We start from the raw sequence: 111,948 nt of genomic DNA on the forward strand, positions 1-111,948 counted from the left end.
AGAGGGCGTGCATCGACCGCTCCTGGCAGGAAGCGGCTGATCGACTATCCCCGCGCCGGAAAGTACGGCTGGCGCCGCTGGGTGCCCTCCTGGAAGCTCGTCTCCGGGCTGTTCATCAGCTTCGTCGGCAGCCTGGTGGCGGTGGCGGGCATCGCGTACGCGATGGTGACCGTTCCCGACGAGGCCGCGGTCGCCAAGGCACAGAACAATGTCTTCTACTGGGCCGACGGCTCGGTGATGGTCGCGACCGGCGGTGAGATCAACCGCCAGAACATGAGCTACGCCAGCATCCCCAAGGAGATGCGCTACGCCGTCATCTCGCAGGAGAACAAGACCTTCGAGACCGACAGCGGTATCGACCCGAAGGGTATCGCGCGTGCCGTCCTGAACATGGCCCGCGGCGGTCAGACACAGGGTGGCTCGACCATCACCCAGCAGTACGTCAAGAACGCGATGCTGAACGACCAGGCACAGACGTTGACCCGGAAGTTCAAGGAGATCTTCGTCGCGATCAAGGTGGGATCCCAGGTCCCCAAGGACAAGATCATGGAGGGCTACCTCAACACGACGTACTTCGGCCGCGGGGCTTACGGGCTCCAGGCCGCGTCCCGAGCGTACTTCAACAAGGACGCGACGAAGCTGGACCCGGGTGAGTGTGCCTTCCTCGCGGCGATGGTCAAGGGCGCGACGTACTACGACCCGGCGGGTGCGACCTCCCTCGACCCCTCCGCGACTCCGGAGGCCAACAGCAGGCGGGCCCTGGCACAGATGCAGGACACCTTGGACAAGATGGTCAAGTACGGCCACCTGAGCCCTGCGGAGCGCGCCAAGTACACGACCCTCCCCAAGATCCAGAATCCCCGGGCGAACGGCCAGCTGGGGGGCCAGATCGGCTATCTCGTCGACCTGGCCAAGGCGTACCTGGTCAACAACCCGGCGACGCACATCACCGCGGACGATCTTCAGAAGGGCGGCTACCAGATCTACACGACCTTCGACAAGAAGAAGGTCAACGCGCTGGAAGCCGCCGTGAAGAACGTCCAGAAGGCGAACATCAAACCCAAGCAGCGGCCCAAGACGGACACCTACGTCCAGTTCGGCGGGGCTTCCGTGGACCCGACCTCGGGCGCCATCAAGGCCATCTACGGCGGTGAGGACGCAACAAAGCACTTCACCGACAACGCCGACTCGACCGGTGCCCAGGTGGGTTCGACGTTCAAGCCGTTCGTGCTGGCGGCGGCCATGAAGTGGGGCGTGCGCAACCCGGACGGTCCGGAGTCACAGGCCCAGGACGAGCGGACGATCGCCTCCCCCAAGAGCCTGTACAGCGGCAAGAACAAGCTCAAGATCAAGGAGTACAACAAAAAGGTCTGGACCGACAAGGACGGCAACGAGTGGCTGCAGACCAACGACGGCGGTGAGTCCGTCGGGCAGGCGCCGGACTACAAGATCGACCTCCGCGAGGCGATGCAGTACTCGGTCAACTCCGCCTACGTCCAGCTCGGCATGGACGTGGGGCTGGACAAGGTCCAGCAGAGTGCCATGGACGCCGGCATTCTCAAGGGCAGCCTCGCCAGCGCCAACTACCCGTCCTTCTCGATCGGTACGTCGGACCCCAGCGCCATTCGCATGGCCTCCGCGTACGGCACGTTCGCGGCCAGCGGTCAGCAGCGTGATCCGTACTCCGTCGTGAAGGTGAGCGACAAGGACGGCGTGATCTTCACGCACCAGGACAAGTCCACCGAGGCGTTCACCCCGCAGGTCGCCGACAACGTGACCGACGTGCTGAAGACCGTGGTCGACAAGGGCACCGGCACCAAGGCCCAGCTCCCCGGCCGCGACGTCGCCGGTAAGACGGGTACCACGGACGGCAACAAGTCCGCGTGGTTCGTCGGCTACACCCCGCAGCTGTCCACCGCGATCAGCATGTTCCGCTTGGACGACAACGCGAAGAACAAGAACCGGACGTTCCTGGAGATGTACGGAACGGGTGGCCAGGAGAAGATCCATGGTGCCTCGTTCCCGGCCGAGATCTGGCACGACTACATGGCCGAGGCCCTGGCCAATACGCCGGTCGTGAACTTCCCGGCTCCGCAGCCCATCGGCAAGGTGCTCAACGCCGACCCGAGCCCGACGCCAACCCCTTCGGCCAGCCAGAGCCAGACGACGAGCCCGTCGCCGAGCCCGTCGGCCAGCGCGCCGTCCACGTCGCCCTCGCCGTCGGCGAGCCAGACCTGCAACGGCTGGAGCTGGAAGTGCAACACCACCGGAGGCACGGACACGGGTGGCACCGACGGTGGCACCTCGCCGACGCCCACCGTCACGGATACATCCGGGACCGGAGGCAACACCCGGGGCAACGGCAACGGAGGCATTTTCGGCGGTCCGGCCGGCTAGCCACCGCGCCTGACCGACTGGCGGCCGAAGACCGCCAAGCGTGTTTCACGTGAAACATGGGCCGTCGCACCCACCAGGTGCGGCGGCCCTCGGTGTTTTCCTAGACAGGTACGGCAGGATGTGGCCCATGCCCAGTGCAGAGATGACGCCCGTGAGCATGCACGAACCCGAGTCCGCGCGGCCCGCCACGGCAGAGGTGGTGCAGCCGACCAGTGAGGACGAGATCGCCCGGGCCGGCAGTGAGCTGATCGGCGGTCCCCTGGGGCGACGCGCCCTGCTCGGGACCTCCTGGTGGACCCCCGTCCGGGTTGTCGCGCTCGTGGCGATCGGCATGTTCGCCCTCGGCCTGGTCCAGAAGGCGCCCTGCTACCACAGCGCCTGGTTCTTCGGCGCGAGCAGTCAGTACACGAAGGCCTGCTACTCGGACATCCCGCACCTCTACCAGGGCCGTGGGTTCGCCGACCACCTCGTGCCGTACTTCGACAGACTTCCGGACGACATGTCCGGCGGCATGGGCTACCTCGAATACCCGGTACTGACCGGCGTGTTCATGGAGGTGGCGTCCTGGCTGACCCCACACAGTGGCACCATCCAGTACCAGGAGCAGTGGTACTGGTTCGTCAACGCCGGGATGCTGCTGGTGTGCGCGGCCGTCATCGCCGTCTGCGTGGCCCGCACGCACCGTCGACGCCCCTGGGACGGCCTGCTGGTCGCCCTGGCGCCCGCCTTCATGCTCACCGCGACCATCAACTGGGACCTGCTGGCGGTGGCGCTCACGGCCGCCGCGATGCTGATGTGGTCCAGGAGCCGTCCCGTTGCCTTCGGCGTCCTCCTGGGCCTTGCCACGGCCGCCAAGCTCTACCCCGTGTTCCTGCTGGGCCCGCTGCTCGTGTTGTGCTGGCGGGCCGGAAAGTGGCGGGAGTACGCCCAGGCCGTGGGCGGCACAGTGATCGCCTGGGTCGTGGTGAACCTGCCGGTGATGGTCTTCGCCTTCCAGGGCTGGTCGAAGTTCTACACGTTCAGCCAGGAACGAGGCGTCGACTTCGGCTCGTTCTGGCTGATCTGGGCGCAGAACTCCAGCAACCCGCCCTCCACGGGCTTTGTGAACGCCGCCGCGATGGTGCTGGTGGTGCTCGCCTTCCTCGGCATCGCCGCGCTCACGTTCACCGCGCCACGCCGACCACGCTTCGCCCAGCTGGCCTTTCTGTTGGTGGCGGCCTTCATCCTCACCAACAAGGTCTACTCCCCGCAGTATGTCCTGTGGCTGGTGCCGCTGGCGGCCCTCGCCCGGCCCAAGTGGCGCGACTTCCTGATCTGGCAGGCCTGCGAGGTGGCGTACTTCCTGGGCATCTGGATGTACCTCGCCTACACCACCAGCGGCGACGCCCACAAGGGGCTGCCGACGCTCGGCTACCACTGGTCGATCGTGCTGCACCTGGTGGGCACGCTCTACCTGTGCGCCGTCGTCGTACGGGACATCCTCCTGCCGGAGCGGGACATGGTGCGCCGATCGGGTGATGACGACCCCTCGGGCGGTGTGCTCGACGGCGCGCGGGACGTCTTCGTGCTCGGCGCGGCAGCTCATCCGCCGCGGCATGCCGCCCACTTCGAAGGACCTCAGGTGGACTGGGGGATGCCGGAGCGGCCGTCCTCCGGGGGCCGTTCGCTGTGAGCGAACGCATCGTCGGAGAGGCATGAAGAAGGCCGTACACGCGGGGAGCGTGTACGGCCTTCTCGCTGTCCTGGGCCGGGCGCTGTCCTGGCCGGGCTCAGCGGTCCACGAGGCGGTCGAACTGCGTGGTGGTGTGCCGCAGATGGGCCACCAGTTCGTCGCCGACCTTCGGTTCCGGGGCGTCCGAGGGGACGAACAGGATCGACACCTGCATGTGCGGCGGCTCGGCGAACCAGCGCTGCTTGCCGCCCCACACGAAGGGAGAAAGGTTCCGGTTGACCGTGGCGAGGCCGGCCCGTGCAACGCCCTTGGCGCGCGGCATGACGCCGTGCAGGGCCTTCGGGGCCTCCAGGCCCACGCCGTGGGACGTGCCGCCCGCCACGACCACCAGATAGCCGTCGGAGGCCGCCTTCTGCTGCCGGTAGCCGAACCGGTCGCCCTTGGCTACACGCGTGACGTCCAGGACGGCACCGCGGTACTCGGTGGCCTCGTGGTCCCCCAGCCACAGCCGCGTGCCGATGCGGGCGCGGAACCGGGTCTGCGGGAACTGCTGCTGGAGCCGGATGAGTTCATCGGCCTTGAGGTGGCTGACGAACATCGTGTGCAGCGGCAGTCGGGCCGCACGCAGCCGGTCCATCCAGCCGATGACCTCCTCGACGGCGTCCGAGCCGTCGGTGCGGTCCAGCGGCAGATGGATGGCGAAACCCTCCAGCCGGACGTTCTCTATGGCCTGGTGCAGCTGGGGCAGGTCCTGCTCGCTGATGCCGTGCCGCTTCATCGAGGACATCACCTCGATGACGACGCGTGCGCCGACGAGGCCGTACACGCCGTCGACCGATGACACCGAGCGCACCACCCGGTCGGGCAGCGGCACGGGCTCCTCGCCGCGCCGGTACGGCGTCAGCACCAGCAGGTCACCGCCGAAGAAGTCCTTGATACGCGCGGCCTCGTAGGTCGTGCCGACGGCGAGCAGGTCCGCGCCCAGTCGCGTGGCCTCCTCCGCCAGCCGTTCGTGCCCGAAGCCGTAGCCGTTGCCCTTGCAGACCGGGACTAGGCCCGGGAACTGCTCGTGCACGTGCTTGTGGTGCGCCCGCCAGCGCGCGGTGTCGACGTAGAGCGTGAGCGCCATGGCCGGACCCGGAACCTTTCTCGTGGCTGCGGTGTGTCAGAGGGGTGAACGCTGTGAAGCCTATGGAATCAAACGCCCGCGGCTCAGCGTCGCGACATGTAGATGTCGAGCGCCTTGTGGAGCAGCTTGTTGAGCGGGAAGTCCCATTCACCGAGGTACTCCGCGGCCTGACCGCCGGTGCCGACCTTGAACTGGATCAGGCCGAAGAGGTGGTCCGTCTCGTCCAGCGAGTCGGAGATGCCGCGCAGGTCGTAGACGGTGCCGCCGAGCGCGTAGGCGTCGCGCAGCATCCGCCACTGCATCGCGTTCGAGGGCCGGACCTCACGGCCGATGTTGTCGGAGGCGCCGTAGGAGTACCAGACGTGCCCGCCGACGATCAGCATCGTCGCCGCGGACAGGTTCACGCCGTTGTGGCGGGCGAAGTACAGCCGCATCCGGTTCGGGTCCTCGGTGTTGAGGGCCGTCCACATGCGCTGGAAGTACGACAGCGGGCGGGGCCGGAAGTGGTCGCGCACAGCGGTGATCTCGTACAGCCGCTGCCACTCGGCCAGGTCCTGGTAACCGCCCTGTACGACCTCGACGCCGGCCTTCTCGGCCTTCTTGATGTTGCGCCGCCACAGCTGGTTGAAGTTCTTGTGGACCTCTTCCAGGGAACGGTTCGCTAGCGGAACCTGGAAGACGTAGCGGGGCTGCACGTCACCGAAGCCGGCACCGCCGTCCTCGCCCTGCTGCCAGCCCATACGGCGCAGCTTGTCCGCCACCTCGAAGGCGCGCGGCTCGATGAAGTCGGCCTCCAGGTCACGCAGACGCTTGACGTCCTGGTCCTGGATGCCCTTCTTGATGGTCTCCGCGTTCCAGCGCCGGATGATCACCGGCGGGCCCATCTTCACGGAGAAGGCACCCTGCTGCTTCAGGTGCGCCAGCATCGGCTGGATCCAGTCGTCCAGGTTCGGCGCGAACCAGTTGATGACCGGGCCCTCGGGGAGATAGGCGAGGTAGCGCTTGATCTTGGGCAGCTGGCGGTAGAGGACCAGGCCCACGCCGACCAGCTCGCCGGTGCGCTCGTCGAACCAGCCGAGGTTCTCCGAACGCCACTCCGCCTTCACATCGGCCCAGGCCGGGACCTGCATGTGGCTCGCCGCCGGCAGGCTCTGGATGTAGGCCAGATGTTGCTCGCGGCTGATGGTCCTCAGGGTCAGGCTCATGTCGGGGCGCTCCTCGGGCTGGTGTGTCCCCATGGGTACAGGGGCTCCGGCTCTCGCGCCGAAGCCTACTGCGCCGTGCGAGCGCCCCGACCGGGCGTACGGCTTAGAAGAGGCCGCCGAACAGTCCGCCGTTCGCCATGCTGATGAGGAAGCCGACTCCCGAGGCGCCCATACCCACCACGAGCCCGAAGCGCTCCCGCGTGGTCACCGAGATCCACTGTCCGTAGATGCCGATGACAAGGCCCACCAGCCCCGTCCAGGAGGACAGCAGGTGCAGGCCGTGGAAGAAGGACGTGATGAAGGAGATGACGCCGAGGACGAGCGTGACCCCCATCAGGGCGTCCTGGAGCGGACGGCGCTTGCCGTCCGTGGCGAAGAGCGAACCGGCGACGTTGGGATGCAATGCCTGTGCCATGAGCACCTCCTGCGGAAGGCGGCGCACAGTAGCGCCGTACACACCCGACGTGTACAGGGTGACGGCCCTCACGGGCGGATTTCAACCGGAAGCGGGTGTGCGGGTAGTCTGTACCGTCTGCACTGGTGTCTGCCCATGCCTGCCCAGGTAACACTGCGGGATCCCTCAGAGGCCCCCGATTGTCAGTGGCGGCCGATACCGTTGCGTACGCATCACAACCCTCCTGCCACGGAACGACCGTGGCCGCTGAGTCCAAAGGAGGTGGGTTCCACATGCGTCACTACGAGGTGATGGTCATCCTCGACCCCGATCTCGAGGAGCGTGCGGTCTCCCCGCTGATCGAGAACTTCCTGTCCGTCGTCCGTGACGGTGGCGGCAAGGTTGAGAAGGTCGACACCTGGGGCCGTCGTCGTCTCGCCTACGAGATCAAGAAGAAGCCCGAGGGCATCTACTCGGTCATCGACCTGCAGGCCGAGCCTGCGGTCGTCAAGGAGCTCGACCGCCAGATGAACCTGAACGAGTCGGTCCTCCGGACCAAGGTCCTCCGCCCCGAGACCCACTGAGCCCTTCCGCTCAGCTGATCTCGGGATTCGAGTAGCAAGCAAGCAGCCAGAGCAAACCCGCCGAGAGGTTCCCCATGGCAGGCGAGACCGTCATCACGGTCATCGGCAATCTTGTCGACGACCCCGAGCTGCGCTTCACCCCGTCCGGTGCGGCGGTCGCGAAGTTCCGCGTCGCGTCCACTCCCCGCACCTTCGACCGCCAGACGAACGAGTGGAAGGACGGCGAGAGCCTCTTCCTGACCTGCTCGGTCTGGCGTCAGGCGGCGGAGAACGTCGCCGAGTCGCTCCAGCGAGGCATGCGCGTCATCGTGCAGGGCCGGCTGAAGCAGCGGTCCTACGAGGACCGTGAGGGCGTCAAGCGCACGGTCTACGAGCTGGACGTCGAGGAAGTCGGCCCCAGCCTGCGCAACGCCACGGCCAAGGTCACCAAGACCGCCGGTGGCGCTCGCGGTGGCCAGGGCGGTTACGGCGGCGGTGGTGCCCAGCAGGGCGGCGGCTGGGGCTCAGGCCCCGGTGGCGGCCAGCAGGGCGGCGGCGCTCCGGCCGACGACCCGTGGGCGACCGGCGCTCCCGCCGGTGGCAACCAGGGTGGCGGCGGCTGGGGCGGTGGCTCCGGCGGCGGTGGCGGCTACTCGGACGAGCCCCCCTTCTAGGTCCTCGGACCAAGGGCGGGCCGTACCCCAAACTTCTTGATCACACAGGAGAAACACCATGGCGAAGCCGCCTGTGCGCAAGCCGAAGAAGAAGGTCTGCGCTTTCTGCAAGGACAAGGTCACGTACGTGGACTACAAGGACACGAACATGCTGCGGAAGTTCATTTCCGACCGCGGCAAGATCCGTGCCCGCCGCGTGACCGGCAACTGCACGCAGCACCAGCGTGACGTCGCCACGGCCGTGAAGAACAGCCGTGAGATGGCGCTGCTGCCCTACACGTCCACCGCGCGCTAAGGGAAGGGTGACCGACTCATGAAGATCATCCTCACCCACGAGGTCTCCGGCCTCGGCGCCGCTGGCGACGTCGTCGACGTCAAGGACGGCTACGCTCGCAACTACCTGATCCCGCGGAAGTTCGCTATCCGCTGGACCAAGGGTGGCGAGAAGGACGTCGAGCAGATCCGCCGCGCCCGCAAGATCCACGAGATCCAGACCATCGAGCAGGCCAACGCTGTCAAGGCCCAGCTCGAGGGCGTGAAGGTCCGTCTGGCCGTTCGCTCCGGCGACGCCGGCCGTCTTTTCGGTTCCGTCACCCCGGCCGACATCGCCTCGGCGATCAAGGCCGCCGGTGGTCCCGAGGTCGACAAGCGCCGCATCGAGCTCGTTGCGCCGATCAAGACCCTGGGCGCCCACGAGACGTCCGTGCGTCTGCACCCCGAGGTTGCCGCCAAGGTCAACATCGAGGTTGTCGCGGCGTAACGCTGCGCTCGGCTTGAGCAGCTGAGAGAGGGGCCGTCCCTTGCGGGGCGGCCCCTCTTCGTGTGCGGTGCCGGAATGCTCTGCGCGTAGGGTGCGGCATGTTTCACGTGAAACCGGGACGGTGTGACCCTGCCGATCCCTTCCGTGGGTGGTACTCGTGCAGTGGGGGTGCCCATACCGTTCAGCGGGTGGCGCCCGTGACGATCCAGCGACCCGAGCGCGTGCGCAGCCACAGGGTCAGCATGCGGATGGTCATCATCAGCGTCATCGCAGCCCACAACGCGGTGAGACCGCCGCCGAGGGTGGGGACGAGCAGGGCGACCGGAGCGAACACCGCGAGGGTGACGACCATGGCACCGGCCAGGTACGGCCCGTCGCCGGCGCCCACGAGGACTCCGTCCAGCACGAAGACGATCCCGCAGACGGGTTGCGAGAGCGCCACCATCAGCAGTGCGGGCAGCGCCGCGTCCTTGACCACCGGGTCGTTGGTGAACAGTGGCAGGAACAGCGGACGGGCGGCCACCACGAGCAGACCGAGGAGCACACCGGTCGAGACGCCCCACTGGACCATGCGACGGCAGGCCTCATGCGCTCCTTGGGCGTGGTTCGCACCGAGGTAGCGTCCGATGATGGCCTGTCCCGCGATCGCTATGGCGTCGAGAGCGAAGGCCAGCAGACTCCACAGGGACAGGATGATCTGGTGGGCAGCGATGTCGGCGTCGCCCAGATGCGCCGCGACCGCCGTCGCGATCATCAGGATCGCCCGCAGGGACAGCGTGCGGACCAGGAGTGGAACGCCTGCCTGCGCCGAGGCTCGGATTCCGGCGGCGTCCGGGCGTAGTGAAGCTCCGTGCCGACGCGCTCCCCGTACGACCACGGTCAGATAGACGGCCGCCATGCCGCACTGGGCGATGACCGTGCCCCAGGCCGAACCGGCGATGCCGAGCCCGGCGCCGTAGACGAGTCCCGCATTGAGGGCGCCGTTGGTGACGAAGCCCGCGACGGCGACATGGAGCGGGGTTCTGGTGTTCTGCAGTCCGCGGAGCACTCCGGTCGCGGCGAGGACGATCAGCATGGCCGGGATGCCCAGCGAGGAGATGCGCAGATACGTCGTGGCGTAGGGGGCCGCAGTCGTGGAGGCACCGAAGAGATCCACGATGCCGGGGGCCAGCGGAAGGACGACGGCGATGACGGCGATGCCGAGCAGCAGTGCCAGCCAGATGCCGTCCATGCCTTGGCGGATTGCGGCTTGCAGATCGCCGGCGCCGACGCGCCGGGCCACGGCCGCGGTGGTGGCGTAGGCGAGAAAGACGAAGACGCTCACCGCGGTGGTGAGCAAGGCTGAGGCGACACCGAGACCGGCGAGTTGGGCGGTTCCGAGATGCCCCACGATGGCACTGTCCGCCATGACGAAGAGCGGCTCGGCGACGAGTGCGCCGAAGGCGGGGACGGCCAGCGCGACGATCTCCTTGTCGTGCCGTCGTCGGATGGCCTGGGGCATCGCTGGAGCCTGTGTCATGAGCACTAATCTAATCGTCCACAGGTAAGTGATGCAATGTGTGACTGCCCCTTACCTCCCCTCTGGCGGTGTGTCCTTTCGCGCACCGTTCGAAGCGAACTTGGCCCGACCAGGGAAGTTTTTCTTCTGCACAGCCGGTGGACGGTAAAGGTGCAGGTCAACACGATCTTGTGAGCGGTGGCGAGGGCTTGTTCACAGGGCTGTCCACCGGGTCGTGCACAGGTTTCGGCGAGTTCTCCACAGCATCGGGGCCGTCGTCCACATGGCCTGTGGATAACCAGATTGGCTGACGGTGCCGACGGGCCTACCGTTGTCCGGCGCCCACTCCTTTTCCTCGGCCCCGAAAGCATCCCTTCCTCGGCCGGGGAATCGGCACAAAGCCGACGCGTCGGAACCGGAGTTGGGCCTCTCATTTGTCAGTGTCGTGCCGTACAACAGAGGACACGGCGAGGTCCGCCGTGCGGACGGGAGGAGGTGGCTCGGTGAGCATTTCCGAGCCCTTGGACGACCCGTGGGCCGATGCCGGACCCAGTGATCGTCTGCCGGCCTCCCGTCGATCCGGTGGCGGCGGCCGGGGCCGTGACGAACAGCACGACCGGGGCCGGGAAAACGCTTCCTGGGACGAGGGGGGAACCTCCTTCGAGCGGGTGCCGCCGCAGGACCTGGACGCCGAACAGTCGGTGCTGGGCGGCATGCTGCTGTCCAAGGACGCCATCGCCGACGTCGTGGAGATCCTCAAGGGCCACGACTTCTACAAGCCCGCGCACGAGACGATCTACCAGGCGATCCTGGACGTCTACGCCAAGGGCGAGCCGGCCGACCCGATCACCATCGCCGCCGAACTCACCAAGCGCGGCGAGATCAACAAGGTGGGCGGGGCCGCGTATCTGCACAGTCTCGTCCAGACCGTGCCGACGGCGGCCAACGCCGAGTACTACGCGGAGATCGTCCATGAGCGGGCGGTGCTGCGCCGCTTGGTCGAAGCGGGCACGCGCATCACGCAGATGGGATACGCGGCCGACGGCGATGTGGACGAGATTGTCAACCGCGCCCAGGCCGAGATCTACGCCGTCACCGAGCAGCGCACCAGTGAGGACTATCTGCCGCTCGGCGACATCATGGAGGGCGCTCTCGACGAGATCGAGGCGATCGGCTCGCGCAGCGGTGAGATGACCGGTGTGCCCACCGGCTTCACCGACTTCGACTCGCTGACGAACGGTCTGCACCCGGGCCAGATGATCGTCATCGCCGCCCGACCCGCGATGGGTAAGTCGACGCTCGCACTGGACTTCGCACGGGCCGCGTCGATCAAGCACAACCTGCCGAGCGTCATCTTCTCCCTCGAGATGGGCCGCAACGAGATCGCGATGCGTCTGCTGTCCGCCGAGGCCCGGGTCGCCCTGCACCACATGCGGTCCGGCACGATGACCGACGAGGACTGGACCCGGCTCGCCCGCCGCATGCCGGACGTCACGAACGCGCCGCTCTACATCGACGACTCCCCCAATCTGTCGATGATGGAGATCCGCGCCAAGTGCAGGCGCCTGAAGCAGCGCAACGACCTGAAGCTGGTCGTCATCGACTACCTCCAGCTGATGCAGTCCGGCGGCTCCAAGCGCGCCGAGAGCCGTCAGCAGGAGGTCTCGGACATGTCCCGGAACCTCAAGCTGCTCGCCAAGGAGCTGGAGATCCCGGTCATCGCGCTCTCCCAGCTCAACCGTGGCCCCGAGCAGCGCACGGACAAGAAGCCGATGGTCTCCGACCTGCGTGAGTCGGGCTCCATCGAGCAGGACGCCGACATGGTCATCCTGCTGCACCGCGAGGACGCCTACGAGAAGGAGTCCCCCCGCGCGGGCGAGGCCGATCTGATCGTGGCCAAGCACCGTAACGGCCCCACGGCCACCATCACGGTTGCCTTCCAGGGGCACTACTCCCGCTTCGTGGACATGGCTCAGACCTGATCCGGAAGCCGGCCCGGGCAGGACGGCTTCCGCTCGGCCAAATGAACTCGACGTCTGCCGTCTCAGCGGATGAACTGGGCGCATGACGTCATCTCAGGAAGAGCTGCTCCCCGGAACGCGCCGTGCCCTGCTGCACCGGATCGCCGTCGCCCAGGCCGAAGGGCGGGCGCCGTCGCTGGTCGCGACCGTGGTGCGCGGCGGACAGGCCGTGTGGCACGGGGCGCGGACCTCGGTGGACGGGCACGGGCCGGACGAGAACGTGCAGTACAGAATCGGGTCCATCACCAAGACCTTCACCGCCGTCCTGGTGATGCGGCTGCGCGACGAGGGCCTGCTCGACCTCGGTGACCCACTGGAGAAGCACTTGCCCGGCACCGGCGCGGGCGAGGCGACGATCGCCGAACTGCTTGCGCACACCGCGGGGTTGGCGGCAGAGTCGCCCGGGCCCTGGTGGGAACGGACGCCGGGCACCCTGCGCCCGGAACTGAGCGATGTACTCGGCGAGCAGCCCCTTCTGCACCCCGTCGGCCGACGGCATCACTACTCCAACCCCGGCTACACCGTGCTCGGTGCGCTGGTGGAGGAACTGCGAGGCGCTCCCTGGGAGGAGGCACTGCGCAGCGAGATCCTCGAGCCGCTCGGACTGCACCGTACAAGCACGCAGCCGCAGGCTCCGCATGCCGGCGGGTGGGCCGTGCATCCGTGGGCGGACGCGATGCTGCCGGAGCCGCTGGAGGACTTGGGCAGGATGGCACCGGCCGGCCAGCTCTGGTCGACCACGGGGGACCTGGCGCGGTTCGCCACGTTTCTGGCGGCGGGTGACGACCGGGTCCTGAGCGTGGAGTCGGTGCGGGAGATGCGCACGCCCGCGGCGCCCGCCGAGGGGGCGGACCTGCTGGACGGGGCCACGTACGGACTCGGTCTGCAGATCCAGCGCCGTGACGGCCGGCTCCTGGTCGGCCACTCGGGTTCGCTGCCGGGATTCCTGGCGAACCTCACTCTCAGCGTGGAGGACGACGTGGCCGCGGTGGTGCTCGCCAACTGCACCAGTGGGCCCCTGCTGGGAGCGGTGGGCGCCGACCTGGTGCGGATCGTCGCCGAGGCGGAACCGCGGATCCCGGAGCCCTGGCGGCCACTGAGCGAGGTCGATCCGGCGGTCCTGGAACTGGCGGGGCAGTGGTACTGGGGGACCAGTGCCTTCGCTCTTCGGGTGACCGCCAACGGCCTTCTCGCGCTCGGTCCGCTGGCCGGCAGCGGCCGGCGCTCCCGCCTCCGCTCCAACGGTGACGGCACCTGGACGGGTCTCGAGGGCTATTTCGCCGGAGAGTTGCTGCGGCCGGTGCGGCGCACGGACGGATCCCTGAGCCATCTCGACCTCGGCTCGTTCGTGTTCACGCGGCAGCCGTACGACCCTGAGGCGCCGGTCCCGGGTGGCGTGGACCTGGAGGGCTGGCGGGGTATCGGCTAGCCCTCCACGGCGCAGGGGTGTGTTTCACGTGAAACACACCCCTGTGGTGTCTCTGGTCCGGCGCCGCTGTCACAGCAGCAGCTTGAAGCCCTCGTGTGTGGCGTTGAACCCGAGACGTTCGTAGAAGCGGTGGGCGTCGGTGCGCGTCTTGTCGGACGTCAGCTGCACCATCCGGCACTCCAGCCGGCGGGCGGTGTCGATCGCCCACTGGATCAGCAGACTGCCCAACCCACTGCCTCGTTCAGCCGCGTGGATACGGACGGCCTCGATGAGTGCGCGGGTCGCTCCCTTGTGGGAGAGCCCCGGAACGAGCGTGAGCTGGAGCGTCCCGATCACGCGGCCTTCGCGGACGGCGACGACGAGGTGCTGGTTCGGGTCGGCCTCCAGGCGTCCCAGCGCGACCCGGTACGGGGTCATGTCGTCCGGGGACTCGCGCTGGGCGCCGAGCGGATCGTCGGCGAGCATCGCGACGATCGCCGGAAGGTCGTCGGCGGTCGCAGGCCTTATGTCAAGATCTCCCATGCATGCACCCTATGCCGGTGCGTTCAACGACTCCACGACCCGTACCAGTGGGGCCAGTTCGGTGTTCCTGGAGGCCTCGTCCAAGGCTTCGCGCAGGGCAGCGTCATTGGTAGGGCGCGCCTCCTCCAGTAGTCGCAGGCCCGCCTCGGTGACGTTGGTGTAGATGCCGCGCCGGTCGGTGGGGCACAGGTAGCGCTCGAGCAGGCCGCGGTCCTCCAGCCGGGTCACCAGGCGTGTGGTGGCGCTCTGACTGAGGACGACCGCGTCGGCGACCTGCTTCATCTGCAGATGACCCCCTTCGCCGTCGTGCTGGCGGCTCAGCACATCGAGTAGTGAGTACTCGCGCACGCTCAGATCGTGTTTCGCCTGCAGGGCGCGCTCGATGTGCGCCTCGATCCTTCCATGCAGGGCAGAGAGGGCGCACCAGCCCTGGGCGAGGGCAGTGAGCGCGGGATCCGTCGCTGTCATTGGCGTTGTTCCTCCGTCCCGGAGCGGCTGCATCCAGGGTAGGGCAAGCCTGCAATAGTGCGCGGTTGCACTTAGCCCGCGTCTGCAACTATTGTTGGCGCGCGTACAGCGCATATGCAATCGTCTGGAAGGTGTACCCCTCCATGCCTCTCGCGCTCCTGGCCCTCGCGATCGGGGCCTTCGGAATAGGAACGACCGAATTCGTGATCATGGGCTTGCTGCCCGAGGTCGCGGGCGACTTCGGGGTCTCCATCCCCACGGCGGGCCTGCTCGTGACGGGCTACGCGCTCGGTGTGGTCGTCGGCGCGCCGCTGATGACCGTGCTCGGAACCAAGGTCTCGCGCAAGCGCATGCTGATGCTGCTGATGGGCCTCTTCATCGCCGGAAACCTGCTCTCCGCGGTCGCCCCCACCTTCGCGATCATGCTGATCGGACGCGTGGTCGCCTCGCTCGCGCACGGTGCCTTCTTCGGTATCGGCTCCGTGGTGGCGGCCGAGCTGGTGGCGCCCCACAAGAAGGCCGGCGCCATCGCCATGATGTTCACCGGCCTGACCGTCGCCAATGTCGTCGGCGTCCCGCTGGGCACGCTCATCGGCCAGCACATCGGCTGGCGTGTCACCTTCGGCATCGTCGCGGCCCTCGGGCTCGTCGGCCTCGTCGGTATCGCCAAGCTGGTGCCCGAGATGCCGAGGCCCGAGGGTGTGCACCTGCGGCACGAACTGGCCGCCTTCAAGAACGCCCAGGTCCTGCTGGCCATGGCGATGACTGTCCTCGGCTTCGGCGGCGTCTTCGCGGCCATCACCTACATCGCGCCGATGATGACCCACATCGCGGGTTTCGCCGACGGCTCGGTGACCTGGCTGCTGGTCCTGTTCGGCCTCGGCATGGTCGGCGGCAACCTCATCGGCGGCAGGTTCGCCGACCGCGCCCTGATGCCCATGCTGTACGTGTCACTGGGTGCCCTGGCCCTTGTCCTGGCGTTCTTCACGCTCACCGCGCACAACAAGATCGCGGCAGCCGTGACCATCGCCTTGATCGGCGCTCTGGGCTTCGCGACCGTGCCGCCGCTGCAGAAGCGCGTGCTCGATCAGGCGCACGGTGCCCCGACGCTGGCGTCGGCCGTGAACATCGGCGCCTTCAACCTGGGTAACGCGTTGTCCGCCTGGCTCGGCGGCATCGTGATCGCGGCCGGCTTCGGTTACACGGCCCCCAACTGGGTCGGCGCCGCCCTCGCCGTGGCCGCCCTGGTCCTCGCCGTCCTGTCGGCGGCGCTGGAGCGCCGCGACGGCGCCCGCGGCACCGTGGTCGCCACCGGGGCGCCCGCCGGCCGGCAGACGCCGGTCCACCACTGAGTCCTTCGCGTCACAGGGCATCACCCCACATCCCGAAGACCTCTGTGCGGGGCCCACACCCTTGGCACGGCAAGCACCCCCTCTCAGCAACACCCGAGGAGAGAACCTCATGAGCACCACCGTCGTCGCCCCGCTGTCCATCGAGGACGCCGAACTGCTCGTCGATGCGGCCCGCCGCGCGGCCGAGGAGGCCGGGGTCACCGTCAGCATCACCGTCTTGGACGCGGGTGGCCACCTGCTCGCCTTCCGCCGGGACGACCGGGCCGTCCTGATCTCCGGCGAGACCAGCACCCGCAAGGCGTATACGGCACTCCAGCTCAACACCTCCACGGCCGACCTGGTCGACGCCGTGCAGCCGGGCGGCCCCTTCCACACGCTGCCCACGGCCCTCGACCGGCCCCTGCTGTTCATCGCGGGCGGAGTGCCCGTCCACCGGGACGGACGCCCGGTCGGTGCGATCGGCGTCGGCGGGGGTTCGCCGGAGCAGGACCACGGCTTCGCCACCGCGGCGGTGCGGGCGCTGGCCTGAGCCGCGACCGCAGGGACAACGCCGGTCTCGCCGCACGACGTGGCAGGACCGGCGTTCGTCGTACGACGGCTCAGCCCGCGGCCACGGTCAGCGGTGCGAACCGACGGGTCCAGTCCCCCGGAAGATCAGTGATGCCGTACGTCATCACGGTGTTGAAGGCCACGGAGGCGAGCCCACGCGCCTTCGCCCATGTCAGCAGCTCCTCGTGGCGCACATCGATGTCCGTGCGCAGGGGACGGTCCGTGTGGGCCGCCAGCGAGCTGATCAGGGCCTTGGCGGTCTTGGTGTCCTGGGCCACCAGGGGACCGACGACATGGGTGTCCATGTTGGGCCACGCCGCCGCGTAGCCGACGATCCGGCCTTCCGACTCGGCCACCCGCAATTGGTCGGCGAAGGCGGGCAGGCGGGTGATCAGGGGAGTGCGGTCGGCGCCGAACACCTCCTCGTCGAGACGCAGGATCGCGGGCAGATCCTCCGCGGCGGCGGCACGGGTGAACACGCCGGATTCCATCCGGCCGGGAGTGAAGCGGCCCCTCAGCATCTCCGCCTGGCCCGTCACCTTGAAGCCCAGTTCCTCGTACAGGGGACGGCCGTTGGGCGTGGCGTGAAGGGTGAGTGGAGTGGTCCCCATGGTCGACACGACATGGCGCATCAAGCGGCGCCCGACGCCCTGGCGGGCATGGCGTCCGGCTACCAGGACCATGCCGACGGCGCCGAGATCCGGGCGGCCCCACGGGCCGTACTCCGTGACGACGCATGCGGCGGCGAGACCACCCTGAGGGTCGTCGATACCTAGGCCCTTCCCGGCGGTGAGGAGGAATCCCCACTTGTGTTCCTCGCGTGGCCACCCCCGGTCCTCGGACAAGTCGGCGCAGGCGGTGAGGTCGCGGAGCGTCAGACGGCGGATGGGCAGAGCGGCGAGGGAAGGAGTCGGCACGCAGGTCAGGCTGTCCGACCGGCGCCTTCGACGTCCACCCGTTTCCCTGCGGACACACGTGCTTTTGGTCATGTCGTGGCCTTATGCACACCCTGTGGACAGCAGGAAGTGTTTCACGTGAAACATGGGCAGCCGGTTAGCCTCGGGGGCCATGGCGAGACTTCATCTCTTCGATCTTGACGGCACATTGCTGCACGGCAGTACGGCTCCCATGGAGATTTCCCGCCAGTTGGGCCTCGAAGAGGAGACCGCAGCGCTGGACCGGGCCATAGCTGAGGGGCGGATCGGTCCGCCGGAGTACGCGGCGCAGGTGTACGAGCTGTGGTCCGATCTGACCGAGGCGCACGTCATCGCCGCATTCGAGGGGGCTCCCTGGCTGGCCCGCATCCGTGAGGTCTGGGCGGAGATCAGAGGTGCGGGCGACTACTGCGCGGTGGTGTCGCTCTCGCCCTCCTTCTTCGTGGAACGCCTTCTCGACTGGGGCGCTCATGCGGCGCATGGATCTCGCTTCCCGGCCGTTCCGTTCACCGAGCCCGTGGACCCGTCCGGCGTGCTCAGTGCGGCGGCCAAGGTGACCATCGCGGACCGGCTCTGCAAGGAGTTCGGTGTCGCGCGAGCGGACTGTGTGGCCTACGGCGACTCGCTGTCGGACAAGGATCTGTTTGCTGTCCTACCGGTTTCCGTGGCGGTCAATGCGGACGCCCACCTGGCAGGACTCGCGACGCACTCCTACACAGGGCGGGATCTGTGGGATGCCTATGAATTGATTCGTCCTGCCCGGTAGTTGTCGGACCTGGTGGTTCGCACCTTTGCCCGATGCGTGAGGAAGGAAGGGGGGACTTGTGTGCGCGGCGACGGCCGGTAGGGTCGGGTTCGGTTCACGTCCGGGATGGAGTCCACATGTCCCGTGCGGGCCGAGAGCAGGGCAAGCAGCCTAACGGGACGGAGAGCGCGAGACCCGCGTTTTCCGGGTATACGACCGCGGCATCCGATCGGGATGCAACGCTGCGGGGCGCTACGTCAGGCCGCCCGCCGGGGGAAAGCATGCACCTTCTCCGGGAGAAGGTGCGCAGACCGACCGCAAGACGTTCGAGGCGAGGCACACCATGGACGCTCCGACCACCACGTCGGGGGAGAACGGCATGTCGGGCGAGACCGGCTGGTTCACGCCGAGCACGGCACCATCGGCTCCGCCGCCCGACAGCCCGGAGCGTGTGCCGCCCCAACGGTCGGCGCCGGCCGTCCAGGAGGGGTCCGCGGACGCCGTCCTCATACGTCGCACGATGGCCGAGGTAGGCCCGATCGCCGACAAGGTCACCTCCTACTTCTACGCCCTGCTTTTCGTTCGCCATCCCGAGCTGCGGGCGCTGTTCCCGGCCGCGATGGACATGCAGCGGGAGCGCCTGCTGAAGGCGTTGCTCACCGCGGCCGAGCACCTGGACAACACCGCGGTCCTCGTCGACTATCTGGAGAACCTGGGCCGTGGACACCGCAAGTACGGGACCCGGCCCGAGCACTATCCAGCCGTCGGGGAGTGCCTGATCGGCGCATTGAGCAAGTACGCCGCCACCGTCTGGAGCCCGGAGACGGAGGCGGCCTGGGTGCGGGCGTACACGACGATCTCCCAGGTCATGATCGATGCCGCGGCGGCGGACGAACTGCGCTCTCCGGCCTGGTGGCAGGCCGAGATCGTCACCCACGACCTCAGAACCCCGGACATCGCGATCCTCACCGTTCGCCCCGACCAGCCCTATCCGTTCCTCGCAGGCCAGTACACGAGCGTGGAGACGCCCTGGTGGCCACGGGTATGGCGGCACTACTCGTTCGCTTCCGCACCCCGTTCGGACGGCCTGCTGACGTTCCATGTGAAGGCCGTACCGGCCGGCTGGGTCTCCAACGCGCTGGTGCACCGCGCCCGGCCCGGAGATGTCATACGCCTCGGGCCGCCGGCCGGCTCCATGACCGTCGACCACACGACCGACAGCGGATTGCTCTGTCTGGGCGGCGGCACCGGCATAGCGCCCATCAAGGCCCTGGTGGAGGACGTCGCCGAGCACGGAGCGCGTCGGTCTGTCGAGGTGTTCTACGGCGCCCGCACCGACCACGACCTCTACGACATCGACACCATGCTTCGGCTCCAGCAGAGCCACCCCTGGCTGGCAGTCCGGGCGGTCATCGACCAGCGGGCCCACATCCGGCTCCCCGATGCCCTGCGCGACTACGGCCCCTGGAACGAGTACGACGCCTATCTCTCGGGCCCGCCCGGAATGATCCGCAGCGGCATCGACGCGCTCCGGGACATCGGCGTCCCGTCGAGCCGCATACGTCATGACTCGGTGGAGGAACTGCTCGTCGTCGGGAATTGAGCACGCTAACCGAGGTCGGGAGCGTGCATGGCGCGCACTCCCTCGATGTTGCCGTCCAGATAGTGGCGCAGCGACAGCGGGACCAGGTGGACGGAGGCGATGCCGACCCGAGTGAAGGGGACGCGGACGATCTCGTACTCGCCGGCCGGCTCGTCCACTTCGGGGCCATGCCGCCGGGTCGGGTCCATGGACTCCAGTCGGCAGACGAAGAAGTGCTGCACCTTCACGCCGGTGGCGCCGCCGTCCTCGCCGATGTGCTCGACGGTGTCCACGAAGCACGGCACCACATCGGTGATCTTGGCGCCGAGTTCCTCGGACACCTCCCGGTGCAGAGCATCCACGACGGTCGGATCCCCGGGCTCGACCCCGCCACCGGGAGTGACCCAGTAGGGATCGACACCCGGCTTGGTGCGCTTGATCAGGATCAGGTCGTCACCATCGAGAAGGACGGCACGGGCGGTGCGCTTGACCACGGGTCGGACGGTCATGGGAGAAATGTGGCCCGGCTGGTTCCACGTGAAACATCGCAAAAAGTCACCTTGTGATCGCGTTCCGTAGACGGGGTGCCGGAGGTCTCAGCACCAGGCCGTGGCCGCCCGCTGAAGCCACTCGTGGGCCCGCGCGATGTGGGGCATGGCGAGGGTGCCGGTGCGCACCACCAGGAAGTACGTGCGCAGCGGCGGCACGGCCGGATCGTGCAGCATCGCGATCGTGCCGTCGCCGAGGGCGGAGGCACACAGATAACGAGGCAGCACCGCGAGTCCGGCACCCGCGATCGCGCAGGCGAGTACCGCACGCAGATCCGGCACGATGACCGTGCCCGAGGTGGCCGGGCGGGAGTCGAAGACGGAGGCCCAGTAGCGCGAGACGAAGGGCAACGACTCATGAACCTCGACGACAGGAAGATCCTCCAGCGCGGGCGCTCCCTTCAGGCGCAGCGCCTCCGCTCCGATCCGCTCCACCCAGCGCGGGGCGGCGACCAGTACGTGTTCCTCGTCGCAGAGCGGAGTCGCGGTCAGCAGAGCGCCGCGCGGACGGGCTGTGCTGATGGCCAGATCATGATGACCGGAGGCCAGCCCCTCCAGCGTTTCCTCCGCCGTGCCGAAGGAGGCGCGGAGTGCGAATCCCTGGCCGTCGTCGCCGGTCAGCTCGGTCAGGGCGGGCAGGGCACGTTCGGCGGTGAACTCGGGCGGGCCGGCGAGGTGCAGGGTTCTGAGTGAGGACTCGTCGTCCAGGCCGCTCTCGGCTATCTCCACCAGGGCGTCGAGATGAGGAGCGGCCTTGTGCGCGAGTTCGTCGCCGATGGTCGTCGGGGTCACCCCGCGCGCCTGGCGAAGGAAGAGAGGCTTGCCCAGCTGTCGTTCCAGCGTGCGGATCTGCGAGGTGACGGCGGGCTGGGAGAGGCCGAGCAGAGCGGCGGCGCGGGTGAAGGAACCAGCCCGGTGCACGGTGACGAAGGTGCGCAGCAAGGCCAGGTCCATGGCGTGCCCTCCCCTATCCCTGCCCTCCTCCGGCCCCCTAGGCAGGCCCCAACTATAAATAAGTCGATAGGTCTCTGTCGCTAGCGTGATTGGACACTGACACAGAGTCAACTAGCCTTGGTCGCGCGGTTCTTCGCGCGCAGGAACCGCAGACGGTCCGAGCCACGAGGGGGGAGGCTCGGACCGTCGTGCGCTGTCGGCCCGAAGGCCACGGACTCACTCGGCGGACTCGTCCAGGGCCCGCAGCACGTCGGCGATCAGGTCCTCGGGGTCCTCGGCGCCGACGGACATCCGGATGAAGCCTTCCGGCACCGCGTCCCCGCCCCAGCGGCGGCGCCGCTCGGCCGTGGAACGCACCCCGCCGAAGCTCGTGGCGTCTTCCACCAGGCGCAGGGCATCGAGGAAACGCTCAGCACGCGCGCGTGTGGGCAGCGTGAAGGAAACCACGCAGCCGTAGCGGCGCATCTGCTGCGAGGCCGTCTTGTGCGAGGGGTCGTCGGGCAGTCCGGGATAGCGCAGGCCGGACACCTCGGGCCGCTGCCTCAGCGCCTCGGCGACGGCGAGGGCGGTGGCGTTCTGCCGGTCGACGCGCAGCTGGAGCGTGGCGATGGACCGGTGCGCGAGCCAGGCCTCCATGGGACCGGAGATCGCCCCGACGATCTTGCGCCAGCGTCGTACGCCGGCCATCGCCTCGGGGTCACGGCCGGCGACATAGCCCAGCAGCACGTCACCGTGGCCCGTGAGCTGCTTGGTGCCGCTGGCCACGGCGAAGTCGGCGCCCAGCTCCAGCGGGCGCTGCCCGAGCGGGGTCGCGAGGGTGTTGTCGACGGCCACCAGGGTCCCCTGCGCGTGGGCCGCCGCCACCAGCCGCCGGATGTCGCACACGTCGAGCCCCGGGTTCGACGGGGACTCGATCCACAGCAGCCGGGCGCCGTCGAGAACCTCCAGCTGGGCGTCACCGCCGGTGGGGGCGGTGCGCACCTCGACGCCGTACGCCTCCAGCTGGGCGCGGACCAGCGGCAGCACCTGATAGCCGTCGGAGGGCAGCACGACCGCGTCCCCGGCGCGCAGCTGGGAGAACAGCACGGAGGAGATCGCCGCCATGCCGGAGGCGAAGACAAGCGTCTCGACGTCGTCCCGCCCGGGCGCCTCCAGCTCGCCGATGGCCCGCTCCAGCAGCGTCCAGGTCGGGTTGTCGTCACGGCCGTACGAGTACGGCCCCGTCACCTCGCCCGGCAGATGGAAGTGCGCCGCGAACACCGGCCCGGGCAGGGTCGGCTGGTGCTTGACCGGCTCGGGCAGTCCGGCGCGCACCGCGCGCGTGCCGTCGCCGGTACGTCCCTGGTCCCTGCGGGTGTCGCTCATGCGGCCCGTCCTTCCAACTGCTCGCGTACGGCGGCGAGCAGACCGACGCTCGCCGCCTCCACCATCTCAAGACACTCCTCGAAACCGTCCCGGTGTCCGTAGTACGGATCCGGTACGTCGAGGTCGTCACCGGCGGCGGGATCGTACGAGCGCAGCAGCCGGACCTTGCGCGCGTCCTCCTCGGTGGGCGCGAGGCGGCGCAGGGCCTTGAGATGACCGGCGTCGAGGGCGATCACCAGGTCGAGCCGGGAGAACCAGGAAGGCTCGAACTGGCGTGCGATGTGATCGCTGTCGTAGGCGTGCTCCTGGAGGACCGAGACGGTCCGCGGGTCGGCGGGCTCGCCCTCGTGCCAGCCGCCGGTGCCGGCGCTGTCGACTTCCACCCGGTCCTCGAGGCCGGCCTCCGCCACACGCGCGCGGAAGACGGATTCGGCCATCGGGGAGCGGCAGATGTTGCCGGTGCACACGAAGCAGACGCGGTAGGTCATGGTGCGCTCAGTCCTCGTCGGGCAGGACGACGTGCAGCGCCCAGGAGACGACGGAGACGATCAGACCGCCGACGACGGCCGTCCAGAAGCCCTGCACATGGAAGCTCAGGTCGAGCTTGCCGCAGACCCAGGAGGTCAGCAGCAGCATCAGCGCGTTCACGACCAGGGTGATCAGGCCCAGGGTCAGGATGAACAGCGGGAAGGTGAGCACCTTCAGGATCGGCTTGACCAGCCAGTTCACCAGGCCGAAGATCAGTGCGACGACGATCAGCGTGCCGGCCTTCTTGGCCGTGCTGTCACCCGTCAGAGTGATTTTGTCCAACAGCCACACGGCGACCGCCAGGGCGCCCGCGTTGGCGATCGTCTTGACTACGAAATTCTTCATGTGTCTGATCGTGGCAGACCCGATCGGAACAGAGCAGAGGCGAGGGCGACAGCGGCGATGAAGGCATTCCGGCTGGACGAACTGGAGGCGGAGCGCGCCGCCAACGAGGGGGCCTACCTTCAGTTCCTGCGGGAGCGGAACATGTCCGTCGGCCTCTACGCTCTCAACGCGGGCGAGCACGACCCGCAGAAGCCGCACAACCAGGACGAGGTGTACTTCGTCGTCAGCGGCCGGGCGTCCATCACGGTGGGACCGGAGACGACCGAGGTGGCGCGGGGCAGCGTGGTCTACGTGCCGGCCGGGGTCGCCCACAAGTTCCACCACATCAGCGAGGACCTGAGGGTTCTGGTCGTCTTCTCTCCGCCCGAGGCGTGAGCCCGGACCCCGGGGTTCCCTAGGGGACGGGTCAGGGGAGGACAAGGGGCGCGAGGCCCCCGCGGGACCCCTCGTCGGCCCTAGCATCGAGTGCAGAACATCAACGCCGTACGCGAAAAGGGCGTACGAGCACTCAGACGTACGAGAAGGCAGAGGACGAGGGCGATGCGAGAGATCTTCGCGGGACTTCCGTGGTGGGTGAAGTGGGTCGCGGTGCCGGTCATCGCCCTGGTCGTGTTCGGTGGCCTGATAGCCACGGTGCTCACCATCGTGATCGGCCTTCTCTTCAAGGCACTGGTCTTCGTCGCCCTGGTCGGCGGACTGATCTACATCGTGCGCAAGTTCATGTCGAACTCCTCGTCGCGCAGCGACTGGTGACGGACCCGGGGACCGGTGACGGCAACGGCACCACCGGTTCCCGGCAAGGCGATCCCCGGTTTCCCTCGGGCGAGGGAAGTTTCCCCGTGAGGCCGTCTGCGTGCGGCGGCGGACGATTAGAGTCCGGAACTCCCGCGGGGTCCGGCCCCGCGGGCGGCGCAGACCCCCTCCGTGCTCTTCCTCCGCACGGACTGCCCCCTCGCGCTCCGGGAGTGACCCTTGGCCACGGTTGACACCGCACCGGCAGAACCGCACGCACCCCGCACCCCACCACGCTCCTGCGCACCCCCCACGCAGCGGCCGCCCTCCCTCGCGGTCCCCGGACAGCCGCACCCCGCCGACGCGCCCGGACCTCCGCACACGATCGGCATCCCCGGACCACCCCACCCCACGGACGCCTCCGGGCCACCGCACCGCACGGAGGCCCCCGGCCCGCCCGGCGCCGCGACGCTCATCGGTTCCGTCCAGCGCGCCATGCGCCTGCTGGAGACCGTCGCCACCCATGTGTACGGCGCCCCCGCCAAACAACTCGCCCGCGAGACCGGCCTCGCCCTCCCGACGACCTACCACCTGCTGCGCACCCTGGTGCACGAGGGCTATCTGCGGCGCGAGAAGGGGCTGTTCTTCCTCGGCGACGCGGCCGAACGCCTGGGCAGCAGCGGAGCACAGCAGAAACGTCGCAGCTCGGTGGCGGACACGCTCGCCCACTGGCGAGACTCCATCGGCGTGCCGGTGTACTACGCGATGTACCGGGACGGCGAGATCGAGGTCATGTGCGTCTCCGATTCCCCCGAGGCGCCGGCGGTCGAGGAGTGGGCCGACTTCCGCGAGACCGGCCACGCGCACGCCATCGGGCAGTGCCTGCTCTCCCAGCTGGACGAGGACGCCCGCCGCGACCACCTTGCGCGCTATCCCGTGCAGTCCATCACGCCGTACACGGTGCGTGACAACGATGCCCTGTTGCGGCGGCTGGCCCGGATGCCGCGCATGGAACCGGTGGTGGAGCGTCAGGAGTACGCGCTCGGGACGGTCTGTGCGGCGGTCCCGATCACGGTCGGCACCACCGTCGCCACGATGGCCATGTCGCTGCCCGCCCACCAGTCCGACCGTCTGCTGCCGGCGGCGCGCCGACTGCAGACGGAGCTCGGGCGGCACCTGGGAACGCTCGCCCTCTCTATCAGTATCTGAAAACTTACTCCTTGTGATCTGCCGTGTACGTTCAGCAAGATTTGACCACGGTTACAGGGATCGATCCCGGCCGGTCGACGTCCATACGACGGGGTAGACGATGCGCGAGTCCGTACAGGCAGAAGTCATCATGAGCTTTCTCGTGTCCGAGGAACTCTCCTTCCGCATCCCGGTGGAGTTGCGCTACGAGACCAGTGATCCCTATGCCGTGCGGCTCACCTTCCATCTGCCCGGTGACGCCCCGGTGACCTGGGCGTTCGGCCGCGAGCTGCTGATCGACGGCGTCGGTCGGCCGTGCGGGGAGGGGGATGTGCACATCGCTCCCGCCGACTCCGAGGTGCTGGGCGAGGTGCTGATCAGGCTTCAGGTCGGCGGCGACCAGGCCCTGTTCCGTTCCTCCGCGCCGCCGCTCGTGGCATTCCTGGACCGCACCGACAAACTCGTGCCGCTCGGCCAGGAGGGTGCGCTGGCCGACTTCGACGCCCATCTGGAAGAGGCCCTGGACCGCATCCTGGCCGAGGAGCAGAGCGCGGGCTGAAGGGTTGGGGCAGGAGCACGGGAGCTCCGCTGTGGCGCATGGACCTGTGCAGGAACGCTTCTGCGCGGGGAGTCGAGTGCGGTCACCGGCGGGCTCACCGCCGATCGCGTCGACTTGACGGGCCCTACCGCTTCCGGCGTCGCCCCCGGCCGCCGCGTGCCGGGGCGGACTGTGCCCCGGCCTGTGCGGGGATGCCCGCGCCGGGGCGGTCGGCCGAGACCACCAGGGCGGCGAGGAGCGTGGTGACCGGGACCGAGGCGACCAGGCCGATCGAGCCGACCAGTGTGCGCACGATCTCCTCGGCCACCAGCTCGCTGTTGGCCACGGTCCCGACGCCGCTCTGCGCGATCGAGAACAGCAGCAGCAACGGCAGTGCGGCGCCGGCGTAGGCGAGGACGAGGGTGTTGACCACGGAGGCGATGTGGTCGCGTCCGATGCGGATGCCCGCGCGGTACAGCCCGCGCCAGCCCATCGCCGGGTTGGCCTCGTGCAGCTCCCAGACGGCCGAGGTCTGGGTCACGGTGACGTCGTCGAGTACGCCGAGCGAGCCGATGATGATACCAGCCAGCAGCAGGCCGCTCATGTCGATCGACGGGTACAGACCGTGGATCAGGCCGGTGCTGTCGTCGGTGTTGCCGGTCAGCGCGGCCCAGCCGATGAACTGCGAGCCGAGGATGCCGATCAGCAGCAGTGAGACCAGCGTGCCGAGCACGGCCACCGAGGTGCGGGCCGACAGGCCGTGGCACATGTACAGGGCGATCAGCATGATAGCGCTCGACCCGATCACCGCCACGAGCAGCGGATTCGAACCCTGCAGAATCGCCGGCAGGATGAACAGGGTCAGCACCAGGAAGCTGACGGCCAGTGCGACGAGCGCCATCACACCGCGCAGCCTGCCGACCACCACGACGGCCAACGCGAAGATCCCCGCAAGCAGCGTCATGGGGAACTTCCGGTTCACGTCAGTCACCGAGTACTGCAGGTCCTTCGGCGCCGAGGGCTCGTAGGCGGCCACCACCTTCTCGCCCTGGTGCAGTTGCCGGGTCTGGTCCGGCTGCACGATCTCGGTGAACGTACGGCCCGTGTCCTTGCCGGTGTCGACCCGGACGGTCGCCTTCTTGCAGCTTCCCTTCGCCGTCTGCTCCGCCGAGGCGCCCTGGGCGGCGGAAGAGGTGCCACCGATCGCTGTCCCGCCCGAGGCGTTCACCGAGCTGCAGCTCACCTCGACGACCCTGGTGACCGTGGCTTGCTGGGTCTCCCGGTCGAAACCGACGCCACTGCGCTTGTGCGGAGGAGCTCCCCCGGGCCAGAGCACCACCACGCCCGCGACCACCGCCACGGTGAACGGGACCAGGATCGCGGCGATGACCTTGCGCAGATGCCGGGATACGGGGGCGGCGGGCCCATGGCCGTGGCCGTGGCTGTGACCGGTTCCGTGGCCATGGTCGTGCACCGGGGTGTGTCTGTGGCTGTGGCCGTGTACCTGACGGTGGCCATGACCGCGGCCGGCGTCAGGGCCACCTTCCCGCTCGGGGGCGTGGTCGTCGCCCTGCCCCGAGCCTGGTCGGTTGTGCGGCTCTGGCGGCCGATACGGGTACTGCTGCATCCGGGTCACCGCCAGATCATCGCAACAACGGTAGGGGGCCCACTGTTCACCGCGCCACAGATGACGCTAGCGTGGAGGCACCTTTGCACACGCGGGAGCTCGGAGCACCGGGCTGAGAGGGCGCTGACCTCCGTACGCGCGATGTTTCACGTGGAACAAGCGATGTTCCACGCGGAATACCGGGAGACGGAAGCCGCTGCGTCGACCGCCGAACCTGTTACCGGGTAATGCCGGCGTAGGGAGTAGGTCTCATGACCAACAAGGACGCACGCACGCCTGCCTCCGCTCAGGACGAGAAGTCCCAGGAGGCCGGGAAGTCCATCGGATGGCACAAGGCGTACGTCGAGGGTTCGCGCCCCGACCTGCGCGTGCCGGTCCGCCAGGTGCACCTCACCAACGGGCAGTCGGTCACGCTGTACGACACGTCCGGCCCGTACACCGATCCACTCGTCGACACCGATGTCCGCAGGGGCCTGCCGCCGTTGCGGGAGAACTGGATCATCGCCCGCGGTGACACCGAGGAATACGCGGGCCGTCCCGTCCGTCCCGAGGACGACGGGATCAAGCACACCTCGCCGCGCGGTGGGCTGCGCAATCTGGACGCGGTCTTCCCCGGACGGCCGCGTCAGCCGCGCCGGGGCCGGGGCGGCGAGGCGGTGACGCAGCTCGCGTACGCCCGTCGGGGCGAGGTCACGCCGGAGATGGAGTATGTGGCCATCCGGGAGAACGTCTCTCCCGAGGTGGTCCGCGAGGAGATCGCGGCGGGCCGGGCGGTGCTGCCGGCCAACGTCAACCACCCGGAGATCGAGCCGATGATCATCGGTAAGCGGTTTCTGGTGAAGGTCAACGCCAACATCGGCAACTCGGCGGTGACCTCCTCCATCGAGGAGGAGGTGGAGAAGATGACCTGGGCGACCCGCTGGGGTGCCGACACGGTCATGGACCTCTCCACCGGCCGCAACATCCACACGACCCGCGAGTGGGTGCTGCGCAACTCCCCCGTCCCCATCGGTACCGTGCCGCTTTACCAGGCCCTGGAGAAGGTCGACGGCAAGGCCGAGGAACTGACCTGGGAGATCTACAAGGACACGGTCATCGAGCAGGCCGAGCAGGGCGTGGACTACATGACCGTCCACGCGGGTGTCCGGCTGCCGTACGTGCCGCTCACGGCCAACCGCAAGACCGGAATCGTCTCGCGCGGCGGCTCGATCATGGCCGCGTGGTGCCTGGCGCACCACAAGGAGTCGTTCCTGTACGAGAACTTCGAGGAACTCTGCGAGATTCTCGCCGCCTACGACGTCACGTACTCGCTGGGCGACGGCCTCCGACCGGGGTCGATCGCGGACGCCAACGACGAGGCGCAGTTCGCGGAGTTGAAGACGCTCGGGGAACTCAACCGGATCGCCAGGCGTTTCAACGTACAGACGATGATCGAGGGCCCGGGACACGTCCCGATGCACAAGATCAAGGAGAACATCGACCTTCAGCAGGAGATCTGCGATGAAGCGCCGTTCTATACGCTCGGTCCGCTGACCACGGACATCGCGCCGGCGTACGACCACATCACCTCCGGCATCGGCGCCGCGATGATCGCCTGGTGGGGCACGGCGATGCTCTGCTACGTCACGCCCAAGGAGCACCTGGGGCTGCCCAACCGTGACGACGTCAAGACCGGCGTCATCACCTACAAGATCGCCGCGCACGCCGCCGACCTCGCCAAGGGCCACCCGGGCGCCCAGGAGTGGGACGACGCACTGTCCGACGCCCGCTTCGAGTTCCGGTGGGAGGACCAGTTCAACCTCGCTCTGGACCCGGACACGGCGCGGGAGTTCCACGACGAGACCCTGCCGGCCGAGCCCGCCAAGACCGCCCACTTCTGCTCGATGTGCGGGCCGAAGTTCTGTTCGATGAAGATCTCCCAGGACATCCGTCGCGAACACGGCGGCAGCCGGGCCGAGATCGAGGAGGGCATGGCCCAGAAGTCGAAGGAGTTCGCAGAGGCGGGGAACCGGGTGTACCTGCCGATCGCGGACTGAGTCCGGCCTACGGCGGTCCGTGCCACCGGATGGCTTGAAGCCGACCGGCAGCAGGGACCGCCCGACCGCCGCGCGTCGTGCCACGGTGCTGGGCCGGATCGATGACGGGATGCGGGGCCTGGGCGACGCACCCGAATGCGCCGCGGAGGATCTGCCGGACTGCCCGCTGAAGGCGCTTCGCCATGCGGGCGGTGCCGGTCCGGGCGTCGCAGTCTTCAGCCTCTGGTACTGAACGGCACGATGCCGACCGGGCGGGACGACCGGAACGGCGGCACACCGGTGGGCCGCCGGGTCGGGCCCGCGTCGGTCGGGGCGCGCGCCGTGTTCTGGCCGGCGGCGTCACTCGGGCCGGTGCTCCGGGCCGCCGAAGTCCGGGCTTGTGTAGTCAGGGCTGGTGAAGCTCGGCCGGCCGGACTGGGTTCCGTCGTCGGGGCTGCTGAAACCGGGGCGGTCGTACCCCAGGCGGGGCATGCGGCCGCGCGGGGCGGGCGGGGTCGTGCGGTGCAGGGGGGCCGGTCCCGGCTCGGCGAGCGCTTCCGTGAGGAACGGCAGGATGCCGCGCTCCAGCAGGGCGTCCTGCCAGGCCTCTCTGGCGCTGTCCAGTTCGCGGTGTGCCGCGTCCAGGGCCCGGGCCTGCGGTGAGTTGCCGTTGCGCAGGGCCGTGAGGAGCAGTCCGACCGCGGCGACGAGGATCGCGGCCGCGGTCACCGCGCCGAACACCCACCCGGCGGTGAGCATGGTCTGCGCGAAGGCCTGCCCGGGGCTGAGTGTCTTCAGGATGTAGCCGACGAGCAGGAAGATCGCCGCGGCGGTTCCGGAGAGGACGGGAGCCAGTACAGCGATGACCGCGACAGCGCCCGCGCCGGTGCTCTCGGCCGACTCGCCGACGGCGGTGACGAGCCCGGTGGTGGCCGAACTCTGGTCGACGGCAGCGGAGTCACCCGAGACCGCGGGGGTCATCGCCGGCTGACGCAGTTCCTGGCGGAGCTTGACATAGTGCTGGTATTCGGCCGCGGCGGCGGCCGTTATCAGTGCGGTGGCGTTGAGCGCCATGGTGCGCAGTTGTTCGGGATTGAGCCGCTGTCCGACAGCGGCCAGTTCCGGCCGCCGTGGTGCGGAGCGCAGCGCCTCATCGAGGAGCCGCTCGAAATCCTGGCGGTCCTCGCTCTGCAGGTGCTGCGGAACGCTGTTCATGTGCATCCCCCGATGCTCCGTAGGGCTTGGGGCTCGCACGCCGGCGAGCCGTCGGGCAGAAACGGAGGGGAGCCTGCTACGGATAAGCCGATGGTAGAGCCGTGACGGCACACGGTGACAGGGGGTTGCCGGAAATTGCCCCCCGGCCTGCGGGTACTCCGACGGGGAGACGTGCCCCGGGAACGCTCAGGTGGCCAGGGGGAGTTGCCGGACCAGTAGCTTTCCGGCCATGGTCACCCCGCCGTCCATCGCGATGGCGAGCCCGTCGGCGTAGACGTGCGGACCCGCCACGACCGGGCCGGAGCCCTCCTCGCCGTCCTCGGAGCCGACCTCGCCGAGCAGGTAGGGAATCGGGCTGTGACCGTGAACGATGCGGGTGCCGCCGTACGTATCGAGGAGGGAGCGCACGGCGTCGGCACCGCCCTCGTCGCGGAAGGAGAAGCGCTTGGTGAACTTGCGGAACAGGTCCCAGCACTCGTCCGCGTCGTTGCGGGTGAGGGTCTCGCGGACGGTGTCGTTGACCGCCTCGATCGAGTCGCCGTAGTCGAGGTAGGCGGTGGTGTCCGAGTGCACGAGCAGATAGCCGTCGACCTCCTCGACGGCGTCGAGGCGGGCCATCCACTGCAGATGGTGGTCCTGGAGGCGGTCCATGTCGGTCTTCTGACCGCCGTTGAGCAGCCAGGCCGCCTGGAAGGTGGCGGTGCCGGCACCGGAGTTGACGGGGGTGTCGCCGAACCGCTTGGCGCCCAGCAGCAGCAGTTCGTGGTTGCCCATGAGGGCCTTGCAGTAGCCGCCGGCCGCGGCGGCCTCGGCGGACAGCCGCATCACGAGGTCGATGACGCCGATGCCGTCGGGTCCGCGGTCGGTGAAGTCGCCGAGGAACCACAGCCGGGTGGTGCCGGCGCACCACTGGCCGGAGGCGTCGATCAGCCCCTGTTCCTGCAGTGCGGTCACCAGTTCGTCGAGGTAACCGTGGACGTCTCCGACGACGAACAGCGGTCCTGGGCCTGTTGCGGGCTGCGGGGCCGGGGCCGCGGGTGCCGTCTCGACGGACACCTGGACCGTCTCCGTCCGGTTGACGACGGGAAGATCGCGCTGGGTGGGGGTGTAGCCGTCGGGGTACGCCTCGTCGGCCGACGGCGCGGTGTCGCCCGGGTGGGCGGTGCGGACGTACGGACCGGTCTCGTGGACGTATGCAGGTACCCGGAAGTCGCGCAGCGTCGCCGTCCGCTCCACTTCGGGTCCCTGACCGGCCCCCTGAGTCATCAGACCCCTCCACCATCGCGCCGCATCTGCACCGCTTCGGACTGCCTGGTCGCAGCGGTCCGCGGTGTCGTGGGCCCATCATAGGAATGCGGGTCGCGCCGTGTGATGACCCAGGGGTGGTGAATCGGAACAAGACTCCAGTTCACCGCGGCTTTCGCCCCGTTTGGGCAGGTGTTCGGCGGGCTCTGTACCGACCGAACACCCGGCCCGCCGGTCGCCGGCCCGCCGAGCCCCCTCTCGCGGTCGTGCGCTTACGGGGTGAGCGCCCCGCTTTCCGGCGCTATCTCTCGTCGGGCGTCCGCGGCGGGCTGACCGTCGTGCGCGGCGGGCGCCGCTGCGAGGAGGTGCGCACGATCAGCTCCGTCGGTATCACCTGCTCGACCGGCTGGTCCGACTCCACGCCCTCGATCGCGTCGATGAGGAGCTGGACCACCGCCGTGCCGATGCGGCGGGGCTTCAGGGAGAGCGTGGTGATGGGCGGCTCGGTGCTGGCGTACACCATGGACTCGCTGCAGCACACGAGCAGCAGGTCGTCCGGGACACGCAGCCCGTAGCGGCGGGCGGCGGCCAGCAGGTCGGTGCCGTTGGGGTCGAACAGGCCGTAGACCGCGTCGGGCCGGTCGGGCCGGGCGAGCAGCCGGTCGGCGGCGACAGCGCCCGCGCACGGGTCGTGCGCCGGGTAGGCCTCGTAGACCGGGTCCTGGCCGACGCGTTCGCACCAGCGCAGGTAGGCGGTGGTGGACAGGTGGGTGTACGTGTCCGTCGTCGTGCCCGTGAGCAGGCCGATGCGGCGGGCGCCGGCGTCGGCGAGATGGTCGAGGATGCCGAGGACGGCGGCCTCGTGGTCGTTGTCGACCCAGGCCGTGACCGGCAGCGAGCCGGCCGGGCGGCCGTCGGAGACGACCGGCAGTCCCTGCCGGACGAGCTCGCTGACCACCGGGTCGTGATCGGACGGGTCGATGACGACCGTGCCGTCCAGGGCGACGTTGGACCACACGTCGTGGCGGGAGGTCGCGGGGAGGATCACGAGGGCGTAGCCGCGGGCGAGCGCGGCCGAGGTGGCGGCCCGTGCCATCTCGGCGAAGTACGCGAACTCCGTGAAGGTGAAAGGTTCATCCCCGTACGTCGTCACGGTCAGGCCGATCAGACCCGACTTGCCGGTACGGAGGGTGCGGGCGGCGGCCGAGGGGCGGTATCCCAGCCGGTCGGCTACTTCTCGGACATGGCGCCGGGTGGCGTCCGGGAGCCGGCCCTTGCCGTTGAGGGCGTCGGAGACGGTCGTGATGGAGACTCCGGCGGCGGCGGCCACGTCTCTGATGCCCGCCCTGCCCGGCCGGCTGCCTCGACGTGAGGTTTCCGCGCGGCTCACCTGGTGCTTCCCTGCTGCTGTCATGGCGAGCCGATAGTAGGGCTCATGTGGTGGGGTAGTGCGGACGCATATGCACGCGTTGACAGGCACGTTTCTGCATGGTCATACACCGTCAACTACCTTAGAAATACAGGTAGTTGAACGATCCTGTGGCAGGACGTCATGTGGTGACGCGTATGGACCTGCCAAGCAGCCGATGTTTCGAAGAGGTCTCAACTCACCTGCACGAGGGATGCGCGCTACGGCGCGAGCCACCGGCGCATAGATATATGTACGGCGCGCCCCCTGAAACGTACGCCTTCGTACAGTGATGCCCCGGGATGGCGCCGGGTGGGATGGGGCTCACGTTTTGCAGGGCCGCCACCTGTACGCACCAGGGCCGAATCCTCATAAGGTGAGGAGTATTGGAAGCTGGCGGCGTCGACGGTCCGCCGGTGGTCGCGAGGAGGACTGCGGTGAGCGAGACGAGCCCCAAGCTGCGCGCCGAGCTGGAGGGTATCCCCACCTACAAGCCGGGCAAGCCTGCCGCGGCCGGCGGGCCGGTCGCCTACAAGCTGTCCTCCAACGAGAACCCGTACCCGCCACTGCCCGGCGTGATGGAGAGCGTGACGGCGGCTGCCTGCGACTTCAACCGCTACCCGGACATGGCATGCACCGGGCTGATGGCCGAGCTGTCGGAGCGCTTCGGCGTCCCTGTCTCCCACCTGGCCACCGGCACCGGCTCGGTGGGCGTCGCCCAGCAGCTCCTCCAGGCCACCAGCGGCCCCGGGGACGAGGTCATCTACGCCTGGCGGTCCTTCGAGGCGTACCCGATCATCACGCAGATCAGCGGCGCCCGGTCGGTGCAGGTGCCGCTCACGCCCGGCGATGTGCACGACCTGGACGCGATGGCGGACGCGATCACCGACCGTACGCGTCTGATCTTCGTCTGCAACCCCAACAACCCGACCGGCACGGTGGTGCGGCGGGCCGAGCTGGAGCGGTTCCTCGACCGGGTGCCCGGCGATGTCCTGGTGGTGTTGGACGAGGCCTACCGCGAGTTCATCCGCGACCCCGAGGTTCCGGACGGCGTCGAGCTGTACCGGAACCGGCCCAACGTCTGCGTCCTGCGCACGTTCTCCAAGGCCTACGGGCTCGCCGGGCTGCGCGTCGGTTTCGCGATCGCCCATGAGCCGGTCGCGGCGGCGCTGCGCAAGACGGCGGTGCCCTTCGGTGTCAGCCAGCTCGCGCAGGAAGCGGCGATCGCCTCGCTGCGGGCCGAGGACGAGTTGCTCGGCCGGGTCGGCTCGCTGGTGTGCGAGCGCACGCGCGTGGTCGACGCGCTGCGCGCCCAGGGCTGGACGGTGCCGGAGACACAGGCGAACTTCGTCTGGCTGCGGCTGGGGGAGCGTACGGTCGCGTTCGCTCAGGCCTGTGAGCAGCACGGGGTGGTGGTCCGGCCGTTCCCGGGCGAGGGTGTGCGGGTGACGGTCGGTGAGACCGAGGCGAACGACATCTTCCTGAAGGTGACGGAGGCGTTCCGCAAGGAGCTGTAGCCCGGCGCGGGCTCTACTCCTCGATCAGTTCCACCCGGATGGGGTCGCCGTCTCGTACGGTCGCCAGAGCGCGGGCGTCCCCGTCCAGGCTTCCCAGGACGTTGCACGGGCTCGCGAGGCGGCACTCGTCGCCTCGCGAGATCGGCGTGGGGCCATAGGGGAGGGCGAGCGCGTCGCCGTCCGTCCAGAAGGCCACCGTGCCCGGCTCCACGACCTGCCGGGCGTCCGTTTCACGTGAAACAGAGACACCTGTGTCGAAATAGACCTCCTCGCCCCATGTGCAGGCGCTGGAGGTGAGGGGCAGCGCCTTGCCGAGGGCCTGTGCGGTCGGGGTGTCTGCGTCGAGGGTCGCGGTGATGTTGCCCGCGGGCCAGGAAATACGTATCTGCATGGCATGCAATTCAACAAGATGTTGAATTCGCTGCCAAGGTCTTGACGTTGTGGCAGTACGGCCACCCCGGCCTACCGGGCCGAAAATCAGTGCGTCATAATGGCTTGTGAATGTGAACGCGTTCACAAGCGCGTCCCGTTTGCCCTGCATGTATGCGACAAGCGGGGCAAATCGCCGCTGTACCACGGCGTAGTAAGGAGAGTGACGACGTGGACCTGGCCCTGGCGCCGGAAACACTGGCGCGCTGGCAGTTCGGCATCACCACCGTCTACCACTTCCTGTTCGTCCCGCTGACCATCTCCCTGGCCGCTCTCACGGCCGGGCTGCAGACGGCCTGGGTACGTACGGAGAAGGAGAAGTACCTCAAGGCGACCAAGTTCTGGGGCAAGCTCTTCCTGATCAACATCGCCATGGGTGTGGTCACGGGCATCGTGCAGGAGTTCCAGTTCGGCATGAACTGGTCCGACTACTCGCGCTTCGTCGGTGACATCTTCGGTGCCCCGCTCGCCTTCGAGGCGCTGATCGCGTTCTTCTTCGAGTCGACCTTCATCGGCCTGTGGATCTTCGGCTGGGACAAGCTGCCCAAGAAGATCCACCTGGCCTGCATCTGGATGGTCTCGATCGGCACGATCCTGTCGGCGTACTTCATCCTCGCGGCCAACTCCTGGATGCAGCATCCGGTCGGCTACAAGATCGACAAGGCGAAGGGCCGGGCCGAGCTGACCGACTTCTGGGCCGTGCTGACCCAGAACACCGCCCTCAGCCAGGCCTTCCACACTCTGTCCGCGGCCTTCCTGACCGGCGGCGCCTTCATGGTGGGCATCGCCGCCTACCACCTGACCCGCAAGAAGCACATCCGCGAGATGAAGACCTCGCTACGGCTCGGCCTGATCACGGTCGTGATCGCCGGTCTGCTCACCGCGGTCAGCGGCGACACCCTCGGCAAGGTCATGTTCAAGCAGCAGCCGATGAAGATGGCGGCGGCCGAGGCGCTGTGGGACGGCCAGAAGCCGGCACCCTTCTCGATCTTCGCGTACGGCGACGTCGAGAAGGGCCACAACACCGTGGCCATCGAGATCCCGGGCCTGCTGTCCTTCCTCGCCAACGACGACTTCACCTCGTACGTCCCCGGCATCAACGACGTCAACAAGGCCGAGCAGCAGAAGTTCGGCCCGGGTGACTACCGGCCCAACATCCCGGTCGCCTTCTGGGGCTTCCGCTGGATGATCGGCTTCGGCATGGCCTCCTTCGCCATCGGCCTGGCCGGACTGTGGCTGACCCGCAAGAAGTTCATGCTGCCGCAGCATCTGCGGGTGGGTGAGGACGAGGTGCCGCATCTGGTGCTGTTCAAGAACAAGGCGCTCAGCCCGAAGCTGACGACCTGGTACTGGCGCGTCACGATCTGGACCCTGGCCTTCCCGTTGATCGCCAATTCCTGGGGCTGGATCTTCACCGAGATGGGCCGCCAGCCGTGGGTCGTCTACGGCGTCCTGCAGACCCGGCATGCGGTCTCTCCCGGTGTTTCCCAGGGCGAGGTCCTCACCTCGATGATCACCTTTACGGCGCTGTACGCGATCCTCGCCGTGGTCGAGGTCAAGCTGCTCGCGAAGTACGTCAAGGCCGGCCCGCCCGAGCTGACGGAGGCCGACCTCAACCCGCCCACGAAGATCGGCGGCGACACCCGTGACGCCGACAAGCCGATGGCCTTCTCGTACTAGGCCGGGGGAACAGTCATGCAACTTCACGACGTATGGTTCGTCCTGATCGCCGTCCTGTGGACCGGCTACTTCTTCCTGGAGGGCTTCGACTTCGGGGTCGGCATCCTCACCAAGCTGCTGGCCCGGAACCGGCCCGAGCGGCGGGTTCTGATCAACACCATCGGGCCCGTCTGGGACGGTAACGAGGTATGGCTGCTCACGGCCGGCGGTGCGACCTTCGCCGCGTTCCCGGAGTGGTACGCCACCCTGTTCTCCGGCTTCTATCTGCCACTGCTGGTCATCCTGGTCTGCCTGATCGTCCGGGGCGTCGCCTTCGAGTACCGGGCGAAGCGGCCCGAGGAGAACTGGCAGCGCAACTGGGAGACGGCGATCTTCTGGGCCTCGCTGATCCCGGCGTTCCTGTGGGGCGTGGCCTTCGCGAACATCGTGCGGGGGGTCAAGATCGACCAGCACTTCGAGTACGTCGGCAGCGTCGGGGACCTGCTCAACCCCTATGCCCTGCTCGGCGGCGTGGTCACGCTCACCCTGTTCACCTTCCACGGAGTAGTCTTCACGGCGCTCAAGACCGTGGGGGACATCCGGGTGCGCGCACGGAAGCTGGCTCTGTGGGTCGGCCTCTGCACGGCCGTCGTGGCGCTCGGTTTCCTGCTGTGGACGCAGGCCGACAGCGGTGACGGCAAGAGCCTGGTGGCGCTCGTCGTGGCGGTCGCTGCCCTGGTGGCTGCGCTGGTGGCCAACCAGTTCGGGCGCGAGGGATGGGCGTTCGCGCTGTCCGGCCTCACCATCGTGGCCGCCGTGGCGATGCTCTTCCTTTCGCTCTTCCCGAACGTGATGCCGTCCACGCTCAACGGGGACTGGAGCCTGACGGTCACCAACGCCTCGTCGAGCCCCTACACCCTGAAGATCATGACGTGGCTGGCGGCCATCGCCACGCCTCTGGTGGTGCTCTATCAGGGCTGGACCTACTGGGTCTTCCGCAAGCGGATCGGCACGCAGCACATCACTCCCGACGCCGCGGCCGGCGCCGCGCACTGAGTCCGTCGAGGGTGTGTTTCACGTGAAACACACCCTCCTGGGCCGAAGGGCACGTTCCACGTGAAACCAATCGATCCACGCCTGCTGCAGTACGCCCGTGCCACGCGTTTCTTCCTCGTGGCGGTCGTCGGCCTGGGGGCCGTCGGTGCGGGGCTGGTCATCGCCCAGGCGATGCTCATCGCCGAGGTCGTTGTCGGCGCGTTCCAGCACGGGCAGTCCGCCGCTGAACTGCGCACTCCCCTGCTGCTGTTGGCCGCCGTGGCCGTGGGCCGGTCGGTTGTCGCGTGGCTCACCGAACTCGCCGCCCATCGGGCGAGCGCGACGGTGAAGTCCGAGCTGCGAGGGCGTCTCCTCGACCGGGCGGCGACACTCGGTCCCGGGTGGCTGGCCGGGCAGCGCACCGGTTCGCTGGTCACGCTGGCCACGCGGGGGGTCGACGCGCTGGATGACTATTTCTCGCGCTATCTGCCTCAGTTGGGGCTCGCGGTGGTCGTGCCGGTGGCTGTGCTGGCGCGGATTGTCACCGAGGACTGGGTTTCGGCGGCGATCATCGTCGGCACCCTGCCCCTCATCCCGCTCTTCATGATGTTGATCGGCTGGGCGACCCAGTCCCGGATGGACCGTCAGTGGCGGCTGCTGTCCCGGCTGTCGGGGCACTTCCTGGACGTGGTCGCCGGACTGCCCACGCTGAAGGTGTTCGGCCGGGCCAAGGCGCAGGCCGAGTCCATCCGCCGGATCACCGGCGAGTACCGGCAGGCCACCCTGCGAACCCTGCGGATCGCCTTCCTGTCCTCCTTTGCACTGGAATTGCTCGCCACACTGTCGGTCGCCCTGGTCGCGGTGACGATCGGCATGCGGCTTGTGCACGGTGGCATGGATCTGTACGTCGGCCTGGTGATCCTTGTGCTGGCGCCCGAGGCGTACCTTCCGTTGCGGCAGGTCGGCGCCCAGTACCACGCGGCGGCGGAGGGGCTGGCTGCGGCGGAGGAGATCTTCAGCGTGCTGCAGACACCGGTTCCGGCATCCGGTACCGGCGCCGTGCCGGCGGGCGCCGTGGCCTTCGAGGGGGTCACCGTCCGCTACCCCGGTCGCTCGGACGACGCGGTGACGGACGTGTCCTTCAGTATCGAGCCCGGTGAGACGGTCGCGCTGGTGGGGCCCAGCGGGGTGGGCAAGTCCACGCTGCTCAACGTGCTGCTCGGGTTCGTCTCGCCCAGCCAGGGGCGGGTGCGGGTCGGGGGAGCCGATCTCGCGGAACTCGATCTGGAGGACTGGCGGTCGCGGATCGCGTGGGTTCCGCAGCGGCCGCATCTGTATGCCGGGACCATCGCGGAGAACGTGCGGCTGGCGAGGCCCGAGGCGGACGAGCGTGCCGTACGGCGGGCGCTGCGGGATGCGGGTGCGCTGGAGTTCGTGGACGCGTTGCCCGAAGGTGCGGAGACCGTGCTCGGGGAGGACGGCGCCGGGCTGTCGGCGGGGCAGCGGCAGCGGTTGGCCCTTGCCCGTGCCTTTCTCGCCGACCGGCCCGTGCTGTTGCTGGACGAGCCGACGGCCTCGCTGGACGGGGAGACGGAAGCGGAGGTCGTGGCGGCGGTGCGGAGGCTGGCTGCCGGGCGGACGGTGTTGCTTGTGGTGCATCGGCCGGCGTTGCTGGAGGTTGCCGATCGGGTGGTGCGGCTGGAGAGCGGGGAGTTGTCGAGCGCCGAGTTGTCGAGTGTCCGGAGCTGCAGCCGGCCTGCCAGGGGGCTCCCCCTGGACCCCCGACCTCGCCCACCCGCCACGCGACTCGGTGGGCTGGAAGGTGGCCCTGCGGTCTCTGGGCTCGGTGAGCTGGACAGTGGACGCTCGGTCTCTCGGGTCGGTGGGCCGGAAAGGGACTCCGGCGGGGCCGGGTGGGCTCGGCGGGGGCTTGCGCGGGTTCGTGCGCTTGCCGGGCCGCAGCGAGGGCGGCTGGTGTTGGCGTCGCTGCTCGGCGGCCTCGCGCTCGGCAGTGCCGTCGGGCTGATGGCGACCTCGGGATGGCTCATCTCGCGGGCATCGCAGCAGCCTCCGGTGCTGTATCTGATGGTGGCCGTGACGGCCACGCGGGCCTTCGGGATCGGGCGGGCGGTGTTCCGCTACGCCGAGCGGCTGGCGTCGCACGACGCCGTGCTGCGGATGCTGGCCGACACCCGGGTGGCCGTGTACCGGCGGCTGGAGCGGCTGGCGCCGGCGGGACTCCGGCACGCCCGGCGCGGCGATCTGCTGACCCGGCTGGTCGCGGACGTGGACGAGCTCCAGGACTACTGGCTGCGCTGGCTGCTGCCCGCGTCGGTCGCCGTCGCCGTCTCCGTGGCCTCCGTCGGCTTCACGTTCTGGCTGCTCCCCGAGGCCGGCGCGGCCCTCGCGGCAGGACTCGTGGCGGCCGGCGTCGGCGTCCCGCTGGTCACCGCGACCGTGGCCCGGCGGACCGAGCGACGGCTGGCCCCGGCCCGGGGCGCCCTCGCCACCCGCGTCACCGACCTGCTCACCGGCACCGCCGAGCTGACCGTGGCCGGTGCGCTGCCCGCCCGTACGGACGCGGCCCGGCAAGCCGACGGCGCCCTCACCCGGATCGCCTCACGCGCCGCCGCCGTGACCGCGCTCGGCGACGGGCTCACCGCGCTGATCTCCGGCCTGACCGTCACGGCGGCCGCGCTGTGCGGAGCGCAGGCGGTGGCCGCAGGACGGCTCGGCGGCGTGGCGATGGCCGTGGTCGTCCTCACTCCCCTGGCCGCCTTCGAGGCCGTACTCGGGTTGCCGCTCGCCGTGCGCCACCGGCAGCGGGTGCGGCGGAGCGCGGAGCGCGTCCACGAGGTTCTGGATGCTCCGGAGCCCGTGCGTGAGCCCCTGCGGCCCCGGCAGGCGCCCGCCTCGCCGTTCCCGGTGGTGGTCAAGGGGCTGGCCGCGCGGCACGAGGAGCAGCGGCGGGAAGCGCTGGTCGGCTTCGACCTCACCCTGGAGGAGGGGCGGCGGATCGCGGTGGTCGGGGCGTCCGGTGCCGGCAAGACGACCCTCGCCCAGGTGCTGCTGCGCTTCCTCGACCCGCAGGAGGGCTCGTACACGCTCGCCGGTGTGGACGCGTACGCGCTGGCCGGTGACGACGTACGGCGGCTGGTCGGACTGTGTGCGCAGGACGCGCACATCTTCGACAGTTCGGTGCGCGAGAACCTGCTGCTGGCCAGGAAGGACGCCACCGAGGCCGAGCTGCGCCGGGCGCTGGACCGGGCCCGGCTGCTGGACTGGGTGGACGGGCTGCCCGACGGGCTGGACACGCTGGTGGGCGAGCACGGGGCCCGGCTGTCCGGCGGTCAGCGGCAGAGGCTGGCACTGGCCCGCGCCCTGCTGGCCGACTTCCCCGTCCTGGTGCTCGACGAGCCCGCCGAGCATCTGGACCTGCCGACCGCCGATGCGCTGACCGCCGATCTGCTGGCCGCCACTCAGGGACGTACGACGCTGCTGATCACGCACCGGCTGGCGGGACTGGAGGCGGTGGACGAGGTGATCGTGCTCGACGCGGGCCGGGTGGTGCAGCGGGGCACCTACGCGGAGCTTCTCGCGGTGGACGGGCCGCTGCGGGCGCTCGCACGGCGGGAGGCGGAGGCGGAGTCGCTGGTCGGAGCGCGGTGACCGGGTGCCGCGCACGCCTCCGCACCGGTGCGGTGACCGTCACCCCGGTCACCGGCTCCGGTTCCGGCTCCGGTTAGGGCTTCGGCGACGAACGGCGAAGGGGCTTCAGAAGCGGCCGGTGAGCAGGTGCTCGATCACCACGGCGACGCCGTCCTCGTTGTTGGCGACCGTACGGCCCGACGCGGCGGCGATGACATCGGGGTGGGCGTTGCCCATCGCGTACGACTGGCCGGCCCAGGTCAGCATCTCGACGTCGTTGGGCATGTCGCCGAACGCGACGACCTCCTCGTGCGAGATACCGCGCTCGGCGCAACACAGGGCGAGCGTGCTGGCCTTGGAGACGTCCGGGCCGCTCAGCTCCAGCAGGGCGCTGGGGCTTGAGCGGGTGACGTTGGCGCGGTCGCCGATCGAGAGCCGGGCGAGGGTGAGGAAGGCGTCCGGGTCGAGATCCGGGTGGTAGGCCAGGATCTTGAGCACAGGCTGGTCGGCGTCCGGGCCGTCGGGGGCGAGGAGGCGCTCGGCGGGCAGCAGGTTGTCCGGTATCTCCATGTGCAGCTTGGGATAGTCCGGCTCCTGGTGGAAGCCGTACGTCTGCTCCACCGCGAACACCGTGCCGGGTGCCGCCTCACGTAGCAGCCGTACGGCGTCCAGCGCGTTCTCGCGCGCCAGTTCGCGCACCTTCACGAAGTGGTGGGCGCCGGGGCCGCCGTGCAGGTCGACCACGGCGGCGCCGTTGCCGCAGATCGCCAGGCCGTGGCCGTGGACATGGTCGCTGACGACGTCCATCCAGCGGGCCGGACGGCCGGTGACGAAGAAGACCTCGATGCCCGCCTCCTCGGCGGCGGCCAGCGCGGCCACGGTGCGCGGGGAGACCGACTTGTCGTCGCGCAGCAGGGTGCCGTCGAGGTCGGTGGCGATCAGCCGCGGCCGTACGGCGGCGGACGGGGTCCCGGGCTGTCTGGTCGCTGAGGTCACCCGGTCATTCTCGCGCATATGCCCGCACGGCCGTGCGGAACTGCGCACAGATGAGACGCAGATGACGCCCGGCTCCTGTCGCGGTACCGGTCAGTCCAGCTGGGCGGTGGCCTCCATGGCGATCTGTTCGAAGACCTTCTCGTCGGCGGCGAAGTCGGAATCCGGGATGGGCCAGTGGATCACGATCTCGGTGAAGCCCAGCTCCTGGTGCCGGCCGGCGAAGTCCACGAAGGCGTCCAGGGACCGCAGCGGCCGGGCGCGGTCCGGGGTGAAGCCGGTGAGCAGGATCTTGTCCAGGCCTGTCACGTCCCGCCCGGCGTCCGCGCAGGCCTCGGACAGCTTGGCGATCTGCCCGCGCAGCGCCTCGACGGACTGCTCAGGGGTGCCGTGCTCGTACAGCTTCGGGTCGCCGGTGGTCACCCATGCCTGGCCGTGCCGTGCGGCGAGCCTGAGGCCGCGCGGTCCGGTGGCCGCCACCGCGAAGGGCAGCCGGGGCCGCTGGAGGCAGCCCGGGATGTTCCGGGCCTCGTGCGCCGAGTAGAAGCGGCCCTCGTGCGACACCGCGTCCTCGGTGAGGAGGCGGTCCAGCAGCGGCACGAACTCGGCGAGCCGGTCGGCGCGCTCGCGCGGGCTCCACGGCTCCTGGCCCAGGGCGGTGGCGTCGAAGCCGGTGCCGCCGGCGCCGATGCCGAGGGTGATCCGGCCGCCGGAGATGTCGTCGAGGGAGATCAGCTCTTTGGCGAGGGTCACCGGGTGCCGGAAGTTCGGGGAGGTCACGAGCGTGCCGAGGCGCAGCTGCTCGGTGGCGGCAGCAGCGGCGGTCAGGGTCGGGACGGCGCCGAACCACGGGCCGTCACGGAAGCTGCGCCAGGACAGGTGGTCGTAGGTGTACGCGGTGTGGAATCCCAGCTGTTCGGCCCGCACCCAGGCCGAACGGCCGCCCTCGCTCCAGCGGCGGTACGGCAGGATCACGGTGCTCAGACGCAGACTCATGCGTCCGAGAGTAAGCGGCTCCACCGACAAAGGGTCAAAGCGGTCACCGTATGCGGCTGCTCGGCCACGGACCGAGCAGGACACCGGGGTGTGCCCCTTGTGCGTGCGGCTTTCAGCGCGGTTCGGAAAACCGCAGGTAGCGCGGGGGTACAGCCTGTGTCAGCCAGACGCAGTTGGCGCTGACGTGGAAGATGTGGCCGTCGCGGTGCATGGCTCCGGCGTCGACGGTGAGCACCACGGGGCGGCCGCGCCGGGCGCCGACCCGGGTGGCGGTCTCGCGGTCTGCGGAGAGGTGGACGGCGTGCCGGTTCATGGGCCTGAGGCCGTCCGCCCTGATCGCGTCCAGGTTGCGGGCGACGGTCCCGTGGTAGAGGTACGGCGGCGGGGTCGCCGGGGGCAGGCCGAGGTCGACCTCGATGCTGTGGCCCTGGCTGGCGCGGATCCGTTCGCCCTCGACCGCGAAGCGCTGTTTGTCGTTGGCGGCCACTACGTGGTCCAGCTCCTCGCGGGTGAACCGGAATCCGTGGGCGGCGGCCGCGGCGATCAGCGTGTCGATCTCCACCCAGCCGCCCGGGTCCAGCGTGATCCCGATGCGCTCCGGCTGGTGGCGCAGGTGTTTCGAGAGGTACTTCGACACCTTCACGGTGCGTCTTTCGTCCATGCCTCCAGCGTGCGGCAGAGACGCAGATCACGCAGGTTTTTTTCTTCGTAGGTTTGATCCACAGCCAACTGAGGTTATCCACAAGCGAATTGACGAATCTGTGGACAAGGGGCATAGGAATTAGGGCGATTCGCGAAGTTCCTTGTCGATCACGGCTCCTGACGCCAGTAGGTCCAAGATCCGTGCTCTCACCTCGCGTTCGGCCGCAAGTGCGATGAACTCGGACACATGCTCCCGCCCAACAAGCCTTTCCACAGCGTGGATCGTTCCGGTGGGAAGGGAGACGGAACCGTCGGCCGGGAGCTCGTCACCGGGGCTCTGTGCACCGAGGTGTGTACGCAGCTGCCGGGTCGCCAACGCCCGCATCGCACGGGCCAGTTCGGCGTCCACCGTCTGTTGGGCCAGAGGGCGCAGCCTGCGCACCAGCGAAGCGGCTTCCGCCGCGTGCGCGTCCGTACGGTGATCCGGATCGTCCAGGTAGCGGGCGAAGACGTACTCGGTGGTGAACTGAAGGAAACGGGCGGCGATGTGCTCCACCTGTCCCCTCAACTCCCTCAGATGGCCGGAAATCGCGGACAGGGGGACACCTGCCTCGTGCAATTCCACAGCCACGGACAGCTCTTGGGGGCTCGGCACGAGGAAGACGTCCGGGTCGCCGTCGGTCCGTTCCAGGACGCCGAGTTCGACCGCCTCGGCCACGGCGTCGTCGTCGGGCGTGCCGCCGAAGCGGGCGTCGAGTTCGGCGCGGGTGATGCGGTCGGGGCGCTCGTCCGTCCACGGCCCCTCCACCTCGGTGACCAGGCCGAGGACGCCGCCCAGGCCACGGCCGGTGTCCCAGGCGTCCAGCAACTCCTTGATGGAGGCCAGGGTGTAGCCACGGTCGAGGAGATGGGCGATCTGGTGGAGCCGGGTGATGTGCGCCTCGGAGTAGAGATTCACGCGGCCCAGGCGTTCGGGACGGGGGAGGAGGCCGCGGTCCTGGTAGGCGCGGATCGTCCGCACGGTGGTGTGGGTCTGGTGGGCCAAGTCCTCGATGCGGTAGGTCTTGTGGACCGGAGCGTCGGACATGTTCGGATCCCTCGGCTGGTGACCGTTGCTGGGGCGGGCCGCCGGGGGCCCACCGGCGTCGGCAGGTGCCCCCAGCAGCCGTCAGCTCACAACTTCGGCTCCACGCGCGCGAGTCGCCGCAGCGCCCCCGGCAGCACGCGCGACAGCAGATGCGCGCCCCGCGCCTCCGGCGTCACCGGCACCACCGCCCTGTTGCGGGCCACGGCGTCCAGGATCGCCTCGGCGACCTTCTCCGGGGGGTAGTTGCGCAGGCCGTACAGGCGGGCCGAGTTCTTCTGGCGGCGGCGCTCCTCCGCCTCGTCCACACCGGCGAAGCGCGCCGTGGAGGTGATGTTCGTGTTGACGATGCCGGGGCAGATCGCGCTCACCCCGATGCCCTGCCCGGCGAGTTCGGCGCGCAGGCACTCGGAGAGCATCAGCACCGCGGCCTTGGAGGTGCTGTAGGCGGGCAGGGCCCGGGAGGGCTGGAACGCCGCGGCCGAGGCGATGTTGACGATGTGGCCGCCCTGACCGCGCTCGGCCATCCGCGCGCCGAAGAGCCGGCAACCGTGGATCACGCCCCACAGATTGACGTCCAGGACCTTGCGCCAGTCCTCGGACGTGGTGGCGAAGAAGGAGCCCGACAGTCCGATGCCCGCGTTGTTGACCAGCACGTCCAGCACGCCGTACTCGCGGTGCACCTTTTCCGCGAGTTTCTCCATCGCCGGCTCGTCGGAGACGTCGGCGGTCTCCGCCCAGGCCTCCGGCGCGCCGATCAACCGGGACAGTTCGGCGGTGCGGGCGGCGGCCTCGGCATCGCGGTCGACGGCCACCACGCGCGCGCCGGCCTCCGCGAACGCGAACGCCGTGGCCCGGCCGATGCCGCTGCCCGCCCCGGTGATCAGCACCAGTTGCCCGCCGAACCGTTCGGCATGGTGGCCGGTGGCCTTCGGTTCGGGACGGCCGCCGTCCACGGACATGATGAATTCCTCGATCCAAGAAGCGAGTTGATCAGGGCGGGTGCGCGGGACCCAGTGCCCCGCGGGGAGCGCGCGGCGGGTCAGCTGGGGCACCCACCGCTCCAGGTCGTCGTACAGGCGCTCCGAGAGGAACGCGTCCCCCTGGGGCGTGATGAGCTGCACGGGCGCGTGCGCGTACGCGTCCGGGCGCGGCCTGAGCAGCCGGGTGCGGACGTTGTCCCGGTACAGCCAGGCGCCGTGTGCCGCGTCGGAGGGCAGGGACGAGGTCGGGTAGTCGCCTCCCGGCACCTTCTCCACCCGCTGGAGGATCTTCGGCCAGCGCTTGCCGAGCGGTCCGCGCCAGGCCAGCTCCGGCAGGGCCGGAGTGTGCAGCAGGTATACGTACCAGGACTTGGCGCCCTGGCCGAGGAGCTGGCCCACCCGACGGGGCGTCGGGCGCTGCACGCGCGCGTTGATCCAGTGCCCGAAGTGGTCCAGGGACGGTCCGGAGATCGAGGTGAAGGAGGCGATACGGCCCTCGGTGCGGCCGACCGTGACGAACTCCCAGGACTGCACCGAGCCCCAGTCGTGTCCGACCAGGTGCACCGGGCGGTCGGGGCTCACCGCGTCCACGACGGCCAGGAAGTCGTCGGTGAGCTTGGCCAGCGTGAAACCGCCGCGCAGGGGCTTGGGCGCCGTGGAGCGGCCGTGGCCCCGGACGTCGTACAGGACCACGTGGAAGCGGTCGGCCAGGCGGACGGCGACCTGGGACCAGACCTCCTTGCTGTCCGGGTAGCCGTGCACCAGCACCACCGTGGGCTGCTCCGGATCGCCCAGCTCGGCCACGCACAGCTCGACCCCGCCGGTCGCCACCCGGCGCTCCCGCGCACCCTTCAGCGTCACGTCCGCCGTCACCTCTCCCGCGCCGTCCGCCGTCACTTCTCCTCCGCCCAGCGCCGCACGTGCGGCAGGTCGTCGTCCAGCCAGAAGGCGCTCTGCTCGGGGTCCGTGGAGTCGGTGACCACGAGGATCTCCTCGAACTTCGCGCCCGTACCCCTGAAGCCGAGGTGGGGTTCGACCGCCCACAGGCCCGGCTGCGGCGGATGGTCGGAGAAGCGGTACGGCGACCACAGCGGCGACCAGCCCTCGCGGTGGCCGTGCAGCGCGTCGGCGGCCAGGCCCTTGAGGGACTGCGTACCGAACCCGAACAGATGAGGGGAGAAGCGGCGCTGCTTCACCCGGTCCACCTTGTGGGCGATCACACCGAAGGGATAGGCGCGGTGCCGGTTGGCATAGCCCTGGCGGACCATGAGCCGGTCCACGTCCTCGTAGATCTCGCGCAGCGGGCGCCGCTCGCGCACCTCGCGCAGGATCAGCTCGCGGTGCGCCTCCAGGTCGGCCATCAGCCGGTCCTGCACCGGGTTGACGCCGAGCGAGCCCGAATAGCCGATGTCCGCCGTGTACCCGTCGTAGACCGGCGCCATGTCCAGGATGAACGGCATCCCCGGCTCCAGGGCGCGGTCCGTGGGGAAGAACTGCAGGGGTATGCGGAAGTTCACGAACGCCGTGCGGTCGCCGAACCAGGCGAAGGGCAGGTGGAACCAGTCCCGCACCCCGCGCTCGCGCAGCCACTCCCGCTGCATCCGCGCCGCCTCACGCTCGGTCACGCCCGGCTCCAGCCACGCCGCGACCGCCTCCGCGCACTCGTAGGCGAGGCGCTGCACCCGCCTGAACCCCCGCAACTCCACGGAGAGTTCGCTGCTCACTGCCGTCGTCATGCCGCCCCGTCCCGTCGTGCCGCCGACTCGCGTCGACTGCGGTACGCGTCCGTAACTTGACACTGGTGAATGTGACAGTTGTTAGAGGCGGCGTCAATAGTGGGGGCGGCAGGCTGTGGAAAACCCTCGGTAACCCTTAGGTGGGGGCATCCCTTAGGGCCCCGTAATACTTGGGTCTGACGCGAAGACGGCTCTGAGGTCTGACGACCGGCGTGGTCCGGATCACTACCGTCGAAGACGTGACTGTGATCGCGACCGAAAGCCTGAGCAAGCGGTTCCCCCGGGTGACCGCGCTCGACCGGCTGTCCGTGGACATCGGACCCGGTGTGACCGGACTCGTCGGAGCCAACGGCGCCGGCAAGTCCACCCTGATCAAGATCCTGCTGGGTCTGTCCCCCGCCACGGAGGGCCGCGCCGAGGTGCTCGGCCTCGACGTCGCCACCAAGGGCGGCGCCATCCGCGAGCGCGTCGGCTACATGCCGGAGCACGACTGCCTGCCGCCCGACGTCTCGGCCACCGAGTTCGTCGTCCACATGGCGCGCATGTCCGGCCTGCCGCCCACCGCCGCGCGTGAGCGCACCGCGGACACCCTGCGCCACGTCGGGCTGTACGAGGAGCGCTACCGCCCCATCGGCGGCTACTCGACCGGCATGAAGCAGCGGGTCAAGCTCGCCCAGGCGCTGGTGCACGACCCGAAGCTGGTGTTCCTGGACGAGCCGACCAACGGCCTCGACCCGGTCGGCCGGGACGAGATGCTCGGCCTGATCCGCCGCATCCACACCGACTTCGGCATCTCGGTCCTGGTCACCTCCCACCTCCTCGGCGAACTGGAGCGCACCTGCGACCACGTCGTCGTCATCGACGGCGGCAAGCTGCTGCGCTCCAGCTCCACCACCGACTTCACCCAGACCACGACCACTCTCGCGATCGAGGTCACCGACAGCGACGCCCACCCCGACGGCACCCGCGCGGTCCGCGACGCGCTCCACGCGCGCGGTGTGGAGACCGAGAACGAGGGCGCCGGACTGCCCGGCGCCGGACACGTCCTGCTGCTGACCGCCCAGGGCGAGGAGACGTACGACCTGGTCCGGGACGTCGTCGCCGACCTCAGCCTCGGCCTGGTGCGCATGGAGCAGCGCCGGCACCACATCTCCGAGGTGTTCACCAGCAGCGCCGAACACAGCGGCGACGAGCAGCGGAAGGAGGCCGTCCGCCATGGCGGTTGAGCGCCCTTTGCAGCCCCTGACCTCACCCGCGGGCGACCAGACCCGCATCCACGACATCGGCTACCGCGGCTACGACGGCCCGCGCCTCGGCCGTGCCTACGCCCGCCGCTCGCTGTACGCGCAGTCCCTGCGCGGCGCCTACGGCCTCGGCCGCTCGGCCAAGACCAAGGTGCTGCCGATGCTGCTGTTCGCGGTGATGTGCGTGCCCGCGGCCATCATGGTGGCCGTCGTGGTCTTCACCAAGGGGCATGACCTGCCGGTGACCTACACGCGGTACGCGATCATGCTGCAGGCCGTGATCAGCCTTTACGTCGCCTCGCAGGCACCCCAGGCCGTCTCCCGCGACCTGCGCTTCAAGACCGTGCCGCTGTACTTCTCGCGGCCCATCGAGACCGCAGACTACGTACGGGCCAAGTTCGCCGCGCTCGCCTCGGCGATCTTCATTCTCACCGCCGCTCCCCTGCTCGTGATGTACGTGGGCGCGCTGCTGTCCAAGCTGGGCTTCGCCCACCAGACGAAGGAATTCGCCGAGGGACTGGTCTCCGTGGCCCTGCTCTCCCTGCTCTTCGCCGGCATCGGCCTGGTGATCGCCGCCGTCACCCCGCGCCGCGGCTTCGGCATCGCCGCGGTGATCGCGGTGATGATCATCTCCTACGGCGCGGTCAGCACGCTCCAGGCCATCGCGAACGTGCAGAACCATTCCTCCGTCATCCCGTGGATCGGCCTGTTCTCGCCCATCACGCTCATCGACGGCGTCCAGTCGGCCTTCCTGGGCGCGACCGCCCGCAACCCCGGCGCCGTGAACCCGTCGACCGGGCAGGGACTGGTCTACGTCCTGGTCGTGCTCGCCCTGATCGCCGGCAGCTACGGTCTGCTGATGCGCCGCTACAAGAAGGTGGGACTGTGACGACCCTCAGCATCGACCACGTCTCCCGCTGGTTCGGCAACGTGGTCGCCGTCAACGACATCACCATGACCATCGGCCCCGGTGTCACCGGCCTCCTCGGTCCCAACGGCGCCGGGAAGTCCACCCTGATCAACATGATGGGCGGCTTCCTCGCCCCCTCCACCGGCACCGTCACCCTCGACGGACAGCCGGTGTGGCGCAACGAGCAGATCTACCGGCACATCGGCATCGTCCCCGAGCGCGAGGCGATGTACGACTTCCTCACCGGCCGCGAATTCGTCGTCGCCAATGCCGAGTTGCACGGCCTCGGCGACAAGGCGGCCCAAAAGGCCCTCGCCACGGTCGAGATGGAGTACGCGCAGGACCGGAGGATCTCCACGTACTCCAAGGGCATGCGGCAGCGTGTGAAGATGGCGAGCGCACTGGTCCACGACCCCTCGCTGCTCCTGCTGGACGAGCCGTTCAACGGCATGGACCCGCGCCAGCGCATGCAACTGATGGACCTGCTGCGCAAGATGGGCGACGAGGGCCGCACCGTGCTGTTCTCCTCGCACATCCTCGAAGAGGTCGAACAACTCGCCCGGCACATCGAGGTCGTCGTCGCGGGACGGCACGCCGCCAGCGGTGACTTCCGCAGGATCCGCCGGCTGATGACCGACCGCCCGCACCGCTACCTGGTCCGCTCCAGCGACGACCGCGCCCTCGCGGCCGCGCTGATCGCCGACCCCTCGACGGCCGGCATCGAGGTCGACGTCACCGAGGGCGCGCTGCGCATCCAGGCCGTCGACTTCGGCCGCTTCACCGCCCTGCTGCCCAAGGTCGCCCGCGACCACGGCATCCGGCTGCTCACGGTCTCGCCGTCCGACGAGTCCCTCGAGTCCGTCTTCTCGTACCTGGTCGCGGCGTAGGAGGCCGAAGATGTACGACCCCACTGTCGCCCGGCTCACCTATCGGGCGCTGCTCGGCCGCCGCCGGGCCCTCATCCTCGGCGTGCTGCCGCTGCTGCTGATCGTGATCTCCGTGGCCGTGCGCGGCCTGACCGGAGCCGACGACCAGACCGCCTCCGACGTCCTCGGCGGCTTCGCGATCGCCACGATGGTGCCGATCATCGGCGTCATCGCGGGGACCGGCGCGATCGGACCGGAGATCGACGACGGCTCCGTCGTCTACCTGCTGTCCAAGCCGCTGAAGCGGCCCACGATCATCTTCACCAAGCTGATCGTCGCCATCGCCGTGACCATGGTCTTCTCGGCGGTGCCGACCCTGATCGCGGGCCTGATCCTCAACGGCAACGGCCAGCAGGTCGCCGTCGCCTACACGGTCGCCGCGCTGGTGTCCTCCATCGCCTACTCGGCGCTGTTCCTGCTGCTCGGCACGGTCTCCCGGCACGCGGTGGTCTTCGGGCTCGTCTACGCGCTGGTCTGGGAGGCGCTGTTCGGCTCGCTGGTGCCCGGCGCGCGCACGCTCAGCGTCCAGCAGTGGTCGCTGGCCGTCGCCCACAAGGTCGTCGGCGGTGACCTGGTGACCTCGGACGTGAGCCTGCCGACGGCGACGGTGCTGCTGGTGGCGGTGACCGTGCTGGCCACCTGGTACGCCGGGCAGAAGCTGCGGACGCTGAAGCTGGCGGGCGAGGAGTAGGCCTGCGGCGGCTTGACGGTGGCTTCACCTCGTCCCCGGCACACTGAGCAGAACGGATGTACGGCTAGGAGGCCGGTGATGGCAGAGGAGATGCCGCGGAACGACGGGCGTGAGCGGTCCGACGGTGATGTCTGGGGCGAGCTGGTCCTGGACGAGGCCTTCGTGCGTGCCGCCGAGACCTCCGAGCCGTCCGCCAGAGCCCGCATGCTCGCCGCCCGCTGGCGTGCCGAGGAGCCCGAGCCGCAGCCGTGGCGCTCCGAGGAGCCCCCGGCGGGCTGGTTCTTCAGCAAGGCCCGCCGCCGCAGATGGCGTCGCCGGTAGCCGCGCCTTTTGTTCGGTTATTCAGTGGCGCTCAACTCGGCGGCGGGGCAGAGTGGTTGTGCCCCATCCGCCGGGATCGTCCCGGCGTCACGATCCGGGAGAGGAGCCGGGCGATGCCCATGCACGGCAGTACGCCCAGCTCCCGACAGGGCAGCCCGAGGCCGGCTCCGGTGTAGTTACCCCACCGTGGAGCCCAAGGGGGCAGCCCGGGGCGGCCGCGAGGTGCTGCCGCTGTGGTACGGCCGGTCTTCAGCCGGGGTTGGTCATGTCGGCGCCCCGCGCTGCAGGCTGTGCCCACCCGTTCCGCCCTGCGGAACGATTGCCTACAGCGGTTGGCCCGCGCGGCCGCCTTCCCAGCCTTCAGCCCAGCAACCGCTCCAGCACCACCGCGATGCCGTCCTCCTCGTTGGAGGCGGTCACCTCGTCGGCGACCGCCTTCAGCTCCTCGTGGGCGTTGGCCATGGCCACGCCGCGGGAGGCCCAGGCGAACATCGGGATGTCGTTGGGCATGTCGCCGAAGGCGATCGTGTCCGCGGCCTTCAGACCGAGACGCCGGGCGGCGAGAGACAGCCCCGTGGCCTTGGACAGGCCCAGCGGGAGGAGTTCCACGATGCCCTCGCCCGCCATGGCGACCGTGACGAAACCGCCGGCCGCCTGCCGGGCGGCGTCCGCCAGGTCGTCATCGCCCATCGTCGGGTGCTGTATGTAGATCTTGTTCAGCGGCGCGGTCCACAGGTCGGCCGCGTCCGTGAACGGGGTCGCGGGCAGCTTGCCCGTGACCGCGTAACCGGGGCCGACCAGCACCTCGCCGTCGAGCCCGTCCCGGCTGGCCGCCAGATACAGCGGACCCACCTCGGCCTCGATCTTGGCCAGGGCCACGCCCGCCAGCTGCCGGTCCAGGGTGACCGAGGTCAGCAGGCGGTGCGTCCCGGCGTCGTAGACCTGTGCGCCCTGACCGCAGACGGCGAGGCCGCCGTAGCCGAGGTCGTCCAGGATGTGCCGGGTCCACGGGACCGCGCGGCCGGTGACGACGATATGGGCCGCGCCCGCCGCGGTGGCCGCGGCGAGCGCGTCACGGGTGCGCTCGGAGACCGACTCGTCGGAGCGCAGGAGCGTTCCGTCGAGGTCGGTCGCGATCAGCCGGTAGGGGAAGCCGGTCACTGGGCGACCGGCTCCAGGACCTCCCGGCCGCCCAGGTACGGGCGCAGCACCTCGGGGACCCGGACGGACCCGTCGGCCTGCTGGTGGTTCTCCAGGATCGCCACGATCGTCCGCGGTACGGCGCACAGCGTGCCGTTGAGCGTGGCGAGCGGCTTGACCTGCTTGCCGTCGCGGACCCGGATCGACAGGCGGCGGGACTGGAACTCGGTGCAGTCCGAGGTCGAGGTCAGCTCGCGGTACTTGCCCTGGGTCGGGATCCACGCCTCGCAGTCGAACTTGCGGGCGGCCGAGGCGCCGAGGTCGGCGGAGGCGACATCGATGACGCGGAACGGCAGCTCCAGCGAGGTCAGCCACTGCTTCTCCCACTCCAGCAGCCGCTGGTGCTCGGCCTGGGAGTCCTCCGGCGCGACGTACGAGAACATCTCGACCTTGTCGAACTGGTGCACACGGAAGATTCCCCGCGTGTCCTTGCCGTGCGAGCCGGCCTCGCGGCGGAAGCAGGGCGAGAAGCCCGCGTACCGCAGCGGCAGCCTGTCGGCGTCGAGGATCTCGTCCATGTGGTACGCGGCCAGCGGCACCTCGGACGTGCCGACCAGGTACAGGTCGTCCTTGTCGAGGTGGTAGACGTCCTGGGCCGCCTGGCCGAGGAAGCCGGTGCCGGCCATGGACTGCGGGCGGACCAGCGCCGGGGTCAGCATCGGCGTGAAGCCGGCCGCGGTGGCCTGGGCCAGTGCCGCGTTCACCAGGGCCAGCTCCAGCAGGGCACCGACGCCGGTGAGGAAGTAGAAGCGGGAACCGGAGACCTTGGCGCCGCGCTCGACGTCGATGGCGCCGAGCAACTGGCCGAGCTCCAGGTGGTCCTTGGGCGCGAAGCCCTCGGCACCGAAGTCGCGGATGGTGCCGTGCGTCTCCAGCGTGACGAAGTCCTCCTCACCGCCGACGGGCACGTCGGGGTGGACGAGGTTGCCGAGCTGGAGCAGCAGCTCCTGGGTCTCGGCGTCGGCCGCGTCGCGCTCGGCGTCGGCGGCCTTGACATCGGCGGCGAGCTGGCTCGCGCGCTTCAGCAGCTCGGCCTTCTCGTCGCCGGTGGCCTTGGGGATCAGCTTGCCGAGCTGCTTCTGCTCGGCGCGCAGCTCGTCGAAGCGGACGCCGGAGGACCTGCGCCGCTCGTCGGCAGACAGGAGGGAGTCGACGAGCGCGACGTCCTCTCCACGGGCGCGCTGGGACGCGCGCACACGGTCGGGGTCCTCACGGAGCAGGCGAAGGTCAATCACGAGGCCAAGGCTACCGGTGTGGGCTTGCCGCTCACGAATCCGTATTACGGGGAGTTCGGATTCGCCACTCTTTGTCGCTTACGTTCTGTTATGAGCGAATTGCGTAACGTGTCGGAACCCATCGAAACGCGTCAAGGAAAAGTGTCTCACTCCCTGGGACGGGGCAGCGTTCCGGCGATCGGTTGACCGGACTCCCTTGTGGAGAACGGGACTTCGCGGGCCCGCTGTCCACAGGAATCCACACCCTCCGAAGAGTTATCCACAGGCTGTGTGGAAGGTCTGTGGATTTCGGAATTGATCACTCCGGAACGGCGCGGCGGACTGAAGAATTCCCAGGGCAAACCCGGTTCACACCCACTTTTGAGTGGAAAGCGGTCGCTCCAAAAGATGAATCAATGGAAACGAGTGGACGAAGGGTGAGCTGCGGGGCAGTGGCCGCATCGGGGGCACGAGGGGCGATTTGTCGACCGGCTCACGCTCTCTTGTCGACTTGTCCCCAGGTCGAGAAGCGGACCTGTGGATAACTTCTGTGGATAACGAAGATATGCAGGTAGTACTGGCTGGAAGCAGTCTACGGCCGCCTCAGAACCGGCCGTCCTGGCAGCGCGCCACCCAGTCCGCCGCCGCCATGAACTCCTCGTCCGAGGTCCCCGGCCGGGTCGCCGGAGCCTCGGCCGGCGCGATGTCCGCGCGGGGGTAGGAGCCGAGGAAACGCACCTGCAGACAGATCCGCTTCAGGCCCATCAGCGCCTGAGCCATCCGCCGGTCGGAGATATGGCCCTCGGCGTCGATGCAGAAGCAGTAGTTGCCGATGCCGGCGCCGGTCGGCCGGGACTGCAGCAGCATGAGGTTGATGCCGCGGGAGGCGAACTCGCCGAGCAGATCGCGCAGCGCGCCGGGATGGTCGTCGCGCTGCCACAGCACCACCGAGGTCTTGTCGGCACCCGTCGGCGCGGCGGGCCGGGCCGGGCGGCCGACCAGCACGAACCGGGTCTGCGCGGTCTCCGGGAAGTCGTGGATCCCGGTCTCCAGCGCTTCGAGGCCGTACCGCGAGGCGGCGAACTCGCCGGCGAAGGCGGCGTCGTACCGGCCCTCCTGGACCAGACGGGCGGCGTCCGCGTTGGAGGCGGCCGACTCCCAGGCGGCGTCGGGAAGGTTCTTCCGCAGCCAGTTCCGCACCTGCGACTGGGCGGCCGGGTGGGCGGAGACCGTCTTGATGTCCGACAGCTCGGTGCCGGGCCGGACCAGCAGCGCGAAGGTGATCGACAGCAGCACCTCGCGGTAGATCATCAGCGGTTCGCCCGCGACCAGCTCGTCCAGGGTGGTGGTGATACCGCCCTCGACGGAGTTCTCGATCGGCACGAACGCGGCCTCGGCCTCGCCGGCCCGCACCGCGTCCAGCGCGGACTGCACCGACACATACGGGACGAGCTCCCGGGTGGCCGCTTCCGGGAGCGTCCGCAGGGCGACTTCGGTGAAGGTGCCCTCGGGGCCGAGATACGCATAGCTCGCTGGCATGTCCTCACCCTAATGGCCGCAGCGGAAAGCGGCTTCCGTGTCTCACGGACACCACTCGACCGGGTGGTTTGAAACCCCGATCGCCACTTAAAAGAGAGGTCAGCCCTCCAGCAGTCGCTGCCCCACGTACTCGCCCTCGGCGGCCCCGCCCGGCACCGCGAACAGCCCGCTCGCCTCGTGGCGGATGTACTGCGACAGCGCGTCGCCCCGGTCGAGCTTGCGCTGCACCGGCACAAAGCCGCGCAGCGGGTCGGCCTGCCAGCAGACGAAGAGCAGACCGGCGTCCGGCGTGCCGTCCGCGTCGAAGCCGTCGTGGTAGGAGAAGGGGCGCCGCAGCATGGCGGCGCCACCGTTCCTGTCGGGCCGGGTGATCCGGGCGTGCGCGTTGAGGGGGACGACGTACTCGCCCTTGGCGTCGGTCTTCTCCAGGTCCATCGGGGTCGTCTCATCGCCTCCGGACAGCGGCGCCCCATTGGACTTCCGGCGCCCGATGACCGCCTCCTGGGCCGACAGCGACAGCTTCTCCCAGTCGTCCAGGAGCATGCGGATGCGGCGTACGACGGCGTAGGAACCGTTCGCCATCCAGGCCGGCTCGCCCGAGGCGGGCACGAAGATCCGTTGGTCGAAGTCGGAGTCGGCCGGCTTCGGATTGCGGGTGCCGTCCAGCTGGCCCATGAGGTTGCGGGCGGTCATGGGGTGCGCGGTGGCGCCCGGGGTCCGGTTGAAGCCGTTCATCTGCCAGCGCAGGCGGGCCGCGCCGCCCGCGTCCTTCTGGAGGGCACGCAGAGCGTGGAAGGCGACCAGGGCGTCGTTCGCACCGATCTGCACCCACAGGTCGCCGTCGCTGCGTGTCTTGTCGAGGTGGTCGGAGGAGAAGTCCGGCAGCGGATCCAGCGCGCTCGGCCGCTGCTTCTCCAGACCCGTCTTCCCGAAGAAGGAGTGCCCGAAGCCGAAGGTGATCGTCAGTGAGGAGGGCCCGGCGTCGCGGGCCACATCGGTGTCGTCGTGCGGCGCGGCCTCGCCCGCCATCAGCCGCTCGGCCGTCGTCGACCAGCGGCGCAGCAGGGCTGCGGCCTCTTGGCGGCCGGCGCCCGCCGCCAGGTCGAAGGCGACCAGATGACCGCGCGCCTGGAGGCCCTCGGTGATGCCGGGCTGATGTTTCCCGTGAAACATCGCCCGATCGGAGCCCAGCGAGCTCAGCGGGGTGGCCGGGGCAGGCGCGGCGGAATAGCCCACGGCGCCGCCGGCCGCGCCGAGCACGAGCCCGGTGGCCCCCGCGGTGCCGAGCAGGGCGCGCCGTGAGATGCCGTGGCCGCCCGCGGGCTCGGACGTCTCGGACGCCTTGGCGGAGGTGCGGGCCTGAGGGATGGACTGGTCGGGCATGGTGTCGTTCAGCCGATCTGCGCGTTCTTGGAGACGGTCACCTGGTCGATGTCGGAGGTCCGCACGGTGACGGCGATCTTCCAGTCGCCGGCCATGGGAATCTGCACTCCGCTCGCCGACCAGTGGCCGGTCGTGATGTGGTCGGGGGTCACGGGCAGCGGGCCGATCTTCTTCGCCTCCAGGGTGAACTCGACCTTCACCTCGGGGATGTCGAAGGCCCGGCCGTTCGAGCCCTGGACGTACACATGCATCTCGTTGCCGCCCACGCGCGCGGGGTCGAGGTCGACGCTGACGACGCCCTTGCCGTCGGTGCCGCCGGTGTCGAAGGGCATGTCCAGGGTCAGCGCGCCGTTCGAGGGCGCCGTGGCGGAGCTGGAGGAGGACGAGGAGGCGGCCTTGGCGTCCAGTTCGGTGCGGCCCGGCTCGGTCTGGGTCAGCCAGGTGGTGACGGCGAGCAGCACGACCGCGACACCGGCCTCGGCGAGCACCGTACGGCGCAGGCCGAAGCGGTTCGCGTCGCCGTCCCGCAGCCGCTTCTGCCGGGCCGCGTCCATCGCGGCCCGCTGCCGGGCGAGCTGCGCGGCACGCTGGGAGTCCCCGGAGCCGGCGTTCTTCGCGGCCGCCTTCGCAGCGGTGACGCGCTCCTTCTCGCTCTCCGCGGCGTCGGCGCCCGTGGCGGCAGGGGCGGTGTCGTCGCCGAGCCGTCCCGTCCACCGCCGCGACACGGAGGCGATCCCGACCAGCAGGGCCACCAGGGAGATCTTGACGAGCAGCAACTGCCCGTACCGGGTGTCGGTGAACGCCGACCAGGCGCCCAGCTGCCGCCAGGACTGGTAGACACCGGTGGCGACGAGCGCGACGACGGAGCCGAAGGCAAGGCGGGAGAAGCGGCGGACGGCGGCGGCCTCCACCGGTGTCCCGGCGGGCGCCCGGTACAGAGCCACCAGCAGGGCGGTCAGCCCGCCCAGCCAGGTGGCGACGGCCAGCAGATGGACGACGTCGACGGGCATGGCGATGCCCGGCTGGAGCCCGACCGAGGCATGCTCGGCCATGGCCCAGCTGCTCGCGAGCCCCGCCGCGACGACCACACCGCCGATGGCGAGCCCGAAGGTCAGATCGCGCTTCTCCTGGCCCTCCTCGCGTTTGGTGTAGGCGCCGAAGAGGACGGCGATGAACAGCGCGGCGGCGGCGAGCAGCAGCAGCCGGGAGACCAGCGCCGCGCCGGTCTTGGTCTGCAGCACCTGGCCCAGCAGACCGAGGTCGAAGACGTCGGCGAGCTTCCCGGAGGTGGTGTAGGAGCCGCGCAGGAGCAGCAGCCACAGGGTGGCCGCGGTGAGCGTGAGCCAGCCGCCGACCACGAGCCGCTGCAGGGCCCGTACGCCCGCGCCGCGCCGCCAGCAGGCGAGCACGAAGGCCGCGCCGCCGGCGAGCACGATGAACCCGGCGTACGACGCGTACCGCCCGATCGCGTAGAGCGCGCCCACGACTCCGCCGCCCGCGACCGGCCCGGTGCCGGACACCACGGTCTGCGAGGGCGCCCCGATGGAGAAGGTGTAGGCGCCGGAGACCGGGTGGCTGTCGGCCGAGACGACCTGGTAGGTCACCGTGTAGGTGCCGTTGCCCAGGCCGCTCCTCAGCTTCACGGCGTACGTCGTCCCGCTCAGGTTGGCCGGGCCGCCGGTCTGGACGGCCTTGCCCCTGGGGTCGAGGACGCGCAGGGAGTCGTCGTTCATCGCCACCTTCTCGGAGAAGGTGAGCGCGACCTGGCTGGGTGCCTGCTTGACCACCACCCCCTGTGCGGGGTCGCTGCCGGTCAGCGCCGCGTGCGCGGAGGCCGGTCCGGCACCCGCGAACAGTGCGCCGGTGACGGCGAGGAGCAGCAGTACCAGGGTGCGCAGGCTGCCGCGGTGTCCCGTGGGGGTGATGGTCCGCGTCACGGTGGTGGGTCCCTCCCTCAGTGGCCGGTCGACGGGTTGTACGTGGCGGACTTCACCGGCATCTCGACGGTGAGGGGTCCGGACTTGGCGAAGGTGAGCTTCAGGGTGACCGTCTGGCCCTGCTGCGGCTTGCGCTTCAGCCTGTCGAACATCAGGTGGTTGCCACCGCTTTTGAACACGAGTTGACCGTGGGCGGGTATGGAGAAGGAGCTTTTCTCCTGCATGGCGCCGCCCAGGGTGCTGTGCATGGTGATCTGGCCGGCGACGTCACTGGTCACCGCGGTCAGCTCGTCCTCGGCGCCGCCCTTGTTGCTGATCGTCAGAAAGCCGGCGGCCATGTCGGCGGAGACCGGCTGCGGCATGTACGGCCCGCTCACCGACAGTTCGGCCTTCGCGGACCCGGAGCCCGAGCCGGAGTCCGAGCAGCCCGCGAGGGCTAGGGCGCCCGCGAGGGCGGCGGCCGCGGTCAGGACGGCGGGGTGGCGCCTCACAGGTTGCCTCACAGGTTGCCTCACGGGTTCGCCCCCTTGACGAGCTTGGGCAGGTCCCTGGTGTAGTCGTCGACCGTGGCGTCCTCGCCGTAGAGGACGTAACCGCCGTTCGTCTTCGGGGAGAAGGCGATCACCTGGGTGCCGTGGACGGAGACGAGCTTGCCGTTCTTGTCCTTCGCGGTCGGCTCCACGGAGATGCCGACGGAGCGGGCACCGGCCTGGATGGTGGCGAAGTCCCCGGTCAGGCCGATGAACTGCGGGTCGATGCCCTTGAGCCACTTGCCCAGCTCGGCCGGGGTGTCCCGGCCGGGGTCGGTGGTGACGAACACGACCCGCAGGTCGTTCTGTTCGGCCTGGGGCAGCGCCTTCTTGGCGACGGCGATGTTGCTCATCGTCGTCGGGCAGATGTCGGGGCAGTGGGTGTAGCCGAAGTACAGCAGGGTCGGGTGGCCCTTGGTCTCCTGGCGGAGGCCGTACTTCTTGCCGTGCGTGTCGGTGAGGACGAGGTCCGGCTTCTCGAAGGGCTGGTCGAGGACCGTGGCGGCCTTGCCCGAGTCGGACTCCTGCGAGACCGCGGAGACCGGCGACTTGCCGTCGTCTCCGCTGCCGCAGGCGGAGAGGGCCAGGGTGGCGGCGGCGAGCAGCGCGGCCGCGGCGAACGTCTTCTTACGCATAAAGAAATGTCCCAGATGTGAGTAATCCGGCGCGCACCGGGGGTCGTACGACGGCCAGGAAAGCGTCGCACGCCTCGCACGACCCCCGTGCGCGGCCCGGAAGGGCTTAGGCGGTCCGGCGGCGGCCCGCGAGGACGCCGTAGGCGACGCCCGCGACGCCGGCGACGATGCCGACCACGGCGAGCACGCGTGCGGTGATGTCGGTGTCGTGGGAGCCGGATCCGGAGTCGGCGGCGCTCGCGGCCTTGTCGGAGGCGTCCTCGGCGCCCGCCGTGCCGTGGTGGTCGCCGGTCGCGGCGGACAGTTCGAGCACCGGAGCCGGGTTCTCCGGCTCGTCCTGGCCGGCCTGCGGCACCTCGATCCAGCGCACGACCTCCTTGTCGGAGTACGTCTGGATGGCCTTGAACACGAGCTGGTCGGTGTTCTCGGGCAGGGCGCCGAGGGACAGCGGGAACTTCTGGAAGTAGCCGGGCTGGATGCCCTTGCCGTCGGCGGCGGTCCACGTGACCTTGGTGACGGCCTCGTCGATCTTCTCGTTGTGCACGGTCAGCGGCTTGTCCAGCTTGGACTTGGTGACCTGCGCGTTCCAGCCGGGCACGGCCTGCGGCATGACCGAGGCGATCGGGTGGTCGGCCGGGAGGTTCACCTCGACCTTGGTCGTCGAGGCCTTGTCGCGCTCGTTGGGGACCTTGAAGTCGACGACCGTGTAACCGCCCTTGGCCGCGGGGGTCTCCGGCTGCACGGTGACGTGCGCGAAGGCGGGGACGGACAGTGCCAGGACGGCCGTGCCCGCGACGGCGCCGGCGGCGGTGACACGAGAAGCGATACGGGAAGCCTGCATGGCAGGAGCACTCCACTCCGAGAGTTCTGATGACAGAGTTCTGATGACGAGAGAGGTACGCGCACGCGCGCGTGCCGCGCGACGGCGGCAGCCCTCTCCCTGCATCGGTGGAGCGGTGCGCGCGTCGCGTCAGGCGGCGAGACGGAAGGCGGCGGCGGGCGGGCCGCGCCGGATCACCGTGTGCTGGAGTGCGGTGGTGTGCGGGCCGGGTGCCTCGTCCCGGGCGGTACGACGGCCGCGCGGGAGGGGCTCGGAGGCGGGCAGGAGCCCGGCGCACAGGGCGCGTGCCAGCGCGAGCGCGGCGCGCAGGGACCGTACGAGCGTCCCCTCCGCGACTTCGTGCGCCGACAGCTCGATCAGCCGCAGCAGCGCCAGGTCGCCGCGGCGCAGCAGCCAGCCCGCGGCGACGGCCGCGAGGACGTGACCGAGCAGCATGGGCAGCGAGGGCAGCAGCGCGGCCGAGGACCCGGTGGCGTCGTACGCGTGGTGCATGCCGCCCATGACTGTCACGGGCCGGCCCGAGCGGTCGACGAGATGGGCGGCGAGCAGCAGGTGGAAGGCGTGCCCCGGGGTCAGGGCGGCCGGGCTCGCCCCGCACAGCAGCCGCGCGGCCTGCTCCACCAGCGCGGTGTCGCTGAGCGAGGAGACCGTGGAGCCGGTGGAGTTCATCGACCCCATCGATCCCATCGACCACGTCGACCCAGTCGCCATCCCGGCGCCGGTCATGACAGCCCCGTGCTGGCCCAGCCCGAACAGCGTGTGCAGCGCGGTCTGGCCGAGCGCGAGGAGCGCGGCGATGCCCGGCAGCGAGCGGGCCCGCCCGGCGAGCGGCACCACGAGCAGCAGACAGCCGAGGAAGCCCGCGCCCAGTGTCCACAGGGGCACGCTCGCGCAGGAGGCGAGGGTGTGCCCGCACGCGGCCAGCGCGACGCAGACCGCGGCGAACACCGCGGCCCGCAGGATCCGGAGCCCGGCTCCGGGACGCGCCGTGCGCGGGTGGGGGGCAGTCATGGCGGCCTCATCATCGCACTGCGCTTACCGGCGCCCTACGGCAGGGCCGCGGGAACGTCCCTCATACACCGATTCCTCCCTCGGCGCATCGGCCGTATGGGCGGAGTCACGTCAACGGTGTGCTTACGTCCCCCTACGGGCGGCAATACGTATCGGTATGTCGAGCCGCGGCCAGGAGGCTGGAGCATGAGCATCTGGTGGTCACTCCATCTGCGCCGCGAGGCCGCGAGCGTGCCGCTCGCCCGGCGGCTGTTGATCGGCACCATGGAGACGGCGGGCGTCGACCCCGAGATCTCCTACGACCTGTCCGTCGCCCTGACCGAGGCCTGCGCGAACGCCGTCGAACACGGCGGGAACACGCCGCACGGGGGCGCGTCGGAGGCGTACCGGGTGACCGCGTATCTCGACGGCGAGAAGTGCCGTATCGAAGTGGCCGACTCCGGACCGGGGTTCGCCCGCGCCCAGGAGATCCGGCCCGCCCGCGCGGACGCCGAGCACGGCCGCGGGCTCTGTCTCATCCGCGAACTCGCCGACCATGTCCACATCGGCGCCAAACCCGGCCGGGGCGGCACGGTGGTCAGCTTCGACAAGATCCTCAAGTGGACGAAGGATCCCTCGCTGCTGACGGCATAGTGAGGGCATGGAGATCGAGAGCGGTGACATAGCGGACGGGGTGACACTGCGGCTGTCGGCGCCGGCCGACGCGGGCGCGCTGTGCGCGGCCTACGTGGACAACCGTGAGCACCTGCGGCCCTGGGAGCCGCGCCGGCCGGAGTCCTTCTTCACCGAGGCGGGGCAGCGGGAGCGGATCGACGGGCTGCTGCGGCTGTTCGCCGAGGGCCGCGCGGTGCCCTTCGTGTTCCAGGCGGTGGACGGGCGGATCGTCGGGACCATCACCCTGACCGGGATCACCCGAGGGCCCTTCTGCAGTTCTTCCCTGGGCTACTGGGTGGCCGCCGGCCACCAGGGCCGCGGCCTGGCCACGGCCGCCGTGCGGCGGGTCTGCCGGATCGCGCGGGACACGGTGGGGCTGCACCGGATCGAGGCGTCCACGCTGCTCGGGAACACCGGCTCGCAGCGGGTGCTGGCGAAGTGCGGGTTCGAACCGATCGGCCTGGCCCCGAAGTACCTGCACATCGACGGGGAGTGGCGGGACTGCCGGCTCTTCCAGCGAATCCTGCACGACGACGATCCCGCCGTGTGACGGGCCCCGCTCAGCCCTCCAGCACCTTCGCCAGTACCTCCAGCGCCTCCGGATACGCCCGCTCGCGAGGCGTGCCGTAGCCGACGACCAACCCCTGCGGGCGGCCGGGGCCGGGCTCGTGCCAGTGGTCGCCGAGGGCGCCGAGGGCGAGGTCCTCCGCCTGTGCGCGGGCGAGCACCTCCGCCTCGTCGGGCACGTCGATCAGGGCGTGCAGTCCGGCCGCGATGCCGTGCACGCTCCGGCCCGCGCCCAGCCGGTCCAGCAACTGGTCCCGGCGGCGCCGGTAGCGCAGCCGGCACGCGCGCACGTGCCGGTCGTACGCGTGGCTGTCGATCAGCTCGGCGAGGGCCAGCTGGCCGATGGTCTCGGTGTGGTGGTCGCTGTGCAGCTTGGCGTCGGCGACCGCGTCGACCAGATGCGGCGGCAGTACCATCCAGCCGAGGCGGAGTGCGGGGCCCAGCGTCTTGGAGGCGGTGCCGAGGTACACCACCTGGCCGGGGGCCATGCCCTGGAGCGCGCCGACCGGCTGGCGGTCGTAGCGGAACTCGCCGTCGTAGTCGTCCTCGACGATCAGCCCGCCACGCGCGCGTGCCCAGTCGCCGAGCGCCCGCCGCCGCTCCGGGCACAGGGTCACCCCGGTCGGGTACTGGTGCGCCGGTGTGACCACCACGGCGGCGGCCTCGCCCAGCTCCTCGGGGCGCACCCCGTGCGCGTCGACGGGCGCCGGCAGGACCGTTCCGCCACCCCGCCGTACGACTTCCCGGTGGAACGGCAGCCCGGGGTCCTCCATGGCGACGGCGGCCCCGTCCAGCACGCGCGTGAGCAGCGCGAGGCCCTGGACGTACCCGGAGGTGATGACGATCCGCTCCGGTGGCGCGAGCACCCCGCGCGCCCGGCCCAGATAGCCGGAGAGGGCCGTGCGCAGCTCGATCCGGCCGCGCGGGTCGCCGTAGTCGTACGCCAGTGAGGGCGCCGTCGCTATGGCCCGGCGCAGCGCGCGCAGCCAGGCCGCCGCCGGGAACGCGCCGACGTCCGGGCTGCCGGGGCGCAGATCGAAACGCGGGGCACGCGTGCGTGCCGTGGTGCCGGGTTCCGCCGAGGCGACGGGCGGCAGTTCGGCGACCCGGGTGCCCGAGCCCTGCCGCGCCGTCAGGTACCCCTCGGCGACGAGCTGGTCGTAGGCGGCCTTGGCGGTGCCGCGGGAGATGCCGAGCTCGGTGGCGAGCCGCCGGGTGGCCGGCAGCCGGGTCCCCGGCACCAGCCGGCCGTCCCGTACGGCGTTGCGCAGGGCCCGCTCCAGTCCGGTACGGCGCCCGTCCGCCGCGTCCGGCTCCAGATGCAGATCGACACCGACACCGGACCAGAAGTCGTCCACGAGAACCTTCCCCCAGGCACGTGAAGGGCCGGGCACTCCCCGGTACCCGGCCATTCAAACGCAGATCAGCCCTTCAGTGCGGCCATCCAGGCCTCGACCTCGTCGGAGCGGCGCGGCAGACCGGCCGAAAGGTTTCGGTTGCCGTCCTGAGTGACGAGGATGTCGTCCTCGATGCGGACGCCGATGCCCCGGTACTCCTCCGGCACGGTCAGGTCGTCGGCCTGGAAGTACAGCCCCGGCTCGACGGTGAGGACCATGCCCGGCTCCAGCGTGCCCTCCACGTACGTCTCGGTCCGCGCGGCCGCGCAGTCGTGGACGTCCATGCCGAGCATGTGGCCGGTGCCGTGCAGGGTCCAGCGGCGCTGCAGGCCCAGGTCCAGGACGCGCTCCACCGGGCCCTCGACCAGGCCCCACTCGACGAGCTTCTCGGCGAGCACGCGCTGGGCGGCGTCGTGGAAGTCGCGGTACTTGGCGCCCGGCTTGACGGCCGCGATACCGGCCTCCTGGGCCTCGTACACGGCGTCGTAGATCTTCTTCTGGATCTCGCTGTACGTGCCGCCCACCGGCAGCGTGCGCGTGACGTCGGCGGTGTAGAGGGTGTGGGTCTCCACGCCCGCGTCCAGCAGGAGCAGGTCGCCGGAGCGGACCGGGCCGTCGTTGCGGACCCAGTGCAGAGTGCAGGCGTGCGGGCCGGCCGCGCAGATCGAGCCGTAGCCGACGTCGTTGCCCTCCACGCGCGCGCGGAGGAAGAAGGTGCCCTCGATGTAGCGCTCGGACGTGGCCTCGGCCTTGTCGAGGACCTTCACCACGTCCTCGAAGCCGCGGACCGTGGAGTCCACGGCCTTCTGCAGCTCGCCGATCTCGAACTCGTCCTTGATCAGCCGGGCCTCGGAGAGGAAGACGCGCAGTTCCTCGTCGCGCTCGGCGGTGACCTTGTCGGTCAGCGCGGCCTCGATGCCGGCGTCGTAGCCGCGCACGACCCGCACCGGGCCGGTGGCCTCGCGCAGCTTGTCGGCCAGCTCGCGCACGTCGGCGGCCGGGATGCCGTACAGCGCCTCGGACTCGGTGAGGGAGTGGCGGCGGCCGACCCACAGCTCGCCCTGGCCGGAGAGCCAGAACTCGCCGTTCTCGCGGTTCGAGCGGGGCAGAAGGTAGATCGTTTCCTCATGGCCGCCGTCCTTGGGCTCCAGGACCAGGACGCCGTCTTCGGTCTGGTTGCCGGTGAGGTACGCGTACTCGACGGACGAGCGGAAGGCGTACTCGGTGTCGTTCGAGCGGGTCTTCAGGTTGCCCGCCGGGATCACCAGGCGCTCGCCCGGGAAGCGGGCGGAGAGCGCGGCGCGGCGGCGCGCGGTCTCGGCGGCCTGCGGGACCGGCTCCAGGTCACGCAGTTCCGTGTCGGCCCAGCCGGACTTCATGTTCTCGGCCAGCTCGTCGGAGACGCCCGGGTACAGGCCGTTCTTCCGCTGCTTGATGGGCTCCTCGGACTCGGTCTCGGGGCCCTCCGCGGTAGCGGAGTCGGGCACAGCCGGGTTGAGCTCGTCGGACACGTGATCCTCCTCGATACGCCTTGTGATCTCCCCCGGGGCCCGCGACGCTCCTGCTTGTGGCCGAGCGGGGACCTCCATCATCGTACGGTCGTACCGGGAGCGGGCCAGGCCGGATGACCTGTTATGCCCGGTCATCACAGGTGGGCTCAGTCGAAGCGGGCCGCCAGCAGCACCACGTCCTCCTCGCTGTCGGCCTCGTCCAGACCGCCCGGCAGCACGGTGCGCAGGACGTGGTCGGCGACGGCGCCCGGGTCGTGGCGCAGTGCGCGCGGGATGCTCGCGGCGGCCGTGTGCAGGCGGGTGAAGGCGCGGTCCGTCGGGTCGCCGGTACGGTGCAGCAGCCCGTCGGTGTAGAGCAGGACCGTCTCCCCTGCCTCGGCCTGGATCTCGACGCTCGGCGCCTCCCAGCAGGCGAGCATGCCGAGCGGGGCGGAGACGGAGGTCTCGGCGAACTCGGTGCGGCGCTCGCCGATCAGCAGCGGGGGGCTGTGTCCGGCGCCGGCCAGGGTGATCTTGCGCAGGGCGGGCTCGCAGTAGGCGAACAGCGCGGTGGCCGAGCGGGCGGGCTCGGTCAGCCGCAGCAGCAGCTCCAGATCGGACAGGACGGCGACCGGGTCCTCGCCCTCCATCACGGCGTACGCGCGCAAGGAGGCGCGCAGCCGGCCCATCGCGGCCACGGCGCTGGGCCCGGAGCCGGTGACCGAGCCGACCGAGAGGCCGAGCGCGGCGTCCGGCAGGGGCAGCGCGTCGTACCAGTCGCCGCCGCCGCGCGGGCCGGTGCGGTGCCGGGCGGCGAGCTGGACGCCGGGCACGCGGGGCAGCCGGGTGGGCAGCAGTTCCTCGGTGAGGGTCGCCACGTGCGCGCGCGTGCGTTCCACCTCCACCAGCCGGGCCAGGTGCTCGGTGGCGTGCCGGACGTAGAGGCCGGCGAGGTGGCGCTGCCGCTCGTGGGGTTCGGCCGGTTCGTCGTAGAGCCAGACGGCGGCGCCGAGGCGGCCGGCGGAGTCGGTGGCGAGGGGCAGGGCGTAGCTGGCGGCGTAGCCGAGACGGGCGGCGACCTCGCGGTGCCGGGGGTCGAGGCCGTCCTCGGCGAGCAGATCGGGGTGGATGATCTCGGCGGCGGTGTTGGTGTCGTACGGCAGCGCGCCGCGCGGGACGGTCTCGATGTGGCCGAGGTCGGCCCGGCCGAGGCCCAGGCCGAGGGTGGTGCGGGGGCCGAGCCCGTCGCCGGGTTCCAGGGCGACCAGGCCGCGGCGGGCGCCGACGAGGGCGGCTCCGGCGCGCAGGAGTTCGTGGAGGGCGGCATCCAGGGCGTTCGTGCGGGACAGGCGCTCGGTGAGTTCGTGGAGGGTCGTGAGGTCCGAGACCCAGCCGGCCAGCCGGTCCTGGAGGAGGGCGCCGGGTGCGGGGGTGTTGGGGGCCGGGACGGGAGGGGTGCCGGGGGAGGGATCGGCGTCGGCGGCGGGGGGAGTGGGCGCAGTGTGTGCGGGCGTCGGAACCGTTGGATCGATTCCGGCCACTTTCGGGGGGTGCGGGGCGTTCATGGCGTCCGGCCTTCAGACCGGTGCGTATTGCTGAAAAGCATCGCAAACCCCCATGTCATTCTGCGCCGCTAGCAGTGTCTCCACATGTACACGCACTCGTGAGGGGATGTCCAGCATTGTCCTGCAGGGATTCCTGGTGTCCGTGAGTCTGGCGAGGTTTCCCTCGAACCCCTTGCCTTACTGCCAAGTTGGCTGAAAACTGCACCAGGTATCGGTCCATTGCGGTCGACTGGCCTTGCTCCACGGAGCGTCACAGCGGTCGTGATGGGTACGTACTCGGTGAAGGCCAGGGGTGGTTGGGGACCACCCGGAACCTGGCGACGGACCCGGGCGTCATAGCCACCGACGGCCGAGCCCCATCCTCCCTGGCGGAGGCGGAGAGAAACACGCGCGACGGCAAAACGCCATACTTCGCCACCCCCGTGCCGCAACCGTGCTTTTTGATGGACGCACTATGGACGCGGACGCGGCCCATGCTCGACCCCTTGGGGTTCCCCCTGTCATGCGCAGGGGCGTGATGCGCCAACAGGTACGCACAGTGAAGTGATCGACACATGATGTGATGTGGACCACGGTGTTGCCAGCGGTGCAACGGAAAGGAACGAGCGCTCATGCGCGAGATCCTCGGAAGGCGACGCAGGCTCCTGTCCAGGCGGAACGACGGGAGGCCCAGGCGGAACGACGAGAGGCCTGAGCTGATCGGCGCGGCCCTGACCTTCGCGACCGAATGGCAGTGGCCGGTACTCCCGGGCGTGGCCCCGGACCCGCAGGGGCGGGCCCGCTGCGCCTGCCCCGACCCGGAGTGCACGGTGCCCGGTGCGCACCCCTTCGATCCCGGCCTGCTCGCCGCCACGACCGACGCCCGCATGGTGCGCTGGTGGTGGACCAACCGGCCGAGCGCGCCGATCGTCCTGGCCACCGGGGGCAAGGCGCCCTGCGCGGTCAGCCTGCCGGCGCTCGCCGCCTCCCGCGCCCTCGCCCTGCTCGACCGGCGGGGCATGCGCCTCGGCCCGGTGATCGCCGCCCCGACCCGCTGGGCGCTGCTGGTGAAGCCGTACTCCATGGAGCAGTTGGGCGAACTGCTCTACGCCAAGGACTTCGTCCCCGGCTCCCTGCGCTTCCACGGCGAGGGCGGCTACCTCGCCCTGCCCCCGTCCGAGACCGGCCAGGGCGCCGTCCGCTGGGAGCGCGCGCCGCTGCCCGGCTCGGCCTCGCCCTGGGTGCCCGACGTGGAGGCCGTGGTGGACGCCGTGATCGACGCCCTCACTCGTACGGGTGTGAGCGCGCCCGAGTTGTAGGGGTGTCCGGCGCGGGCGGGGCCGCGAGCCCTGCCGGCTCGTTATCTTCCGCACATGCTGCATATGTCTGGGGGACATGGCCCTCGGTTCTCCGGGGGGCCTTCTGGGCGGCACGGCCGCCGATCTGCGCGGGGGGCGGAACGACGGTCGAGGGCCTGGCCGAGATGGGTGCGCGTGCCGGACTCCGGGAAGGTACGGCTGCTCGCGTTGATCGGTGTCGTGGTGGCCGCGGTCGTGCTGCCGCTCGCCGTGGCGTCCGCCGGGCAGGTGGGCGAGGCGGCCCGCCGCGCGATGGCCGGGAAGGCGCGGGACGCCCTACGGCTCCCTGGGCGTGAGGGCGCTTCGGGGCGCGCCGTGGGGAGCGCTTCGGGGCACGCCTCCGCCGGGGGCTCCGGGCGGGGCGAGGAGGGATCCGGGTCGGGGGACGGGGGATCCGGGCGAGGGGTCGAGGGATCCGGGTGGGGGGACGACAAGCTGCCCTCGCTCGATGGGTCCACCCGGCTGCTCGGGCTCGGCCTGGCCACCGCCGCGCGGTGTGGCCTCCAGCTCACCTCCCCCGACGGCATCGAGGCGCAGACCTGTGTCCTGGCTCAGGGCACCGACACCTGGGCCCGCACCTACTACCGCAACTCCACCGGCAAGTCGCTGGATGCCGTGCTCAGCCTGATGGGTCCGGGCGGCCGCAGTGTGCAGACGCACTGTGTGACGGGCGGCGACGACGAGCCCGCCACCTGCGAGACACCCCGCGAGCGCAGCCGGGGCGGCATGGACGCCTACACGGCCGTCACCGAGTTCGCCGCGCGCGGGGCCGACGGGGCGCTGCTGCTGCGCTCGACCAGCAACACCGCGGAGGGTGACGGCAACTCCGTGACCAACAACGGGAGTTGACGTTCCGCGGCGCTGTGGGCGTCGTACGCGGGCATGGAAAGACCCGGTTGCTGGCGACGGGGGATGCACCAGCAACCGGGCTACTGGAACGGTAACAAGAGATCGGCGGTTCGCAAATTCCGTCCGGGGCATTCGGCCACCGATTTCCCTGTCACCCAGGGGGAGTTGTGACAGGAGTCACCCGTTTCCGTGAGCGGTGCGCGCGCCTTACCGACCGTTCAGCCGCCCCGGCGCGCGCGGCCGCGTCAGCTGAGCGTGACCTGCCGGTTGGTCAGTCCGCCACGCGCCCGGCGCTCGTCCGCGGTGAGCGGCTCGGTGGCGGCCAGGGCGGCGGCGAGGCGCTCGGCGAACTCGGCGGCCGGCTTCTCCACGTCGTCCGCCGTGACCCCGCTCGGCAGGTCCCAGACCGGCACGGTGAGGCCGTGAGCACGGAAGGAGCCCACGAGCCGGGTGCCCTCGCCCAGGTTGGAGCGGCCCGCCGCGTGCAGCCGCGCGAGAGCGTCCAGAAGCTGCTCCTCCGGATGCGGCATCACCCAGCGCAGGTGGTTCTTCTCCGGGGTCTCGCACCAGTAGGCGGCGTCCACACCGCTCAGCCTCGCCGTCGGGATCGCGGCCGCGTTGGCCCGCTCCAGGGAGGCGGTCACCTCGGGCGTGGCGTTCTCCGCGTCCGGCACCCAGAACTCGAAGCCGCTGTGCACGACCGGCTCGAACGGTGCCTGGAGGTCGAGCACGTCCTGCAGCCGCGGGCCGCCGGCCGGGGCGCGGCGGCCCTGGACCGGGGTGCCGGGCTCGGCCGTCAGGGCGCGCTGCAGGGTGTCGGCGAGGTCGCGGCTGAGGTCGCCTGACGAGGTGTCGTTCTGCAGGCCGAGCAGGACCGAGCCGTCGTCGCGGCGCAGCGCGGGCCAGGCCATCGGCAGCACCGTGGCCAGCGTGACGGACGGGACGCCCTCGGGCAGGGCGTCCTTGAGGGTCAGCTCGACCGTCGCGGCCGGCACCAGCTCGCGCAGCGCCACCCAGTCGCACTCGCCGGGCAGCCCCTCGAACGGGCGGTGCACCAGCTCGGTCGCCGCGTGTGCCGCGGCCCGGCCGTGGCACGCCTTGTAGCGCCGGCCGCTGCCGCAGGGGCAGGGCTCGCGGGCGCCGACAACCGGGACCTCTGCATCGCTGAGCTGCGGCCGCTCGGCCTTCGTCTGGGGTCGCTTCTTGGCCATCGTGGGTGTCTCCCGGTTACGGCTCTTCTCGTACGGGCGGGAGCCTAGCCGTTCAGGCCATGACCGGCGGGAACCTGTGGACAACGCACGCCAGCACGACGCCAACGGTGTGAACCTGTGGACAACTTCGGCCTGTCCCGCACCCCGGCCCAGCCCCTGCCGCCCAGGGCCCACGGTCACCTGGTTCCCGGCCCTCGGCCGTTGGTCCGGCTCTCGGCTCTCGTCCGTCGGTGCGGGGCCCGGGATCCACCCCCCGGGTCCAGCTGCTCGACCGTGTCCGCCGGCCGGTGTCATTCACCGCGCGGCTCGCCCGAGCTCCTCGAGCATGCCCGGCGGCCCAACTCCTCGGCCACGCCGGTCAGTCCAGGTCGTCGAACGCGTCCACGAAGTCCAGGCCCGGCAGGTCCGGGAGCGCGGGAGAGGTGACGCGCGTAGCGAAACCGTCACGCCGGCACCCGGCATCGGGATCGTGGACGTCGGCGTGGACCACCACCCAGACCGTCACCTCGCCGTGGACGTCGTCCCGGACGCCCCAGTCGTCGGCGAGGGCCGTGATGATGTTCAGCCCGCGGCCGCCGTGCGCGGTCACCGACGGGGTGGCCGGTGCCGGGCGGGTCGGACCGCCGCCGTCCGTCACTTCCACGATGAGCCGGCCCCGCGTGTCGACCCGCCACGCGGCGCGCACATCACCGTCGCCGGCCAGCGCGTTGCCCAGGGGCCGCCCGTGTTTGCAGGCATTGCTCAGCAGTTCGGAAAGGATCAGTACGGCATCGTCGATGACCGATTCGGACACGCCACCGCTGCGCAACTGCGAACGCATCCGGTGTCTCGCCTTCCCCACGCCCGCAGGGCCATGGGGTACGGCCATGCTCGACGACGTGGGCACCTCCTGTGCCACCACCAACGCCACCCCCGAGACCTCCTTTGCCCCACGCCACGGTGTGGATGCCCCATTGGCCTGTACCGGAAACCGGCCAATCCTCTTCCGGTGACGCATTCGCAACGGCCCTGCACGGAGCGAACGCGCCGGAGCACTCCCTGTGACGAAGGCCCTTCTTCTGGTCGTCGTATGGCTGGATTTCAGTGGTCTGGCCGAGAGTGGAGGATTCAGCAGCCGCACAGCGGGGTCAAGGGGACGGACGCGGCCCTTACCGGCCTCTTGAGGTCACATGCGCCCCAGCTGCCGCAGAACCGCGCGCGGGCGGTTGGTGATGATGGCGTCGATGCCCAGCTCGACGCAGAGATCGACGTCCTCGGGCTCGTTCACGGTCCACACATGCACCTGGTGACCGGCGCGCTGCAGCCGCTCCACATAGGCGGGGTTGTTGCGCACGATGCGGATCGAGGGCCCCGCGATCCGCACGCCCGCGGGCAGCCGCCCGTCGCGCAGCCGAGGGGTGAGGAACTGCACCAGATAGACCGTCGGCAGCGTCGGCGCGGCGGCACGTACGCGGTGCAGCGAGCGCGCCGAGAAACTCATGACCCGGACCTGGGACTCGGCGGCGGAGGCCGGCGCGTCCAGGCCGAACCGCTTCAGCAGCGTCAGCAGCCGCTCCTCGACCTGGCCGGCCCAGCGCGTGGGGTGCTTGGTCTCGATGGCGAGCTCCACTCGCCGCCCGGCGTCGGCGACCAGCTCCAGCAGTCGCTCCAGAGTGAGCACGGAGGTCTCCTTGCGGTCCTCCGGCCGGTGCTCCCAGTCGGGCTCCTCGTCCCGTCCGCGCCAGCTCTCACGCGTCTTCCAGGAGCCGAAGTCGAGCGCGGCGAGATCGGCCAGTTCCAGCGCGGAGACGGCGCCGCGGCCGTTGGAGGTACGGTTCACACGACGGTCGTGCACGCAGACCAGATGGCCGTCGGCGGTCAGTCGTACGTCGCACTCGAGGGCGTCGGCGCCGTCCTCGATCGCCTTCTTGTAGGCGGCCAGGGTGTGCTCGGGCGCGTCTTCGGAGGCGCCCCGATGGGCGACGACCTGGACGGAGCGCTGTCGTGCGTGGGTCACCGCGTCATGGTGCCACCGTCCGGAGGCGTACGGGGCGGCCGGGGCGCACCCGGTGCCCGTTTATGTAACTTTTGCCGGTAAGGCCCTGTGTAAGGACTGGGCGCGGACCCACAGCCGCCGCTTATGGTGCTCTGACGGCTCGTGGGAAAAGCTGACTGCATACAAACGGAACAGTGGAGACTGACCACAGCACCATGCGCAGCTGCCGAGCGTGAGCAAGTGCGACCGAACACAACAGCCGTGGACCGAGGAGAAGAGCTGTGAGCACCGAGAACGAGGGCAACGAGGTACCCCAGGCCCCGTCAGCACCTCCTGTGCCGGTGGCCTCTCCCACCACCTCCCCGGAAGGCTCCGCCCCCGGGGGGAACGAGCCGACGGCGCCCCTTCCGCCCGTCCCCCAGGACGCTCCGGCCGCGGCCGAAACCGAGCCCGGCCGGCCCGCCACCGCCCCGCACACCGCCGCCCCGCACACCGCCGCCCCGCACGCATCCGGCCCGGCTCCCTCGGGTCCGGCCCCCGACGGTTCCTGGCCACCTCCGCCGCCGGCCAACCCGCCGTACGGCGAGAGCGCGGCCCACGGCGCCGGCGCGCCCTACGGCGATGGAGCGTCCCACGGCGGCGCGCCCTACGGCGACGGTGGTGCCGGTGCCGCCGGCTTCGGAGCGGGCGGCGCGGGCGGCGCGGGTGGCGCGGGCGGCGCGGGTGGCGCCGGCGGCTGGGGAGCGTCGTACCAGCAGCCCGCCCCCAAGCCGCGCAGCGGCCGCGGCGGTCTCGTCGCCGCGGTCCTGGTGGCCGCTCTGGTCGCGGGCGGCCTGGGCGGCGGCCTCGGCTACACCCTGGCCAAGAACAGCGACAGCAGCGGCTCCACCACCGTCTCCGCCTCCGACAGCGGCGCGACCCAGGTCAAGCGCGCGCCCGGCACGATCGCCAGCGTGGCCGCCAGGGCGCTGCCCAGCACGGTCACCATCGAATCCGAGAGCACCAACGGCCAGGGTGGCACGGGCACCGGGTTCGTCTTCGACAAACAGGGCCACATCATCACCAACAACCACGTGGTGGCGGATTCGCTCGACGGCGGCAAGCTGACGGCCACGTTCCCGAACGGCAGGAAGTACGACGCCGAGGTCGTCGGCCACGCCCAGGGCTACGACGTGGCGGTCATCAAGCTCAAGAACCCCCCGTCGGACCTCAATCCGCTGGCCCTGGGCGACTCCGACAAGGTGGCCGTAGGCGACGAGACGATCGCCATCGGCGCGCCCTTCGGCCTGTCCAACACGGTGACCGCCGGCATCATCAGCGCCAAGAACCGCCCGGTGGCCTCCAGCGACGGCAGCTCCGGCAGCAAGGCGTCGTACATGAGCGCGCTGCAGACCGACGCGTCGATCAACCCGGGCAACTCCGGCGGCCCGCTGCTGGACGCCTCCGGCGCGGTCATCGGCATCAACTCGGCGATCCAGTCGACCAACAGCGGCGGGTTCGGTTCCGGCCAGTCCGGCTCGATCGGCCTGGGCTTCGCCATCCCGATCAACCAGGCCAAGTACGTCGCCCAGCAGCTGATCGGCACCGGCAAGCCGGTGTACGCCAAGATCGGCGCCTCCGTCTCGCTGGAGGACTCCACCGGCGGCGCGAAGATCACCGACCAGGGCGCGGGCGGCTCCGCCGCGGTCGAGTCGGGCGGGCCGGCCGACAAGGCGGGCCTCAAGCCGGGTGACGTCATCACCAAGCTGGACGACATGGTGATCGACAGCGGTCCGACCCTGATCGGCGAGATCTGGACCCACAAGCCCGGCGACAAGGTCACGGTCACCTACAAGCGCGGCGGCCAGGAACACACGGTCCAGCTGACCCTGGGTTCCCGAGTCGGCGACAACTGACCGGACCGACCGGCACGCACGCGTAGGGGCGCTTCTCGACGAGGGGCGCCCCTCGGCGGTCGGCATCGCCCGCCCCTGACCTGTCACCATGCAGCCGGCCCCGGGTCCCCCACCGGCCCCGGGTGCCCCACCGGCCCCAGGTCCCCCACCGGCTCCGGGGCCCCGCTACGGACCACACCGCCCGCCGGACTGTGGATCCCGGTACGCTGTACCCGCTCCGCCCCTGGTGGGCGGGGACGAGGTGGGTTGCCCGAGCGGCCTAAGGGAACGGTCTTGAAAACCGTCGTGGCGCGAGTCACCGTGGGTTCAAATCCCACACCCACCGCGCAGGTTGACGGCCCCTGACCAGGCGATACGGTCGGGGGCCGTTGCGTTGCGCGGTGCCCGTTCGTCTCCGTAGTTCCCCGTGGTTTTCCGCAGGATCGGGCACGGATGGGGCACGGGCCTGCTACGAGGCAGACGAACAGGATGCACTCTGGCGGGCTTGCACATCTATGATCCCCGGGTGATGACACGTGATGGCCTCACGGTCACGGTCGCGGTGATGGTCGGGCGTGGCACGCCTGTCCATGGGTGGGGCTTGCTGCCGCTGTTTTTTCTGGGGGCGTTCTTCGCGGCTGTGGGTTTGGTCCTGGTTCTCGACTATCGAGGGTTCGCGACCTGGCACCGCCGACGGGCTGAGGCGAGTGTGCCCTCGTGGTTGCGGCGCCTGTCCGAGGGCCGTAGAGGGCAGCGGCGCGACTTCAACGACCGCGTCAACCGGGTCATGCAGAAGGTAGTGGCCTGGGGGTTCCTGGTTGTTGGCGTGTTCATCGCCGTCGGCGTCTCCGCCCAGGGGATCTCGGGACGGTAGCTCTGGTACCTCAGCTTGGGAAGCTGCGAGCATTCGAGGCCGGTTTGGGGACTGACCTGGAACGGCTGTGATGCAGCCTCGTCGGGCCAGGTTGCTTTCACCGTCGTTCCCCGCTGTTCCCCGCTCGTTCTGGTGCGCTTGTGGTGCGGTGCCGTATGCGCATCCCGTCGAAGGCGCAGAGGCAGGAGCGCCCGCGTCTCGTGCCATGATCCTCGGGTGCTGCAGATCCCGGGATATAAAGGCGGCCCTCTGATCGAGGGGAGCGCGTATCTGGACGACCCCTTGTTCTGGCCGGTGCACCTCGGTAGCTGTTTGCGCGGTGAGGACGCGCAACGAGCCGCGTTCGGTGCCGACTGGGATGCGGCCATGGAGCTGTACCGCGCGCTCTCCGCCGACCGCGAGTGGCCAGTGTTCAGCGTGCCCCTGCGCTCCGGTCACACCATCTACGTCGTCTACCGCAACCTCGACGGGGACCGAGGGGTGGACTACCTGATACGTCACCCGGCTTGGTCGGCAGCGGAAACCCTCGCAGTCGACGACGGCCATTTCATGGGGCCCGGCACGGCCTGGCCGGAACTGCTGTCCGTCGCTCGACAGCCGGCACAAGACGGTGTTGGTGATACTGATGCTCGCCTCCTGCTGCTCTTTCCGACCCTTGGCGATGCGCGGCTCCCCGACGACGCGGCGGTTCCCCTCACTGCCGCGCTGGCCGCTCTCACGTTGATCGAAGAGCCCGCCGAAGTAGCAGGGATGCTCCTGGAGAACCAGGGCCAATGGGAGCCTGTCCACTGGCGGTTGGCAAACGGCGTCTGGATCAACGACGGTGGGTACTCCTACCGAAACCCTCGCAATGCCTTCGCCCTGTCCGCGGGGCGCCTTCGGGAGATCAGCAACGCTTTGAACGACGAGGAGCGACAGCCGCGCCGGGCATCCTGACGAAGCTCTGAGCTTGGGAAGCTTGGGTTTTCTAGCGGCAGTTTCTGTGCTGACCTGCGGCGGGGCGGTGTTGCGTCCCTGGCCGTACCCGCGGCCAGTCCCCGCTGTTCCCCGTAGTTCTCCGCAGGAATCTGGCACGCGCATGGCACGACCCGTTCGCTCCGGAGAACCCTGGGCGGAAGCTCAGACTCGGGGGCTGAGCCTCAGCCGACGACAGTCAGCCACGACGGTGGGTGCGCCGACCGATCAGGCGCGCGTGTGCCTCGCTGCACCCCACCGTCCTCAGCTACGCTATCCGAGCCTGCCGTGACACTGTGCGCCGTCCGTGCGCCCGTGATCGACTTCATCGGGTCCCACTACGATCCGCCTGCATGGCGAAGAAGAAGAATGACCTCTGGCGCTACTGGGGCCTCATCGCATTCATCATCGCTATTACTGGATGGCTGACTTCCGGCATAGGCCCCATTGGCATCACCGTCTTATCTGCACTCAGCTTCATTTGGTTCCTTTTTCAGGCGCCTGTGCCGTGCGGCGCGCTTAATCGCGGAGATGTAGAGCAGTGCCGCAACAATGGTCGAGGGGTTCTGCGCGGCTGCCACATAAAGCAACATCAGTGGCAGAAATTGAAAGCTCTCGTCTTGCGCCGTCGATGGCGGCAGATTTCATCGGAGCTCTTTCCGAACGCGACCACAGCATTGGCTAGCATGGGCGCTATTATCGCTCTTCTGTCTTCAGCGATTGGTGTCTTCAAGTCGCTGACTAGGGATGAGATGACAGCTCGCCTGACACTGAATCGCGTCGAACTAAGTCCGCTCTGAACTATTGCCGATGACTCGGGCGATGCCCGAGCGAAGTTGCTGTGGTTGCTGTACTTCGCTGCTGTACTTACAGGCATCCCTGTTCATCACCGCCCAGCGGCCGCTGCCGTTGGGCGGTGATGAAGGACAGTTGAGGCATGGCTGTCATGTGTCCCCGAACACCAGATCCTTGACACACCCACCGACATGGATGGTCGAGGCGCCGAAGCCGAAAATTCCGCCGTCGGAGTCGACGAGCGCATCCGCGTCTACTGAGCACATGTACGAGACGCCGGCTTCCGCAGAGAAGAATCCCTCCGGAGAGACCGTGACCCCGAACTGTTCCTGGCCATGGCTCTCGAGCCAGCCCACGCCGTCACTCCAGGTCGGCTGGACTTGAGTGTTGAGCACTGTGACGATGAAAGGGGGAGGGGCACTGAAATCGATCTTCCAAACGTTTAGAGACGTCGTGAAGTCGTTGTGGGCGACGTAGCCCTCAGCGCTGTCCCACCAGTCGATGTTGAAAGCGACATCGGCGGCGAACCGCTGCTGGGGATTGTCCTCTGTCGCGGTGAACCAGGAGCCGATCGAGATCCATGCATGGTCGGATTCCTGGCCGATGGACTGCACGTTGAGGCTGAAGGTACCGTCATCGGCGGCCGCCGAAGCCCCACCGATATGGTTCACTGAGTCGTATGAACCCGACTTCACGGTGGCATTCGACTCGACCGTGATCCGGGGTACGACCGGTTCCGCCTTGAGCTCGGGTGCGGCAAGCCACGCAGCGGCACGCCGTTGGAGTTCTTCCGCCACCTCGACGCGGCACTTGGCGGCTGCCTCTTCATCGATCCGGCCGCTCAACACGGACTCGATCCGTTCTCGGGCACGGCGAGCTTCGGCCCGGTGCTGGTGCTTTCGACGCATGGCCCGGTCGTGCGCCCGGCGTGCCTTTTCCTCCAGCAGGAAGCTGTCTCGCAAGCGAGAGTCGTTCATGGTAATTTTTGTTCTCCTTATTGGATGGATCCCTGCAAGCAGTAATGAGGGTCGTAAAGCCCGAGCTGGTAGCTTCAGGCCCTTTCTTTCCGCCAGCCATGACATCGTCTTCGATGCTGAAGCGAGAATGGATAAGATCCTTTAGGCATCCGATCGTGGATGGCGTTGTTCACCTATAGTCCGATCACGAGCGGCTCTCCTGTCATGTCACTGAGAATCGTGACTTGACACGGCGCGGTAGTCGTGAAGTGAGGTCGGTGGAGCGATTTTGGGCTGGAGCTGCTTTGGCGCGAGTGATCACGGCCCGTAAGCTTCCGGCGCGTCGGGCAGTCTGTGGACCTGCCTGGTAAAGCACGACGTTGGGGCCATGATCTTCGAGGCTCGCGCGGCGTAGGGCCGTGATCGCCGAAAGGTCTTAAAAACCGTCGTGGCGCGAGTCACCGTGGGTTAAAATCCCACACCCACCGCGGATGCCGGAAAGGGGCGCCCCCTGAGGGGGCGCCCCTTTCACGTGCTCCGTCGGCCTCCTCGCTGTCAGGGGCGATGCCCCGTCATCCGCGCCGCCGAGGCGATCGTCGCGCGGGCCTCGCGTTCGGACAGGCCGGTGCCCAGTGCGGCCTCGGTCAGGGGGTCGGCCAGAGCGGGGCCGATGCCGTTCTCGTAGGCACGGCAGGCAGCCCAGAAGAGGCGGGTGTTGCGCTGGCCCTCGTGCGCGGAGAGGACGAACTGGACCAGGCCGCGGCCGTGGTCGGCGGGGACCGGAGGGTTCGGATGCGGATGCGAGGGCCGGGGCGGCGGCACGAGCAGGCGCAGCAGGGACGGCGGGCAGGGGGCGGGGGCGAGGTGGGCGGTGCCGGGCGTGGTCGTGTACACGCCGTGGTCGGTGCGGGAGCCGGGGCCCACGAGGTAGCCGCCGGCGCCGCGGATGTCGATGCCGGGGGCCAGGCGCCCGGCGGAGTTCGGTACGACGACGTCCGGCGGGCCGGTGAGCCACAGGTGGCGCCCGCCACTCGGGGTGCGGACGACGACCGTCTCCGGAATGGTGAACAGATGGCGCAGGGCCAGTTCGCGCAGCGCGGTCGAGGAGCTCGTACCGGACTTGGTGTCCAGGTCGACGCCGATCAGGTGGTACGGCGGCAGTCCGCAGGCGATGCCGTAGCCGGTGGCCCAGGGCGCGGCGGCGAACAGCTCGCGGATGCGGACGGGGTCGGCCGAGGCGTCGTACACGCCGTGGCCGAAGCGGCCGCACTGGCCGTGGCAGCGGGGCCCGGCCGGGTCGGGGTCGTCGCGGTGGGGTGAGCGCAGGGCCGGGAGCTTCGTCCGGGACAGGGGGATGACGGCCAGGCCGCGTTCGGCGGCTGACAGGGCATGTGCGAGGGCCAGCGTCGTGGCCTGCCGGTCGGTGTAGGCCATGCTTCTATGTTCGTACGTACGTTCGAAAAAAGGAAGGTGCGGCGGGTGGTGACGCGCCGGAGCGGGGAAATTGGCCGGATGTCTGGCGGAACGATTCACCCCTTGCGCGGCTTGGTGGGGAGAAACGCAGACTCGTCCCTTCTGGGCGGTGAAGGTGCAAAAGGTGGCGATGGGGGTTTATCGACTTGTCATAACGCTTGCGTGCGAATCGGGTCTTCCGGGGTGGTTCGCCGGGGATTCGGTGGGCAACTCTGATCTCGCGACGTCGTCCACGGTCAGAGCGGTCGGCCAACTGCCCTGACGCAAGCCGTACTTCATGTACGTCCGGCCCTAGTGCCGCAGAGTTCTCGGTTCTGGAGGAACAACATGGCAAGCATCCGTACCGCCCGCGTACTCGCCGCCGTCGCAGCACTTCCGCTCGCAGCCGCCCTCTTCGGTGGCGTCGCGGCCGCCGACAACGGCTCCCTCGCGGACAACGGATCGAGCGCCAACACCGGTGTGGCGGGCATCATCGGCAGCGGAGTCGGCCACAACAACAACGGAAACTCGTCCACCACGCAGCAGAACGCGGTCGGCAACGGTGCCTCGAACCAGAGCAACGCCGCCCAGGTCAACGGCTCCGCGTGGACGGCGATCCAGCAGGGGAACGAGAACGTCGCCGTCCACTTCACCGAGCTGTGGTGACCCGGGGGCGGGGCCCCTCTCGGTGAGGGTCCTCGTGGGGTGTGCTTCAGGGTCGTAAGGCGTCTGCGCGGCGGTGCTTCGGTGCCGCCGCGCAGGCGTGTTCCCGCGCCCGGTCCTGCGCCGGGGAGCTTGACACCCAGCCGGTATCTGACGGACAGTCAGAAACTGTCCTGTCAGGTACGCGAGGCCGGGAGGGCCCCCGCCGTGCACCTCGCCCCCACGAAGCGGCAGCAGCGCCTGCACGCCGAACTCCGCGCCCGATTCAGGGCCGTGCCGCCGCAGTACGGCGAACCGGCCGGCTTCCGCGCGTGGTTGCGCCGCATCGGTGCCGAAGGCCGGCTGGGCATCGGCCGGCCGGTCGAGTGCGACGGCTGGTCGCCGATCACTGGCCGAGTCGACCGCGAGCGGGTCGCGCTCGCCGCCGTCCGTACACCCGATCCAGTGAATCCGGGGCGCCGGATCGATGAGCCGTGGGGGCGTCTCCGGGCGGCCGGGGCGCATGTCCGACTACCCGCAAACCGCCTGTTCAGCCGGTGTTCGAGGGTAGGCGTGGGGGCCGGTCGAACGGCTCCCGGCGAGGCCGGCGGCGGGGAATCGGCGGGGAATCGGCGGGGAATCGGCGGGGAATCGGCGGGAACGGAATCGACTGTCGCGACGTATCGCATGTGTGAGGAGATCGTCGCGACGAGGCGGCTCGGGATGACGAGGGGGCGGCGGTGAGCATGGGGACGGATGCGAGGGCGGCGGTGAGTGGGGAGATGGACGAGCGGGCGGCGGTGAGTGGGGAGACGGACGAGCGGGCGGCGGTGAGTGGGGAGACGGACGAGGTGGGCGCGCGGCTCAAGGCGTACGAGGGGCGGCCGGCCGCCGTCGCCGGGGCGGGCAAGGACCCGGTGAACGCGCCGATGATCCGGCACTGGTGCGAGGCCATGGGCGACACCAACCCGGCCTACTCCGGCCCGGACGCCATCGCCCCGCCCACCATGCTCCAGGCGTGGACGATGGGCGGCCTGTCCGGACACGAGGGCCGTACGGGTGCCTACGACGACCTGCTGTCCCTCCTCGATGCCTCGGGCTGTACGGCCGTGGTGGCCACCGACTGCGAGCAGGAGTACCTACGGCCCCTGCGCCCGGGCGACCGGGTCACGTTCGACTCGCTGATCGAGTCGGTCTCCGGCCGCAAGAAGACCAAGCTGGGCACCGGGTACTTCGTCACGACCCGCACGGACGTCCGGGTCGACGGCGACCTCGTGGGCACCCACCGCTTCCGCATCCTCAAGTACGCCCCGGCCCGCCGGAGACTCCCGGCCCCGCGCCCCCGCCCGGTGGTGGGCCGGGACAACGCGGGCTTCTGGCAGGGCGTGGCCGAGCACAGGCTCCTCATCCAGCGCTGCACGGACTGCGGCACCCTGCGCCACCCCTGGCTGCCGGGCTGCAACACGTGCGGCTGCCCGGACTGGGACACGGTCGAGTCGAGCGGCGAGGGGACGGTCTACTCGTACGTGGTGATGCACCACCCGCCCTTCCCGGCGTTCGACCCTCCCTACGCGGTCGGCCTCGTCGAACTCGCCGAGGGCGTACGGATGGTGAGCTGTGTGACCGGGGTGCCGTACGACAAGGTGCGCATCGGGTTGCCCGTCCAGGTGGAGTTCCGGACCTACGAGGACGCGGAGGGCGCGCTGGTCCTACCCGTCTTCCGGGTCGTCGAGGGCCAGGGCGAGGGCGAGGCCTGACATGGACGTCACGCCCGGGCGGGGGCAGGGGATCGCGCACACCGGTCGGCAGCTGGACGCCTGTCCGGGCTCGGGCGGGCCCGAAGTGTGCTGGGAGACCCAAGGGAGTTGATCGCGCGTGGGGAGTGAGGCATGAAGACGGCACCGACGACGGCACTCACGGCGGGCGCCGCGCTGCCCCCGCTGGAGATCCCGGTCACGCGGACGCTGATCGTGGCGGGGGCGATCGCGTCGCGGGACTACCAGGACGTGCACCACGACGCCGAGTCGGCCAGGCAGAAGGGCTCACCCGACGTCTTCATGAACATCCTGACGACGAACGGCCTGGTCGGCAGATACATCACGGACCACTTCGGCCCGACGGCGATCCTCCGCAAGGTCGCCATCAGGCTCGGGGCACCCAACTACCCAGGGGACACGATGGTGTTGACGGGCACGATCGAGACGGTCGACGGCGACACCGCCACCGTACGGGTCGTCGGCGCCAACGCCCTCGGCAGACATGTGACGGGCACGGTGACGGTCACGGTCCCGGAGGCCCCCGCCACGGCCCCGGACGCGGAGGCCCGCTCATGAGTGCCCCGGCGCGCGACACCCTGGCCGGGCGCGCCGCGATCGCCGGGATCGGGGCCACCGAGTTCTCCAAGGACTCCGGGCGCAGCGAACTGCGGCTGGCCGTGGAGGCGGTGCGGGCCGCGCTGGACGACGCGGGGCTGGCGCCGGCGGACGTGGACGGGATGGTGACCTTCACGATGGACACCAACCCGGAGATCACGGTGGCCCAGGCATGTGGGATGGGCGAGCTGTCCTTCTTCTCCCGGGTGCACTACGGCGGCGGTGCGGCCTGCGCGACCGTGCTCCAGGGGGCGCTCGCGGTGGCGACGGGCATGGCGGAGGTCGTGGTCTGCTACCGGGCGTTCAACGAACGCTCGGGCCGGAGGTTCGGCGCCGGCGTGCAGCACCGGGAGCCGTCGGCGGAGGGCGTGGCGCTCGGCTGGGTGCTGCCGTTCGGACTGCTCACCCCGGCCTCCTGGGTGGCGATGGCGGCCCAGCGGTACCTGCACACGTACGGGCTGAAGCCGGAGGTGTTCGGGCATGTGGCCGTGGTGGACCGCAAGTACGCGGCGACGAACCCGGCGGCGTACTTCCACGGCCGCCCGATCACGCTCGCCGAACACGCGGCGTCCCGCTGGGTCGTGGAGCCGCTGCGCCTGCTGGACTGCTGCCAGGAGACCGACGGCGGGCAGGCGATCGTCGTCACCTCGGTGGAGCGGGCCCGGGACCTGCCGCATCCGCCGGCTGTGATCGCGGCGGCCGCCCAGGGCGCCGGCCGGGCGCAGGAGCAGATGACCAGCTTCTACCGGGACGATCTGACCGGCCTGCCGGAGATGGGCGTGGTGGCCCGCCGGCTGTGGCGCACCTCCGGTCTGGCGCCCGCCGACATCGATGTGGGGATCCTGTACGACCATTTCACCCCGTTCGTGCTGATGCAGCTGGAGGAGTTCGGGTTCTGCGGGAAGGGGGAGGCGGCGGACTTCGTGGCCGAGGAGCGGCTGCCGCTCAACACACACGGGGGCCAGCTCGGGGAGGCCTATCTGCACGGGATGAACGGCATAGCGGAGGCGGTGCGCCAGCTGCGGGGCACGGCGGTGAACCAGATACCGGGCGCGGCCCGGACCCTGGTGACGGCCGGCACCGGGGTGCCGACCTCGGGGCTGGTCCTGGCGGCGGATGACTGACAGCCCACGGCGGATACCCCATGGCGGACGGCTTACGGCTCACGGCGGACGAGCCAGGGCCGACGGTTGACGGCCCACGGCCCACGGCGGATGCCCCACGGCGGACCGCTTACGGCCCACGGCGGACCGCTTACGGCCCACGGCGGACGCCCAACGCCCCACGCCCCACGGCGGACGCCCAACGACCCACGGCGGATGCCCCACGGCTCACGGCGGACGGTACGGCTCGCGGTTCACGGCCGGCCGACGGGCCGCCTCCCCGCCCCCCGGTGTCCGTGAGAGGCGCCGGGCCCGCCCCGGACTCGGGGTCGGACCAGCGGGCGGAACCGGGACCGACCGGGGTGGAGTCAGGGTCGTACCCGCAGACCGGGTGGAGTCGCCGTCCACCTTCAGGAGGTGGAGCCTGCCCCACCCCTACAACCTGAGGGGGACGCCGCTTCAGGACCTGGGGGCGATCCGATCCCGGGGAGTCCGCTCCTAGCGTGGAGCCATGACCACACCCGTCTGCACCAGCGCCTCGGCCGCCGCCGCACCAAGGCGGCAGACCGTCCCCAACTCCCGGCTCCGGCCGGGCGGGGAGGCTCCGACATATCCGACGTTCGCGTCGTATGTGCGGGCTCGCCAGCCGGTCCTGCTGCGCACCGCGCGCTCGCTCACCGCGAACCCGAGCGACGCCGAGGACCTGTTGCAGACCGCGCTCGCCAAGACCTACGTGGCCTGGGAGCGGATCGAGGACCAGCGGGCGCTCGACGGCTATGTGCGCCGGGCGCTGTTGAACACCCGGACCTCGCAGTGGCGCAAGCGCAGGGTGGACGAGTTCACCTGCGACGAGCTGCCCGAGCCGGAGCCCGTGCCGGGCGACGACGACCCGGCCGAGCGGCAGGCACTGCACGACGCGATGTGGCGGGCGATCATGAAACTGCCGGCCCGGCAGCGCGCGATGGTCGTCCTGCGCTACTACGAGGACCTCAGCGAGGCCCAGACCGCCGAGGTCCTCGGGGTGTCGGTGGGCACGGTGAAGTCGGCCGTGTCGCGCGCGCTGGCCAAGCTGCGCGAGGACCCCGAGCTGGGCCTGGTGCGCTAGGCCCTGTCGTCAAATTCCCGCCTGCCCCGCGATGACAGGACCTGGGCCCCGGCCGGCTCGCCGGTTTTTCCTCCCGGGTGACTCATCCCCTAGTGACATACCGCGCGGTATGTGAGCAGAATCAGCGCAACCTCTACCACCGCGTAGGCAATGCCGCCCCGGGAGGACTCCGTGCTGAGCACCATGCAGGACGTACCGCTGACCGTCACCCGCATCCTCGTGCACGGGACACGGGTGCACGGGCGCTCCCAGATCATCACCTGGACCGGGGAGGCCGAGCCGCAGCGGCGCAGTTTCGCCGAGACCGGCGTGCGCGCGGTGCAGCTGGCGAACGCCCTGCGTGATGAACTCGGCGTCCGCGGCGACGACCGGGTGGCCACCCTGATGTGGAACAACGCCGAGCACGTCGAGGCGTACTTCGCGATCCCGTCCATGGGCGCGGTGCTGCACACGCTCAACCTGCGGCTGCCCGCAGAGCAGCTGGTGTGGATCGTCAACCACGCGGCCGACAAGGTCATCATCGTCAACGGCTCCCTGATCCCGCTGCTCGCGCCGTTGCTGCCCAAGCTGCCGACGGTGGAGCACGTCGTCGTGTCCGGCCCCGGTGACCGTTCCCCGCTCCAGGGCGCGCACGCCCGGATCCACGAGTACGAGGAACTGATCGCCGACCGGCCGACCAGGTACGACTGGCCCGAGATCGACGAGCGCCAGGCCGCCGCGATGTGCTACACCTCCGGCACGACCGGCGACCCCAAGGGCGTGGTCTACAGCCATCGTTCGATCTACCTGCACTCCATGCAGGTCAACATGACCCAGTCGATGGGCCTGACCGACCAGGACACCTCGCTGGTCGTGGTCCCCCAGTTCCACGTCAACGCCTGGGGTCTGCCGCATGCCACCTTCATGACCGGCGTCAACATGCTGATGCCGGGCCGCTTCCTGCAGCCGGCGCCGCTCGCCGAGATGATCGAACGCGAGAAGCCGACCCATGCCGCGGCCGTCCCGACCATCTGGCAGGGCCTGCTCGCCGAGCTGAACAACAAGCCCCGCGACGTCTCCTCCCTGACCCAGGTCACCATCGGCGGCTCCGCCTGTCCGCCCTCCCTCATGGCCGCCTTCGACCGGCTCGGCATGCGCGTCTGCCACGCCTGGGGCATGACGGAGACCTCGCCGCTCGGCACGGTCGCCCGTCCCCCGGCCCACGCGGCCGGTACGGACGAGGAGTTCGCCTACCGCCTCACCCAGGGCCGCTTCCCGGCCGGCGTCGAGGCCCGGCTGACCGGCCCCGACGGCGAACGCCTCCCCTGGGACGGCGAGTCGGCGGGCGAGCTGGAGGTGCGCGGCCCGTGGATCGCGGGCGCCTACTACAACGGCCCCGACGCCGAACCCCTGCACCCCGCCGACAAGTTCAGCGAGGACGGCTGGCTCAAGACGGGCGACGTCGGCACCATCTCCCCCGACGGCTATCTCACCCTCACCGACCGCGCCAAGGACGTCATCAAGTCCGGCGGCGAGTGGATCTCCTCGGTGGAACTGGAGAACGCGCTGATGTCCCACCCGGACGTCGCCGAGGCCGCGGTGGTGGCCGTACCCGACGAGAAGTGGGGCGAACGCCCGCTGGCCACGGTCGTCCTGAAGGAGGGCGCCACCGCCGACTTCGACACCCTGCGCTCCTTCCTCGCCGAGGAGGGCCGCATCGCCAAATGGCAGTTGCCCGAGCGCTGGACGATCGTCGAGTCGGTGCCGAAGACGAGCGTGGGCAAGTTCGACAAGAAGGTACTGCGCAGGCGGTACGCGGACGGGGAGCTGGACGTCACCAGGATCGGCTGACGTCACCTCGATCGGTTGACGCCACCTGGATCGGCTGACGTCACCAGGACGGACTGACGTCACCAGGACCGGCTGACGCCATCGGACGACGGAGCAGCCCCGGGCGCGTGCCAGGGGCTGTTCGTCGTGTCGTCGTACTAAGACGACGTCTAATTCGTGCCGATCCGGGCCAGCAGGTCCACGATCCGGCTCTGCACCTCGGTGCTGGTCGACCGCTCCGCGAGGAACAGGACCGTCTCGCCCGAGGCCAGCCGGGGCAGGTCGGCCTGGTCGACGGCGGCGGTGTACACGACCAGCGGGGTGCGGTTGAGCTGCCCGTTGGCGCGCAGCCAGTCGATGATCCCGGTGACCCCGGCCTGCCGCCGCTGCACCTGCATCAGGTCCATCACCACGAGGTTCGGCCGGAACTGCCCCGCCAGCGTCACCGCGTCGTTGTCGCTCGCGGCCCGCGCCACCTGCATCCCGCGCCGCTCCAGCGTCGCGGTCAGCGCCAGCGCGATCTCCGCGTGCTCCTCGATGAGCAGCACCCGCGGCGGATGCTGCTCGCTGTCCCGCGGCGCCAGCGCCTTCAGCAGAACGGCGGGATCGGCGCCGTACGCCGCCTCGCGCGTCGCCTGCCCGAGCCCGGCCGTGACGAGCACCGGCACCTCGGCCGCGACGGCGGCCTGCCGCAGCGACTGCAGGGCGGTACGCGTGATGGGCCCGGTCAGCGGATCCACGAACAGCGCGGCTGGGAACGCCGCGATCTGCGCGTCGACCTCCTCACGGGAGTGCACGATCACCGGCCGGTAGCCGCGGTCGCTCAGCGCCTGCTGGGTCGTCGCGTCCGGCGCGGGCCACACCAGCAGCCGGCGCGGGTTGTCCAGCGGCTCCGGCGGCAGCTCGTCGTCGAGCGGCTGCGGGCGCGGGGTGTCCGCGACCTCGATGGCACCGCCCGGGCCGTCCAGCGGCTCGGGACCTTCGGCGGCGTCGGCGTCCGGCGCGCCTATGGCGTACGACCGTCCGGCGCCCTCGGTGGTGCCCGGGGCGAGCCGGGACTGCCCGGCCGGGGACGGATGCGCCGCGGCCGGCTGTGCAGCCGCCTGCTCCGGCTGCTGCTCCTCACGCTGGGCCGGGTCGCGAGGCGTGCCCAGCTTGCGCCGGCGGCCGGAACCGCCCGGCGCGTGCGGCGGCGGGGTCGCCGTCGGCTGCTGCACCTGGGCGGCCTGCCGCGAGAACGGCACGCCCTGCCCGAGCGTGCGGACGCTGATCGCCCGTCCCTGTGTCGAGTTCGGGTCGAGAGCGGCACCCTCGGCGGGCAACGGTTGCGCGGCCCGCGGCGCCTGTACCCCGGCCTGGCCCGCGGGGAGCGGCGTGCCGGGGGCCGGCGTGCCGGTCTGCGGTACGGGCTTGCCCGCGCCGGAGGTGTCGTCGGAGGCGGCACCAGGCCACTGCTGGGGCACGCCGGGCGCCGGAACGGCCGTCGGCACCGGTCCCGCACCGGCCTGCGCGGGCAACGGCGGGGCGCTCGGGGTACCACCGGGCGGCGTCGCGGTCGCGGCGGACTGCTGCTGCGCGGGCGCGGCGATCTGCGGTACGGACGCCTGCGGTACGGACGCCTGCTGACCGGGCACCTGCTGACCGGGCGCGGGGACGGGGGCCGGGGCGCCGGGCGCCCCGGCGGGCGTCTGCGCAGGCGTCGCCGCGGTACCGGCCTGGACGGGGATGCCGTGCCCGGCCGTACCCTGCGCCGGAACGCCGGGAACGGGCGTGCCCGCACCGGGAGTCGGCGTCCCTGCCGGGTGTGGCCCGGCCTGCCCGGGAGCGACCGGCACACCCTGAGCGGGAGCCGTCTGCCCTTGGGCGCCCTGGGCGGTGGCCGGCTGAGCGGGGTCCGCCGGCGGGGCCACGGCGCGTCGGCGTCGGCCGGTCGGTGCGCTGGTCGGATGCGGCTGCGGCGGGGTGTGGTCCCCGGACTGGTCGAGCGGTACGGCGTCGTGCCGGCCGTCGGCACCCGGTACCCCCGCGGCGGACGGCGGCGGCTGAGCGGGCACCTGCACCGGGCCGGAGCCCTGAGGCGGAATGGGAAGCGGACCGGCGCCCTGCGGCTGCCCCGCGGCGCCACCCGGAACGGCACCCGCACCCGGACCGACGGGCACAGCCGTACCCGGGCCCACCGGCACAGCCGTACCCGGGCCCACCGGCACACCGGTACCCGGAACGCCACCGGCCGCCGCCGGAGTCGTACCCACTCCGCCCGCCGAGTCCGGGGACTGCGGGGAGCGGTCGGCCTCGGCCGGCGGCAGGGCGAAGACCGTACGCGCGCCGCCCGCCTCCTGGGCGGCGGCACGTTCCGCCGCCGCGGCCAGCGCACGCCGTCGCCGCCCGGTCGGCTGCCCGTCCTCGGCAGGAATGGCCCCGGCAGGAACGGCCTCGGCACCCGGCGTCGGCTCGCTGCCCGCGACGCCCGCCGCCGGCAGCGCGGGCGCGGCCGGCAGCGCGGCCTGCGGGGCGCCGGACGAGGGGCGGGCGCGCCGGCCCGTGGGCGCGGGCACGCCCTGCGGCGGCACGGCGGAACCGAGTCCCGTACCGGAGGCGGCGGTCCCCGCGGCATGCTCGGCCGCGGTCACCACCGCGCCCTCGCTCACACCCGCGCCGTCGCCCGCATCGCCTGCGGCGCCCTCGGCGGACCGGCCACGGCGGCGGCCGGTCCCCCCGGACGCGGCCTCCGCGCCCTCGGCCGGGACCGCGCCGGTCTCGTCGGCGGGCACGGCGGCCCGCCTGCGGCGGCGCCCGGTCGGCGCGGGCGCGTCGGACTCACCGGTCTGGACGGCCTGGCCGGCGCCGGAAACGTCACTCTCCAGGAAGGCGTCGGTGGAGGACCGCCGGGCCCGCCGCCGTCCGCCACCGGCGGCCTGCTCGGCGGCACCGGCCTCGGCCACGGCCACCTCACCGGTGCCGGTGCCTGTGTCCGTACCCGTACCCGTACCCGTGCCGGAGCCCTGCCCGCCCGCGTCCGGCGCGATGGCCGGAAGCGCACCGGCGGACACCTGCCCCGCGACGGTCCCGTCGACCGCCCCGGCACCGCCACCGAGCGGCACCTCCAGCACATAGGCGCTGCCGCTCATGCCCGGCACCTCGTGCGTCTGCAGCACGCCGCCGTGGGCCCGTACGATCCCGCGCACGATCGGCTCGTGCACCGGGTCACCCCCGACGTACGGCCCGCGCACCTCGATCCGCGCTACCTCACCGCGCTGCGCGGCCGCGACCACGACGGTGTTGTCCAGGTAACCGCCCGCGGAGACGGGCGAGTTGCCGGTCGCGTCGACACCGGCGACATCCGCCACCAGGTGAGCCAGCGCCGTGGCGAGCCGCTGCGGGTCGACCTCGGCCTCGATGGGCGGCGCGTGCACCGCGAACTGCACCCGCCCCGGTCCGATCAGCTCGACGGCCCCGTCCACACCGGCGGCGACCACGGCGTCGAGCAGCACCTTCGTACGGGTGATGTCCTCGGCGCCCGCGTCCAGCCGCTGGTACCCGAGCACGTTGTCGATGAGCGTGGTGATCCGCGAGTACCCGGCGGAAAGGTGATGGAGCACCTGGTTGGCCTCGGGCCACAGCTGCCCGGCGTCGTCGGCGGCCAGGGCCGCCAGCTCGCGCCGCAGTTCCTCCAGCGGCCCGCGCAGCGACTGCCCGAGCAGGGTCAGCAACTGCTCGTGCCGCCCGGCGAGGGCCTCGTACCGGTCCTTCTCCCGCTCGGCGAGCGCGGCGTACCTCTCTTCGCCGGCCGCCAGCTCCTCGGCGTGCTTCTCCCGCAGCTCCTCGACCTCGGTGACGTGCTGCTGGCGCAGCGCGGTCAGATCGGAGGCGTGCTCCTCGGAGAGCCGTTCGACCTCCTCCGCGTGCGCCTTCTCCAGTGCGGACTTCTCCTCGGCGAGGGCGTCGTACGGCCGCCGGTCGGTGAAGGTCATCACCGCGCCGACGAGCTGGTCCCCGTCACGCACGGGCGCGGTGGTCAGATCGACGGCGACCTGCTCGCCCCCCTTGGACCACAGCACCTGCCCGCGCACCCGGTGCTTGCGCCCGGAGCGCAGGGTGTCGGCGAGCGGCGACTCCTCGTACGGGAACGGCGAGCCGTCGGCGCGCGAGTGCAGCACGAGGGCGTGCAGCTCCTTGCCGCCGAGTTCCCCGGCCCGGTAACCCAGTATCTGAGCGGCGGACGGGTTGACGAGCACGATCCGCCCGTCGGTGTCGGTGCCCACGACACCCTCGGCGGCGGCCCGCAGGATCATCTCGGTCTGCCGCTGCGAGCGAGCCAGCTCCGCCTCGGTGTCGACGGTCCCGGACAGGTCCCGGACGACGATCATCAGCAGCTCGTCACCGGTGTATCCGTAACCGTCGTACGCCTGCTGCCCGTTCTCCAGGTTCGCGCTCGTGACCTCGACGGGGAACTCGGACCCGTCGGTCCGCCGCGCGACCATCCGCGCGGGCTTGGTGCGCCCCCGCGGGTCCATGTGATCGGGCCGCCGCATCGACCCGGGGATCAGCCGCGAGTCGAACTCGGGCAGCAGATCGAGCAGCCCACGCCCCACGAGTGCCGTACCGGGCGCCTCGAATGTCTCGAGCGCGATGGTGTTGGCGTTGACGACGGTTCCGTTGGCGTTGACCAGGACCAACGCGTCCGGCAGCGCGTCGAGTATGGCTGCGAGGCGAGCAGCGCCTCGGGATGGCCTGCTGCTCACGAGACGCCTTCCTCCCTGTTACCGCACCTTGCCGACCGCTCGGGCCATCTTGCCAACCGGCCCGCGACGTGTCACGCGAGGGAGTCTAAGCGCACACGTTGCGCCCGCGACGCCGGATGAGAGGGAGGTCCCACGACGAAGTGACACCGAACCGGCCACCACACACCGACCACGCCCGCCGACTCCCCGAGACCTTCGCGGGACCTTTACCGGACCGTGGTTTTCCCGGGGAGGGGGCTGCGAGCCGGGCGCCGGGCCGATCGGCGAGGGGCGGGGCAGGCTGACGTGCTGACGTACCAGCTGACGTACCAGACGGTCGGCGAACGGGTTGGCGGGCCGGCGAACGGGCTGGTGAGCTGACGGCCGGACCGGCAGGCTGACGGGATACGGACGGCGGACCCGGTAGGAACCGGCGGACCGGACAGGAACCGGCGGGCTGACGGGATCACGTCGCCTCGCCCAGCTTCGGCAGCAGCGGCACCATCCGGTCCCACCGCCCGATCTCGCATCCGTCGCTGCGGTCGTACGCGGCATCGACGCTGCGCCCGGCCCAGGTGCCGGTCACGTGGGCGGTGGCCGGTCCGCCGTAGAGCATGGTGCAGACGGTGCCGGGCGCCACGGGAGCGAAGCGGTCCCGCCCCCACCGCGTGTGCTCGTCCAGCGCCCGGCAGGCCTCCGCCGCGTCCGGATGACTCCCGCCGGCCGGATGACAGAACAGCTCGTACGTCCCGTCCCACCCGGACCCGGCATGCCGCACGACGACGGTGAGGTGATCAGCGGGCCGGTCCTCGGGCCGCACGGGCGGCGGCACGGAGGACGCGGCGACGGAGGGTACGGCGGAGAGGGCGACCAGGGTGGATACGGCGACCAGGGCGGGCACGTCGGCGAGGACGGACCCACCACCGCCATGCACACGCCACCGCCGAGGGACGGCGCCCACCTGACCCGTCCGACCCCCCTGAAGAAGGAAAACCATGCCCTGCCCAACGCCCCGGCCCCCCGGACGTTGCGTCCGTCGTTTTCGTCCGCCGTTCCGTCCGCGCCGCGCCGGACAGAAGCCCTTTGCCCTGCGACCCGACTGCCTAGTACCGTGGGGGGCGATTGGTGACAGGCCGCTCGGCTGTGTCATCATCTGCACGCACCACTCGCGCGCTCGCGTGAGCGGTTGTGCTGGAGGCGTCGCCTAGTCCGGTCTATGGCGCCGCACTGCTAATGCGGTTTCGGGCTAACACCCGATCGAGGGTTCAAATCCCTCCGCCTCCGCACCGATCCCGAAGCCCCGGTCCCCAGGACCGGGGCTTCGGTGTTCCCACCCTCCGTCGCCCTGAACCCGCCTGTGGGCGTTTCCGCAGGTCACAAGGGGTGCGCCAATCGGATTTCACATGTCGGCGGCAGTCATGTAATGTTCTTCCTGTCGCCGGGACGGGGCCGAAAGGGCCGAAACGGAGACAAGAACAAAAGAACAAGCACTCGTAGCTTAACGGATAGAGCATCTGACTACGGATCAGAAGGTTGCAGGTTCGAATCCTGCCGAGTGCGCACAGGTGAGAGGCCCCGGAGTGATCCGGGGCCTCTTGCGTTTCAGGGGCGTACAGCAGCGAAGTACAGCAACGGCATCAGCTGGTGCCGCCCATGGCGTCGGACAGCTTCCCGAGCGTGGCCCGCACTTCCTCCTCGCTGGCTTCGGCATACACCTCCATCGTCATGGCGATCTGCGAGTGCCGCAGGATCCGCTGCGCCACCTTCGGGTGCACCTTCAGGGCGACGAGGAGAGAGCTGCACGTGTGCCGCGTGTTCCGGAGCGGGATCACCCGGAGGCCGGCGCGCCGGGCTCGCACAGCGAACATGCGGGTGAGGTTGCCCGGCTCGATCGGGGTGCCGTACTTCGTGGTGAAGATCAGCCCGCGTGTGTCCTGCCACAGCTCACCGGCCGCCTTCCGGTCCCCGGTCTGCTGGGCACGCCGCATCCGGAGCGCCCGCAGGCAGAACTCGGGGAGCGGAAGGAAGTCGTCTGACTCCTCCGTCTTGGTCTCCCGGTGGAGGATCTGACGGCCCGCGCGCTGGATCTGGTGATCCACGTACAGCTCACCGGTCTCGAAGTCGATCGACTTCCAGGTCAGGCCGAGCACCTCACCGCGCCGCAGACCGAGGCAGAGGACCAGGACCCAGGCCGCGAAGAGCGGATCTTCGCGGGCGAGGGAATCGGCGAGGAAGCGCCCGGCTTCCACCACGGACCGGGGCTTGATCCGGCGGCGCCGAGGCTTGGGCACCTTGACCAGAGAGAGGCCACGTTCTTGCTGATCTCCTCCTCGGTCACGGCGCGGGTGAGCCCGGCCGCGCAGGGCATCGCGGGCCGCTTGGACGACCCGCCGGGACGGGTAGGCCTCCCCTACGCGACCGACTGAGTCACAACTTTCTCTACCGGTTCCAAGTCGCCACGCAAGCGCGGCGTGCGCGGCCCGGCCCCCGGCCGGGCCTGCGCTCCTGTCTCCAGGGGCAGGTCCACAGACTGCCCGACGCGCCGGAAGCTTACGGGGCCATGATCACTCGCGCCAAAGCAGCTCCAGCCCAAAATCGCTACGCCGCCCGCTCGGTCTCCGCACCAGGCTCGACCATGCTTCGGACTATCAGGCCAAGCGCGTCGGCCTGTTCCGGGGTGAGCTGGTCGAGGAGCGGCGCAAGGTTCATCACTCTCGGAGAGACCCCGCCGTGCGGCTCCTGCCCGTACCAATCGGCGGCGACCATGGCGGCAACCTGCTCTACTGTGGTGCCGAAGAGCTTGGCGATGCCGGGGAACTCATCGGGTGTGGGAGGCCCCACACGTGCGCCGCCGGAAGTCACCCCCCATGCTCCGCACTCCGCGATGTTCTTCCACCACGAGTGCGAGCGAGCTCGATCGCACTCCACCGACATGGAGATGTAGTCCTTCTTGCGCGCGATGGTCCGCGCGGTGTCCCTGAATGGAGAACTGGCCATATTGCGACCATGCCGGATGTGCGCGAGTTTCACACTAGCTTTCAAAAACCTTTGAATGATGGGCGCTTCGCTGTCCGACCTTGAGGGGCGTGCCGACTGGGCGCTGTTGTTCAGCTGCGCGTGGCACTGGATCCGCGTGGGACATGAAGCGAGCCCTGCGCAGCGGGACCGTGCAGGGCTCAGGCTCAGCCCATCACTTGGACTGAGTCCACTTCTTGTCGAACCACTCAAGGAACGGCACGACGCCGCCGACCTTGGCGATCCGCTCGTGAATGGCCCTCTGGTCGTGCCCGGCCACAAAGTTGCGGCCCGACGGTGTCTCGGTGCCGCATCCGCAGGCGCAGACAGTCCTGTCGAACGGGGCGTCGAAGTACTGGACCGGGTTCTGGCTCTTACTCACAGGTGCCTCGCCGCCCACGTACTTGTCGTACACCGGGTGGCCCGGCTTGAGGATCACGCCGCTGACGGTGCGTCGGCCGTCGGGGTCCGCGTTCGAGATGCTGTCGATCTCGACGGCCAGGACGACGATACCCATGGCGGTAAACAGCACGTACCGCTCACGGTCAGCGCGGGCGCCGAGCTTCCAGCGCCCCCGAGCCGCCTCATACACCTCCTCGTCGGTCAGCCCAGGTCGCCAGCCTGCGGACGACTGCCCGTACTCATTGAGTGGAAACGTCCGGTAAGCGCCGAGTGTGATGGCGAGCATGACCTACCCCCTCCTTCTAGCCAGGGATACTCCATCCCGGGGCTACGGCGAGAGGTTAAAACCCATGTCGCTCTCGACGCAATCCCGGGATGCAGAGTTTCTTTGGCTGACCCTAGGCGCGATCGGCGTGATGCCGGGATTCAAAGTATTCGGAGGGCGTTCCAATGATCCGAACGTCGAGTGGTTCTCCCTGGCCGACAACCGCTGCCGCACAGCAGCGAAGTACAGCAACCCCAGCAACAGGCCATGACCGACAGCCGCTCTGAGGAACCGCACGGCGGCCTCTATGACCCTGTTGACCGATCTCTCCCTTTCCGGCCTCCAACCGCGGTCCGTCATGCCGTCGTTGGGACGCCGAGTTCGGTGAGCAGGTCACGTACGCGCTGCTCGATCTCGTCCCGGATGGGCCGGACCGCGTCGACTCCCTGACCGGCCGGGTCGTCCAGCTGCCAGTCCAGGTACCGCTTGCCGGGAAAGACCGGGCAGGCATCCCCGCAGCCCATTGTGATCACCACGTCCGAGGACTGCACGGCCTCGGGTGTGAGGACCTTGGGTGTCTCGGCGGAGATGTCGATGCCCACCTCGGCCATGGCCTTGACGACGGCCGGGTTGACCGCGTCGGCGGGGGCGGAGCCGGCCGAGCGGACGTCGACCTGGTCGCCGCCGAGGTGAGTGAGGAACGCGGCGGCCATCTGGGAACGGCCGGCGTTGTGGACGCAGACGAACAGGACCGAGGGGCGCGGGGCGGGGGTGCTCATGGCGGGCGTCTTTCCAGGGGGTGGCGTGGGTCAGGAGGAGGCGGGTTCGGGTTCGCCGTGCGGTGCGAGGACCTGGTCTCCGGCGGGGGCGGGACGGCCGTACACCGTCCGGACGGCGCCCAGCCCGAGCACGGCTCCGGCCAGTTGCGCGGCGATGAACGGGACGACGGAGGCGGGAGCGATGCCGGCGAAGGTGTCGGTGAAGGCCCGGCCGATGGTCACCGCCGGGTTCGCGAACGAGGTGGAGGAGGTGAACCAGTAGGCGGCCCCGATGTACGAGGCCACGGCCGTCGGTGCGAGGGAGGCATTGCCGATGCGGTCGAGGCCGAAGACCAGCAGGATCAGCCCGGCTGTGGCGACCACCTCACCGAGCCACAGGTGAGAGGCGGACCGGTTGTGCGTGGACCACTCGACCGGCGGCCTGGCGAACATCGCGTCGGCCAGGATCGCCCCGCCGATGGCCCCGGCGATCTGCGCGGGCACATACGCGGCCGCGTCCCGCAGGGAGAGGCCGTCAACCCTGCGGCGGCCGGTGAACCAGGTGGCGAGGGTGACGGCCGGGTTGAAGTGCGCGCCGGAAACCGGCCCGAGCAGGGCGATCAGCACGCCCAGGCCGAAGACGGTGGCGAGGGAGTTGGCGAGCAGTTGCACGCCCACGTCGTGCGACAGCTCGGTGGCCTGGATACCGGAACCGACCACCACCGCCACCAGCAGCCCGGTGCCAATGGCCTCGGCGGCGAGCCGTCGGCCCAAGGGGGCGCTCACGCGCCGGTTCCGGCAGTCCGCGGCGGGGTCAGGAATGCGGCAAGCCGGTCCAGGACGCCGGGCAGCACCCAGTAGTACACCCAGGTCCCGCGCCGCTCGCAGTCGATGAGTCCGGCCTGCCGGAGCAGCTTGAGGTGGTGGGAGATCGTCGGCTGGGACAGCTCGAAGGCCGGGGTCAGCTCGCACACACAGACCTCGCCGCCCTCCCCGCGCGAAGCGATCATCGACATCAGCCGCAGCCGGACCGGGTCGCCCAGGGCCTTGAACACCTTCGCCAGGTCGGCCGCCTGGTTCTCGTCCAGAGGTGCGGCCGCCAGTCCGGCGCAGCAGGTGGCGTCCTGGTCGATCACCTCAAGCTCTTGTTTCGACATTCCTCTATGTTGACGTTTTTCAATCCAAGGCGCAAGGTTGCATCAATGAACGTCAATGCAAGCCGGTCCTCCCGGGGCATCGTCATGTCCCGTCCTCTGGGGGTGAGTCATGCGCGAGCAGTCCACTGATCTGCGCGAAACCGTCCGTCGGCGCTACGCGGCGGCGGCCGTGAAGGTGACCGAAGGCGGCACCGCCTGCTGCGGGCCGCAGCGGGTCGAGGTCGACGAGAACTTCGGCTCGGCCCGGTACGCCGCCGATGAGCGGGACGCCCTGCCCGCGCAGGCCGTCGCCGCGTCGCTCGGCTGCGGCAACCCGACCGCTGTCGCTGAACTGCGTGAGGGCGAACGCGTCCTCGACCTGGGGTCGGGCGGGGGCATCGATGTCCTGCTCTCCGCCCGCCGTGTCGGTCCCACCGGCAAGGCGTACGGGGTGGACATGACCGACGAGATGCTCGCCCTGGCTCTGGCCAACGCCGAGAAGGCGGGTGCGACGAACGTGGAGTTCCTCAAGGGCACCATCGAAGCGATCCCGCTCCCGGCGAACACCATCGACGTGGTGATCTCGAACTGTGTGATCAACCTGTCCGTCGACAAGCCTGCCGTGTTCGCCGAGACCTTCCGGGTCCTGAAGCCCGGCGGTCGCATCGGCGTCTCGGACGTCGTCGCCGACGACACCCTCACCCCCGGGCAGCGGGCCGAGCGCGGTGACCACGTCGGCTGCATCGCCGGTGCCCTGTCCTTCGCCGAGTACCGCCAGGGCCTTGAGGCGGCCGGCTTCACGGACGTCGAGATCACTCCCACCCATCCGGTCGCCGCCGGCATGCACTCCGCGATCGTCCGCGCCGTAAAGCCCGCCGGCACCCGTTGTCAGACCCGGCCCCTACCCTGACGAGTGATGGCACAGGTGTGGAAATGCTCGGGACTGCGCTGGTCGCCGGAGGGTCCCGTGCTGGTGTGGGACGGCGGGCGGTGCAGTGCGCTGCCCTGGGGGAAGCGGGTCGCCTTCGCCGTGCCGGAAGGGGGCGTGCGGAGGTGCGTGGGGGCGCGGGGGCATGCCTGTCCGGTGCGGGCCGTGGTGCCGGGGCGGAGTACGGGGGCCCGGTGCGAGGAGTGCGCGCGGCTGGACCGGGCGCACTCCGTGGCCGCCGACACGTTCGCCGACGACCCGCGGCCGTACCGGGTGTATCTGGCGTGGTTCGGGCCCGGCATGGTGAAGGTCGGGATCACCGCGGTCGAGCGGGGCTCGGCCCGGCTGCTGGAGCAGGGCGCCGTCTGTTTCAGCCGGCTCGGCACCGGCCCGCTGATGGCCGCCCGGCGCACCGAGGAACTGCTGCGGGCCGCGCTCCAGGTGCCGGACCGGATTCCGTACGCCGAGAAGCGCGCGGTGCGGTCGGCGTTGCCGGGGACCGAGGAGGAGCGTGCGGCCGAGGTGCGGGAGCTGCATGCGCGGGCCGTGGCGCTCAGCGGATGGCCCGAGTCCCTGCGGCCGGAGCCTTGTGAAGTCATCGATCACATGGGGGTGTTCGGGCTCGCCGGCGTGCCGGCAGCCGTGGGGGAAGTGGTGGAGCTCGTCCCGGGTGGCGGTGTGAGTGGTGAGCTGGTCGCCGCAGCCGGGCCCGATCTGCATCTGGCGGTCGGCGGGCGTGGGGTGGTGGTGCTCGACACGCGGCTGATGGGCGGCTGGGAGCTGGTGTCCCCTGCGGCCCAGGGGTCAAGTGGACTCAGCTTTCCCGTCCGGGAGTTCACCCAACAGCCGGAGGGGCTGTTCTGAGGTTTCCGGGATTCCGGTGGGGGGCTGAGGCAAAGACTCGGATCCCGTACGGATCCCTTTCGGCAAGGGGCATGGACGCCGAACAGGGCCGCGACCGACCGTGGTTGCCATGAGTGACATGAGTGATCGAACGGTTGCCCCTGTGCCGCCCGCTTCCCTCCCCGAACCCCCCTACTACGCCGTCGTCTTCACTTCCACCCGTACCGACGACGACCCCGACGGATACCGGCACACCGCCGAACACCTCTCCCGTCTCGTCCGCGAAGTCCCGGGCTTCCTCGGTGAGGACTTCGCCCACACCCCCGGCGGACTCGCGATCTCCGTCGCCTACTTCCGGGACCTCGCCGGGATCGAGCGGTGGCGGGACCACCCGGCGCACCTCGCGGCCAAACGGCGCGGCCGGGAGCGCTGGTACGAGCGGTACGCGATCCACATCGCCAGGGTCGAGCACGCGCACGCCTTCGCGCGGGAGTGAGTCGCGGGAGTGAGCCGCGGGAGTGAGCGTTTCCCAGGGGCCGCCTGAGAGGCGCCTGTGTGTTTCTCAGGCAAATCACAGATTCGGGAAAGCCTCTTCTCAGAGGACCCCGACAGGGTGTGCACCATGACCACGACCTCGCCCCAGGGGCGCACCGAACTGCTGAGGCCGGACGGGAGCCCCGTCCGAGTGCTTGTGGTGGACGACGAGCTGTCGATCACCGAACTGCTGAGCATGGCCCTTCGTTACGAGGGCTGGCAGATCAGGAGTGCGGGCGACGGACAGGGAGCCATCCAGACCGCCCGTGAGTTCCGGCCCGACGCCGTCGTGCTGGACATGATGCTGCCCGACATGGACGGGCTGACCGTCCTCGGGCGGCTGCGGCGCGAACTGCCGGACGTGCCCGTCCTCTTCCTGACCGCCAAGGACGCGGTGGAGGACCGTATCGCCGGGCTCACCGCCGGCGGCGACGACTACGTCACCAAGCCGTTCAGCCTGGAGGAGGTCGTGGCGCGGCTGCGGGGGCTCATCCGGAGGTCCGGGGCGGCCGACCGACGGTCCGACTCCGTGCTCGTCGTCGGCGACCTGACGCTGGACGAGGACAGTCACGAGGTGTCACGGGCCGGGGAGTCCATCCACCTCACCGCCACCGAGTTCGAGCTGCTGCGCTTCCTCATGCGCAACCCGCGGCGCGTGCTCAGCAAGGCGCAGATCCTGGACCGGGTGTGGTCGTACGACTTCGGCGGACAGGCCAACGTCGTCGAACTGTACATCTCCTATCTGCGGCGGAAGATCGACGCGGGGCGCGAGCCGATGATCCACACCCGGCGCGGGGCCGGTTACCTGATCAAGCCCGCCGCGTCATGAGCGGACGACGACGGCCGGGTCCCCGCAAGCGACAGAAGCAACTGAAGCGACGGCCGGGACAGCCGCGCACCCTGCGGACCCGGCTCGTCGTCGCGTCGGTGGTACTGATCGCGGTGGTGTGCGCGGTGATCGGCACGGTCACCACGCTGGCGCTGCGGTCCCATCTGTACGGTCAGCTGGACGACCAGCTGAAGGAGGTCGGCTCCCGGGCGTCGGGCCAGTTCGGGCCGCCGGGGCAGCTGGGCAGGGACGGGATCGACGGGCACTACGGGCAGCCGAAGCCGATCGATCTGACCGACTTCGTCACCCACGCACCGCAGCCGAGCCCGCCGGTCGTGGCCAAGGTCGAGAACGGCAGGATCACCGACGCCCGGCGCGGCCAGAAGTCCCAGTCCGACTTCCAGATGAGTGCCAGGCCTCTCACCGACCCCCAGCGCGCCGCCCTCTCCGGCGTGCCGCAGATCGACGGGACCGTGCGGACCGTCGACCTGCCGGGCCTGGGTTCGTACCGTGTCGAGTACAGGACCGGACCCAACGGCAGCTTCTACGTCGCCCTCTCGACCGCGGACGTCGACGGCAACATCAACGCCCTGATCCTCATCGAGGTCAGCGTCACCGCCGCCGGTCTCGTCGCCGCCGGCATCGCCGGATACGTGCTCGTCGGCGTGGCCACCCGCCCCCTCCGCAAGGTCGCCGCCACCGCCACCCGGGTCTCCGAACTCCCGCTGCACACAGGCGAGGTGAACCTCAGCGAGCGGGTCCCGGAGTCCGAGTGCGATCCGCACACCGAGGTCGGCCAGGTCGGTGCCGCGCTCAACCGGATGCTCGACCATGTGCACGGCGCCCTGCACGCACGGCAGCAGAGCGAGATGCGGGTACGGCAGTTCGTCGCCGACGCCAGTCATGAGCTCCGCACACCCCTGGCCTCCATCCGGGGATACGCGGAACTCACCAGGCGCGGGCGGGAGCAGGTCGGGCCCGACACCCGGCACGCCCTCGGCCGGATCGAGTCGGAGGCGGGCCGGATGACCCTCCTCGTCGAGGATCTCCTCCTCCTCGCCCGGCTCGACGCGGGCCGGCCGCTCCAGTTCGAGCAGACCGATCTGATCCCGCTCGTCGTGGACACCATCAGCGACTCCCGTGCGGCCGGCGTGGACCACAACTGGCGGCTGGACCTGCCCGACGAACCCGCCCTCGTGTCGGCGGACGCGGCACGGATCCAGCAGGTGCTGGTCAACCTGCTCGGCAACGCGCGCAAGCACACCCCGCCCGGTACGACCGTCACCGCTCGCGTGCAGCGGCGCGGGCCGTGGATGTGCGTCGACGTCGAGGACAACGGGCAGGGGATTCCGGCGGATCTGCTGCCGCACGTCTTCGAGCGGTTCGCGCGAGGGGATTCCGCGCGGTCGCGCGCCACCGGGTCCACCGGGCTCGGGCTCGCCATCGTGCAGGCCGTCGCGGCCGCGCACGGCGGTGCCGTCACCGTCGACAGCGTTCCGGGCCGGACCGTGTTCACCGTGCACCTGCCGGCCCTCGTCCCCACCGTCCCGCGGCCCGCGCCCGAAACCGACTGGCAATCGCACTCACAGGCACAGCACAGCGCCACCACACGGGTGCAACAGGGCACTTGAGTTGAGTCGGTTCCATGCGAACCGACTCTTCTCCCGGCACCCTGCCGGCGCGGGAGCACCTCCCGGCCGGCGACGCCGGTACGCCTGTCCTGGACGTAGTGATCCCCGTCTACAACGAGGAGAAGGACCTCCAGCCGTGCGTCCGCAGACTGCACGAGCACCTCACGCGCACCTTCCCGTACGCGTTCCGCATCACGATCGCGGACAACGCGTCCACGGACACCACCCCGCAGGTGGCCGCGCGGCTGGAAGCGGAGATCCCCGAGGTCACCAACTTCCGCCTGGAGCAGAAGGGCCGGGGACGGGCCCTGAGGACCGTGTGGTCCGCGTCCGAGGCGCCGATCCTCGCCTACATGGACGTCGACCTGTCCACCGACCTCAACGCCCTGCTGCCGCTGGTGGCGCCGCTGATCTCCGGTCACTCGGACCTCGCGATCGGCTCGCGGCTGGCCCGCACCTCCCGGGTGGTGCGCGGTCCCAAGCGGGAGTTCATCAGCCGGGCCTACAACCTGATCCTGCGCGGCTCGCTCCAGGCGCGCTTCTCCGACGCCCAGTGCGGATTCAAGGCCATCCGGCGCGATGTGGCACAGGTGCTGCTGCCGCTGGTGGAGGACACCGGCTGGTTCTTCGACACCGAGTTGCTGGTGCTGGCCGAGCGCGCGGGGCTCAGGATCCACGAGGTGCCGGTCGACTGGGTCGACGACCCGGACTCCACCGTGCACATCGTCAAGACCGCGACCGACGACCTCAAGGGCGTGTGGCGGGTCGGCAGGGCGCTGGCCACCGGTTCGCTCCCGCTGGACCGGCTCACCCGGCCCTTCGGCGACGACCCGCGTGACCGCGAGCTGACCAACGTGCCCACGGGGCTGGCCCGTCAGCTCGTCGGCTTCTGTGTCGTCGGAGGCCTGTCGACCCTCTTCTACCTCCTGCTCTACAGCGTCTTCCGGCAGTTCTCCGGCTCCCAGATCGCCAACGCGCTCGCGCTGCTGGTCTCGGCGGTCGCCAACACGGCCGCCAACCGCCGGCTCACCTTCGGGGTGCGCGGCCGGGGCGGCGCCGTACGGCACCAGGCGCAGGGCCTGGTCGTCTTCGGTATCGGTCTCGCGCTGACCAGTGGCTCCCTGGCCGCCCTGAACGCGGCCAGCGACCACCCGGCGCACTCCACCGAACTGGCGGTGCTCATCGCCGCCAACCTCGCCGCGACCGTGCTGCGGTTCCTGCTCTTCCGCGCCTGGGTGTTCCCGGACCGCGACGACTCCGGCACCGGCCCGACGGCGGTCGCCCCGTCGCACGGCACGAACGCGTCGTACGGCACGACCCCGCCGTACAGCACGAACGCTCCGTACGCGCCGCTGCCCCAGCGCCCGGTGCCGCACCCGTCGTACGGGCCGTACCAGACCCAGACCCAGACGGACGCCACCATGCGGCTGCAGCCGGTGCGCCCGCACGACACCGACCCGGGGGATGCCCGATGACCACGCAGTACGACCAGCAGAGCGGTACGGCCGTGTGGGGGCCGCCCCCCACCGCTCCCCCGCAGCCGCACCGGGCCGGCGGAGCCAAGCAGCCGTTCGTGCACAGACTCTGGCGCGGCCGGCCCGAGGACCCGCGCTGGGTGCGCCCGGCCCTCCTCGGCCTGCTGGCCGCCACCCTCCTGCTCTACCTGTACGACCTCAGCGCGTCCGGTTACGCCAACTCCTTCTACTCGGCGGCCGTGCAGGCGGGCAGCAAGTCCTGGAAGGCGTTCTTCTTCGGCTCGCTGGACGCGGGCAACGCCATCACCGTCGACAAGCCCTCGGCCTTCATGTGGCCGATGGAGCTGTCGGTCCGGATCTTCGGCCTGAACTCCTGGGCGATCCTCACACCCGAGGTGCTGATGGGCGTCGGCACGGTGGCGGTCGTCTACGCCGCCGTACGCCGCCGGTTCAGCCCGGTGGCCGGTCTGGTCGCGGGCGCGGTGCTCGCGCTCACCCCGGTCGCCGCGCTGATGTTCCGGTTCAACAACCCGGATGCGATGCTGGCCCTGCTGATGGCGCTGGCCTGCTACTTCGTCGTACGGGCGGTGGAGGACGGCCGGACGAGGTGGCTGGTCGCGGCCGGGGCGGCCATCGGCTTCGCCTTCCTCGCCAAGACGCTGCAGGCCTTCCTGATCCTGCCGCCGCTGGCGATCGTCTACGCCGTCTGCGGTCCGGTGAGGCTGAGCAAGCGGCTCGGTCAACTGGCCCTCGCCACGGTCGCGTTGGTCGTCGCCGGCGGCTGGTGGGTGGCGATCGTCGAACTGTGGCCGGCCTCCTCCCGCCCCTACATCGGCGGTTCGCAGAACAACAGCTTCCTGGAGCTGACCTTCGGCTACAACGGTCTCGGCCGCATCAACGGCGACGAGACCGGCAGCGTCGGCGGCGGGGGCGGCGGCAACGGCTCCGGCCGCTGGGGTGCGACCGGCTGGGACCGGATGTTCAGCTCCGAGATCGGCAGCCAGATCTCCTGGCTGCTGCCGGCCGCGCTGATCCTGCTGGTCGCGGGCCTGTGGGCGACCCGGAAGCTGCGCCGTACGTCCGTGACGCGGGCCTCGTTCCTGGTGTGGGGCGGCTCGCTGCTGATCACCATGGCGGTCTTCAGCTACATGGCGGGCATCTTCCACCAGTACTACACGGTGGCGCTCGCGCCCTACCTCGCCGCCGTCGTCGGCATGGGCGCCGGGCTGCTGTGGGAGCGGCGCAGGGAGACCTGGGCTTCGATCACCCTCGCCACGTCCGTGGTGGCGGCGGCGGTCTGGGGTTACGTCCTGCTCAACCGCACCTCGACCTATCTGCCCTGGCTGAAGTGGCTGGTGCTGATCGGCGGAATGGCGGCCGCGCTGGGCCTGGTCTTCGCCGGCCGGATCTCCCGGCAGTTGGCTCTCGGGGTGGCGGCGCTGGGCCTGGTGGCCGCGCTCGCCGGTCCGACGGCGTACACCCTGAGCACGGTGGACTCCGCACACACCGGCTCCATCCCGACGGCGGGTCCGGCGGGCGCGAGCATGATGGGCTTCGGCGGCGGCCGGGGGCCCGGTGGCGGGGGCGGCGGCATGCGCGGCGGCTTCGGCGGTGCGATGCCCGGCCGGCAGGGCCGGCAGGGTCAGCAGAACGGCAACGGCTTCCCCGGTGGCGGTGGCGGTGGCTTCGGCGGTGGCATGCCGGGACAGCAGGGCCAGAACAGCCAGGGCCGGACCGGCAACGGCCTGCCCGGCGGCGGTCCGATGGGCGAGGGCGGCCGGATGGGCGGTGGCGCCGGCGGTCTGCTGAACGGCGCGACCGTGTCCTCCGCCGCGAAGAAGCTGCTGGCGGCGGACGCCTCGAAGTACACCTGGGTCGCCGCGTCCATCGGTTCCCAGAACGCGGCCAGTTATCAGCTCGCCACCGGTGACCCGGTGATGGCGATCGGCGGCTTCAACGGCACCGACCCGTCCCCGACCTTGGCGCAGTTCAAGAAGTACGTGGCGGAAGGGAAGATCCACTACTTTATCGCTGGCGGCGGCATGGGCGGGGGCATGGGCGGCAGCAGCAGCGGCACGTCGTCCCAGATCAGCTCGTGGGTCCAGAGCACCTTCAAGAAGGTCACGGTCGGTTCGGCCACCTTCTACGACCTCACCCGGAAGAAGAGCGGCTGACCAGCGGAATTCGGCTGGCAGAAAAAGGTGTCGTACACCGTATAGGAGGCCCTATACGGTGTACGACATGTCCGTGTCCCAAGCTTCTCCGTCCCAGACCTCCCAAGGCCACCCCCAGCGCTGGCTGATCCTCGGCGTCATCTGCCTCGCCCAGCTCACCGTGCTGCTCGACAACACCGTCCTGAACGTGGCCATCCCCTCGCTCACCCGCGAACTGCACGCGGCCACCTCGGACATCCAGTGGATGATCAACGCCTACTCCCTGGTGCAGTCCGGGCTGCTGCTCACCGCGGGCAGCGCCGCCGACCGCTACGGCCGCAAGAAGATGCTCATCGCGGGGCTCGCCCTGTTCGGCACCGGCTCGCTGGTGGCCGGACTCGCCGGGTCCACCGGCCAGTTGATCGCCGCGCGGGCCGGTATGGGCATCGGCGGCGCCCTGCTGGTGACCACCACGCTGGCGGTGGCCATGCAGATCTTCACCCCCGAGCAGCAGCCGAAGGCGATCGCGATCTGGAGCGCGGTCAACGCGCTGGGTTTCGCGGCCGGTCCGGTGATCGGAGGCTTCCTGCTCAACCACTTCTGGTGGGGCTCGATGTTCCTGGTCAACCTCCCGGTCGCGGCGCTCGCCCTGGTCGCGGTCACGGCCCTCGTACCGGAGTCGAAGAACCCTCGCGGCGACCGCCCGGACCTGCTCGGCGCGCTGCTGTCCACCATCGGCATGGCCTCGCTCGTCTACGCGATCATCTCCGGCCCGCCGCACGGCTGGACCTCCCCGCGGGTGCTCGGTACGGCGGCCGTGGCAGTGCTGGTGCTCGGTGCCTTCGCCTGGTGGGAGAGCCGGGTCGCCGAGCCGATGCTCGACCCGCAGTTCTTCCGGGACCGGCGCTTCACGGGCGCGGTCGCCGGCGTCGTGCTCATCATGTTCGGAATGGGCGGCGCGCTGTTCCTGCTGACCCAGCATCTGCAGTTCGTGCTCGGGTACGGGCCGTTGGAGGCGGGCCTGCGGACCGCTCCCCTCGCCCTGACCGTGGTGCTGCTCAACTTCACCGGCCTGTCGGCGAAGTGGTCCGGCCGGCTGGGTACGCCGGTGTCCATCGCCCTCGGGATGGCGCTCATGTCCTCCGGACTGGTGGCCATCGCGGTCGTCTCCGACGGTTACGCCGGGACGTTGCTCGGTCTGCTGCTGATCGGCGCGGGGTGCGCGGTGGCCAATCCGGCGATGGCGCACGCGATCATGAGCGCGATCCCTCCGGAGAAGGCCGGGGTGGGGGCCGGTGTCAACGGCACCCTTGCCGAGTTCGGGAACGGACTTGGTGTTGCCGTTCTGGGTGCTGTGCTCAGCTCGTCCGTGGCGTCGGGGGAGTCGTTGTCCGCTGCGCTCGGAGCCGGTCAGATGGTGGGGGCGGTTGCTGTGCTGCTGGGTGGGTTCGTGGCAGCGGGGCTGTTGAAGCGGGCGGACCGGAAGGTTGCCTAAGAGCTCAGCCCCGCGCCCCTTAAGTTGGACCAGTGGGCGGAAATCAGAAAGGTGCGCCGGTGGTGAAGGACGCAGGTCGGTCGGCGCGAGCCAGCGTGTGGCTGGAGGACAAGGCCCGCCGTGGTGGCCGCAGTGGCGGGCAGCCCTCCGGGCTCGACCGGGCGCGGATCACCGACGCATCCGTACGACTGCTGGACGCCGAAGGCCTCGCGAAGTTCTCCATGCGGCGCCTCGCGGGGGAGCTGAACGTCACCGCGATGTCCCTGTACTGGTACGTCGACACCAAGGACGACCTGCTCGAACTCGCCCTGGACGCGGCCTTCGGGGAGCTGCGGCTGCCGGATCCGGACGCCGAGGGGGAGGACTGGCGTGAGCAGTTGCGCGGGCTGGCGGTCGAGTACCGGGCCCTGCTGGTGCGCCACCCCTGGCTGTCGCCGCTGGCGGGGCGTTACCTCAACATCGGCCCGAACTCGCTGGCCTTCTCCCGTGCGGTCCAGCGGGTCGTCCGCCGGGCGGGGCTGCCCGCGCACGGGGTGATGGGGGCGATCTCGGCGGTCTTCCAGTTCGTGTACGGCTTCGGCACGATCGAGGGCCACTTCTTCGCCAGGATCGCGGACACCGGGCTGAGTCCCGACGAGTACTACGAACACGCCATGGCCCAGGTGACCGAGGCCCCGGGGACCGCCGAGGTCGTCGAGGAGTCGAAGGACCTCATGGCGGCCCGCGGCGGGGACACGGTCGGCGAGATGCTGGACCGGGACTTCGACTTCGCCCTGGAACTGCTCATCGCCGGCATCGAGGCGATGGTCGGCCGGGGCTGAGCCCGGCTACCCCTCCTGCGCCGGACTCCGCCCGCCGGGCGTGTCGAGCGGTGTTGGCTCTGCTTCGGGGTCCAGCTCAGCAGCAAGCACGTCCAGATCGGGCGACGGGCGGCGCGGTTCCCGATCCCCAGACTCACCGTCAGGCAGTTCCTTGAAATCGATCACCAGGGAGCCTCGGCGGCGCATCCGGGAGCCGGGGGCGGGGCGCTGGGCGGTGACCACCCAGACTCCTGGCCAGGTCAGCGCCCGGACCGGCGGCCCGTCCGGATCGCCGGCAGCGATCACCAGGCCGGCCTCCCACGCAACGTCCCGTGCGCGGGTCACGATCAGCCCGACCACGTCGGGAACCGTCACCTCGTCGGCGTTGCCGGGGCCAGTCCATGTCATGTCACCCTCCGACGTCCAGGGTCTCCCTGATCCCTGGCAGAGGGAAGACCTCGGCCCAACCCAGTGAACGTTTGGCGTCACCGCACTAGTCGTCGCTGCTCAGCCGCGCCGGAAAGCCGCCGGTGGCCACCGGCCCCCACCGCTTCGGGGTCACCCGGATGAGGGACTTCCCCTGCTTCACCATGGCCGCTCGGTACTCGTCCCAGTCGGGGTGTTCGCCGGCGATGTTGCGGTAGTACTCGACCAGCGGTTCCACCGAGTCGGGCGTGTCGATGACCTCGGCCGTGCCGTCGATCTGGACCCAGGGGCCGTTCCACTCGTCGCTCAGCACGACCAGGCTCACCCGGGCGTCCCGCTTGGCGTTACGGGTCTTGGCCCGCTCGGGGTAGGTGGAGACGACGATCCGCCCCGAGTCGTCGACCCCGCAGGTCAGCGGCGAGGCCTGCGGCCCGCCATCGGCACGGCGCGTGATGAGCAGGGCGCGATGGCGAGGCCGTACGAAGGCGAGCAACTCGTCCAGCGACACACGGGTGTTGGTAGCGATGTTCGGTGCCATGCCAGCACCTTAGACCGCGGGCAGGGAATCTCCCTGTACCGCCTGGATGTCCAGCTCCACCTTCAGTGTCGTGCCGATCGCCGCGATGCCCGCCTGGAGAACCTGGTTGTAGTTCATCGCGAAGTCCTCGCGGTGCAGCTCGGCCGTCGCGCGGAACGCGGCCCGCGTGCCGCCCCACGGGTCGGCGCCGGTGCCGAGGTAGGCGAGGTCCAGGTCGACCGGGCGGAGCACGCCGTGCATGGACAGTTCGCCGTGGACCGTCCAGCGGTCGGGGCCCGACTGGGTCAGGCCCGTCGAGCGGTAGGTGATCTCCGGGTGCTGCTCGACGTCGAGGAAGTCCGCGGACTTCAGATGCCCGTCGCGCATGCCGTTGCCCGTGTCGACGGACGCGGCACTGATCACCGCCTCGACACGGGACTTGGTGACGTCGTCCGGTGCGATCTCGATCGTGCCGCCGAACTCCGTGAACCGGCCGTGCACGCTGGAGATCCCCAGGTGCTGCGCGACCGCGGCGACGGAGGAGTGCACCGGGTCGATGGTCCAGGGCCCGGGCGGCGGCAGTTCGGTGCCGCCCTGACGGGCCAGCGTGACCGTGCCGACCTCGGCCCGGCCGCTCGCGGTGACGATCGCGGAGGAGGCCGCGGGCGCGTAGCCGACGGCCGTCACGATCACGGTGTACGCCCCCGGCGCCAGCTCGGTGGCGTCCCGTACGGCTCCCTCGGCGTCCGTCTCGGCGCGCAGCACCTGCGTGCCGGTCATGTCGGTCACCGTGACGACCGCGTGCGACACGGCCCACCCGTCCCGCGTGCGGATCTTCGCGGTCAGTCCCATCCCGTTTTCTCCCTGCAAAGCCTTACAAATTGGTCGTATGAAACCGGCCCGTGGCGCACACACGACGGTATGTGTGCCACGGGCCGGGAGTGAACTACTCGCCGGGGTGGGCGAGTTCGATCTCGTGCCCGTCGACCCCGGTGCCGGCCACGGTCAGCGCCGTCGCCACCGGCGGGTAACCGGTCGCGATGACCGTGTACTCGCCGCTGTCCAGGTCGGTGAAGGCGTACGCGCCGTCCGTGCCGGTGGTGGCGGTGCCGACCACGTTGCCCGCCTGGTCGACGAGGGTCACCCGGGCGTCGGCCAGCGGGCCGTGCGGGGCCCGGACGACGCCCTGGAGGCGGGCGCCGGCGTCCAGGTCGATCTCGATCCGGGTGAGGCCGGTGGCGCCGATCTCGACCGGCAGGGCGCGCGGGCGGAAGCCGCTCGCGTTGACCGCCATGGTCACCGCGCCCGGCACCAGGTCGGTGAAGGCGAAGTCGCCCTGCTCCCCGGTGGCCGCGGTGGCCAGCAGATCGCCGCGGACGTCGGTGACGATCACCATGGCGTCCTTGACCGGCAGCGCGCTCCCGGCGGCCCGGACCACACCGGTCAGCCCGCTGGTGCCGCTGAGCAGGATGTCGTACGACACCGGCTCCTCGCCCACCACGACGGTGGAGGCCTGGGGCTGGTAGCCGTCGGCGGAGGCGATCAGGACGTACGACCCCGTGCCGGGGGCGTCGACCGAGTAGGAGCCGTCGGCCTGGGCGACCGCGCGGCCCAGCTGGCGGCCGGACAGCGAGATCAGGGTGACCGCGGCCTGCGGCACCGGGACGCTCTCGGCGCCGCGGACGAAGCCGTGCACCGGGGTGCCGCCGCCCGTGCCGGGCTCGTCGATGGTGGCGACGGCGGTCGCCGCCGGCGCCGCGGCCGTGGCCGGTGCCTGGGCGGAGGTGTCGGACACGACGGGGGCGGCCCAGCTGGGCACCTGCTGCTGTGCGGGTTCCTGCACGGTGGTCTCCACAGCGGTCTCCACGGGGGCGGCGGCCGGGGCGTCGGCCTCGGCGGCCTGGGCGAGCGCGCCCTTGGTCTTCAGCGGGACCTCCTTGATGAACAGGGTGATCAGGAAGGCGAGGGCGGCGAGGCAGCCGGCGATGAAGAAGACGTCGGCGATGCCGTGGCCGTAGGCGCTCTGAAGCAGCGTCCGCAGCGGCGCCGGCAGCTTGCCCATGTCCGGGATGCTGTCGGTGGAGCTGGAGCCCGCCAGGGCCGCCTGGTACTTCGGGCTCAGGGCGGAGATGCCGTCCTGGACGTAGTGCGTGATCCGGTGGGACATCACCGCGCCGAGCGCGGAGACGCCGACCGCACCGCCGAGGGAGCGGAAGAAGGTGACCGTGGAGCTGGCCGAACCGAGGTCGGAGGGGGCGACCTGGTTCTGCGTGGCGAGCACCAGGTTCTGCATCATCATGCCGATGCCGAGACCCAGCAGCGCCATGAAGAT

101 protein-coding genes, 3 tRNA genes and 1 pseudogene (2 of these 105 running past the window's edge) are annotated in these 111,948 nt (G+C 70.2%); 53 read left to right on the forward strand and 52 right to left on the reverse strand.

Going from position 1 to position 111,948, the window contains the following annotated elements:
• Positions 1-2,397 carry the 3' portion of a transglycosylase domain-containing protein gene (locus tag ACWC2T_RS08490; protein ID WP_450669647.1) on the forward strand. It extends 312 nt beyond the left edge of the window, so the window shows 2,397 of its 2,709 coding nt (coding positions 313-2,709); the start codon falls outside the window, past its left edge; the stop codon is at positions 2,395-2,397.
• A gap of 127 nt (positions 2,398-2,524) precedes the next feature.
• Complete coding sequence (locus ACWC2T_RS08495) at positions 2,525-4,069, forward strand: glycosyltransferase family 87 protein (protein ID WP_450669648.1); 1,545 nt, start codon at positions 2,525-2,527, stop codon at positions 4,067-4,069.
• A gap of 97 nt (positions 4,070-4,166) precedes the next feature.
• On the opposite strand, the gene ACWC2T_RS08500 is transcribed toward ACWC2T_RS08495, so the two are convergent.
• From ACWC2T_RS08500 to ACWC2T_RS08510, 3 genes are all read right to left on the reverse strand, one after another.
• Positions 4,167-5,198 carry an alanine racemase gene (locus tag ACWC2T_RS08500; RefSeq protein WP_388764258.1) on the reverse strand — a complete coding sequence of 344 codons (1,032 nt, stop codon included), beginning with the start codon at positions 5,196-5,198 and terminating at the stop codon, positions 4,167-4,169.
• Positions 5,199-5,281: 83 nt separating this feature from the next.
• Positions 5,282-6,403, reverse strand: coding sequence for a peptidoglycan bridge formation glycyltransferase FemX (gene femX, locus ACWC2T_RS08505; protein WP_450669649.1), 1,122 nt, complete (start codon positions 6,401-6,403; stop codon positions 5,282-5,284).
• Between the two features lie 103 nt (positions 6,404-6,506).
• Complete coding sequence (locus ACWC2T_RS08510; RefSeq protein WP_450669650.1) at positions 6,507-6,818, reverse strand: hypothetical protein; 312 nt, start codon at positions 6,816-6,818, stop codon at positions 6,507-6,509.
• A 272-nt stretch (positions 6,819-7,090) separates the two neighbouring features.
• Here ACWC2T_RS08510 and rpsF point away from each other — a divergent pair, with 272 nt between their 5' ends.
• The 4 genes from rpsF (at position 7,091) to rplI (ending at position 8,794) form a co-directional block, all read left to right on the forward strand.
• Entirely contained in the window at positions 7,091-7,381 is a 291-nt protein-coding gene (rpsF, locus tag ACWC2T_RS08515) for a 30S ribosomal protein S6 (RefSeq protein ID WP_014673750.1), read from the forward strand.
• 74 nt (positions 7,382-7,455) lie between these two features.
• Positions 7,456-8,034 (forward strand): single-stranded DNA-binding protein, encoded by a 579-nt coding sequence (locus tag ACWC2T_RS08520; RefSeq protein WP_450669651.1) that lies wholly within the window; start codon positions 7,456-7,458, stop codon positions 8,032-8,034.
• A 58-nt stretch (positions 8,035-8,092) separates the two neighbouring features.
• Entirely contained in the window at positions 8,093-8,329 is a 237-nt protein-coding gene (gene rpsR, locus ACWC2T_RS08525; RefSeq protein ID WP_003949403.1) for a 30S ribosomal protein S18, read from the forward strand.
• Positions 8,330-8,347: 18 nt separating this feature from the next.
• Entirely contained in the window at positions 8,348-8,794 is a 447-nt protein-coding gene (gene rplI / locus ACWC2T_RS08530) for a 50S ribosomal protein L9 (protein WP_450669652.1), read from the forward strand.
• Positions 8,795-8,975: 181 nt separating this feature from the next.
• On the opposite strand, the gene ACWC2T_RS08535 is transcribed toward rplI, so the two are convergent.
• Positions 8,976-10,313, reverse strand: coding sequence for an MATE family efflux transporter (locus ACWC2T_RS08535; RefSeq protein ID WP_450669653.1), 1,338 nt, complete (start codon positions 10,311-10,313; stop codon positions 8,976-8,978).
• A 482-nt stretch (positions 10,314-10,795) separates the two neighbouring features.
• Between ACWC2T_RS08535 and dnaB the strand changes: the two genes are divergently transcribed.
• Entirely contained in the window at positions 10,796-12,274 is a 1,479-nt protein-coding gene (gene dnaB, locus ACWC2T_RS08540) for a replicative DNA helicase (RefSeq protein WP_450669654.1), read from the forward strand.
• Between the two features lie 82 nt (positions 12,275-12,356).
• The gene (locus tag ACWC2T_RS08545; RefSeq protein WP_450669655.1) at positions 12,357-13,742 is read left to right on the forward strand and encodes a serine hydrolase domain-containing protein; all 1,386 of its coding nucleotides are present in this window, start codon (positions 12,357-12,359) and stop codon (positions 13,740-13,742) included.
• Between the two features lie 69 nt (positions 13,743-13,811).
• Here the strand turns inward: ACWC2T_RS08545 and ACWC2T_RS08550 are convergent, their stop codons facing one another.
• Entirely contained in the window at positions 13,812-14,264 is a 453-nt protein-coding gene (locus ACWC2T_RS08550; protein ID WP_450669656.1) for an N-acetyltransferase family protein, read from the reverse strand.
• A gap of 9 nt (positions 14,265-14,273) precedes the next feature.
• Positions 14,274-14,732, reverse strand: coding sequence for a MarR family winged helix-turn-helix transcriptional regulator (locus ACWC2T_RS08555; protein ID WP_450669657.1), 459 nt, complete (start codon positions 14,730-14,732; stop codon positions 14,274-14,276).
• A gap of 143 nt (positions 14,733-14,875) precedes the next feature.
• On the opposite strand from ACWC2T_RS08555, the gene ACWC2T_RS08560 reads away from it, so the two are divergent.
• Positions 14,876-16,084: an MFS transporter gene (locus ACWC2T_RS08560; RefSeq protein WP_450669658.1), complete on the forward strand. Its 1,209-nt coding sequence runs from the start codon at positions 14,876-14,878 to the stop codon at positions 16,082-16,084.
• 109 nt (positions 16,085-16,193) lie between these two features.
• Positions 16,194-16,613, forward strand: a complete 420-nt coding sequence (locus ACWC2T_RS08565) for a GlcG/HbpS family heme-binding protein (protein WP_450669659.1) — start codon at positions 16,194-16,196, stop codon at positions 16,611-16,613.
• A 70-nt stretch (positions 16,614-16,683) separates the two neighbouring features.
• Here the strand turns inward: ACWC2T_RS08565 and ACWC2T_RS08570 are convergent, their stop codons facing one another.
• Positions 16,684-17,550: a GNAT family N-acetyltransferase gene (locus ACWC2T_RS08570; RefSeq protein ID WP_450669660.1), complete on the reverse strand. Its 867-nt coding sequence runs from the start codon at positions 17,548-17,550 to the stop codon at positions 16,684-16,686.
• 151 nt (positions 17,551-17,701) lie between these two features.
• Between ACWC2T_RS08570 and ACWC2T_RS08575 the strand changes: the two genes are divergently transcribed.
• Both ACWC2T_RS08575 and ACWC2T_RS08580 read left to right on the forward strand, forming a co-directional pair.
• Entirely contained in the window at positions 17,702-18,334 is a 633-nt protein-coding gene (locus ACWC2T_RS08575) for an HAD family hydrolase (RefSeq protein WP_450669661.1), read from the forward strand.
• 322 nt (positions 18,335-18,656) lie between these two features.
• Positions 18,657-19,916 (forward strand): globin domain-containing protein, encoded by a 1,260-nt coding sequence (locus tag ACWC2T_RS08580; protein ID WP_450669662.1) that lies wholly within the window; start codon positions 18,657-18,659, stop codon positions 19,914-19,916.
• 5 nt (positions 19,917-19,921) lie between these two features.
• Here ACWC2T_RS08580 and ACWC2T_RS08585 read toward each other — a convergent pair whose 3' ends face one another.
• From ACWC2T_RS08585 to ACWC2T_RS08605, 5 genes are all read right to left on the reverse strand, one after another.
• Entirely contained in the window at positions 19,922-20,404 is a 483-nt protein-coding gene (locus ACWC2T_RS08585; protein WP_450669663.1) for an NUDIX domain-containing protein, read from the reverse strand.
• An 87-nt stretch (positions 20,405-20,491) separates the two neighbouring features.
• Positions 20,492-21,397, reverse strand: coding sequence for a LysR family transcriptional regulator (locus ACWC2T_RS08590; protein ID WP_450669664.1), 906 nt, complete (start codon positions 21,395-21,397; stop codon positions 20,492-20,494).
• Between the two features lie 216 nt (positions 21,398-21,613).
• Complete coding sequence (locus ACWC2T_RS08595; protein WP_450669665.1) at positions 21,614-22,762, reverse strand: cystathionine gamma-lyase; 1,149 nt, start codon at positions 22,760-22,762, stop codon at positions 21,614-21,616.
• Entirely contained in the window at positions 22,759-23,250 is a 492-nt protein-coding gene (locus ACWC2T_RS08600; protein WP_450669666.1) for a low molecular weight protein-tyrosine-phosphatase, read from the reverse strand. The genes ACWC2T_RS08595 and ACWC2T_RS08600 overlap by 4 nt, the downstream gene beginning before the upstream one ends.
• 7 nt (positions 23,251-23,257) lie before the next feature.
• Positions 23,258-23,635 (reverse strand): phage holin family protein, encoded by a 378-nt coding sequence (locus ACWC2T_RS08605; protein WP_388764235.1) that lies wholly within the window; start codon positions 23,633-23,635, stop codon positions 23,258-23,260.
• Positions 23,636-23,692: 57 nt separating this feature from the next.
• On the opposite strand from ACWC2T_RS08605, the gene ACWC2T_RS08610 reads away from it, so the two are divergent.
• The 4 genes from ACWC2T_RS08610 to ACWC2T_RS08625 all read left to right on the forward strand — a co-directional run bounded on the left by ACWC2T_RS08610 (position 23,693) and on the right by ACWC2T_RS08625 (position 26,114).
• Positions 23,693-24,010 carry a cupin domain-containing protein gene (locus ACWC2T_RS08610; RefSeq protein ID WP_384174302.1) on the forward strand — a complete coding sequence of 106 codons (318 nt, stop codon included), beginning with the start codon at positions 23,693-23,695 and terminating at the stop codon, positions 24,008-24,010.
• A gap of 165 nt (positions 24,011-24,175) precedes the next feature.
• Positions 24,176-24,388, forward strand: coding sequence for a DUF5326 family protein (locus ACWC2T_RS08615; protein WP_450669667.1), 213 nt, complete (start codon positions 24,176-24,178; stop codon positions 24,386-24,388).
• 219 nt (positions 24,389-24,607) lie between these two features.
• Positions 24,608-25,576, forward strand: a complete 969-nt coding sequence (locus ACWC2T_RS08620; RefSeq protein WP_450669668.1) for a helix-turn-helix domain-containing protein — start codon at positions 24,608-24,610, stop codon at positions 25,574-25,576.
• Positions 25,577-25,676: 100 nt separating this feature from the next.
• Positions 25,677-26,114, forward strand: a complete 438-nt coding sequence (locus ACWC2T_RS08625; RefSeq protein WP_388764231.1) for an SsgA family sporulation/cell division regulator — start codon at positions 25,677-25,679, stop codon at positions 26,112-26,114.
• A 124-nt stretch (positions 26,115-26,238) separates the two neighbouring features.
• On the opposite strand, the gene ACWC2T_RS08630 is transcribed toward ACWC2T_RS08625, so the two are convergent.
• A complete protein-coding gene (locus tag ACWC2T_RS08630) occupies positions 26,239-27,729 on the reverse strand; it encodes a YibE/F family protein (RefSeq protein ID WP_450669669.1) in 1,491 nt (496 codons plus the stop codon).
• Between the two features lie 242 nt (positions 27,730-27,971).
• Here ACWC2T_RS08630 and thiC point away from each other — a divergent pair, with 242 nt between their 5' ends.
• Positions 27,972-29,756, forward strand: a complete 1,785-nt coding sequence (gene thiC, locus ACWC2T_RS08635; protein WP_450669670.1) for a phosphomethylpyrimidine synthase ThiC — start codon at positions 27,972-27,974, stop codon at positions 29,754-29,756.
• 339 nt (positions 29,757-30,095) lie between these two features.
• On the opposite strand, the gene ACWC2T_RS08640 is transcribed toward thiC, so the two are convergent.
• The 3 genes from ACWC2T_RS08640 to ACWC2T_RS08650 form a co-directional block, all read right to left on the reverse strand.
• Positions 30,096-30,956, reverse strand: coding sequence for a hypothetical protein (locus ACWC2T_RS08640; RefSeq protein WP_450669671.1), 861 nt, complete (start codon positions 30,954-30,956; stop codon positions 30,096-30,098).
• 180 nt (positions 30,957-31,136) lie between these two features.
• Positions 31,137-32,216: a metallophosphoesterase gene (locus ACWC2T_RS08645; protein WP_450669672.1), complete on the reverse strand. Its 1,080-nt coding sequence runs from the start codon at positions 32,214-32,216 to the stop codon at positions 31,137-31,139.
• Between the two features lie 280 nt (positions 32,217-32,496).
• A complete protein-coding gene (locus ACWC2T_RS08650) occupies positions 32,497-33,609 on the reverse strand; it encodes a LacI family DNA-binding transcriptional regulator (protein ID WP_450669673.1) in 1,113 nt (370 codons plus the stop codon).
• A gap of 431 nt (positions 33,610-34,040) precedes the next feature.
• Between ACWC2T_RS08650 and hisC the strand changes: the two genes are divergently transcribed.
• Positions 34,041-35,120 carry a histidinol-phosphate transaminase gene (gene hisC / locus ACWC2T_RS08655; RefSeq protein WP_450669674.1) on the forward strand — a complete coding sequence of 360 codons (1,080 nt, stop codon included), beginning with the start codon at positions 34,041-34,043 and terminating at the stop codon, positions 35,118-35,120.
• Between the two features lie 13 nt (positions 35,121-35,133).
• Here the strand turns inward: hisC and ACWC2T_RS08660 are convergent, their stop codons facing one another.
• Positions 35,134-35,511: a cyclophilin-like fold protein gene (locus tag ACWC2T_RS08660; RefSeq protein ID WP_450669675.1), complete on the reverse strand. Its 378-nt coding sequence runs from the start codon at positions 35,509-35,511 to the stop codon at positions 35,134-35,136.
• A gap of 209 nt (positions 35,512-35,720) precedes the next feature.
• On the opposite strand from ACWC2T_RS08660, the gene ACWC2T_RS08665 reads away from it, so the two are divergent.
• From ACWC2T_RS08665 to cydD, 3 genes are read left to right on the forward strand one after another with little or no spacing between them, the layout of a single operon-like run.
• Positions 35,721-37,229 (forward strand): cytochrome ubiquinol oxidase subunit I, encoded by a 1,509-nt coding sequence (locus ACWC2T_RS08665; protein ID WP_450669676.1) that lies wholly within the window; start codon positions 35,721-35,723, stop codon positions 37,227-37,229.
• A 15-nt stretch (positions 37,230-37,244) separates the two neighbouring features.
• On the forward strand, positions 37,245-38,264 hold the full coding sequence (gene cydB, locus ACWC2T_RS08670; RefSeq protein ID WP_450669677.1) for a cytochrome d ubiquinol oxidase subunit II: 1,020 nt from the start codon (positions 37,245-37,247) through the stop codon (positions 38,262-38,264).
• A gap of 60 nt (positions 38,265-38,324) precedes the next feature.
• Positions 38,325-41,912 (forward strand): thiol reductant ABC exporter subunit CydD, encoded by a 3,588-nt coding sequence (cydD, locus tag ACWC2T_RS08675; protein WP_450669678.1) that lies wholly within the window; start codon positions 38,325-38,327, stop codon positions 41,910-41,912.
• Between the two features lie 105 nt (positions 41,913-42,017).
• Here the strand turns inward: cydD and ACWC2T_RS08680 are convergent, their stop codons facing one another.
• The 6 genes from ACWC2T_RS08680 to ACWC2T_RS08705 form a co-directional block, all read right to left on the reverse strand.
• On the reverse strand, positions 42,018-42,905 hold the full coding sequence (locus ACWC2T_RS08680) for an HAD-IIB family hydrolase (protein WP_450669679.1): 888 nt from the start codon (positions 42,903-42,905) through the stop codon (positions 42,018-42,020).
• Between the two features lie 72 nt (positions 42,906-42,977).
• Positions 42,978-43,880, reverse strand: coding sequence for an LLM class flavin-dependent oxidoreductase (locus tag ACWC2T_RS08685; protein WP_450669680.1), 903 nt, complete (start codon positions 43,878-43,880; stop codon positions 42,978-42,980).
• Positions 43,881-43,992: 112 nt separating this feature from the next.
• Positions 43,993-44,541, reverse strand: a complete 549-nt coding sequence (locus tag ACWC2T_RS08690) for an RNA 2'-phosphotransferase (RefSeq protein ID WP_450669681.1) — start codon at positions 44,539-44,541, stop codon at positions 43,993-43,995.
• 120 nt (positions 44,542-44,661) lie between these two features.
• On the reverse strand, positions 44,662-45,609 hold the full coding sequence (locus tag ACWC2T_RS08695; RefSeq protein ID WP_450669682.1) for a MerR family transcriptional regulator: 948 nt from the start codon (positions 45,607-45,609) through the stop codon (positions 44,662-44,664).
• An 86-nt stretch (positions 45,610-45,695) separates the two neighbouring features.
• A complete protein-coding gene (locus ACWC2T_RS08700) occupies positions 45,696-47,450 on the reverse strand; it encodes an SDR family oxidoreductase (protein ID WP_450669798.1) in 1,755 nt (584 codons plus the stop codon).
• Between the two features lie 32 nt (positions 47,451-47,482).
• Positions 47,483-48,325 (reverse strand): M24 family metallopeptidase, encoded by an 843-nt coding sequence (locus ACWC2T_RS08705; RefSeq protein ID WP_450669683.1) that lies wholly within the window; start codon positions 48,323-48,325, stop codon positions 47,483-47,485.
• 245 nt (positions 48,326-48,570) lie between these two features.
• Between ACWC2T_RS08705 and ACWC2T_RS08710 the strand changes: the two genes are divergently transcribed.
• The 5 genes from ACWC2T_RS08710 (at position 48,571) to ACWC2T_RS08730 (ending at position 52,417) form a co-directional block, all read left to right on the forward strand.
• Positions 48,571-49,551, forward strand: coding sequence for an ABC transporter ATP-binding protein (locus ACWC2T_RS08710; RefSeq protein WP_450669799.1), 981 nt, complete (start codon positions 48,571-48,573; stop codon positions 49,549-49,551).
• Complete coding sequence (locus ACWC2T_RS08715) at positions 49,541-50,458, forward strand: ABC transporter permease (protein ID WP_450669684.1); 918 nt, start codon at positions 49,541-49,543, stop codon at positions 50,456-50,458. Before ACWC2T_RS08710 ends, ACWC2T_RS08715 begins: the two co-directional genes overlap by 11 nt.
• The gene (locus ACWC2T_RS08720; protein ID WP_351208622.1) at positions 50,455-51,366 is read left to right on the forward strand and encodes an ABC transporter ATP-binding protein; all 912 of its coding nucleotides are present in this window, start codon (positions 50,455-50,457) and stop codon (positions 51,364-51,366) included. The genes ACWC2T_RS08715 and ACWC2T_RS08720 overlap by 4 nt, the downstream gene beginning before the upstream one ends.
• A 10-nt stretch (positions 51,367-51,376) precedes the next feature.
• The gene (locus ACWC2T_RS08725) at positions 51,377-52,096 is read left to right on the forward strand and encodes an ABC transporter permease (protein ID WP_450669685.1); all 720 of its coding nucleotides are present in this window, start codon (positions 51,377-51,379) and stop codon (positions 52,094-52,096) included.
• A gap of 78 nt (positions 52,097-52,174) precedes the next feature.
• Positions 52,175-52,417 carry an SGM_3592 family protein gene (locus tag ACWC2T_RS08730; protein ID WP_450669686.1) on the forward strand — a complete coding sequence of 81 codons (243 nt, stop codon included), beginning with the start codon at positions 52,175-52,177 and terminating at the stop codon, positions 52,415-52,417.
• A gap of 360 nt (positions 52,418-52,777) precedes the next feature.
• Here ACWC2T_RS08730 and ACWC2T_RS08735 read toward each other — a convergent pair whose 3' ends face one another.
• The 9 genes from ACWC2T_RS08735 to ACWC2T_RS08775 all read right to left on the reverse strand — a co-directional run bounded on the left by ACWC2T_RS08735 (position 52,778) and on the right by ACWC2T_RS08775 (position 62,707).
• The gene (locus ACWC2T_RS08735; protein ID WP_450669687.1) at positions 52,778-53,578 is read right to left on the reverse strand and encodes an HAD family hydrolase; all 801 of its coding nucleotides are present in this window, start codon (positions 53,576-53,578) and stop codon (positions 52,778-52,780) included.
• Positions 53,575-54,852 (reverse strand): serine--tRNA ligase, encoded by a 1,278-nt coding sequence (gene serS / locus ACWC2T_RS08740; protein WP_450669688.1) that lies wholly within the window; start codon positions 54,850-54,852, stop codon positions 53,575-53,577. The genes ACWC2T_RS08735 and serS overlap by 4 nt, the downstream gene beginning before the upstream one ends.
• Before the next feature lie 582 nt (positions 54,853-55,434).
• Positions 55,435-56,370, reverse strand: a complete 936-nt coding sequence (gene pheA / locus ACWC2T_RS08745; protein WP_450669689.1) for a prephenate dehydratase — start codon at positions 56,368-56,370, stop codon at positions 55,435-55,437.
• A 99-nt stretch (positions 56,371-56,469) separates the two neighbouring features.
• A complete protein-coding gene (gene efeB / locus ACWC2T_RS08750; RefSeq protein WP_450669690.1) occupies positions 56,470-57,753 on the reverse strand; it encodes an iron uptake transporter deferrochelatase/peroxidase subunit in 1,284 nt (427 codons plus the stop codon).
• An 8-nt stretch (positions 57,754-57,761) separates the two neighbouring features.
• Positions 57,762-59,690 (reverse strand): copper resistance CopC/CopD family protein, encoded by a 1,929-nt coding sequence (locus ACWC2T_RS08755; protein WP_450669691.1) that lies wholly within the window; start codon positions 59,688-59,690, stop codon positions 57,762-57,764.
• 17 nt (positions 59,691-59,707) lie between these two features.
• Positions 59,708-60,181: a copper chaperone PCu(A)C gene (locus ACWC2T_RS08760; RefSeq protein WP_450669692.1), complete on the reverse strand. Its 474-nt coding sequence runs from the start codon at positions 60,179-60,181 to the stop codon at positions 59,708-59,710.
• 20 nt (positions 60,182-60,201) lie between these two features.
• Positions 60,202-60,855, reverse strand: a complete 654-nt coding sequence (locus tag ACWC2T_RS08765; RefSeq protein ID WP_450669693.1) for an SCO family protein — start codon at positions 60,853-60,855, stop codon at positions 60,202-60,204.
• Positions 60,856-60,961: 106 nt separating this feature from the next.
• Positions 60,962-61,696 (reverse strand): YcnI family copper-binding membrane protein, encoded by a 735-nt coding sequence (locus tag ACWC2T_RS08770; protein WP_450669694.1) that lies wholly within the window; start codon positions 61,694-61,696, stop codon positions 60,962-60,964.
• A 129-nt stretch (positions 61,697-61,825) separates the two neighbouring features.
• The gene (locus ACWC2T_RS08775) at positions 61,826-62,707 is read right to left on the reverse strand and encodes a hypothetical protein (protein WP_450669695.1); all 882 of its coding nucleotides are present in this window, start codon (positions 62,705-62,707) and stop codon (positions 61,826-61,828) included.
• A 186-nt stretch (positions 62,708-62,893) separates the two neighbouring features.
• On the opposite strand from ACWC2T_RS08775, the gene ACWC2T_RS08780 reads away from it, so the two are divergent.
• Both ACWC2T_RS08780 and ACWC2T_RS08785 read left to right on the forward strand, forming a co-directional pair.
• Positions 62,894-63,340: an ATP-binding protein gene (locus ACWC2T_RS08780; protein ID WP_450669696.1), complete on the forward strand. Its 447-nt coding sequence runs from the start codon at positions 62,894-62,896 to the stop codon at positions 63,338-63,340.
• A 7-nt stretch (positions 63,341-63,347) separates the two neighbouring features.
• Positions 63,348-63,911 (forward strand): GNAT family N-acetyltransferase, encoded by a 564-nt coding sequence (locus ACWC2T_RS08785; RefSeq protein ID WP_450669697.1) that lies wholly within the window; start codon positions 63,348-63,350, stop codon positions 63,909-63,911.
• Positions 63,912-63,921: 10 nt separating this feature from the next.
• On the opposite strand, the gene pdxR is transcribed toward ACWC2T_RS08785, so the two are convergent.
• The 3 genes from pdxR to ACWC2T_RS08800 all read right to left on the reverse strand — a co-directional run bounded on the left by pdxR (position 63,922) and on the right by ACWC2T_RS08800 (position 68,380).
• Positions 63,922-65,286 carry a MocR-like pyridoxine biosynthesis transcription factor PdxR gene (gene pdxR / locus ACWC2T_RS08790; protein WP_450669698.1) on the reverse strand — a complete coding sequence of 455 codons (1,365 nt, stop codon included), beginning with the start codon at positions 65,284-65,286 and terminating at the stop codon, positions 63,922-63,924.
• A 65-nt stretch (positions 65,287-65,351) separates the two neighbouring features.
• Positions 65,352-66,836: an aminopeptidase P family protein gene (locus ACWC2T_RS08795; RefSeq protein ID WP_450669699.1), complete on the reverse strand. Its 1,485-nt coding sequence runs from the start codon at positions 66,834-66,836 to the stop codon at positions 65,352-65,354.
• Between the two features lie 146 nt (positions 66,837-66,982).
• Positions 66,983-68,380 carry a SpoIIE family protein phosphatase gene (locus tag ACWC2T_RS08800; protein ID WP_450669700.1) on the reverse strand — a complete coding sequence of 466 codons (1,398 nt, stop codon included), beginning with the start codon at positions 68,378-68,380 and terminating at the stop codon, positions 66,983-66,985.
• A 611-nt stretch (positions 68,381-68,991) separates the two neighbouring features.
• Between ACWC2T_RS08800 and ACWC2T_RS08805 the strand changes: the two genes are divergently transcribed.
• Both ACWC2T_RS08805 and ACWC2T_RS08810 read left to right on the forward strand, forming a co-directional pair.
• Positions 68,992-69,678, forward strand: a complete 687-nt coding sequence (locus ACWC2T_RS08805; protein ID WP_450669701.1) for a bifunctional DNA primase/polymerase — start codon at positions 68,992-68,994, stop codon at positions 69,676-69,678.
• 174 nt (positions 69,679-69,852) lie between these two features.
• Positions 69,853-70,566, forward strand: a complete 714-nt coding sequence (locus tag ACWC2T_RS08810) for a hypothetical protein (RefSeq protein ID WP_450669702.1) — start codon at positions 69,853-69,855, stop codon at positions 70,564-70,566.
• Between the two features lie 245 nt (positions 70,567-70,811).
• Here the strand turns inward: ACWC2T_RS08810 and ACWC2T_RS08815 are convergent, their stop codons facing one another.
• From ACWC2T_RS08815 to ACWC2T_RS08825, 3 genes are all read right to left on the reverse strand, one after another.
• Entirely contained in the window at positions 70,812-71,777 is a 966-nt protein-coding gene (locus ACWC2T_RS08815; protein ID WP_450669703.1) for a DUF5926 family protein, read from the reverse strand.
• A gap of 358 nt (positions 71,778-72,135) precedes the next feature.
• Positions 72,136-72,774 carry an ATP-binding protein gene (locus ACWC2T_RS08820; RefSeq protein WP_450669800.1) on the reverse strand — a complete coding sequence of 213 codons (639 nt, stop codon included), beginning with the start codon at positions 72,772-72,774 and terminating at the stop codon, positions 72,136-72,138.
• Positions 72,775-72,942: 168 nt separating this feature from the next.
• Complete coding sequence (locus ACWC2T_RS08825) at positions 72,943-73,773, reverse strand: glycerophosphodiester phosphodiesterase (protein ID WP_450669704.1); 831 nt, start codon at positions 73,771-73,773, stop codon at positions 72,943-72,945.
• Positions 73,774-74,033: 260 nt separating this feature from the next.
• Here ACWC2T_RS08825 and ACWC2T_RS08830 point away from each other — a divergent pair, with 260 nt between their 5' ends.
• From ACWC2T_RS08830 to ACWC2T_RS08850, 5 genes are all read left to right on the forward strand, one after another.
• Complete coding sequence (locus tag ACWC2T_RS08830) at positions 74,034-75,647, forward strand: trypsin-like peptidase domain-containing protein (protein ID WP_450669705.1); 1,614 nt, start codon at positions 74,034-74,036, stop codon at positions 75,645-75,647.
• A gap of 240 nt (positions 75,648-75,887) precedes the next feature.
• A tRNA-Ser gene (locus tag ACWC2T_RS08835) sits at positions 75,888-75,972 on the forward strand.
• A gap of 159 nt (positions 75,973-76,131) precedes the next feature.
• Positions 76,132-76,500: a hypothetical protein gene (locus ACWC2T_RS08840; RefSeq protein ID WP_450669706.1), complete on the forward strand. Its 369-nt coding sequence runs from the start codon at positions 76,132-76,134 to the stop codon at positions 76,498-76,500.
• A gap of 216 nt (positions 76,501-76,716) precedes the next feature.
• Positions 76,717-77,436, forward strand: coding sequence for a hypothetical protein (locus tag ACWC2T_RS08845; RefSeq protein ID WP_450669707.1), 720 nt, complete (start codon positions 76,717-76,719; stop codon positions 77,434-77,436).
• Between the two features lie 371 nt (positions 77,437-77,807).
• On the forward strand, positions 77,808-78,254 hold the full coding sequence (locus ACWC2T_RS08850) for a hypothetical protein (RefSeq protein ID WP_450669708.1): 447 nt from the start codon (positions 77,808-77,810) through the stop codon (positions 78,252-78,254).
• Between the two features lie 144 nt (positions 78,255-78,398).
• Here the strand turns inward: ACWC2T_RS08850 and ACWC2T_RS08855 are convergent, their stop codons facing one another.
• Positions 78,399-79,226, reverse strand: coding sequence for a hypothetical protein (locus ACWC2T_RS08855; protein WP_450669709.1), 828 nt, complete (start codon positions 79,224-79,226; stop codon positions 78,399-78,401).
• A gap of 534 nt (positions 79,227-79,760) precedes the next feature.
• A complete protein-coding gene (locus ACWC2T_RS08860) occupies positions 79,761-80,639 on the reverse strand; it encodes a bifunctional DNA primase/polymerase (protein ID WP_450669710.1) in 879 nt (292 codons plus the stop codon).
• Positions 80,640-81,005: 366 nt separating this feature from the next.
• Between ACWC2T_RS08860 and ACWC2T_RS08865 the strand changes: the two genes are divergently transcribed.
• The 6 genes from ACWC2T_RS08865 (at position 81,006) to ACWC2T_RS08890 (ending at position 87,709) form a co-directional block, all read left to right on the forward strand.
• The gene (locus ACWC2T_RS08865) at positions 81,006-81,323 is read left to right on the forward strand and encodes a hypothetical protein (protein ID WP_450669711.1); all 318 of its coding nucleotides are present in this window, start codon (positions 81,006-81,008) and stop codon (positions 81,321-81,323) included.
• A gap of 722 nt (positions 81,324-82,045) precedes the next feature.
• Positions 82,046-83,056, forward strand: coding sequence for a bifunctional MaoC family dehydratase N-terminal/OB-fold nucleic acid binding domain-containing protein (locus ACWC2T_RS08870; protein WP_450669801.1), 1,011 nt, complete (start codon positions 82,046-82,048; stop codon positions 83,054-83,056).
• A gap of 132 nt (positions 83,057-83,188) precedes the next feature.
• Positions 83,189-83,632, forward strand: coding sequence for an acyl dehydratase (locus ACWC2T_RS08875; protein ID WP_450669712.1), 444 nt, complete (start codon positions 83,189-83,191; stop codon positions 83,630-83,632).
• Positions 83,629-84,795: a lipid-transfer protein gene (locus ACWC2T_RS08880; protein ID WP_450669713.1), complete on the forward strand. Its 1,167-nt coding sequence runs from the start codon at positions 83,629-83,631 to the stop codon at positions 84,793-84,795. Before ACWC2T_RS08875 ends, ACWC2T_RS08880 begins: the two co-directional genes overlap by 4 nt.
• Positions 84,796-85,285: 490 nt before the next feature.
• On the forward strand, positions 85,286-85,879 hold the full coding sequence (locus ACWC2T_RS08885) for a SigE family RNA polymerase sigma factor (RefSeq protein ID WP_450669714.1): 594 nt from the start codon (positions 85,286-85,288) through the stop codon (positions 85,877-85,879).
• A gap of 150 nt (positions 85,880-86,029) precedes the next feature.
• Entirely contained in the window at positions 86,030-87,709 is a 1,680-nt protein-coding gene (locus ACWC2T_RS08890; protein WP_450669715.1) for a long-chain fatty acid--CoA ligase, read from the forward strand.
• A gap of 149 nt (positions 87,710-87,858) precedes the next feature.
• On the opposite strand, the gene ACWC2T_RS08895 is transcribed toward ACWC2T_RS08890, so the two are convergent.
• Positions 87,859-92,430: a PAS domain-containing protein gene (locus ACWC2T_RS08895; RefSeq protein ID WP_450669716.1), complete on the reverse strand. Its 4,572-nt coding sequence runs from the start codon at positions 92,428-92,430 to the stop codon at positions 87,859-87,861.
• 445 nt (positions 92,431-92,875) lie between these two features.
• Positions 92,876-93,301: an SSI family serine proteinase inhibitor gene (locus ACWC2T_RS08900; RefSeq protein ID WP_450669802.1), complete on the reverse strand. Its 426-nt coding sequence runs from the start codon at positions 93,299-93,301 to the stop codon at positions 92,876-92,878.
• Positions 93,302-93,602: 301 nt separating this feature from the next.
• Between ACWC2T_RS08900 and ACWC2T_RS08905 the strand changes: the two genes are divergently transcribed.
• A tRNA-Ser gene (locus tag ACWC2T_RS08905) sits at positions 93,603-93,693 on the forward strand.
• Between the two features lie 203 nt (positions 93,694-93,896).
• Positions 93,897-93,969: transfer RNA gene (locus ACWC2T_RS08910), tRNA-Arg, on the forward strand.
• 77 nt (positions 93,970-94,046) lie between these two features.
• Here the strand turns inward: ACWC2T_RS08910 and ACWC2T_RS08915 are convergent.
• From ACWC2T_RS08915 to ACWC2T_RS08925, 3 genes and pseudogenes are all read right to left on the reverse strand, one after another.
• Positions 94,047-94,832: pseudogene (locus tag ACWC2T_RS08915) on the reverse strand (site-specific integrase); the annotation flags it as partial.
• 175 nt (positions 94,833-95,007) lie between these two features.
• Positions 95,008-95,406, reverse strand: a complete 399-nt coding sequence (locus ACWC2T_RS08920; protein WP_450669717.1) for a hypothetical protein — start codon at positions 95,404-95,406, stop codon at positions 95,008-95,010.
• Between the two features lie 193 nt (positions 95,407-95,599).
• Positions 95,600-96,112: a hypothetical protein gene (locus tag ACWC2T_RS08925; protein WP_450669718.1), complete on the reverse strand. Its 513-nt coding sequence runs from the start codon at positions 96,110-96,112 to the stop codon at positions 95,600-95,602.
• Between the two features lie 64 nt (positions 96,113-96,176).
• Here ACWC2T_RS08925 and ACWC2T_RS08930 point away from each other — a divergent pair, with 64 nt between their 5' ends.
• Complete coding sequence (locus tag ACWC2T_RS08930) at positions 96,177-96,362, forward strand: hypothetical protein (RefSeq protein WP_450669719.1); 186 nt, start codon at positions 96,177-96,179, stop codon at positions 96,360-96,362.
• 85 nt (positions 96,363-96,447) lie between these two features.
• Here the strand turns inward: ACWC2T_RS08930 and ACWC2T_RS08935 are convergent, their stop codons facing one another.
• Genes ACWC2T_RS08935 through ACWC2T_RS08945 form a run of 3 tightly spaced genes read right to left on the reverse strand, consistent with a single transcriptional unit; the run spans position 96,448 to position 98,006 of the window.
• A complete protein-coding gene (locus ACWC2T_RS08935; protein ID WP_450669720.1) occupies positions 96,448-96,870 on the reverse strand; it encodes an arsenate reductase ArsC in 423 nt (140 codons plus the stop codon).
• Between the two features lie 30 nt (positions 96,871-96,900).
• Complete coding sequence (locus ACWC2T_RS08940) at positions 96,901-97,635, reverse strand: aquaporin (protein ID WP_450669721.1); 735 nt, start codon at positions 97,633-97,635, stop codon at positions 96,901-96,903.
• Positions 97,632-98,006: an ArsR/SmtB family transcription factor gene (locus ACWC2T_RS08945; RefSeq protein WP_450669722.1), complete on the reverse strand. Its 375-nt coding sequence runs from the start codon at positions 98,004-98,006 to the stop codon at positions 97,632-97,634. The genes ACWC2T_RS08940 and ACWC2T_RS08945 overlap by 4 nt, the downstream gene beginning before the upstream one ends.
• A gap of 109 nt (positions 98,007-98,115) precedes the next feature.
• On the opposite strand from ACWC2T_RS08945, the gene arsM reads away from it, so the two are divergent.
• From arsM to ACWC2T_RS08990, 9 genes are all read left to right on the forward strand, one after another.
• Positions 98,116-98,895: an arsenite methyltransferase gene (gene arsM, locus ACWC2T_RS08950; protein ID WP_450669723.1), complete on the forward strand. Its 780-nt coding sequence runs from the start codon at positions 98,116-98,118 to the stop codon at positions 98,893-98,895.
• A 6-nt stretch (positions 98,896-98,901) separates the two neighbouring features.
• On the forward strand, positions 98,902-99,777 hold the full coding sequence (locus tag ACWC2T_RS08955) for a DUF2797 domain-containing protein (RefSeq protein WP_450669724.1): 876 nt from the start codon (positions 98,902-98,904) through the stop codon (positions 99,775-99,777).
• A 118-nt stretch (positions 99,778-99,895) separates the two neighbouring features.
• Entirely contained in the window at positions 99,896-100,252 is a 357-nt protein-coding gene (locus ACWC2T_RS08960; protein WP_450669725.1) for an antibiotic biosynthesis monooxygenase family protein, read from the forward strand.
• A 126-nt stretch (positions 100,253-100,378) separates the two neighbouring features.
• Positions 100,379-101,119, forward strand: coding sequence for a response regulator transcription factor (locus ACWC2T_RS08965; protein WP_150134013.1), 741 nt, complete (start codon positions 100,379-100,381; stop codon positions 101,117-101,119).
• Positions 101,116-102,750: a HAMP domain-containing sensor histidine kinase gene (locus ACWC2T_RS08970; RefSeq protein ID WP_450669726.1), complete on the forward strand. Its 1,635-nt coding sequence runs from the start codon at positions 101,116-101,118 to the stop codon at positions 102,748-102,750. The genes ACWC2T_RS08965 and ACWC2T_RS08970 overlap by 4 nt, the downstream gene beginning before the upstream one ends.
• A gap of 14 nt (positions 102,751-102,764) precedes the next feature.
• The gene (locus ACWC2T_RS08975) at positions 102,765-104,225 is read left to right on the forward strand and encodes a glycosyltransferase (protein ID WP_450669727.1); all 1,461 of its coding nucleotides are present in this window, start codon (positions 102,765-102,767) and stop codon (positions 104,223-104,225) included.
• A complete protein-coding gene (locus ACWC2T_RS08980; RefSeq protein ID WP_450669728.1) occupies positions 104,222-106,399 on the forward strand; it encodes a glycosyltransferase family 39 protein in 2,178 nt (725 codons plus the stop codon). Before ACWC2T_RS08975 ends, ACWC2T_RS08980 begins: the two co-directional genes overlap by 4 nt.
• A 67-nt stretch (positions 106,400-106,466) precedes the next feature.
• Positions 106,467-107,873, forward strand: a complete 1,407-nt coding sequence (locus tag ACWC2T_RS08985; RefSeq protein ID WP_450669729.1) for an MFS transporter — start codon at positions 106,467-106,469, stop codon at positions 107,871-107,873.
• A 59-nt stretch (positions 107,874-107,932) separates the two neighbouring features.
• Positions 107,933-108,694 carry a TetR/AcrR family transcriptional regulator gene (locus ACWC2T_RS08990; protein WP_450669730.1) on the forward strand — a complete coding sequence of 254 codons (762 nt, stop codon included), beginning with the start codon at positions 107,933-107,935 and terminating at the stop codon, positions 108,692-108,694.
• A 6-nt stretch (positions 108,695-108,700) separates the two neighbouring features.
• On the opposite strand, the gene ACWC2T_RS08995 is transcribed toward ACWC2T_RS08990, so the two are convergent.
• From ACWC2T_RS08995 to ACWC2T_RS09010, 4 genes are all read right to left on the reverse strand, one after another.
• Entirely contained in the window at positions 108,701-109,081 is a 381-nt protein-coding gene (locus ACWC2T_RS08995) for a hypothetical protein (protein WP_450669731.1), read from the reverse strand.
• An 85-nt stretch (positions 109,082-109,166) separates the two neighbouring features.
• Positions 109,167-109,637: a PPOX class F420-dependent oxidoreductase gene (locus tag ACWC2T_RS09000; protein WP_450669732.1), complete on the reverse strand. Its 471-nt coding sequence runs from the start codon at positions 109,635-109,637 to the stop codon at positions 109,167-109,169.
• 9 nt (positions 109,638-109,646) lie between these two features.
• A complete protein-coding gene (locus tag ACWC2T_RS09005; protein ID WP_450669733.1) occupies positions 109,647-110,468 on the reverse strand; it encodes a YceI family protein in 822 nt (273 codons plus the stop codon).
• 94 nt (positions 110,469-110,562) lie between these two features.
• Positions 110,563-111,948, reverse strand: the 3' portion of a protein-coding gene (locus ACWC2T_RS09010) for an MFS transporter (protein ID WP_450669734.1). It continues 1,155 nt past the right edge of the window; only the last 1,386 of its 2,541 coding nucleotides appear in the window; the start codon falls outside the window, past its right edge; its stop codon occupies positions 110,563-110,565.

This window comes from Streptomyces sp. NPDC001393 (assembly GCF_053597455.1).

What these genes read in the sequence shown, in the direction of transcription:
- ACWC2T_RS08930 (WP_450669719.1), top strand. Translation starts at nt 96,177, where the DNA reads ATGTCGCTCTCGACGCAATCCCGGGATGCAGAGTTTCTTTGGCTGACC.
- ACWC2T_RS08855 (WP_450669709.1), bottom strand. Translation starts at nt 79,226, where the DNA reads ATGAACGACTCTCGCTTGCGAGACAGCTTCCTGCTGGAGGAAAAGGCA.
- ACWC2T_RS08820 (WP_450669800.1), bottom strand. Translation starts at nt 72,774, where the DNA reads ATGCGTCACCGGAAGAGGATTGGCCGGTTTCCGGTACAGGCCAATGGG.
- ACWC2T_RS08920 (WP_450669717.1), bottom strand. Translation starts at nt 95,406, where the DNA reads ATGGCCAGTTCTCCATTCAGGGACACCGCGCGGACCATCGCGCGCAAG.
- ACWC2T_RS08590 (WP_450669664.1), bottom strand. Translation starts at nt 21,397, where the DNA reads ATGGACCTGGCCTTGCTGCGCACCTTCGTCACCGTGCACCGGGCTGGT.
- pheA (WP_450669689.1), bottom strand. Translation starts at nt 56,370, where the DNA reads ATGCCAGCGAGCTATGCGTATCTCGGCCCCGAGGGCACCTTCACCGAA.
- ACWC2T_RS08725 (WP_450669685.1), top strand. Translation starts at nt 51,377, where the DNA reads ATGTACGACCCCACTGTCGCCCGGCTCACCTATCGGGCGCTGCTCGGC.
- ACWC2T_RS08510 (WP_450669650.1), bottom strand. Translation starts at nt 6,818, where the DNA reads ATGGCACAGGCATTGCATCCCAACGTCGCCGGTTCGCTCTTCGCCACG.
- ACWC2T_RS08945 (WP_450669722.1), bottom strand. Translation starts at nt 98,006, where the DNA reads ATGTCGAAACAAGAGCTTGAGGTGATCGACCAGGACGCCACCTGCTGC.
- rplI (WP_450669652.1), top strand. Translation starts at nt 8,348, where the DNA reads ATGAAGATCATCCTCACCCACGAGGTCTCCGGCCTCGGCGCCGCTGGC.
- ACWC2T_RS08555 (WP_450669657.1), bottom strand. Translation starts at nt 14,732, where the DNA reads ATGACAGCGACGGATCCCGCGCTCACTGCCCTCGCCCAGGGCTGGTGC.
- ACWC2T_RS08925 (WP_450669718.1), bottom strand. Translation starts at nt 96,112, where the DNA reads ATGCTCGCCATCACACTCGGCGCTTACCGGACGTTTCCACTCAATGAG.
- ACWC2T_RS08785 (WP_450669697.1), top strand. Translation starts at nt 63,348, where the DNA reads ATGGAGATCGAGAGCGGTGACATAGCGGACGGGGTGACACTGCGGCTG.
- ACWC2T_RS08600 (WP_450669666.1), bottom strand. Translation starts at nt 23,250, where the DNA reads ATGACCTACCGCGTCTGCTTCGTGTGCACCGGCAACATCTGCCGCTCC.
- arsM (WP_450669723.1), top strand. Translation starts at nt 98,116, where the DNA reads ATGCGCGAGCAGTCCACTGATCTGCGCGAAACCGTCCGTCGGCGCTAC.
- ACWC2T_RS08560 (WP_450669658.1), top strand. Translation starts at nt 14,876, where the DNA reads ATGCCTCTCGCGCTCCTGGCCCTCGCGATCGGGGCCTTCGGAATAGGA.
- ACWC2T_RS08695 (WP_450669682.1), bottom strand. Translation starts at nt 45,609, where the DNA reads ATGTCCGACGCTCCGGTCCACAAGACCTACCGCATCGAGGACTTGGCC.
- ACWC2T_RS08660 (WP_450669675.1), bottom strand. Translation starts at nt 35,511, where the DNA reads ATGCAGATACGTATTTCCTGGCCCGCGGGCAACATCACCGCGACCCTC.
- efeB (WP_450669690.1), bottom strand. Translation starts at nt 57,753, where the DNA reads ATGCCCGACCAGTCCATCCCTCAGGCCCGCACCTCCGCCAAGGCGTCC.
- ACWC2T_RS08770 (WP_450669694.1), bottom strand. Translation starts at nt 61,696, where the DNA reads ATGCAGGCTTCCCGTATCGCTTCTCGTGTCACCGCCGCCGGCGCCGTC.
- ACWC2T_RS08545 (WP_450669655.1), top strand. Translation starts at nt 12,357, where the DNA reads ATGACGTCATCTCAGGAAGAGCTGCTCCCCGGAACGCGCCGTGCCCTG.
- thiC (WP_450669670.1), top strand. Translation starts at nt 27,972, where the DNA reads ATGACCAACAAGGACGCACGCACGCCTGCCTCCGCTCAGGACGAGAAG.
- ACWC2T_RS08645 (WP_450669672.1), bottom strand. Translation starts at nt 32,216, where the DNA reads ATGACTCAGGGGGCCGGTCAGGGACCCGAAGTGGAGCGGACGGCGACG.
- ACWC2T_RS08500 (WP_388764258.1), bottom strand. Translation starts at nt 5,198, where the DNA reads ATGGCGCTCACGCTCTACGTCGACACCGCGCGCTGGCGGGCGCACCAC.
- ACWC2T_RS08535 (WP_450669653.1), bottom strand. Translation starts at nt 10,313, where the DNA reads ATGACACAGGCTCCAGCGATGCCCCAGGCCATCCGACGACGGCACGAC.
- ACWC2T_RS08640 (WP_450669671.1), bottom strand. Translation starts at nt 30,956, where the DNA reads ATGCACATGAACAGCGTTCCGCAGCACCTGCAGAGCGAGGACCGCCAG.
- ACWC2T_RS08625 (WP_388764231.1), top strand. Translation starts at nt 25,677, where the DNA reads ATGCGCGAGTCCGTACAGGCAGAAGTCATCATGAGCTTTCTCGTGTCC.
- ACWC2T_RS08960 (WP_450669725.1), top strand. Translation starts at nt 99,896, where the DNA reads ATGAGTGATCGAACGGTTGCCCCTGTGCCGCCCGCTTCCCTCCCCGAA.
- ACWC2T_RS08575 (WP_450669661.1), top strand. Translation starts at nt 17,702, where the DNA reads ATGGCGAGACTTCATCTCTTCGATCTTGACGGCACATTGCTGCACGGC.
- femX (WP_450669649.1), bottom strand. Translation starts at nt 6,403, where the DNA reads ATGAGCCTGACCCTGAGGACCATCAGCCGCGAGCAACATCTGGCCTAC.
- ACWC2T_RS08605 (WP_388764235.1), bottom strand. Translation starts at nt 23,635, where the DNA reads ATGAAGAATTTCGTAGTCAAGACGATCGCCAACGCGGGCGCCCTGGCG.
- ACWC2T_RS08965 (WP_150134013.1), top strand. Translation starts at nt 100,379, where the DNA reads ATGACCACGACCTCGCCCCAGGGGCGCACCGAACTGCTGAGGCCGGAC.
- ACWC2T_RS08880 (WP_450669713.1), top strand. Translation starts at nt 83,629, where the DNA reads ATGAGTGCCCCGGCGCGCGACACCCTGGCCGGGCGCGCCGCGATCGCC.
- ACWC2T_RS08730 (WP_450669686.1), top strand. Translation starts at nt 52,175, where the DNA reads ATGGCAGAGGAGATGCCGCGGAACGACGGGCGTGAGCGGTCCGACGGT.
- ACWC2T_RS08985 (WP_450669729.1), top strand. Translation starts at nt 106,467, where the DNA reads ATGTCCGTGTCCCAAGCTTCTCCGTCCCAGACCTCCCAAGGCCACCCC.
- ACWC2T_RS08775 (WP_450669695.1), bottom strand. Translation starts at nt 62,707, where the DNA reads ATGACTGCCCCCCACCCGCGCACGGCGCGTCCCGGAGCCGGGCTCCGG.
- rpsF (WP_014673750.1), top strand. Translation starts at nt 7,091, where the DNA reads ATGCGTCACTACGAGGTGATGGTCATCCTCGACCCCGATCTCGAGGAG.
- ACWC2T_RS08685 (WP_450669680.1), bottom strand. Translation starts at nt 43,880, where the DNA reads ATGAGTCTGCGTCTGAGCACCGTGATCCTGCCGTACCGCCGCTGGAGC.
- ACWC2T_RS08585 (WP_450669663.1), bottom strand. Translation starts at nt 20,404, where the DNA reads ATGACCGTCCGACCCGTGGTCAAGCGCACCGCCCGTGCCGTCCTTCTC.
- ACWC2T_RS08815 (WP_450669703.1), bottom strand. Translation starts at nt 71,777, where the DNA reads ATGGCCAAGAAGCGACCCCAGACGAAGGCCGAGCGGCCGCAGCTCAGC.
- ACWC2T_RS08780 (WP_450669696.1), top strand. Translation starts at nt 62,894, where the DNA reads ATGAGCATCTGGTGGTCACTCCATCTGCGCCGCGAGGCCGCGAGCGTG.
- ACWC2T_RS08595 (WP_450669665.1), bottom strand. Translation starts at nt 22,762, where the DNA reads ATGAGCGACACCCGCAGGGACCAGGGACGTACCGGCGACGGCACGCGC.
- ACWC2T_RS08800 (WP_450669700.1), bottom strand. Translation starts at nt 68,380, where the DNA reads ATGAACGCCCCGCACCCCCCGAAAGTGGCCGGAATCGATCCAACGGTT.
- ACWC2T_RS08615 (WP_450669667.1), top strand. Translation starts at nt 24,176, where the DNA reads ATGCGAGAGATCTTCGCGGGACTTCCGTGGTGGGTGAAGTGGGTCGCG.
- ACWC2T_RS08885 (WP_450669714.1), top strand. Translation starts at nt 85,286, where the DNA reads ATGACCACACCCGTCTGCACCAGCGCCTCGGCCGCCGCCGCACCAAGG.
- ACWC2T_RS08995 (WP_450669731.1), bottom strand. Translation starts at nt 109,081, where the DNA reads ATGACATGGACTGGCCCCGGCAACGCCGACGAGGTGACGGTTCCCGAC.
- ACWC2T_RS08875 (WP_450669712.1), top strand. Translation starts at nt 83,189, where the DNA reads ATGAAGACGGCACCGACGACGGCACTCACGGCGGGCGCCGCGCTGCCC.
- ACWC2T_RS09000 (WP_450669732.1), bottom strand. Translation starts at nt 109,637, where the DNA reads ATGGCACCGAACATCGCTACCAACACCCGTGTGTCGCTGGACGAGTTG.
- ACWC2T_RS08975 (WP_450669727.1), top strand. Translation starts at nt 102,765, where the DNA reads ATGCGAACCGACTCTTCTCCCGGCACCCTGCCGGCGCGGGAGCACCTC.
- rpsR (WP_003949403.1), top strand. Translation starts at nt 8,093, where the DNA reads ATGGCGAAGCCGCCTGTGCGCAAGCCGAAGAAGAAGGTCTGCGCTTTC.
- ACWC2T_RS08520 (WP_450669651.1), top strand. Translation starts at nt 7,456, where the DNA reads ATGGCAGGCGAGACCGTCATCACGGTCATCGGCAATCTTGTCGACGAC.
- ACWC2T_RS08955 (WP_450669724.1), top strand. Translation starts at nt 98,902, where the DNA reads ATGGCACAGGTGTGGAAATGCTCGGGACTGCGCTGGTCGCCGGAGGGT.
- ACWC2T_RS08565 (WP_450669659.1), top strand. Translation starts at nt 16,194, where the DNA reads ATGAGCACCACCGTCGTCGCCCCGCTGTCCATCGAGGACGCCGAACTG.
- ACWC2T_RS08650 (WP_450669673.1), bottom strand. Translation starts at nt 33,609, where the DNA reads ATGACAGCAGCAGGGAAGCACCAGGTGAGCCGCGCGGAAACCTCACGT.
- ACWC2T_RS08805 (WP_450669701.1), top strand. Translation starts at nt 68,992, where the DNA reads ATGCGCGAGATCCTCGGAAGGCGACGCAGGCTCCTGTCCAGGCGGAAC.
- ACWC2T_RS08865 (WP_450669711.1), top strand. Translation starts at nt 81,006, where the DNA reads ATGGCAAGCATCCGTACCGCCCGCGTACTCGCCGCCGTCGCAGCACTT.
- ACWC2T_RS08970 (WP_450669726.1), top strand. Translation starts at nt 101,116, where the DNA reads ATGAGCGGACGACGACGGCCGGGTCCCCGCAAGCGACAGAAGCAACTG.
- ACWC2T_RS08870 (WP_450669801.1), top strand. Translation starts at nt 82,046, where the DNA reads ATGGGGACGGATGCGAGGGCGGCGGTGAGTGGGGAGATGGACGAGCGG.
- ACWC2T_RS08850 (WP_450669708.1), top strand. Translation starts at nt 77,808, where the DNA reads ATGGCGAAGAAGAAGAATGACCTCTGGCGCTACTGGGGCCTCATCGCA.
- ACWC2T_RS08980 (WP_450669728.1), top strand. Translation starts at nt 104,222, where the DNA reads ATGACCACGCAGTACGACCAGCAGAGCGGTACGGCCGTGTGGGGGCCG.
- ACWC2T_RS08935 (WP_450669720.1), bottom strand. Translation starts at nt 96,870, where the DNA reads ATGAGCACCCCCGCCCCGCGCCCCTCGGTCCTGTTCGTCTGCGTCCAC.
- ACWC2T_RS08550 (WP_450669656.1), bottom strand. Translation starts at nt 14,264, where the DNA reads ATGGGAGATCTTGACATAAGGCCTGCGACCGCCGACGACCTTCCGGCG.
- ACWC2T_RS08860 (WP_450669710.1), bottom strand. Translation starts at nt 80,639, where the DNA reads ATGGCCTACACCGACCGGCAGGCCACGACGCTGGCCCTCGCACATGCC.
- ACWC2T_RS08890 (WP_450669715.1), top strand. Translation starts at nt 86,030, where the DNA reads ATGCCGCCCCGGGAGGACTCCGTGCTGAGCACCATGCAGGACGTACCG.
- ACWC2T_RS08680 (WP_450669679.1), bottom strand. Translation starts at nt 42,905, where the DNA reads ATGCGCGAGAATGACCGGGTGACCTCAGCGACCAGACAGCCCGGGACC.
- ACWC2T_RS08690 (WP_450669681.1), bottom strand. Translation starts at nt 44,541, where the DNA reads ATGGACGAAAGACGCACCGTGAAGGTGTCGAAGTACCTCTCGAAACAC.
- ACWC2T_RS08765 (WP_450669693.1), bottom strand. Translation starts at nt 60,855, where the DNA reads ATGCGTAAGAAGACGTTCGCCGCGGCCGCGCTGCTCGCCGCCGCCACC.
- cydB (WP_450669677.1), top strand. Translation starts at nt 37,245, where the DNA reads ATGCAACTTCACGACGTATGGTTCGTCCTGATCGCCGTCCTGTGGACC.
- ACWC2T_RS08715 (WP_450669684.1), top strand. Translation starts at nt 49,541, where the DNA reads ATGGCGGTTGAGCGCCCTTTGCAGCCCCTGACCTCACCCGCGGGCGAC.
- ACWC2T_RS08495 (WP_450669648.1), top strand. Translation starts at nt 2,525, where the DNA reads ATGCCCAGTGCAGAGATGACGCCCGTGAGCATGCACGAACCCGAGTCC.
- ACWC2T_RS08610 (WP_384174302.1), top strand. Translation starts at nt 23,693, where the DNA reads ATGAAGGCATTCCGGCTGGACGAACTGGAGGCGGAGCGCGCCGCCAAC.
- ACWC2T_RS09005 (WP_450669733.1), bottom strand. Translation starts at nt 110,468, where the DNA reads ATGGGACTGACCGCGAAGATCCGCACGCGGGACGGGTGGGCCGTGTCG.
- ACWC2T_RS08705 (WP_450669683.1), bottom strand. Translation starts at nt 48,325, where the DNA reads ATGACGACGGCAGTGAGCAGCGAACTCTCCGTGGAGTTGCGGGGGTTC.
- ACWC2T_RS08580 (WP_450669662.1), top strand. Translation starts at nt 18,657, where the DNA reads ATGGACGCTCCGACCACCACGTCGGGGGAGAACGGCATGTCGGGCGAG.